Raw genomic sequence first — 115343 nt, 5'->3', positions numbered from 1 at the left:
TGCTCGGCATCGCGACGCTCGACGGGCGCTTCAAGGAGCTCAGCCCCTCGTGGGAGCGGACGCTCGGGTTCAGCCGCCAGGAGCTGATGGCCGAGCCGTACGTCGAGTTCATCCACCCCGAAGACAAGGCGCGCACCCTCTCGGAGACCGATACGTTCTCCACCGGCGCGCAGACGCTCACCTACGAGAACCGCTTCCGCTGCAAGGACGGCTCGTACCGGTGGCTCGAGTGGAACGCGATGCTCGCGCTCGACGAGGGGCTCGTCTACTTCGTCGTCCGCGACGTCACGCGGCGCAAGACCGCCGAGATGGCGCTCCGCGAGTCCGAAGAGAAGCTGCGGGCGCTCTACGAGGGCATCCCGCACTACCTGACCGTCGTCGACAGGGACGCGCGGATCGTCTCCGTGAACCAGCAGCAGGCGGGGATCCAACAGGAGAGCATCCTCGGCCGGAGCCTCTACGATTTCACGCCGCCGGAGTACCACGCGACCGTGCGGGAGGCGCTCGAGACCGTGCTCCAGACCGGCGGCCGGGCCCACTACGAGGTGGTCGGCCTCGGGGTGGACGGCGGGCGGGCGTGGTACGCGAACCACGTCAGCCCGATCCGGGGCGCCGACGGGGTCACGAACGTGCTCATCGTGGCGGAGAACATCACCGAGCGCCGGCGCGCCGAGGAGCAGCGCCGGGAGAGCGAGGCGCGGTTCCACGCGGCCGTCGAGGCCAGCATGGACGCGTTCCTCACGATGACGTCCCACCGCGACGGGAGCGACGAGATCGCCGACTTCGTGATCACGGGCCTCAACGCGCGCGCCGCGGCGATGCTGTCGATGCAGCGCGAAGAGCTCCTCGGCCAGCGCCTCTCGGAGCTCGAGCACTCGGCCGAGGCGGGCGTCCTCCTCGACAAGTGCCTGCGCGTCATCCGGAAGGGGGCGCCGATCGAGGAGGAGATCCTCTTGCCCGCGCCCCCCGCCCAGCCGTCGCGCCCGCGCGTCTGGGTGCACCACCAGATCGTGCCGATCCGGGACGGCGCGGCCGTGACGATGCGGGACACCACCGACCGCAAGCGGCTCGAAGACCAGCTGCGCCAGTCGATCGAGCGCCTCGAGGCGTACGCCGAGGAGCTGGAGGGCAAGAACCGGATGCTCGCCGAGGAGAACGCCGAGCGCGAGCGGACCGCGAGCGTCCTGCGGCAGCAGCAGGAGGCGATCCGCGCGCTGTCGACGCCGATCATCCAGGCGTGGGAGGGCGTCCTCGTCCTGCCGATCATCGGCGCGCTCGACAGCGGCCGGGCCACGCAGATCATGGAGAAGCTGCTCGGGGAGATCGTCCGCACGCAAGCCCACTTCGCCGTGCTCGACCTGACCGGCGTGGAGGACGTGGACGGACCGACGGTCGACCACCTGCTCCAGGTGGCCCGGGCCGCGAGCCTGCTCGGCAGCCGCTGCCTCGTCTCGGGCATCTCCCCCGGCGTCGCGCAGGCGATCGTCGAGCTCGGCAGCGACGCGCGGACCTTCGAGACGTTCGGGGAGCTGGAGGACGCCCTGCGCCACGCGCTGCGCGTCTCCGGCGCGCGCCCGCCGAGGCTGCGGCGCAAGGCGCGCTAGCCCCGCGCGGAACCAGCGACGCGCGCCTAGGCTTCCTCGGCCGCGAGCTCGTCGCACAGCTCGCGGGCCCGCGCCGCGTAGCGCGCCGCCGCGGCGCCCTCGCCGATCGCCGCGGCGAGCGCCGCGGCGCGGTCGTACGCCGCCGCGGCCGCCCGCAGATCGCCGCCCCGATCGTAGTGGTGCGCGAGCAGGGCCGCGCCGTCGTCGCCCGGCGCGCGGTGCTCGAGCCAGTCCGCGACGAGCAGGTGGATCCGCCGCCGGACCTTGAGGCTCAGCATCTCGTAGGCGACCTCGCACGTGGCCAGCTCGGTGAACACGTACTCGCGCTCGCCGGGGAACGACGCGGGGGAGCGGAGCCGGATCAGCTGGCGATCGCACAGGCGCGCGAGCAGCTCGGCGGTGGACGCGCCGGCGCCGTGCCGCACCGAGAACGGCGGATCGAGATCCTGGAGCTCGGCCAGGATGCGCTCGCTCGACATGGGCGAGCGCGCCTGCGGGGCGTCGTTCCTGAGCCGCTCGACCGCGCCCTCCCAGAAGGTCCGGCCGACGACGGCCGCCTGGACGAGGACCCCGCGCGCGTCGGCGTCGAGGCGGTCGAGGCGCGCCTGGACGGCGCCGTGCACCGACGGCGGCAGGCTCAGCGCGCCGAGCGCGCCCTCGTGGACGCGCCACGCGCCCTCCTGCGCCTCGATCGCGCCGGCGTCCACGAGGAGCTGGAGCATCTCCTCCACGGTGCGCGGGTTGCCCTCGGCGCGCTCGGCGAGCGCGCGCACGAGCTCCGGGTCGAGCTCGGGCGCGCCGCGGAGCCGATCCCGGATCATCTCCTCCCCGTGCCGCCGCGCGAGCGGGAGCGCGTCGACGCGGACGTAGGCCTCCTTCGCGATGCCCCAGTCCGGGCGGCGCTCGTAGAGCTCGGGGCGCGCGGCGCACACCACGCAGAGCGGCAGCCCCTCGGCGTGCGCCACGAGCTCCTCGATGAGGTCGAGCGTGGCGTCGTCGGCCCACTGGAGGTCGTCGCACACGATCAGGATCGGCGTCCGCTCGAGCGCGAAGGTGACGAGCTGCGCGAGCGCGGCGGCGATCCGGCGCTTCGCCAGCACGCTGCCGCGCGCCGCCGCCTCGAGGAGCCCCGCGGGCGCCGGCCGCGCGCCCAGGATGGCCGCCAGCCGGGCGAGGATGTCCTCGACGTCGCTCGCGCCGCTCGACGTCGCCAGCGACGGGGACGGATCGAGCTCGTCGTCGTCCTCGTACCGCACCGCGCCGGCCGTCCTGCGCGCGTTCACGGTCGAGCTGACCGGCCCGCGCAGGGGGACCGCCGACGCGCGCGTCACGATGGGCGACGCGCCCCCGAGCGCGGCCCTCGTCCCCGCGCCGGCGGCCTCCCGCTCGGCGCGGGCGCGGGCGCGGGCGGCGCGCAGGCGGAGCCAGCGCAGGCCCAGGCGCAGCTTGCGCAGGATGACCTGGGCCGGATCGGCCTCGTGGATCCCGAACCAGCGGCGGAGCAGCGCGCCGGCCAGCCCGTAGCTCGCCTCGCGCGCGAGCGCCGAGCACTGCGCCGAGAGGACGAACGGCGCGTCCGGCGGCGCGGGCGCGGCGCCGCGCCCGGACGAGGGCGCGCCGGACGCCGGCCCGCCGTCGAGGCCCGCGGAGAGCTCGGCGAGCACCCGCGTGCGGCCCACGCCGGGCGCGCCGACCAGCGTGACGAGGCGCGGCCGCCGCTCGTGGAAGGCGGTCTCGACGAGATCGCGCAGGCGCTGCATCTCCGCGCCGCGCCCGACGAGGCGCGTCGCGAGCCCGTGGAAATCGGGCGGCGCGAGCCCGCGGCTCGGCGGGGCCTCGCCGAGCACGCGGTAGATCGGCATCGCCGCGCCGCGCGCGGCGGGCTCCGCCGGCGCCGCGCGGGCCGCGCTCGCCTCGATCGGCTCGACGCGGAAGCGCCCGAGGACGAGGCGGTGGGTGTCGCGGCCGATCACGATCGCGCCGCGCGGCGCGAGCTGCTGCAGGCGCGCGGCGCCGTCCACCGCGTCGCCGATGACGGCGAGATCCTGGCGCGCCGAGCTCCCGGCGCCGACGAACACCCGCCCCGTCGAGATCCCGATCCGCACCGAGAGGCGGACCGCCCGCGCCGCGCGCGGCAGCGCGAGGCGCGGGATCGCGGCCTGCGCGGCGAGCGCCGCGACGATCGCCCGCTCGGCGTCGCAGTCGGTCGCGCGGGGCGCGCCGAAGACGGCCATGACGCGCCCGCCGATGGGCCGCTCGACGATCCCGTGCATCTGCTCGACGTGCTCCGCGAGCGCCTGGTAGCAGCGATCGACGACGTCCTTGACGTCCTCGGGATCGAGCCTCGACGAGAGCGCGGTCGCCTCGGACAGATCGGCGAACAGGACGGTGCAGATCCGGTGCTCGCCGCCCTCGAACGGGACGACGCCGCGGCCCCTCGGCGCGCTCCTCTCGGGGCCCACGCTCCCGCGGCCCCCGCTGCTCTCCGGGGGCCGCCGCTGCGGCCGCGACGGCGGCGGCAGCGACGGCGGCGGGACCGAGAGCGCGGGCGGGGGCGGCAGCGGCGGCAGGTGGAGGGCGGCGAAGTCGAGCAGCCCGTCGTCGTCGACGGGGTCGGCGGCGTCGGCGCCGCCGGGGCCGAACGCGGGCGCGCGCAGGGTGTCGCGCGCCACAACGACGACGCTGGAGCGCTGGGCGGCCTCGAGGGCGGACCACATCTCGCCGAGGCTGTGGAACCGCTGCGAGGGGTTGATCGCGAGCGCGCGGCCGAGGACCGCCTCGACGTCGGGGCTCGCGCTCACGCCGCGAGCGCGGAAGCTCGGCCGGATCGACTCGTCGCTCGAGGCGACGAAGAGCTGGATGACGTCGCTGCCGGAGAGGGCGGGCTGGCCGCTGGCGACCTCGATGAGGATGAGGGCCATCGCATAGACGTCGGTCCACGGCCCGGTGGCGCCGAACCGCGGGCTGAACTGCTCCGGCGCGCCGTACTGCGGCGTGAAGGCGCGGAACGTTCGTCCGGTCTGGACGAGCGCCTCGGCGAACGTCGGCGTCTCGGAGAAGACCTTGGCGAGGCCGAAGTCGAGGACCTTCATGCGGTCGCCGAGCAGGAACAGGTTGGCCGGCTTGACGTCGCGGTGGGACACGTTCTCGTCGTGGGCGACGGCGAGCGCGGAGGCGACCGGCGCGAGGAGCTTGATCGCCTCGGCGAGGCTCCGCGGCGGCGCGTTCTCGGCGCGGCGGCGCCGGAGGTCCTGCTCCAGCGTCTCGCCCTCCAGCCACTCCATGACGATGTACGGCGTCCAGGGGCCGTGCGGCGCGGCCGCAGCGCCGATGTCGAGCGCCTGGACGATGCCCATGGTGCGGCGCGAGAGCTGGTGGAGCAGGCGCGCCTCTTCGCGGAACTTGGCGAGGAAGGCGTCCTGCTGCTCAGCGCTCAGGCCCGTCGGGATCTTGAGGCATTTGACGGCGACCGGCGCGTCGAAGCCGAGGTGCCGGGCCCGGTAGACGACGCCGAACGCTCCCTCGCCCGCCAGCGCCTCGACAGCGAACTGACCGTCGATGATCGACCCCACCCAGCCGAACGGGTCGCTGGCCTGCATCGTTGCCTAGGCTACCTGTTGCGCCGAACCACGAGCAAGGTGGCAACGGCGGCCGCTCCAGGGGGGAACGGGGGGCGGTCGGCGCTAGCCGCTGGGCGGGAACGGCGCGGGCGGGGCGGTGAGCCGAGGAACGCGGACGGTGGGAAATGAAGGGCGCTGTGGGCTGAGGTCGCGCCGGGTCAGCGGACGACCGAGCTCAGTTGATGACCGGGGTAAAGCAACCGATGGACGTGTCGATGCGGAAGTTCGACTCGGTCGTGCGGCGCTCGGCGAAGAAGAAGTCGAGCGCGTACGTGTTGCCCGGCGTGATGCCGAGGTCCTGCGCGCGCGCGTCGAGGTCGATCGTCGCGCTCTCCGGCTTGTGAATACCGCCCAGATCGATCGCGAGACGGCCGTTGATGAAGGTGAAGAGGTCGTCGTCGCCCGAGAAGGTGAACACCTCGCCACCCTTGTATTCGAACGTGGTGTGGAGCTCGAGCGTGAAGTGATAGTTGTGGCGCCGGTCCTCGTTGCCAAACCCCATGTCGTCGATCGGGAAGAAGTCGGCATCGTCGTACGTGGACGTGCCGTTCCCGTTGTCCACGAGCGAGATGGATATCTGGATGGCGGTGTTCACGTCGGGCACGTCGCGGAACCACTGATCGAAGGCCTCCTTGCCGGTCGTGGTCAACGTGCCCTCGCTGCCGCCCGCATAGACCGGCTTGCCGTCCGCGCCGAGCTGAGCCTCCACGATGCCCCGGTCCTCCCCGGGCCGGGCCTCGAAATCCGGGTGCGTATCCTTGAAGTCGCGCACGATCGCGATGAGCTCGCTGCTGCAGGCGTCGCCGCCCGCGCTCGGGTCACCGCCCGAGCTCGCGCTACCCCCGATGTCGCCGAAGGGGTCCTGCCCGATGTCGCCGCCGCTCGCCGTCCCGTCGCCGCCGCTCGCCGTCCCGTCGCCGCCCGAGGCAGCGTCACCAGCGTCGCCGGTCCCCCCTCCACACGCGGTCGCCGCCACGAGGGCCACGCACGCCGATACTGCCACCACCATCCGCCGATAAGCCATCATGTCTTGCCCCTTTTCCCAGCCGCCGGAAGCCATCGAATCCGCATGGAACGACGTCGGAGACACCGCGTCGCCAGCTTCCGCCCCTGTGCGCGGGGGTGGGTGGAACGGGTCAAATTTTTATTCAACAAAATGACCGGCGTTCCCGGCCGCAAAAATACAGCTGCCTCGTCCATCCCTGGTGAGCTGCTCGTCGCAGGCTCCTGCGCTGGATCGCCGAGCGCCCTCGGCGCCTGCTCATCGCGCAGGAACGCCGAAGAAGTAGTACCCCTTGCCCCACAGCGGGAAGTCGTAGGTGCCGTACTCCCACGCGAACGCGTCCCCGAGCGGGGCGACCATCTCGCGCAGCTCGGCCTCGGTGTAGACGCGCAGCGTGCTCACCACGCCGTCCCACACGCTGGCCGCGGCGGCGATCGGCGTCGCCCACGTGAGCCACGCCTTGGCGGCCCGGGAGCGGCGCGCGAGCAGCGGATTCGCGGCGAGCGCGGCGACGCCGACGGGGACCATCGGCAGGAAGCCGAGCGGGTTCCGCTCGAAGCCCTCGGACAGGAAGATGCCGGACGAGCCGCGCACCGCGTCCGCCAGGATCGCCCGCGCGAGCTCGGGAGAGAAGTGGTGGAAGGCGTTGATCATCAGCCGCGCGCGGCCCTCGGCGAGCGCCCGCGGGATGCGCGTCGCGTCCACCGGCGAGGGCTCGAAGGCGACGAACGACGGGTGCCGCGCGGCCGCCGCCGCCCACGCCTCCGGCTGCGGCAGGAGGTCGGTGAGCACGAAGCGCGGCGGCGCCGCGCCCGCGCGGAGGAGCTCGTCGATGAGCACCTCCGACGGCCCGGCCGCGCCCGCGCCGAGCTCGATGACCTCGGTCGCCCCCGAGGCGGCGAGGAAGCGCTGGAACGGCGCGATCAGGCCGCGCAGCATGCCGCCCCACCGGATCGTCCGGCTCAGCGACTCGATGATGAGCTCGCGCAGCGGACCGGGAGACCACGACGAATCGTTCCACTCGAAGAGCGACAGACGAGGCAGGGCGCGCGGCATCGGTTCACCGTCGACCGCCGGAGGTCGCGGCGCCATCCTGAACGCATGAACTTCCTGCTTCATCGCCACCTCGCCGCGCGCGACCTCGGCTCGGTCACCGCCGGCGCCGGCGCGATGCTCCCCGACCTCTGGCGCATGGCCGATCGGCGCGTGAAGCCCGCCCGCGCGCCCGAGCGCCCCGCCGCCCCGCCGCCCCGCCTCGCCGAGGTGCTGGCCGGCATCGATCACCACGTCGCCGTCGACCGCTGGTTCCACGCCGCCCCCGTCTTCGTGGAGGGGGAGCGCCGCCTCACCGAGGCGCTGCGCGGCGCCGCGCTCGACGCGCCGCGGCTCGCGCTGTTCGCCCACGTGCTCTGGGAGATGTGCCTCGACGGCGCGCTCGTGCGCCGCATCGGCCTCGCCCCCCTCCTCGACGACCTCCGCGCCGGCCTCGCCTCCATCGACGGGCCCCCGACCGAGGCCGCCGCATGCATCCACCATTTCGAGCGGCGCGCCCCCTCCCCCGCCGTCGCCCTCGCCGATCGCCCCGCCTTCGAGGCGCGCCTCCGGCGCATCTGCGACGAGCTCGCCCGCGGCCCCTGGATCGCCGGCTACCAGGACGGCGCCGGCCTAGCGTTCATGCTCTCGCGCGTGCGCTCGCGCTTCGGCATGCCCCCGTTCACGCCGGAGCAGCACGACCACCTCGCCACGCTGCTCGACGGCCTAGCCGGCGCCGCCGACGCGTCGCTCGACGACCTCCTCCGCACGGCTCCCCCCTGCGCCCACTGAAGTTCCCCTCTTCCCTCCCCCTCTCCTCGAGACGGCGACCGCCGATCATTCATGAATGATGATCGTCGTCCCGTCGCCAAGCTCCTCGCCGGTGTTGATGGCGTGCCAGCCGGGGGGCACCGGGGGGTCGGTCCACAGGAACACGCGGTGGGCGTCGATGGGCGCCAGGTTGATGCAGCCGTGGCTGCGCGGCGTGCCGAAGACGTCGTGCCAGTACGCGGCGTGGAGCGCGTAGCCGCTCGCGAAGTACTGGATGTACGGCACGTCCTTGAGGGCGTACGTCCCCTCGCCGCGGCGCCGCGTGACGCCGTACTCCCCGTCGCCCTTGCGGGGGACCGCCTTCTGGCCCGCCTCGGGCTTCGCCGCCGCGCTCGCGCCCGGCTTCTTCGTGCGCTCCTTCGAGGGGCCGCCCTTGTCCGGCTTCGCGCCCCGCGAGGCCGAGGGCGCCTCCGCGGTCGTCTCCGGGCGGCCGCCGACGCTCGACGACTCGTTCGAGTCCATCGTCGCCGTGATGTGCTTGTTCCGGATGCGGAAGATGCCGCGCACCGTGGCGGTCGTGGTCTTTGGATCGGCCACCCCCGCCTGACCGGTCGAGACCAGCGTGGCATAGACGGGGCGCTTGCCCTCCCAGAGGACGAGCGTCTGGTGCGTGATCGAGACCTCGATCCACTTCTCGCCCTTCTCGGCGACCTGGGGCCACGCGGACGGGGCGACCGCGAGCCCCACGTCGAGCTGGCTCACGTACCGCTGGTCCTTCGTGCGGTAGTACTTCACCCCTTCGAGCCGGCGCATCCTGCCGGTCAACGGGATGACCTCGCGGAACGGGAGCTCCTTGCCCGGCGTCGCCTTGTCCCCCTCGATCTCGACGTCGCGCGCGCTCCGCGCCCGGACGAACGCGAGCGGCAGCGTGAGCTCGTCGTTCAGCTCGACGCCGTGCCACGGCGAGCCCGTGTCCGGCTTGATCTTCGTCGCGGGCGCGAGCCGGAGATCGGTCGTGATCGCGAACCGCCGGTTCAACGACTCCGGCCCGGTCGGGAACGATCCGATCAGCGACAGGCCGGTGAAGCGGCGCGCCCGATCGGCGAAGACCGCGTAGTCCGGGACCTTGAAGTCGCTGATGTTGCGGATGCGGCGCTTGCCGCCCTCCAGCCAGAACGGGATCGGGTCGTTCTCCCCCTCCCCGCCCAGCAGGGCTCCCTCGCCGAGCTCGAGCGAGTTCTTCCCGAGGCCGAGCTCGCCGATCCGCTTGCCCGGCAGCGGCACGCCCCGCGCGTCGATCGGCACGTCGTTCGCGCCGAGGGCCACCCGCTGCACGGTCGCCTTGTTCTCCTCGAACCACGCGAGGTGCTCGTCGAGCTTGAACTCCGACTTCCGCTGCTCCTCGGCCGTGGGCACGCGCAGGTAGAGCGGCAGCACGGCGCGGACGAAGGCATACCGGTACGGGAGCGCGCTCCGCAGATTCGGCCCGGGGCCGGCGGCCTTGAGGATGGGGTCGTCGAGATCGAGCGTCGCGTCCTCGCCGACGCACAGGAAGCCGCGGGGCTCGATCGCGTACCACCCGCCCGGGCAGCCGGCCGTGCCGGCGGGCTCCGCGGCGCGCGGCACCCTCGATCCGACGCGCAGGTAACCGAGCTTCTTCGAGGTGTCGCGCGGCTCTTTGTAAACGGTCGCGACGAACGCGGTGATCCCGAGCAGCGGCTTGTCGCTCGGCGGCCACGCGGCCGCCGGCGCCGCCGCGGGCGCCGCCTCCGCGGCGACGGCGGCCGCCTCCGCGCCCGCGTCGCCGGCCAGGGCCCCGGCGTCCGCCGGCGCGTCCGCGGGCTTCTTGCATGCGCCCGCGCCGCACGCGGCCGCCGAGAGCGCCGCGAGGCGCGCGAGACGAAGGACGAGGCGCGCCGCGCGCGTCGAGCGCGGCGCGCGGCGAGGCTTCCCTGAAGACAGCAGGCCGCCCATGCGGGCCTACTTGCCAAAAACGGCGCGCGACGAAAAGCCCAAAACACCCGCCCGGCGCTCAGGCCAGGAGGCCCGACAGCGGGCCCGCGCAGTACGCGGGGTTGCCGAACGTAGACACGTCCACGCCCATCGCGTTGCACAGCGTCACGAGCAGGTCGTTGTGGGCGTCGCCGCCATAGCGCACGTACCTCCCGGTCCGGAGCGCCCCGCCGGCGCCGCCCGCGATCACGTACGGCATGTTGTGCCGCGAGTGGGTCTGCCCCTCCGAGATGTCGGTGCACCAGAGGATGAGGGTGTTGTCGAGCAGCGTGCCCGTGCCCTCCTTCACCGCGTCGAGCTTCCCGAGCAGGTACGCGAGCTGCTCCGCGTGCCAGCGCCCGATGTCGACGAGCTGCTGCTGCTTGTCCTCGTCGGTCACGTTCGAGTGCGAGAGCGAGTGGTGCGTGTCCGACTGGCCGAGCCAGGTGAACACCTTCCCGGCCTGCGTCGAGCTCCACTGGATCGACGCGACCCGCGTGAGATCGCAGGCGAGCGCCATCGCGAGCAGATCCATCTGCAGCTTGCCGATCGCCGGGTAGTCGTCGTTCGCGTAGACGTCGAGCGGAGCGCCGAGCTCCGGCAGCGCGCACGCGCCGCCGAGGAGCCCCGGCGCGTCGAGGCGCTTCTCGATCTCGCCCACCGCGTCGAGGTGCTGCTCCAGCTTCTGCCGGTCCTCGCCCCCCAGCGTCCTCGCGAGCGCGCCGTAGTCCTCCATGACGCTGCCGAGCACCCGGCGGCGCAGGGCGCGCCGCCGCTCGAGGTCCGCCGGATCGGCGCTGAGGTCGAGGAAGAGCCGGTCGAACGCGGCGCGCGGATCGTCCTCGGGCGGGACCGGCTGGCCCGGGCCGAGGTACGAGACGCGCGACGAGACGTTGGCGTACTGGACCTGCACGCCGAGCTCGAGCGACGAGAGCTTCGTGGGCTCCCCGAGCTGCGCGGCGAGGAACTGGTCGACCGAGATGCCGCCGCCCCAGCCGACGCGCGCCGCGGGGTTGCAGGCGTACGGGAAGAGCGTCCCTTCCTGGAGCTCCGTGCCGGTGAGGGCCTGGCCGATGCCCTGCTGGTGGGGATCGCCCGGCCCGTGGTAGGCCGAATCCATGTTGATGCCGTCGACGACGAGCAGCTTTTCCCGGTAGGGCGAGAGCGGGGCGAGGATCTCGCCGAGCTCGAACGACGCCCCGGTCCCGGTCGGCTCCCACGCCTCCTTGACGGTGCCGAGGCCCGTGAAGAAGACGACGAAGCGCTTCGGGAAACCGACGGCGCTCGCCGAGCCGCCCATCGCGTCGAGGAACGGCAGCGCGAGGGCGAGCCCGCCCGCGCCGCGCAGGAAGGTGCGGCGATCCAGGCGTCTCCTCGACGCGCGGCGCGGCGCGGCGCGGCTCACAACGCCCCCCCGTCGGCGGGCAGCGCGCGGCGGTAACGGAACGCGTCCGTCTGCGTGAGCGCCACGAGCAGCGCCTTGATGTTGTACCCGTTCTCGGCGAACGCCGCCTGGATCTGGGTCATGCTGCACTCGTCCTCCGCCTGCTCGGCGCGGCCATAGCCGAAGCGGAACCACTGCGTCGCGACGCACTGGCGCACCTCGCCGCTCTCCGCGAGGCGGTGCGCGAGCTCCACCGCCCCGTCGAAGGGCCCGTCCGCGCCGCCGGTCCCCCCGATCTCGCCGCTCGCGTCGATCGGGACGCCCTGGTCGGCCTCGCGGTACAGGCCGATCCCGTCGTAGCGCTCGAACCCGAAGCCGATCGGATCCATGAGCTTGTGGCAGCCGGAGCAGCTCGGGTCCGTGGAGTGCTGCTCGAACCGCCGGCGGGTCGGGATCCCCTCCCGCACCTCGGGCGGCTGGATGTCCACGTCGGGCGGCGGCGGCGGCAAGATCTGGCAGAGCAGCCGCTCGCGGACGAACTTGCCGCGGTGCACGGGCGAGGACTGGTTCGGCTTGGCGAGCACCGAGAGCAGGCTCGCGTGGGTGAGGAAGCCGGCGCGCTGCGACGGATCGAGCGGCACGATCGCGAGCTCGTCCGGCGCCCCGGCGGGGCCCGCCGGCAGCCCGTAGAACGCGCGGAGCTCGGCGTTCATCATCGAGTACGGCGCCGTCAGCAGCGTCGCCACGTCGCCGGCGGCGTCGTCGAACACGACGTGCTCGAGGAACGCCTCGGTCTCCGCGCGGAGGAGCGCCGGGAGCCCGGCGTGGAAGCTCGGGTAGACCGCGGGGTCCTTGGTGATGGTGTCGATGTTCGACAGCTGCAGCCATTGCTTGTGAAAGTTCGCGACCGCGGCGCGGGCGCGCGGATCCTCGAGCAGGCGGCGGGCGTGCGCGGCGATCTGCGCGGCGGTGCGGAGCTCGCCCGCGTCGGCCGCGGCGAACAGCGCGTCGTCGGGCATCGAGCCCCAGAGCAGGTACGACAGCCGCGAGGCGATCTCGTGATCGGAGAGCGGCACCACGCCGTCCCCGACCGGATCCGGCATGCCGAGCTCGACGCGGTAGAGGAAGTGCGGCGACTGGAGCATCGCCTGGATCACGAGCTCGACGCCGGTCGAGAAGCCGTGCTCGGCGCTCCCCCAGGCGAAGAGCCGCGCGAACCGCGCGCCCTCCGCCGGCGTGAGCGGCCGGCGGAACGCGCGCTTGCCGAAGCGCGCGATGAGCTCGTCGGCGCACACCTCGGGCCCCTGCACCGCCGGATCGCACCCCTCGAGGAGCGCCTCGATGTTTCGCGCGGCCCGGGCCGCGATCGCCTCGGAGGCCTTCATGAGCTGCTCGGCGAGCAGCGGCGTGACGCCGAGCGCCGCCGCCTGGTTGTTGAACCCGAGCGCCTCCTCCTCGACCACGAAGGCGTCGGCCGGCGCGCTATCGTCGCCGAGGAGATCCCGGATCGTGTTGTTGTACTCGAAGCGCGTCATCCGCCGGAGCGGCGAGGCGCCCGGCCGGATCTCCGCGCAGCGCGGCGGCTCGCCGTCCGCCCCTGCGCCGGATCTCCCCGAGCAGGCGGCTGCCGCCGTCAGGGCGATCATCGCGACCCCCAGCGAGGCGCCAGGGCCGCGCTGCGCGCGGGAGTGCCGTCCTCTTGACCGATCCATGTGCCCTCTGCCTGGGACGAGCGGGTCTGCGATGCGTCGCGTCGCGACGCCGCGCATCGCGCGACAACTTTTCTACTTGATTGAGGGCAGTCAAGGAAGGCGGGCGCGCGACGCGGCACCCCTTCTGAGTCCGGTCATAGCGGAGTCTCTTAACGACACTGCGTGTCGCGAGAAAGATCCCCCGATCCTTTCGCAATACGCTGGATTCCGTCCTGACATCGCTTGTAGGCTCGCGCGCGTGCAAGCTTCAGTCGACGCCGCTGCCACCACCAAAAGGCCCGTGCGCAAGCTCACTAGGTTCACCACGCTGTCCCTGTCGTTGAGCCTCTGTGGGAGGATCCTCCTCGGGCTCTCCGCCGCGACCGCAGCCACGTTCGCGGTCTCGCCGGTCGTGCTCGCCGCCCCCAAGGCGTCGAAGTCGATCGCGGTCCACGTCGAGGGGCCCAACGCGGATGCGATCCGCGACGACATCCTCGCCCTCGTCCCGAAGACGCTGGAGGTGGTCGAGCCCGCCGCGTTCTCGAAGGCGCTGAAGGGCGCCGGCCAGACCAAGCCCGTCGGGGACGCGGTGGTGATGAAGGCCCTGCGGAAGAAGGCCATCGACCGCATTCGCAAGGCCGGCAAGACCGTGAAGGCCGAGGGGGTGATCTACGGCGTCTCGCGGACGAACAAGAAGAAGAAGAAAGAGGTCTACCTCGTTTACGTCGACGAGAACGCGGGCGACCTCGCGGTGGACGGCGCGGTGCCGCTGGGCGGCTCGGACGACGACCGCAAGAAGGCGCTGGAAGACCTGCTCGGCCCGACGCTGGCGCAGATCGCGCCGCCGCCCGCCGACGAGAAGAAGAAGGACGGCGGCGGCGACGGCGAGGGAGAGGGCGGCGAGGGCGAGGGAGAGGACGGCGGCGACGGCGACGGCGAGGAGAAGGCCGACGGCGGGAACGACGACGGGGGCCCGGCGCGCCAGCGCAACGACGTCCGCTCGGCGCTCTTCTCGGTCGAGCTCGGCGTCGAGTTCGTGGGCCGCTGGTTCGACTACTCCGATCCGCTCTCGCAGAACCTCCGGCCCTACGGCGTCTTCGGTCAGCCGGCGCTGTCGATCTCCGGAGAGCTGTACCCGCTCGCGGGGACGAACATCGCGGTGCTCAAGGGCCTCGGGATCACCGCCGGGTACGCGCGGGCGCTCGGCCTCAACTCGGCGGTGGGCGACGGCGACCCGCTCAGCACGACCTACCAGCGCATCAACCTCGGGCTGCGGGAGCGGCTGACGCTCGGCGAGTCGACGGTGCTCGGGATCTCCGCCGGGCTCCGGTTCGTGACCTTCGAGATCGACGCGCCGGACGCCCTCGCCCGGACCGTGCCGAACGTCGACTACACGATCTTCCGCGCCGGCCTCGACGCGCGCATCCCGGCCGGCCCGGTCGCGCTGGCGCTGGGCGCCGACTACCTGATGCCCCTCTCGTCCGGCCCGGTCTACGATCGGTTCACCGGCGCCAGCGTGCAGGGCATCGGCGCGACGGCCGGGGTGCTCGTCCCCGTCGCGAAGGGGATCGAGGCGCGGCTGCTGGTCGAGTACGCCCGGTTCTTCTCGTCATTCCAGCCGGAGCTCACCGACAACTACGCCGCCGGCGGGGCGACGGATCAGTACCTCGGAATTCGGCTCGCCGGGGCATACATCTACTGAGAGTGAGGTAGCACGTGACGACCATCGCTTCCCTTTTCGGGCGCGCCGCGCTCGCCGCTGCCGCGCTGACGAGCGGCGCCGCGCTGCTCGCCAGCTGCGCGGGGACCCTCGACGAGGACTTCAAGGACGAGTACGCCGCCGGCGGCGACGAAGGCGCGGGCGCCGGCGATGGCCAGGGCCCCGGCGCCACGGCGACCACCGGCGGCGGCGGCGCCCCCAGCGCCACCACCGGCGGCGACGCGGTGACCACCGGCGGCGACGCGGTGACCACCGGCGGCGACGCGGCGGTAACCTCGACCACGAGCGGCGGCGGCCCCCAGACGTGCGCCGAGGCCCCGGCGCTGATCGTGGAGTCGTGCGGCCGCGGAGGCTGCCACGACGCAGGCTCGAGGGCCTCGGGCCTCGTCCTGGCGGCGGGGTTCGAGAACATGGTCAAGAACCAGCCGTCCCAGTCGTGCCGCGGCTCGGTGCTCGTGCCGGGCCAGCCGGACATGAGCTCGATCTACACGAAGCTCCAGGACCCCCCGCCGTGCGGCGTACGGATGCCGTTCGGCCAGATGGCGTTCACCGAAGAGCAGAAGACGTGCGTGCGCGACTGGATCGCGGCGCTCCCGCCGTGAGGGCCTGAGGGAGCGGAACGCCGCGGGCGGCGGCGGAGGCGGCGCGTCGTTCCACCGACGAGCCCGCCTCGTTGGCGCCCCCGCGGCCAGACGCTACGCTCGCCGCGATGCTGCGCCGGCGCTCGTTCTGGATCGCCGCGGCCGCCGTCGCCTACACGGCCTTCGCCGCGCTCCGGGCGTCCGGCGGCCACGGGCCCGCGTGGCTCGCCCTGCTCGGGCTGCCGGCGCTGCTCGCGCTCGGCCTGCGGTGGGTCGAGCGGCCGCCGCGCGGGGAGGACCGGATCGAGCCGGCCGCGCGCAGCGCCGCCGCCGTCTGCCTCACCGGCGCCGCGATGCTCGCCGCCGCGCGGAGCGGCCCCACCGGGCTCGCGCTGATCGCGCTCGGCAACCTTGGCGCGGCGGCGGCGTCGATGGCCGCCCTGGTCGGGCTCGCGCGCATCGCGGGCCTCGGCGGGCTGCTCGATCCCCCGCCCAGCACGCGGCGCCTCGACGCCGCGGCGTTCGCCTCGCTCTTCTGGACCGTCGCGGTCGCCTTGCCCGCCGTGTCCGCGGCGGCGCCCGAGCGCGCGGCGGATCTCGATCCGCTGCTCGTGCACTACGCCACCTCCGCGGCGTCGCTCGGCTCGCTCACGGTGATGCTCGTGGCGATCGCGCGCGTCCGCATCGCGCGGCGGCTCGAGCTCGGCGTCGCCGACCGGGTCGAGGCCGCGCTCCTGCTCTCGGCGACCGCGCTCGCGGTCGGCCTCGCGGCGGCGTTCGTCGGCGTCGCGGCGCCCGAGTCGATCCTGCCCGTCACGAGCGCGGTCGCGGCGGTGTGCGTCGCGTTCTGCACCGTGGCCGCGGACGCCGCGCAGGTCTCGCGCGCGCTCCGCCGCACGCTCGCGCTCGCGGCGCTCGCGACCCCGCCGGCGCTCCTCGCGGTGTACGCGGTGCACGAGGCGCCGCGCGGCGATCTCGGGCTCCGCGGCGCGCCGGCGTCGTCGGTCGGCGTCGCCGTGTTCGGCGCGTGCGCGCTCTGCGCGCTCGCCGGGCTCGCCGCGCCGGCCCTCTCGCGCCGGTTCGCGCCGGAGGGGGCGCGCTGGCTCGGCGCCTTCGACGCCGCGACGCGCGCCGCCATGAACCCCGAGCCGGAGGCGGCGCTGGAGGCGGCGCTCTCCGCGCTGCGCGACGCGTCCGACGCCGGCACGGCCGGGCAGGCGCCGCCGGCGCTGTACCTGCTCTCGCCGCCCGAGCGGGTGACCGTCGATCGCGCGGGTTACGCGCACACCGCGCCGGCGGAGGTGCCGGCGCGCCTCATCGAGCTCGCGCAGCTCGAGCCCGAGCGCGTCCTGCGCGTCGAGGCCGCCGAGGCGGTCGAGGTCCGGCGGCCGGAGGTGCGCTCGCTGCTCGCGTGGCTCGCCGAGCGCGACATCGGCGTGGTGGCCCTGGTGAACGACGCGGAGGGGCCGATCGGGGCGCTCGCGATCCCGCGGGGCCGGCGCGCGTCGCCGATGACGCTGGAGGAGGTGTGCGGCCTGCGCGCGGTCGCCGACCGGCTCGGCGCGGTGATCGCGGTGTCGGCGATGCTGTCGGGGTCGCGCGGCCGGGAGGTCGCCGCCCGCCGCGAGGCCGAGGAGCGCGCGCGGGAGGTGAGCCGGCTCGAGCGCGCCGTGGCGCAGGGCGCGGGCCGGTTCCGCGCGATCGCGGCGCTGCTCTCGCGGCCGGCGCGGGCCGCGGCCTACAGCCCCGCCGCGCGCGCGGCGCTCGAGCAGCTGGAGCGGCTCGGCGAGACCGGCGGCCCGGTCACGCTGCTGACCGCGCCCGGGATCGACGCGGTCGCGTGGGGCGCGGTCGTGCACCTGTCGTCCGCGCGGGCGGGCGGCCCGCTGGCGATCGTCGACGGCGCGGCGCCGGTGCCCGAGGGGTTCGCGCAGGCGTTCGCGCAGGCGCGCGGCGCCTCCGCGGAGCCCGCGCGCGGCGCCGGGCCCGCGGGCGGCGCCGGGCCCGCGGGCGCCGCAGGGGCGCCGCCCGCGCTCGCGCTGTGGCGCGATCCGGACAGCTCGCCGATCGAGGCGGCGAAGGGGGGCACGCTGCTGATCCTCGACGCCCAGGCGTTGCCGGCCGAGGTGCAGAGCTACCTCGGCGCGGCGCTGCCGGACGACGTGCGGCTCGTCGTGGCGGTGCCTCAGACGGTCGACGCGCTGGTGGCGACCGGCCAGATGAGCGAGCGGCTCGGCGATCGTCTGGGAGACCGGGCGGTCGCGCTGCCGTCGCTGTCGTCGCGCGCCGAGGATCTCCGGGCGCTCGCGCTGGACCACCTCGCGCGCATCGGCGTCCGGCTGCGGGGCCGGCCGTTCGGCCTGGATCTGCGCGCGTTGCAGGCCGTGCTCGATCATCCGTGGCCCGGCAACGACGCCGAGATGGGCGCGGTCCTCCTGCGCGCGGCGCTCGTGGCCAAGGGCGACGTGATCGGCGAGCGGGATCTCGCGGCGATCGGGTTCGCCCCGCAGCCGGAGCCCTCCAGCCAGGGAGGCGCCGCCCGCAGCGAGCCGCGGCGCGCCCGGCGGCGGCGCGCGGAGAAGGCGGGGTAGCCGGGCGGCCGGCGAGCAGCGCCGCGTGGGGGGACGCGCGCCGACGTGCAGCTCACGGTGGGGGGACCGCCGCCGGCACGCAATCCGCCGTGCGGGGACGCGCGCCGGAGGGGTCGCTACGCCTCCGGGCGGATCCGCCGCGCGGCCCTGGGCGGCACGCCGGGCCGGATCTGCGCGGCCCGCAACATGTCCTTCTGGATGAAGTGGTCGAACATGTGCCGGCAGTTGGGGCAGGGGCTGATGGGATCGCCGGCGTCGAAGTACCTGGACGCCTCGGCCTGGATCGCGATCCCGCCGTCGGGGAGCTCGCGCAGCGCCTGCCGGACCCTCGCCTCGCCCGCGCTCCCGGGCGGGAGCCTTCGCTCGCGCTCCCACGCCATCAGGTAGTCGCTGATCGCCGCGGGCGCCGCGCACCGGGGCGCGCTGATCGGGAGCTCGGCCGGCGCGTCCTTCGAGAGCGCCTCGATCCAGCCGCGGTACCACGCCGTGAAGCTGTCGTGGGTCGGGAGCAGTCCCGAGCCCGCCGCGCGGAGATCGGCCCAGACGGTGCCGGCGCGCGGGCCGCGCACCACGAGCACGGAGAAGTAGCCGCAGCCCATGTGCGCAAGGGCGATCGTGCCGCGGACCGTCGCGTCGGCCCGGTACGCGGCGCGCTCGGACGCGCTCATCACCCGCAGCTGGGGCCGGTAGGGCCGCGTGTGAGGGAAGTCGCCCGTGAGGCTCTCGATCTGCCCCGGGCCGTCGAGCGGCAGGAGCCCGTAGTAGGGCCCCGCGCCGGCGCTGCCGACGCGGGTGAGGAACGCCGCGTAATCGGCGGGGATGCGGGTGCCCGAGGACGCCTCGATGCGGCGGAGCTCCTCCGGCGCGAGCGGCGGGACGAGACGGTAGCCGTGCTCGCGGGCGCCGAAGCGGTTGAGCCACGGGTCGTGATCGCGGTGGAGGTGATCGATCGCCTCGGCGACGCCGACGATGAAGCCCTCGACGACGGCGACGGGCGCCGGGTGGTGGAGCCCTTCGGCGCGCAGGCGCTCGAGCGCCCGCGCGGCGCCTGCGCTCTCCGGGTGCGCCTTCTCGTACGCCGCGAGCTTGTCGTACCAGGAGGCGTCGCCATCGCGCACGGCGCGGTGGTAGGCATAGGCCGGGAACGCCACGGCGTGCGCCGGCTGCTCGTCGAGGACGGCCTCGAGGTGGCGCAGGCCCTCGGCGGTGCGGCCGGCTTCGCAGAGCATCGCGCCGAGGTCGCAGCGGGCCGAGACGTCCTCGGGATCGAGGCGGGCGGCGGCCTCGAACGCGCCCTGGGCCGCGTCGATGTCGCCTCGCTCCCGGAGGGCGTACGCGAGGCTCACGGCGGTGGCGAACGTGGGCTCGAGCTCGAACGCGCGGCGGGCGAGCTGCGCGGCCTCGTCCAGCCGGCCGAGCTTGCGGAGGATCATGCCGGCGACCCACGCGACCTGCGGGTGGTCCGGGTGGCTTGCGCGGAGCGCGTCGAGGGCGGGCAGGGTCTTTTCGAGGGCGCCGCGGGCCTTCGCGTCGAGGCGCTCGTCGGGGTGGCGGGCGAGGAGCTTCACCAGGCGGTAGACGGCGTCGCCGACGTCCATGCGCGCCACGCTCTTCGGGGTGAGCTCCGGGGTGCCCTGTCGCGGCGTGGGTTTCTGCTTGCGCCGCCCGGTCCTGGTCACGGCGAGACGGTAGCGCGCGTCGGCGGCGGTACCAAGCGACGCGCACGGGGAGGTGCTGGAGCCGCACGCGGCGGTGACGGAGCTGTCGAGGAGGCTGGAGCCGGGCGCGTCGGCGCGGCTGCCGTGCGGGGTGCTGACGCGCTACGCGTGGGGCTACGCGCTCGCAGCGGACGGGCTCGCGTACATGTTCGCGGAGCCGCAAGGCAGCCGATGGCTGCTGAGCCGGATCGTCGACCTGCACGACAACCTGATCGAGCTCTCGTACGAGGACGGCCGCCTTGTACAGGTGATCGACAGCGTGGGCCGGCTCGTGCGCGTGCGTCGGCACGAGGACGGGCACATCGCCGCCTTCGAGGTCAAGAACGCCTCGGCACACGGGCGTTGGGAGGCGCGGCGGCGGTACGCATTCGACGCGCGCGGCGACCTCATCGCGGCCGAGGACGCCGCGGGGCACGCGCAGCGCTTTGCCTACGACGAGGACCGCCGCCTGGTGCGGCGCGAGGAGCCGGGAGGGCTCGTGGCGGAGTTTCGCTACAAGGATGGGCGCTGCGTCGAGAGCTGGTGCCACCGTGACGGCAACGACGCGCTCGACGACGGCGCGCTGGAGCCCCTGTTCGATGGATCGCGGGCCAGGTTTTTTTTGCACGTCAAGATCGACCACCACGACGGCGCGCTCACCGAGGTGATCACCTCGCGCTCGATCCGGCGCATCGACGGCAACGCCTTCGGCAAGCTCGACAGGATGGTCTGGGGCGGCGGCAGCGGCGTGCACACCTTCCGCTACGACGACGCGGGCGCGCTGCTCGAGTACCAGGACGCGACGCAGCGGGTCTTCCGCTGGGAGCGCGACGCGGAGGGGCGGCTCGTGGCCGAGGTCGACCCGATGGGAAACAGGACCCACGTCGAGCACGACGCGCGCGGGTTCGTCTCGGCCGTGACCGACGCGCTCGGCGGCGCCGCGCGCTACGAGCGCGACGCGCGCGGCGACGTCGTCGCCATCTACGATGACGTGGGCTTCGTGGTGGGCTTCGCTTACGACAGCCGCGGCTTGCTCGTCGGCGCCACCCTGCCGAACGGCGGCCAGACGCGCATGGAGTACGACGCGCTCGCGAACCGCGTACGCGTCGTCGAGCCCGACGGCGCCGAGCGGCGCATCCGGTACGACTTCCTCGGCCGGGTCCTGGGCTTCACCGACGAGCGCGGGCACGAGACCCGCTTCGCCTACGACGCGTGCGGTCGCCTGTGCGCCGTCTTCGGGCCGGGAAGCGCGGTGACGCGCTACGACTTCGATGTCGACGGCAACCTGGCGCAGATCACGGATGCCGACGGGCGCACGACCACGCTGCGCTGGGGCGGCTTCCACGTCGTCACCGAGCTCGTGCGGCCCGACGGGAGCAAGGTGCGGTATCGGTACGACCGCGAGCAGGACCTGGTGCGCATCGTCAACGAGGCCGGCGACGAGCACCGGATCCAGCGCGACGGCGAGGGGCGCATCACCGGCGAGCGGACCTTCGACGGCCGCGAGATCCGCTACAGGCTCGACGCGCAGGGGCGAATCGAGCGGGTGGAGCGCGGGAGCGACAAGGTCGACCTCGAGGTCGACCCGCTCGGCAGGCTCGTCAAGCGCACCACCTCCGGCGGGCGCGAGGACGTGTTTGACTACGATCCGCTCGGCAGGATCGCGCGCGCCGCGAGCGGCGACGTCGAGTGCCTGTACACGTACGACCGGCGCGGGCGGGTGCTCACGGAGGTGACGCGGCGGGGCGCCGAGGTGCTCGCGGCGTTCGCGTGGACCTACGATGCCATGGGCAGGGTCACCGGCGTGCGCGGGCCGGGCGGCGCCATGAGCGTGCAGCGCGACGTCCTGGGGCGGCCCGTCGCGGTGCAGATCGGTGGAGAGAGCGCGCCGCTGCGCTTCGCGTACGATGCCGGCGGCCACGAGGTCGCGCGGGTGTTGCCCGGCGGCGGCACGATCGCGACCGAGATCGACGCCGAGGGCTTGGTGCAGCGGCAGCGCGTGCTCGGTCAGCCCGGTGCGCCGCGCGTCGGTCCCGGCGAGCCGCCGTGGGTCGGGCCGCTCGCGGCGCCCGAGACGTGGCGCAGGACGTACGCCTGGTCGCCCGCGGGGATGCTCCGCGCCGAGGAGGATCTCGGCGGCGCGACGCGAGCGATGCTCCGCGACGCGAACGGCCGCGTCGTCGAGCGGCGCCGGGGCGGCAAACGGGCGCGTCGCGGACGAGATCGATGCGGGCCTGTACGGCGACGTGCCCGACGGGAAGGCCGGGATCACGCCGCTCAGGTTCCCGGGGCAGTACGCTGACCAGGAGACCGGACTCCACTACAACGGGCACAGGTACTACGACCCGGAGGCGGGGGTGTACCTCAGCCCGGAGCCGATCGGGATCGAGGGAGGCCTGAGGCCGTACGCGTACGTCGACGATTACCCAGTGGAGTGGGTGGACGCCGATGGGCTCCTTCGCTGCGTCATTGCCCGCCGCAACGGCACACAGATAGTACGAAGCAGCGGCGGCAGCGAGGAATCGATCCACCCCGCGGTCGCAGCGGCACTGCCCCGAACGAGCGGTCGACAGCCGGGCGATCCAAGGCCACCCGAAGGATGCGCCGAGCCTCAAGCCCTCTCCGAGCACATCAGAGATTGGGAACGTCGGACCGGTCGCTCCTGCGCTCCAGGAGACCGCAACTGGCGGAGAAATCTCAAGCGGGCGCTCCGCGAGGTCGACACGATCCGCTCGGAAACCGGATCGAACGACGCCGTATCAGCGTGCCCGAACTGCTCTCAGCTCATCCCGCGCCTCTGGACGATGGCTGGACAACCGCCGCCGAGCGGGCGCGTGATTGGCGGAGGCACAAACGCAAGTCGCGATTATTCAACGCATCCCACGAGCCACCTCAGCCGGCCGAACGCGCACGGCCCCATGAATCTTGGTACGTGGAGCACCGACAACGGCAACTTCGTGAGGCAGCGATGAGCTCCAGGAAGGCGTTCCACCCGTGGTCTCGACACCATCAAGCCACCGGCCAGCCTCGCGATGCGGCTAGACCGCCGCGACGAGCACGTTGACCTGCGCATCGACGGCGCCCGCGTCGTGGAGCGTCCAGTCGGGAGGAGCCGCCGTGCGCCCTTCGAACGGAGCTTCCCCAGAACACATATCGCCGAGATCGTCTTCGAGCACCGCCTTGCTCGGCTCCGCGCCGACGGTTTCGCCGCTGGCGGTCAGCCCATCACCGACGCGCGTTGCGAGGAGGACATGCTCACCGCGCCCCGCATGATCGGCGCGCAGCTCGAACGGCGGGGCGACCCGACGGGCACCCTGATCGCCTTTCAGTCCGAGCGGCTGCTTCACGATGGGGATGATGCGCGCGCCATGGAACACGAGCTCCTCGACGCGCTCAAGGCGATGACCTTCGGCCCGGTCCCCGATTTCGGCGAGCCCTTCGCGTGCATCGATGACGGTCACGGCGGCCTCCTCGCGTGGGCCTACGACGACGATGCGGCCACCATCGAGGACGCGCTCCGGCCAGAGCTCGCGCTCATCGGCCGTGACACCCTCGGCTTCTCGCCAGACGATCCGGACGTCTCTCTCGGCGTCGTCGGACTGCACCGGCTGCGCCGACTCCTGGCGAGCGCCGCCGGACGCTCGCTCAGATCCCTCCGTCTCATGATCTCTGGCGCTCTCGGGCCATTCCTCGATCTGCTCAACGCGCACGGCCGCGCCTCGACGGTCACGTCGCTCGTCGTCCGTGGGTCCAGTCCGGCGGTCGGCGCGGCGCTCCCTGGTCTACGCGGGCTGGGCACGCCCGAGCGCATGCTCGCGACGCTCCTCGCCCAGCCCGCGCCGACGCTACGTTATCTGACGATATTTCGCGGCGACGATGATGTACGAGGAGCCCTGGCACCGCTCGGCCCAGAAAAGCTCCCGTCGCTCGAGCACCTCGCGCTGTGGTATCGCCCGACGCGCCCCGAAGGACTCCGTGCGCTCGCAGCGCATCCTCTCGTCCGGCGACTTCGATCGCTCGAGATCTGGTCGGCAGACGACGCCAAGAGGTTCCCGTTCGAGGATCTCCTCGCGCTGCGCCCATCCCTCTCTCACCTCGCCCGGATCCTCCTCGGAGGGCATCTGATACCAGCGCGCGTTCAGGCGCAGCTCGCCGCGTGGCCCGCGGTCGAGCTCGTAAGCTACGATCGACGTGAGGTCCTGGCGCTCGATATCGCCGCGCTCGGCTGGACGCAGGCGCAACGGTGAGCTCCTCACGCCGCGGTCAGTAGAACCGGTACCCGAGGCCCACCGGCGCGGCGATCACGAACCCGTCGAGCCCCTTCATGAACGTCGGCCAGGCGCTCAGGAGGAGCGCGCCCGACGTCCAGCTCGAGCTCGGCAGATCCGCGAGCACGAGCGACACCTCGACGCTGCCGCCGAACGCGAGCGTCTCGACGAGCGCGGTCTCGGGGAGGCTGCCCTCGCGCGCGTTCACGTCGACCTCGGTCCGGCCGTAGTTGCGGCCGACCAGCTCGGAGGGGATCTCCCCCTTCACGCCGGTGACCTTCGCGTCCTGCCCCACCGCGCCGACGAGCCCCGTCAGGCCGAGCCAGACGCGCCCCAAGCGCAGCGACGCGGACGGGCCGCCGACGACCAGGTAGCCGCCGCCGAACCGGTAGCCGCCGAGCACCCGGGCGCCGAGGTGCAGCCGCTCGGAGAGCGCGACCCCGACGAAGGCCTGGCCGCCGGCGAACGGCCCGATCGCCGGCTCGAAGCTGGCGTGGCAGACCTCGTCGTTGCAGGGAGCGATGAGCTCGCCCTCCGGCAGGATGTTGTAGCTGTACGAGTACGCGCTCAGGTCGCCGAAGCTGCCGGAGTCGATCAGCCCGATCAGCGCGCCGCCCGCCGCGCCGACCTCGAGCACGAAGCTTCCGGCATGTTTCGGCGCGGCGCCCGGGCTCGCCTCCCGCTCCGCGGCCGCGGAAGCCTCCTCGGGCTGCGCGTCCTCCTCCGGCCCCGCAGCGGCCTGTTCCGGCGCCGCCGCGCCCTTCCCGGCCCCAGCCGCGCCCTTCCCGGCCCCAGCCGCGCCCTTCCCGCCCTCGGCCGCGCCCTTCCCCTCCCCAGCCGCGCCCTTCCCGGCCCCGGCCGCGCCCTTGTCCGGCGCCGCGGTGGCCGCCGCCGCCGCCTCCTTCGCGGGCGCCTCCTCCGCCGGCGCGGGCTCCGGCGCCGCCGAGCCGTCCTTGGCCAGCGCCGGAACCGCCACGGCCTTCCGCTCGCCGCGCTTGATCGAGACCGACGCCTCCCACTTCTTCCGGCCGGGCGCGCTCGCGCTCACCTTGTGCTCGCCGGGGTCGATCGGCCGGGCCTGGCCCCAGCTCGCGCTGTCGACCGGCGCCCCGTCGAGCGTCACCTCGAGCCCCTCGACGGCGGCGGCCCGCGGCACGCTCACCGTGAGCCGCGGGAGCCGCAGCTCGAGCCTCGCCCCCCTCGCCTTCGCGTCGGCCTCGAGCCGCTTGTTGCCCTCCTTGCGGGCCGCGGCGCTGAGATCGATGTACTCGGACCAGGCGGTCGCGAGCTTCCCCTGCTTCTCGTGGCAGGTGGCCAGCGCGAGGAGCGTGGCCGACCTCGGGCTCAGCCGGTAGCTCTCCTCGATCTTGGGGCAGGCCTCGGCGAGCTTGCCCTTCTTCATGAGCGCCTTGCCCTCGTCGAGCAGCGCAGATGCCTGGGCGAACGCGACGCCCGGGCTCACCGCGAGCGAGAGCGCGAGCGCCGCGCCGGCGACGCGCGCCCACGGGCTCCGCGCGCGCCGGGCCGCCCCCCGAAGCAGGCCGACGCGGAGAGGGCGCCGGGGAAAAGAGAGCATGTCGTCGGAGTTCTCAGCGTCTTGCCGGTCCAAACGGTTCGTCGCTCCAGCGCGAGGCTCGTGAAGAGGGGGCCGGAGCGTATCACGCCCCGTTCGAACCGATCAAAACCGCGCGGCGCGCGGCTCGCCGCGCGCTGCGCGCCGCTCGCGGCTCACGCGGCCCCGGAGCGCTCGTCGAGCAGCTTGATCCCGGCGGCGACCTCGCTGGCGAACGACTCGGCGATCGCGCGCGCCCGACCGAACCGCGGCGGGACCTCCCTGGCGGCGCGGGCGAGCGTCGCGACGGCGAGGTCGTGCGGCTGGCGCAGGAGCACGCGGTACGCGAGGCTCCGGCCCGGCGGGGTCGCGACGACCGCGAGCGTCGAGGCGGACCACGCGAACGGCGGGCTCTTCCGGGTCGCGGTCGCGAGATCCGTGAGCGGCGTGCGCGTCATCCAGAGGGCGAGCGCGTCGGCGAAGTCGGGCGGGGCGAGCCCGGGGATGCCGTGACCCATGTCGGCCAGGCCGACGCGCCGGCTCTCGACCTGGACGCTGCGCAGCTGCCGCCACCGGAGCAGCCGCGGGGGCGGGGGCTGGCCGCGGAAGCTCGCGCGGCCCGTCCACCAGGCGACCATCGCGTCCGTGCGAAAGCAGTCGAGCACGCGCGCGAACGTGGCGTGCCGCGACAGCGCGGTCGCCACGTCCGCCGGCGCGGGCACGAGCTCGCAGAGGTCGCGCACGCTCGCGAGCAGGCGCGGATAGCGGCTGCGCGTCAGGACGCCGGCGAGCTCGTGGTTCGTGAGCTGGAGCAGGTCGTTCAGCGCGGCGAGGAGCGCCCAGTCGGCGGCGGTGAGCTCCGGGAGCGTGTCCACCGGGGCGACGAGCCGGGCGACGCGGACGCGGACCACATCGATGCGCGAGCCGAGGTCGCGATCCAGCGCCCCCGCGCCGTCGCCGAGGAGGAGCGCGAGCCGGACGCCGAACGGGCGCACCGGGTGGAGGGGGCCGCCGAGGACGAGCGGGGCGAGCACGTTCGCCTGGAGCTCGGAGAGGCGCTCGGCGATCGCGTCGGGCTCGTCGGTCATTGGGGGGCCCGGCCGGCGCCCGGCGGGAGCGCCCTCGGCTCCCCGCTCGCGTCGGGCGGGGCGAGGTCGCGCAGGGGCCGGATGCCGACGCCGCCGAGCACGACCTCGGGCAGCTCGGTCGCCAGCGCGGCCGTGAGGCCCGCCGACTGCGCGGGGACCGGCGACCACTGCTGCGCCTCGAGGAGCGCCGTCTCCAGGGGGACGAACGCGTCCTCGGCCACGCCGATCGCCCGCCCGTCGCGCCCGATGAACAGCGCTTGCCCGGCCGGGGCGCCGAGCGCGCGGAACAGCACGGCGGGCGCGACCGCGGGGACCGCGTCGTAGCCGGCGGGGATGTAGAGGCCCGGGTGGACCTCCCGGAAGAACTCGCCGACCGGGATCCCCTCGATGCCGGTCGGGTGGCGGAGGAACGCGCCCGCGGCCGTGAAGGCGATGCGGGCCCGGCGCAGCGTCTCGGGGCCGAGCGCGTAGGCGACGTGCCGGAGGAGCTGCATCTCCTCGGGCCGGATCCACGACGCCGTGACCGTCCGCCACGGCTCGGAGCTCGGGACCAGGCGGAGCGATAGCACGACCGAGGCCGGGCGCCGGGCGTCGCCCTCCGGCGTCACCCGCGCCACCGCTGGCTCGCGGCTGAGCTCGACCCGGGCGAACGCCGAGACGTCCCCCATCGCCGGCAGCTTCGCGATCTCCAGCGCCTCGCGGCCCCTGCCCCGGAAGAGCACGAGGCCCGCCTCGCTGAACACCGGGCAGGCGCGGAGGTTGACCGGGTGCCGGAACCCGATCTCCACCGCGGCGCCGGGGGCGACCGGGACGAAGTACCCGAGGCCCGGCGTGCTCGTGAGCAGCGGGACCATCCGGCCGGGGACGGCCGGCACGCGGAAGAGGTAGCGGAGGACCGGGGCGTCGTCGAAGCTCGACTCCGGCGGCCACTCGCACAGGCCGACCTCGGCCTCGACGCTGCTCCGGGACAGGTAGCGGATGAGCGCCGGGCCGAGCCCCGACTCCGCGACGAGCCAGCGGGGCCCGGGCTCGCGCCCGGCGGCCGGATCGAGGTGCGGCTCGAGCCGGAGCAGCAGCCCGCGCACGTCGAGGCGCCGCTCGACCTCGTACGTCTGCGAGAAGGCGTTGTGGTAGAGCGAGAGCGCCGCGTCGCTGGGCAGGATCTGCGGGACGTCGTACCCGAACGGCGCGGCGGCGTCGCGGTACTGGACGAAGTGCCGGCTCGTCCCGGTGAAGCAGTAGCCGCCGGCCAGCCGTGCGATCTCGGCGACGCGGTCGAGCCGGTCGCTGCTCTCCGCGGCGAACAGGAGGGTGACCTCCCGGGCGCCCAGCTTCGATCGCACGACCTCGACGACGAGCGAGCGGAGGATGTCGCCGAGCGAGCCCTGCCGCGTGTAGAGCGCCAAGAAGGCGACCAGCCGGTCGATCGACGGCAGGAGGACGAGCCCCTTGGCCCCGAGCGCGACGCCCTTGGCATCGAGCCCGAGGCCGGGCGTGCGCAGCCGGGTCTGGTGAACGGCGACGCGATCGAGGATCGAGGGACTCCCGACGTTAGCGCAGAGCCGCTGACCGTAAGAGGAGGTTTCGGATCCGTCAAGAGAGGCCCGGCGCGCTCGGTCTGAGCGGCGCGCTGGGCGCGGCGCGCCGCTCAGACCGAGCGCGCAGCGCCGCAGGAGCGGCCCACCGCGAGCGGCGCGACCGCGCCCGGCGCGACCGCGACACTGGAACTACCCTGGACGACAGCGTAGTCTGCTTGGCGAATGCGCTCCGTCGGAACACCGCAGACCCACGGAACACCGCAGACCCACCCGGCCCGGCGCCATGAGATCGCCTCTCCGCCGCGTCGGACCGCGCTCGGCGTCCAGCCCACCGATCACGTCGGCTAGCGCATGAGCTCCGCGCGCATCGAGCCCGCAAGGCCGCTCATCGCCGGCCGATTCCACATCGAGCGCGAGGTCGGCCGCGGCGGGATCGGCACCGTGCACCGCGCGTACGACGTGCAGACCGAGCGGTACGTCGCGCTAAAGATCATCACGGCGCTCGGCGTCGACGCCGAGGGCCAGGCCCGGCTCTCCCGCGAAGGGCAGATCCTCTCGGAGCTCGATCACCCCGGGATCGTGCGGGTCGTGGCGTTCGGGACGCTCGATTCGACCACGACGGACGCGGAGGGGCGGCGCATCGAGGAGGGGGCGACGTTCATCGCGATGGAGTGGCTCGACGGGGAGGACCTGGCGTCGCGCCAGCGGCGCTCCCCGCTGTCGCTGCGCGACGGGCTGGAGGTCGGGCGCCAGGTGGCGAGCGCGCTCGCGGCCGCGCACGACGCGGGCGTCGTCCACCGCGACATCAAGCCGTCGAACATCCTCCTCCTGCGCGGGCCGCCGGACGCCGGCATCCGGATCAAGCTCGTCGACTTCGGGGTGGCGGCGTCGAAGGAGGTCGTGCTCACGACCGACGCGGGCAGCCCCGTCGGCACGCCGGCGTACATCTCGCCGGAGCAGGCGCGCGGCGACGCCACGGTGGACGCGCGCAGCGACCTCTACTCGCTCGGCGCGACGCTGTTCGAGCTGGTCGCCGGCCGGCCGCCGCACATGGGGCCGACCTCGATCGCGACCCTCGTGCGCCTCGCGACCACGCCCGCGCCGCGGCTGTCGGAGTTCCTGCTCGACGTGGTCCCGGCGCTCGACGACCTGATCCACGCGCTCCTGCTCGCCGACCGGGAGCTCCGGCCGAGCTCGGCGCGCGAGGTGGCGGAGAAGCTCGCGGCGCTCGTCGCCGAGCCGCACCTGCCCACCCCCTCCCCGCTGCGCGTGAGCGACAACCCGCCGGGCGTGATGGGCACGCGGCTCGTGACCACGATCGTCGCGCTGCACGTGGCCACCGGCGAGGAGCGGCAGCGCGAGCTCGAGGCGCTGCGGCGCCGCGGGGCCGACGCGCTGCCGCTCGGCGCCGACTCGATCGTCGCCCACCTCGGCGTGCGGCAGGCCCACGGCGACGAGGCGTCGCGGGCGCTCGAGCTCGGGCTCGGGCTCGGCGACCGCGGGGGCCGCGTCGGCGTCGCCTCCGGCCGCATGCGCGTCGACCGGACGCGATCGGCCGGCGAGGTCGTCGACCGCGCGGTCGCGCTCGCGCGCGAGGCGGGCCTCGGCCGCGTCCTCGCGGACGCGACCACGGTGGAGCTGTCCCGCGGGCGCTTCCTGGGCGAGCCGCTGGAGAGCGGCGCCGTGCGGGTGCTCTCGCGCGCGCCGAAGCGGCCCGACGCGCAGACGCCCTTCGTCGGGCGGGACGCCGAGCTCATCACCACGGTCGCGGCGTTCGACCGCTGCGTCGAGGACCGGACGCCGGTCGTGGTGAGCATCTCGGGCCCGCCGGGCATCGGCAAGAGCCGGCTCGCGCGCGAGTTCGTCGCCCGCATCGCCGACCGGCCGGATCCGCCGCGGCTCGTCCAGCTGCGCTGCGAGTCGTTCGGCCGGGCGCAGGCGCTCGGCGTGGCCACCGACGCGCTGCGCGTCCTCACGGGCCTGCCGAAGGGCGCGTCGCTGGAGCAGGCCGACGAGGCGGTGCGCGCGCGGCGGCTGCTCCACGGCGACGGCGGGCTCCTCGCGCGCCTCCTCGCGAACCAGCCCTTCCCCGACGGCGTCGACCTGCGCGGCGCGCGCGACGCGCTGTACCTCTCGATGACCGACATCGCGGTCGGCGCCGCCTCGCTCGAGCCGTGCGCGCTGCTCGTCGAGGACGCGCAGTGGGCCGACCCGGAGAGCGTCGCGTGGCTCGATCACCTCCTCGGGCGGGCCACGGGCAGGGCGCTCTTCATCATGCTCATGGTGCGCCCGGCGTTCTGGCGCGACCAGGGCCAGCGCTTCACCGGCCGCGACCACGTGCGCGTCGAGCTGCGCCCCATCGCGCGCCGGGCCACGCGCGAGATCGCGCGGGCCGTCTTCAGCGCGGCCGCCGCCGCGCGGCCGTTCGACGACGCGACGCTCGACCGCGTGGCGCAGCAGGCGGCCGGCTCGCCGCTCTTCGCCGAGGAGCTCGCGCGGGTCATCGCCTCCGGCAAGGACGCGGCCACGGCGCCGACCATCGAGGCGGCCATCCAGGTGAGCCTCGACGCGCTCGACGAGCCCACGCGCGAGGCGGTGGTGCGCATGAGCGTCTTCGGCCTGTCCGTCTGGGACGTGGGCCTCGCCGAGGTCGGCGTGGCCGAGCCGGAGATCGCGCTGAAGAAGCTCATCGCCGCGGAGCTGCTCGTCGAGCAGCCCGCGTCGCGCTTCCCGGCCGCGCGCGAGTTCCTGTTCAAGCACGCGCTCGTCCGCGACGTCGCGTACGCCTCGGTCGGCGAGGAGCTCCGGAAGAAGCTGCACGCGGCGGCGGCGCGCTGGCTCGACCGGCTGGGCGAGGACAGCGCCACGGTGGCGCAGCACTTCGACCTCGGCGGCGAGCACGAGGAGGCCGCGATCCGCTGGGAGGCCGCCGCGCGGCGCGCCCTGGCGACGAACTCGCTCCGCGACGCGGTCACCATGGCCGATCGCGCGCTCGTGTTCGCGCCCGACAAGCCGACGGCCTTCGCGCGCGCGGTCCTCCTGGAGGAGGCGTACTCGCGGCTCGACGCGCGCTCGCCCGAGCGCGACTCGGCGATCCGGGCGATGTGGGAGAACGTCTACGACGAGGCGAGCGAGCTGCGCACGCTCACCGCGCGCGCCCGCTACGATCACGCGTGCGGCTCCGGGATGGATCTGGAGGAGCGCCTGACGGCGCTGCGCGACCGCGCCCGGGCGATCGATCTCGTCGAGGAGGAGGCGCAGTGCTCGGCCACGCTGGCGCAGGTCCACGCGTTCGCCGGGCAGCTCGCGAAGGCGGAGCAGGAGGCCGCGCACCTGCTCGATCTCGCGGCGCGGCGGGGCCTCGTCTGGGCGGCGGTCGACGCCTGGCAGACGCGCGCGGTCGCGCACCAGACGCGCGGCGAGCCCGCCGCGGCGCTGGAGGCGCGCCGGAACGCGGCGCGGGCGGCGCGCCGCGCGGGGCTGCAGGAGCGCGAGGCGATGCTGACGATGAACGTCGGCTTCGCGCTCACGACCATCGGCGCGCGGGACGAGGCGCTCCAGGAGATCGAGGCGGGCATCGCCCGGGCGCAGGCGATCGGCAGCTCCGGCGCGGCGCGGCACGGGCAGATGATCCTGCTCTGCTGGGCGGCGACGTTCGGCCCCGAGCCGCGGCTCGACGCCGCGCTCGCCGAGCCGCGCGCGAGCGCGGACGAGGCCGCGGGGAGCATGTGGGTCGTGCGCGACCGGGTGACGCTCGGCATCCTGTTCTACCGGGGCTGCGAGCTCCTGCGCGTCGAGTCGTCGGGCCTCGCGCGGGCGCGCTCGCTGCTGAAGAAGGCCACGGAGGCCTACCGCGTCACGGAGAACCGCGACGTCCTCCCCGTGGCGCTCGGGTTCTGCGCCGAGGCGGAGCGCCGCTTCGGCGACGCCGAGCAGGCCCGCGACATCGCGCGGGAGGCGGCGGCGCTCGTCGAGGCGGGCGCGCCGAGCCTGCTCAACGAGGCGCCCATCTACCTCGCGCTCCACGACGCGTGCGTGGACATGGGCGACCTCGTGGGCGCGCGGGACGCGATGGAGCGCGCGATGCCGCCGCTCCTGCGCCGGCTGAAGGGCCTGGAGGGGACGCCCTACGCGCGCTCGTTCCTGCTCAACCTGCCGCAGAACTCGGCGCTGCTCGCGGCCGCCGAGGCCTACGGCTGCGTGCCGCCGTCGCTCGAGGCGATGATGAGCAGCCGGCCCTAGGCCCGCGCGCGGCGCGCTTCCGGCGCGGCCGCGGGCCGAGACGGAGCCGGCGCGCGGCCGCGCCGCCCTCCGGGCCGCCCGCGCGCCCGCTCTCGCGGCTACGGCGAGCCCGCGGCCCTGCCCGTCACTTCCGCGGCGCGGTGCCGCCGCCCTGCTTGGGGGGCGCCGTCTGCACCGGGCGCAGGTTGATGGTCAGCACCTCGTCGCGCGTGAACACCACGAAGCGCGCCTCCGGGGTGTACCCGTCGGCCGCGACCCGGATGCGGTGTCCGGTGCCATCCCGGCTGAACCGCGCGAAGAACGGGTTGCTGGGGAGCTCCACGTCGTCGAGGTAGATCTTCGCGTCGAGCGGCGTGGCGATGATCCGGAGCTCGATGAGGTTGGCGACGGGCGGCGCCGGCGCGGGCTGGATCACCATGGGCGTGGTCGGGTCGACCGGAGTGGCCACCGGCTCCTGGTCCTCCTTCATCGGGAACTGCGAGACGACCGCCCACGTGCCGCCGATCAAGAGCGCGGACAGCAGCGTGACCCCCGCGCCCCAGAAGAGCGCCTTGCGCCCGCTCGGCTTTGTGTTGGCGACCATGATCGTGGGGATCGTCTGGCGGTTCGAGATGCTGTCCTCGCGCGAGCTGTCGTCGCCCAGCATCGGGTCCGCGACCGGCGCGGCGGAGAACTGCTGCGCCATCTGCGACACCGGCATGCGCTGGGACCACGGCACCGCGCCGCGCTCCTCGAGCACCGGGAGGATCTCGAACTCCTCCGCGCCCTCGCCCGAGGCCGCGTGGAGCCGCCCGAGCTGGTCGCTGATGGCGGAGCGCACCTCGGCCCGGCGGTTCGCGAACGTCTCGCCGATGAGGCGGCCGATCTCGGCCGACGACGGGCGCCGGCCCATCGTCGCGAGGTAGGCCTCGACGTCCTCGCGCATCTGCGCCGCCGTCGCGTAGCGGTCGTCGGGCGCCATCGCGAGGGCGCGCGAGCAGATCCGATCGAGCGCCTCGGGCGCCGCGGGCCACCGCTCGCGCAGCTGCGGGATCTCGCCGAACGTGAGCCGCTGGAGGATCTGCACGTCGGAGAGATCCCCCCAGAAGCGCTCGCCCACGACGAGCTCCCAGAAGATCAGGCCCATCGAGAAGACGTCCGCGCGGCGGTCGACCGTCGTCGCGAGGGCCTGCTCCGGCGCCATGTACCGGATCTTCCCCTTGACGACGCCCGTGCTCGTGTCCGCGTCGCGCGTCGCCCACTTCGCGATGCCGAAGTCGACGACCTTCGCCTGCCCGTCGTAGGTGACGAAGATGTTGTGCGGGCTGATGTCGCGGTGGACCACCTGGAGCGGCTGCCCGTTGAAGTCCATGAGGTCGTGCGCGTAGTGCAGCCCGGCGAGCGCGTCCGAGAGGATCGCCAGGTAGACCGCGCGGTGACGCGAGGGGTCGATCTTCCTGCAGATCCGATCGAGCGAGTGCCCCTCCAGGTACTCCATCACGATGTAGTACTGGTCGTCGATCTGGCCGCACTCGTACGTCTGCACGACGTTCGGGTGGTTCAGCCGCGCGGCGAGCCTCGCTTCGTCGAGGAACATCGCGTTGACTTCGGGCTCGGTGGCGATCCCCGGCTTGAGCCGCTTGATCACGACCAGCTTCTCGAAGCCGAGCGGGCCGCGATGGGCAGCGAGGAAGACCTCGGCCATCCCACCCTGCCCCAGCTTTGCGATCAGCCTGTATCTCCCGAAGCCTCTCGCGGACTGCACGGGGAGCCGGACGATCATCGATGACGAGGTCACAGCACCCGATCGTTCGTAAGGATTGCTGACTCGTCAAGCAGACTCATGGAGATGTGCCTCCCGAGGGCGCAGATCGATCCGAGGCCGGGAGCGAGCTGCCCCCGGCCTCGGATATCCTCATTTCGATGTAGATTCAGCTACTTAGGGCCCACCGATGCGCGCGTTCACCCCTCGCCGATGGCGATGCCGAGCGCCTGACGCAGCGCAAAATACTGATCGCTTGTCGAGAAGACGATCAGCTCCTTGAGCTTGTCCTGGGGCGGCAGATCCCCGGGCTGCTGCGGCTCGGCGGCGATGATCTTCTTCGCGATCTCGAGATCGCCCGACAGGAGCAGGCCGGTGCGCGCCGCGGTGATGTCGACGCACTGGACCCACCGCTTGATGTTCGCCTTCGCGCCCTCCGCGAGGAACTTCTTGACCACCATGCGGAGCCCCTCGAGCTGCATCGGCTGCATGAAGCCGCGGAGCGTCTGCGCGGTGGCCATGATCTGCTTCTCGATGTCCTGCGGCACCGGCGTGTCGGGCGCGACCAGCTTGATCCCGGCGAACAGGAGCACCGTCAGCTCGGTGACCGTCGGGAACAGCGTCTTGATGTAGTGCTCGCCGCGGTACATCGCGAGGTGCTTGCCGACGATGAACGTGAGCTCCTGCGGCGAGAACCCGGTGAGGACGGTCTGCCCCGCGACGGACGCCGGCTGCTCGTTCGCCACCGCGACGAGCGCGCCGGGCACGTCGCTCCGCACGTAGAGCCGCGGCGCCGGGAGCCCGAGGACGTTGGCCGCCCACCCGAAGGTCCGGGCGAACGTCACCGTCGAGGTCGCCGGATCCTGCAGGAACCGCGGATCGAGCACCGGGAGCTCCTTCCTCTGCTTCAGCGTCTCGATCTTCGCCCTGAGCGCGGCCCCCGCGATCATCTCGAAGATCTTGCCGACGTAGAGGTTCTCCTCCTCGTGGAACAGGTTCCTGATCCACTGCTCGTTGTCGAGCCGGCTCTTCGCCGGGATCAGCCCCTGCGGGCGGTAGTCCTCGAAGTACTGCTGCTCGTCCGGATCGGCCTTGCGCAGGAACGCGAGCGCCGCCGCGACGCACCAGGCCTGGTCGTAGCGCTTGCCGTCGACGTACAGGCGGTAGAGCCGCTTGTACGGGTCGATCTTCATCGGATCGATCTTGACCATCGCCTGGAACTCGCTGGTCGCCAGATCGAACTGCTCCGACTGCTCGTAGAGCTCCGCCAGGATCAGGTGCTCCGTCGCGTCCTCGGGCTTGAGCCGCGAGGCCATGCGGAACGTCTCGACCGCGGCCGTCCGGTCGCCGAGCCGGTCGCGGTAGATGAGCCCGAGCGCGTGCCAGAGGTTGTACTCGAGGTCCGTGTTCCCCTTGCCGGCGACCCGGTGCAGCATCTTGCGGTACGCCCGCTCGAGCTGCTTCCACTCCTTCTGCGCCGTGAGGATCTTGTTGATGCGCTCGAAGGCCTCGAGGGAGTGCGGGTTCAGGTCCAGCGTCTCGTTGAACAGCTCCACCGCGCGCGCCGGATCCTCCAGCTTGTCGCGGTAGATCTGCGCCATCGTGTAGAGGTAGCGGCTCTTGCGATCCGGCTGCGGCTCGAGGTCCGCGATCCGCTGGAGGCAGTCCACCATCCGCTCCCACTGCCCCGTGCGCTGGTAGAGCTGGAGCAGCTTGTGGAGCAGGACGTGGTTCTGCGGCTCGAGATCGAGCGCCTCCTCCAGGGCCTCCACGCCCTTCGGGATGTTGTTCTCCTTCTCGACCCAGATGTCGCCGATCTCGTTCAACATCTTGAACCGCTCGGCGCCGTCCATGATGTTGTCGAGGATCAGCCGCTTGTAGTGGCAGACCTGCTTGTAGTCCTTGAGCGCGTCGTAGACCGAGACCATCGCCTCGAGCGTGGGCCGGTGCGACGGGTCGGCCCCGAGCGCCTTCTCGAAGTTATTGACCGCCTGCTTCGACTGCCCCTGCGCCTGCTTGATGCAGCCGAGCTTGTAGTAGACGGTGGCGCGCTCCTCGGTCTCGGCCTCGTCGAGGCTGGTGAGCACCTTCTGGTAGTTCGTCAGCGCGCTCGCCCAGTCGTTCAGCTTGAAGCTCACGTCGGCGAGGCCCCGGATCGTCTCCTGGTCGGTGAGATCGAGGTTGTGCGCCGCCGTGTACGCCTTGAGCGACGCCTCGTCCTTGCCGAGCCGCTCGAGGACCTTGCCGAACGTCCGCTGCAGCCGGTGCTGCTCTGAACGGTCGCGCTTGCCGCTCTTCCTGACGAGCATCTCCGCGAGCGGCTCGGCCTGGGCCCACCGCTCCGTGGAGACGTACTCGTTGAGGAGCGGCATCGCGGCGTCCTCGTTGTCGGGGTCGCTCTGGAGCGCCATCTCGTACGCCTGCACGGCGAGCGCGTGCTCGCCGAGCATGTCGTCGCGGAGCTTGCCGAGCTCGACGAGCAGCCGCGCCTTGGCGCGGGGCGCGTCGGTGTTCATCTGCTCCTGCTCGAGGTAGCGCGCCGCCCGATCCCAGTCGGCCGCGTCGATCGCGATCACCCGCAGCGCCGCCAAGCTCGGCACGTGGGAGGGGTCGAGATCGAGCGCCATCTCGAAGCGCTCCTGGGCCAGCCCGCGCTCGCCGAGCTTCTCGTCGAGCTGCCGGCCGATCCGGTAGTACATGTCGACGCGCTGCTTGCCGTCCACGGTCAGGTCCGCGACGCGCGTCATGTACTCGATGGCCTTCGCCGAGTTGTCCTGCTTCTCGTAGAGCTTCGCCAGCGCCTCCAGGGACGGGATGTGCGTGTCCTGGATGTCGACGATGTTCAGGTAGGCGTCGATCGCGCGGTCGAGGTCCTCGATCTCCTCGGCGTAGACCTTCGCCGTCTGGGACCAGAGCTCGATCTTCTTCTGGCGATCCTCGGCGGCGTTGATGTGGCGGTCGTACGTATTGATGAGGTCGTGCCACTGCCGGAGCCGGCGGTAGCAGCGCTCCAGGGCCTCGAGCGCGGGCTCGTGCGACGGGTCGATCTCGACCACCTGCTCGAGCCGCGCGGCCGAGAGATCGGGCTTCAGGAACTGCTCCTCCTGGAGGTTCGCGATCTTCATCAGCACGTCGATGCGCTCGCGCTCCGTGGTGACCACGTCGAGCTGCATCTCGAGGACGCGCACGAGATCCGGCCACTGGTGGGTGGTCGTGTACACGCGCTCGAGCCCCCGCATCGCGAGCAGGTTCGAAGCGTCGATGTCCAGCACCTCGCGGTAGACCGCGCCGGCCTTCTCGATGAGGCCGAGCTTGGTCTCGTAGAGGCCGGCGGTGCGCAGCTTCACGCTCGCGACGACATCGGGCTCGCTGACGGCCTTCGCCTTGCGGAGCAGGACGTCGACGAGGTCGTTCGACTGGTCGCGATCCGTGTAGATGCGCTCCAGCGCCTCGAGGGCGTGGAGGTGCAGCGGATCGACGTCGAGGGCGCGCCGGTAGAAGCTGAGCCCCTGCTCGACCTCGCCCATGTGCTTCTCGAGCACCTCGCCGAGCTCGGTCAGGATCTCCTTCCGGTCGACGTCGATCACCGCGACGTTGAGGGCGTTCGTCAGCATCTCGCCCTGCCGCTGCCACTGGCCGGTCTTCTTGAAGAAGTTCGCCATCTGGCGCAGCACCGCCACGTTGTTCGGGTCGTACGCGTAGATCTGCTGGTAGTACGGCTGCGCGTACTCGGGGTGACCGAGGTCCTCCGAGTACCACTTGGCCAGGCGCAGGCAGAGCGTGATCTTCTGGACCGGGGCCGTCTCCTGCTGGAGCCACCCGTTCACCGTCTGCACGAGCTCGGGCCAGCGGTTCGTCGCCTGCGCCATGCGCTCGAGGTACCGGACCGTCTCCATGTCGGAGTAGTCCATCTCGAACGCCGTGAGCAGCGCGTCGAAGGCCTGGGGCTTGTCCTCGAGCTGCTCCTCGAAGACGCGCGCCACCTTGCGGAGGATGTCGGTCTTCTCGTGCACCTCCTCGCGCGACTCGAGCCGCGCGAGGTAGAGCTCGATGAGCGGCTCGCTGCGCCGGGCCGCGTCGTGGAGCTCCTCGAGCGCCGCGAAGGCCTGGTCGTGCGTCGGGTCGAGCTCCAGGACCTTCTCGTACGCGAGCGTGCCCCGGTCCTTCTCCTCGACCTGGTGCTCCCAGATCTGCGCCACCTCGAGGTACTCGCGCACCTTGTCGGCCGGCGACTCGTAGGCCGCCGCCCGGCCCATCTTCACGTCGATGACCTCGACCCAGCGCCCCTCGGCGCGGAGCAGGTTCTCCAGGGCGGCCATCGCCTCGAAGTCCTTCGGGTCGACCTCGAGCAGCTTCCGCCAGGCGTCGATCGCGTCGTACGCCTGCCCGAGGACGTGCTGGTAGGTCGTCCCGAGCTCGCGGTAGAGCGCGATCACGTTCTCGGCCGGCAGCACGTCGCGCGCCCGATCCACCGTCTGGTGGAGCGCGCTCACGATCTGCTCGGGCTCGTTGCGGAGCCGCCAGATCGCCGCGATGGCGTAGAGCGCCTCGAGGTTCGCGTAGTCGATGTCGAGCACGCGCTGGTAGTCGTCGAGCGCCGAGTCGTCGCGGCCGAGCTGCTCGTGGAACAGCTTGGCGCGGCGGAGCAGCACCGCGACGCGCGACTCGTCGTCGATCGCGATGTCGTAGTGCCGCTCGAGGACGTCGCAGAGCTCGGCCCACTGCCCGACCCGCTCGTACAGGTTGGACAGCGCCCCGAGCGCCTCCGGATCCTCGCCGCGGAGGTCGAGGACGCGCTTCCACGTCTCGACCGCGCCCTGGACGTCGTTCAGCCGATCGGCGAGCAGGTGCGCCATCTTGGCGCGGATGTCCGCCTCCTGGCTGTCGCCCATCGCGTTCTCGAGCTCCCGCTCCAGCACGACCTTGAGCTGGGTCCAGGCGCCCTTGGTCGTGTAGATGCGCTCGAGGGCGCTGATCGCCTGCTCGTTCGTCGTCTCGAGCTCGTCGAAGATGCGCCGGAAGGCGCGGATGGCGTCGTCGAGCTGCCCGAGCCGCTCCTCGTACGTCTGGCCGAGCCGGAGGTACAGGTCGACGAGCTCCGGTCGATCCTCGGTGGCGCGCACCCGCTGCTCGAGCACGCTCGCGAGCTCCGGGAACTGCTCGAGCTGCGTGTAGATCCGGTCGAGGTTCGAGAGCGCCTCCGCCTCGAGCGGCTCGATGCCGAGCACGTACCGGTACGTCTCCTCCGCCTTGGCGACGTCGCTGAGGTCGGTCTCGAAGACGCGCGCGAGCCGCTTGCCGATGCTGGTCTGCACGTCCTTGTCGGCGTGGATGCCCAGCACGTCGGCGTACGCGTTCGCGAGCAGCTCCCAGCCGCCGTCGACCGAGCCGGCGAGCCGCTCGACCTCCTCGAGCGTCTTCTCGTCGCGCGGGTACTCCTTCAGCGCCCGGATGAAGACGGCGAGGGCCCCGTCCGGCGAGATGAGGCGCTCCTCCTGGAGCTCGCCCAGCCGGTAGTACATCGACAGCCGATCCGGCTCCTGGGTGAGGTGGGTGAGCTCCGCCTCGAGCACCCCGCCGAGCTTCTCCCACTCCGCCGCCGCCTGGTAGAGCGGCTCCAGGATCGCGCCGATCTCGATCTGCTTGATCCCGGCCGCGAAGAGCCCCTCGAGGGCCTCGAGCGTGGGCGAGTGCTCGGGGGCTGCGGTGAGCACCTCGCGGTACGCCGCGATGGCCGCCGGCAGGTCGTTGAGCCGCGTCTGGTACACCACGCCGAGCCGGTACTTGAACTCGAGGATCTCGTCCGGAGACTGCGCGATCTCCGACTCGCGCGAGAGGATCGTGACGAGGTCGCTCCACCGCTCGGTCGCCGTGAACAGACGGTCGAGCGAGGCGATCGCGGTCTGGTTCTCCGGCTCGACCTCGAGCACGCGCCGGTAGCGCGCGACGGCGCTGTCGATGTCATCGAGCTGCGTCTCGAAGATCTGCGCGAGCCGCAGCCCGAGCTCGACGAAGCGCCCCGGCTCCTCGCCGAGCCGGCCGAGCTCCGTGTCGTAGAGCGCGGCGACCTGCGGCCAGCGGTTCACCATCATCGCGAGCCGCTCGAGGTTCGAGAGCGACTCCTCGTTGCCGATGTCGAACGTCACCGCCCGCGCGTACGTCTCGAAGGCGGTCACGTGGTCGCTCAGCATCTCCTCCGAGAGGCGCGCGATGCGGTGGAGCAGATCGACCTTCTCGTACGGGTCCTCGGCCACCCGGACCCGGACCTCGAGCACGCTGATCAGCTTCTGCCACTCGCCGGACGCGTCGTAGATCGGCTCGAGGACCAGCGCGGCGCCGAGCGGATCGCGGGTGCCGTCCTTGATCTGCTCGAGCGCGCGGAGCGTCGGCTCGTGATCGGGCATCTGCTGGAGCAGATCGCGGTAGAGCTCGATGGCCCTCGACACGTCGTCGAGGTGCTTCTCGTAGAGCTCCGCGATCCGGTACTGGTAGCTGATGCCCTCGGCCGGATCGGCGGTGATCTCCGCCTCGTGCTGGAGCACGCTGAGCAGCTCGAGCCAGTTCTCCGAGGTCTGGTAGAGGACGTCGAGCCGCCCGAGCGCCTGCAGGTCGTCCGGATCGATCTCGAGCACCCGCTGGTACGTGTCGATCGCGCTCGCGACGTTGCCGAGCTCGCGCTCGTACACCGCGCCGATCTGGTAGTAGATGCGCTTCTTCTCGTTCGAGTCGAGGACGAGATCGGCCTTCTTCGCGTAGACCGAGAGCAGCTCCTGCCAGCGCGAGAGGCTGAGGTAGAGCTTGGTCAGCGCGTCGATCGCCCGGAGATCCTCGGCGTCGAGCTCGAGCACCTTGCCGTAGACCGCGATGGCCTGGTCGTGCCGCTCGAGCACCTCCTCCTCGATGCTCGCGGCCTGGAACAGGGCGAGCTTCTTCTCGCTCAGGTCGTCGAGGATGTCCGCCTTCTGCTGGAGGATCTGCGACAGCTCGTTGTACCGCTCCGACGTCCGGAACAGCCGCTCGAGCGACTCGGCCGCGTGCAGGTTGCGCGGATCGATCTCGAGCACGCGCCGGTAGTGCCCGACGGCGCTGTCCATGTCGCCGAGGTCGCCCTCGTAGATGCGCGCGCTCATCGTGTAGAGCGTGCTCGCGAGCTCCGCGTCGGTCTGCTGCGCCGCCAATGTCTCGAACACGCGCGCCAGGTCGGCGAAGCGACCGGTCGCGCGCGCGAGCCGATCGAGCCCCTCCTGCGTCGACTCCGAGGCCGGATCCTGGCTCAGCGCCCGCGCGTAGGTGTCGAACGCCGAGTTGAGGTCGCCGCCGGCGTCCTCGTAGAGCACGGCGATCTGGTGGAGCAGCTCGACGCGGCGGGTCACGTCGTCGCTGCGGCGCACCTGCACCTCGTGCACCCCGATGAGCTTCTGGTAGTCGCCCGACTGGCGGTACAGCGGCTCGAGGATCTCCGCGATCGCGACCTCGTGCTCGGGGAGCTTCCCGAGGCGCTCGAGGGCCGCGAGCGCCTCGACGTTGGTCGGCTCGCGCTCCAGCACCTGCCGGTAGATGTCGATCGCCGAGTCGACGAGCCGCATCCGCGACTCCCGCAGCGCGGCGAGCCGGAGCATCAGCCGGATCTGCGCCTCCTCCTCGGCCGCGATGCTGAGCTGCGCCTCGAGGTTGTCGGCCAGCTCCTCCCACATGCCCTGGCGGCTGAAGAGCCCGTCGAGCGCCGTCAGCGCCACGAGGCTCGTGTCGTCGGTGGAGAGGACCTCGCGGTAGGCGGCGATCGCCTCCTCCGGTTGGCCGAGCCGCTGCTCGTAGACCTCGGCCATCTGCGCGTAAAGGCTCTCGCGCTCGGCGGGCTCGTGCACGAGCTCGATGCGGCGCCGGTAGACGCCGATGAGATCGCCCCAGCGCTCGGTGCGCCGGTAGAGCGCGTCCATCGCCTCCAGCGCCTCGGAGTCGGAGGGATCGATCGAGAGCACGCGGAGGTAGCCGTTCGCCGCGTCCTCGACCTTGCCGAGCCGCTCGTGGATGCTCGCGAGCCGCATCCAGTACTCGCGGCTCAGCCGGGCGTCGCTCAGCGAGTCGGCGATCTCGCTGAAGATGACGTCGAGCCGGTCCCAGGCGCCCGCCTGCGCGGCGAGCGACTCGAGCTCCGCCCGCGTCTCGGCGTGCGACGGGTCGTCCTTGAGCGCCCGAGACTGCGCGTCGAACGCGCGGTTCAAGTCGCTCAGGCTATCGGCGGCCGTCCGCGCCACCTTCCGGAGCAGCGAGACGCGCGTCGCCGTGTCGCCCTCGGCCGCGGCGAGGATCTCGAGCGCCTGGATCAGCTTCTCCCAGTCGCCGCGCCCCTCGTAGATCTCCTGCAGGATGGCCGCCGCCTCGGCGCGCAGCGACTCGTTCGAGAGCAGCGCCTCGAGCGCGAGGCGCGCCGCGTCGTTGCCCGGATCGAGGATCAGGATTTCCTTGTAGTTCTCGAGCGCTCCGGCCGCATCGTTCAAGTGCTTCTCGAGGGTGCTCCCGAGCCGGAACTTGAGGTCGATGAGCGCCTGCTCGTCGAGCGGGGAGTCGATCCGCTTGCGGAGCACGTCGACGTAGGACTCCCAGTCCTGCTGCTCGCGGTAGAGCTTGTCGAGCGCCGCGAGCGCCTGCGGGTCCGTCGGCTCGTCGTCGAGCACCTGGCGGTACGTCGCGATCGCCCGCACCGGGTCGCGCAGCTCGCCCTCGTAGAGCTCGGCGATCGCGTAGAGGATCTGCTTGCGCTCCTCGGGCTCGGTGATGATGCCGAGCTTCTTCTCGTAGATGCCGAGCAGCTCGCCGAAGCGGCCCGTCTCGCGGTAGAGCCGCTCCAGCGCGCTGATCGCGGCCTGGTTCTCGCCGTCCGCCTCGTACACGGCGCGGAACTGCGAGAGCGCCTCGTCGATGCGCTTCACCTCGTCGAGCAGCACGCGCCCGAGCCGGAGCCGGAGATCGACCCCGAGCGCGATGTCCCCCTCGCTCTCGGCGCGGGAGATCGCCGTCGAGTAGGCGTCGATGAGCGCGTCCCACCCCTCGGTGGAGCGCGCGGCCCGCTCGACGTCGTCGATGCACTGCTCGTCCTGCGGGGCGATCTGGAAGGCCGAGAGGTAGCGCTCGAACGCCTTCTGCGGCTCCTTGAGCCGCGTCTCGTAGAGCGCCGCGACCTGCCGGTAGAGGTCGAGCCGGGACGCGTCGTCCTGGTCGTGCGAGAGCTTCACCTCGATCGCGCCGGCGAGCCCCTTCGGGTTGTTCGCCTGCGTGTAGATCGGGATCAGCGCCTCGGCCGCGGCGAGGTGCGCGCCGTCGATCGAGAGCACCTTCTCGTAGGCGCGCGCCGCGCGATCCGCCTTCTGCTTCTGGTTCATCCAGAGCTCGGCGATCTTGAGCAGCAGGCTGATCTTGGCCGCGTCGTCGGTCTCCTTCGCCTCCTGCGACTCGAGGACGCGGATGAACTCGTCCCACTTGCCGCTCTCGGCGTAGAACACCTCGAGATCGTCCCAGCGCTGGAGCTGGAGGTACGCCTTCTTGAGCGCCTCCTGCGCCTTGCGGTCCTGGGGGTTCAGCGCGATCACCTCTTGCCAGGCCTTGACCGCGGCCTCGTCGTCCTTGAGGCGCTCGCCGTAGAGCTGCGCGAGCTTGCTGAGGAGCGCGAGCTTCTGGGTGCTGTCGAAGGTCGTGTCGACCTGCTTCTGCAGCACCCGCGCGAACGCCTGGTAGTCCTTGTTCTTCTCGTAGAGCCCCGCCAGCGCGTTCAGCGCCTCCGGGTTCTCCGGATCGTTCGCGAGGACCTCGTCCCAGAGCTCGATGCAGAAGTCGACCTTCTTCACCCGCTCGGACGCGAGCTTCGCGATCTCCAGGTACTTGGCGGCGCGCTCGCCGCCCTCCGGGAGCGCGGCGGCCTCGCGGCGGAGCAGCCCGATGAGCTTCTCCCAGTCGCGCCGCTTCTCGTAGCTCTGGCGGAGGAAGTCGATCGCCTGCGGGTGCTCGCCGTCGATCGCGAGGATCGCCTCGTAGCACTTCACCGCCTCGGCCGCGTTCGAGAACTTGCCCGAGTAGAGCTCCGCCGCCTTCGCGTAGTTCTCGATCTTCTCGGCGGGATCGGAGACCGCCTCGGCGATCTCGATCAGCGTCTTGACGTACTCGTTGTACCGCTTGGCCTGCTCCTGCTTCTGGGCCTTCGCCTTGAGCTCCTCGACGCGGCCCGCGATCTCGGCGGCCGGGGGCGGCGGCGCGGTCGGCCGCCGGCCGATCTCCGAATCGGCGGGCCGGCTCTCGGCGGGGGCGCGCGGCGGCGGCGCCGGCTCGATGTCGGCGACCGAGGACCTCGCGTTGACCTCGTCAGCCGGGACGTCCGCGGGCGTGCTCGCCCTGCCGCTCACCGGCGCCGGCGCGCTGACCGGGGCCGGCGTGCTGACCGGCGCGCGCGCGCTCACGGGCGCCTGTGCGCTGACAGGCGCCTGTGCGCTGACGGGCGCAGGCGCGCTCGTGGGGAGCGGCGTGGCGTCCGCGGCCGCGACGGGCGCGGCCGGCGCGACGGCGACCGGCGCGGGCGCCACGACCGGCGCAGGCGCCGCGGCCGGCGCGGGCGCCGCGGCCGTGAGGCGCTCGCCGATCTGCGCTTCGAACGCGCTGACGCTCGGGTGCGTCGGCGCGACCGCCGAGAGCCGCTCGAACCAGCTCCTCGCCCGGATGAGGTTGCCGAGCTGCCGCCAGGCGATGCCGCCCGCCTGCGCGATCATGAACGGCGAGCTGCCGTTCTGGTTCGCGGCGCTCTCCGCCAGCGCGGCGACGCGCTCCCAGTTGCCTTCCTTCGTCCCCCAGAGCTCGCGCAGGTAGGCGAACGCCGCCTCGTTCGAGGGGTCGTACCGGAGCGATTCCTCCAGGAGCTTCGAGCCGATCTCGACGTTCTGGTGCCGCGTGGCCCAGCGGACGCCGAACTTGAACGCCGCCTCGCCGCGCGCCACGCCGGTGCGCGCGTCGAGGATGCGGCGCTGCGTCTCCACGATCGCCTGCGGCCGCTCCTCCTCGGCGAGCAGCCCCTCGAACATCGCCGCGGCCTGCTTGTCGGAAGGCGCCGTCTCGTACGCCCGCCGGAGCAGGCCCTCGAGCTGGTCGCGATCGAAGCGCTTGGCCAGGCGCGCCGCGCGGAGCAGGAGCCGCTTGCGCTCGCTCGTGGTCGCGGCCGCGTCGGCCGCCTCGACCAGCTCCGCCATGTGCGCCGCCCACGACGACTGATCGACCTGCATGTCGCCGAGGCAGGCCCGCGCTTCCTCGCTGGTCCCGCCCGAGGCGCCGAGCGCGCGCGCGTACGTCGCCGTCGCGCGCTCGAAATCGCCCGCGTCGCAGAGCACGTCGCCGAGCTCCACGAGGAGCTCGGCGGCCGCGGTCCCCTCCGGCGAGTTCCTCAGCTCGAGCTCGAGGAGCTTCAGGACCATGTTGGTCTTGCCGAGGTCCCAGTAAATCGAACGAGCCGACTCCAGCGCTTCGAGCAGCGCTGGATTCAGCTTGTAGGCGTCCTGGAAGTGCTTCAGCGCCTTGACGGCCTGAAGGAACTTCTCCTCGAGCAGCCGCCCGAGCTTCAGGTGATATGCCGCCTTCCGGGTCGCGTCCCCTTCGGCCGCAATCCCCTTCTCGAGCTCCTCGACGAGCCCTTGCCAGTCATGAACCGACTCGAGATGATTGAGACGCTGCGCAAGATCCATTGATTATCGACCCTCGGCCCCGACCTTCGAACGGATTGAAACGCCTTACGTGCCCCGCGCCGCGAGCGGCGTCACGTGCCACCGAGCCGCGCGACGAGCGTGTTCGCCGTCTCGCACTCGGTCTTGAAGCTCGCCGCCTTCGATCCCTTGCAGGCGCGCGTTGTGAACCCCTTGAGCATCTGGATCGCCTCCTGCTTGCGCGGCGGATCCAGGGTCGCGTACGTGCTCCCGAGACTCCAGAGGATCTGTACGGCCTCGGGGCCGTCCTGCGGCGCGGCCGCCTTCGCGGCCTCGAGCTCGGTCACCATCTCCGCGGTGGAGCCGCGCTCCTGGTAGACCGACGCGAGCAGGCTGTGGACGCCGAAGAGGTACTTGTCCCCGGGCTTCGCGAACGACTTCGCCTCCTTGAGCACCTGCTCGGCCTCCTTCGCGTAGCCGAGGCGGATGTAGAGATCGGCGAGCGCCGCGTAGTACCGGATCTCGCTCGGGTTGTGCTCGATCGCCTTGGTGAGGTTCTCGAGCGCCTTCTGCTCGTCGTCCGTCCAGAGGTAAACGTTCCCGAGCTGCGAGTAGCAGTCCGCGAAGTTGGGATCGTTCTCGATACACTTCTGGTAGGGCTCTTTGGCCTCTTCGTAGGAGATCGTCTTCTTCTTCGCCTGCTGCTCGAGCGCCCAGCCCCGCTCGAACCAGTAGTTGGCGAACTTCGGCGCGATCTGCGTGGCGCGGGCCAGCGTCGATGCGACCTTGTCCCACTCGTCCCGCTTCTTGTACGCCATCGCCAGCTTGAAGAAGATGCGGTGGTTCGTGGGGTCGAGCTTGGTCGCCTGCTCGTACTTGTTGGCCGCGCCCTCGGGGTTGACGGCGACCTCCTTGTCGGCCTGATTCGCCAGGATGACGGCCTCCTGCCGATGCCGGGAGCAGCCCATCCCCGCCGCGCTCGACGCGACCAGCCCAACCATCAAGAATGCTCCAAGCTTCATCTGCTCACCTTTCGAATGGGATCGGCTCTGCCAGCGTCGAAGTGTCCGCGGGCGTCGCGTCGCCCCTCTCCAACAGTCCTCGGAGCCGGCTGCGCCGCTCCGTCCAACAGTCCCCGGAGCCGGCTGCGCCGCTCCTTCAGCAATCCGGAGACGGGCTGCGCCGCTCCGTGTGGCACCGTCACAAGCTTCCTGAGGTGGCGCGCGTTCAACCTCGCGCGGCGTCGCGAGAATAGGCGGAGCGAACCGCGGAAGTCCAGGGCTTCAGACCCGCCCTTGCGCCGGTCGGCAGCGCCTTCCGGCGGGCCCCCGCCCCCCCTCCCCTGCGACGACGCACGGCGACCTGGTGGGCGTCCACGCGACGCCGCACGGCGACCTGGCGCGCCCCCCCGCGATCACGGCGCGGCGACCTGATGCGCCCCCGTGCGATCGCGGCGCGGCGGCCGCCGGAGACGCCGCGCGGCGCCCGGCGCCTGCTGCGTCCGGTCCGGGAAATGGCGAACGCCCCGCACGGTGCGTGCGGGGCGTTCGAGCGAGCCGACCAGCGAGGCGGGCTCAGCCGCCGGGGCTGAGCATGATCGGGTAGACGACGGTGACGATACCGCCCTCGGGCTGCGGGAACGACAGGCCGTAGAACGCCCGCACCACGCAGGAGACCACGCCGTTGTCCGGCAGATCCGAGCCGCCGTTACCGACGTTCGAGACCGCGCCGTCGCGCCCGATGACGAAGCGCACCGCAACGCGGCCCTGCAGGTTCGGGTTGTTCCTGAGCCCGTTCTCGTAGCAAAGCCGGAATCGACCGAAGTTCTGGCGAACGATACGCTGGATGACCTCGGGCGGCAGGCGGCCGCTCACGCTCGTCGCACCCATGCGCACCTGCGGCGGCTTGGTGCGATGCGACCCGCCGAGGCGGCCGTGGCCGGAGCCAAAGCCCTGACCGGTGCCGGTGCCGGCGCCGTGGCCAATGGTCCCGATCGAGCCGAGGCCGATACCCTCGCCGCGCCCGCCGCCGCCCTCGCCGATACCGGAGAGGCCGAGGCCGCCCGCACCGAAGGAGTCGCCGATCTGATCACCCCACATGTTGCCGCGGGCGCTCAGCGGATCGTTGCCGAGCGAATCGTCGCGGCCCCACGGCGCGGTCGGGGCGTTCGGGTCGCCGCCGGCGCCGGCGTTCAGCAGACCGATCATGCCGAACTCGGCGGCGTCGCGCAGCGCGGCCTGGCGGGCGATGTGCGGATCCGGGTTGTCCGCAGGGCCCTGGACGCCGTAGCGGTTGCCGGTGGCCTTGGTGTTCGGGTTACCCATCGAACCCTCTTCACCCTTGGCGCGCGTACCGGTGCCGCCCTCCTTGTTGTCCGCGGCGTTCTCGGCGACCTGCTCGGTCTCCTTCTCCTCCATCTCCTTCTCGGCGGCCGCCGCGAGGTACTGCTGGATGAGGAACTGCTGGTCCGCGGAGATCCCGTCCTCGCCGGTGTCGCCGAGCGGCGGCATGAAGAAGGCCATCGCCGCGAGCAGCCCGAGGTGCACCGCCATGGAGAGGCCCGTGTACAGCAGGCTCTGCGTGTCCAGCTGGAAGTGGCCGGCCACGACCTTGCCCGCGTTCACGGCGGACACCTGGAAGACGATGCCGTCGAGCTCGACCTTCGCCTTGGCGCCGGACGGGAGCGCCATCTGGTAGGCGCCCGACAGCTCGGAGCACGGCTGCGCGCGGCCCTGGTCGATCGCCTGCTGCACCGTGATCTTCGGCGTGCCGGGGATCTCGATGGTGCCGGTGGCGCGGGGCAGGAGCACCACGGAGACCGAGCCCGAGCGGTCGGCGAGGACGATGGGCGCCCGCGTGGTGCCGAGCTTCTCCGAGGGGATGAAGTAGTCGCACTTGAAGTTTTTGCCCTCCTCCTCACCCACGTAGAAGGAGCGCGGCGGCGTGAGGTGCGCGACGTGAAGCACCGCGGCATCCCACAGAATCATGATCTCGACGGACGCCGCCGGGACCTCGACCTCCTCGCTCGGCACGTCCGGCCCGTTCTTCACGAGCGTGTACGTGTAGGAGCCCTCGGGCGCGTCCGGGGGCACCTCGTCGACCGCGGGCGCCGACTGCGCGAACGGGTTGTTGTAGGCAAACGGATCTGCCCCGCTCGCGGCGGTCGCGGCGAACGGGTTCGCGGGCGCGGCGGCGAACGGGTTCGCGGGCGGCGCGGCGGCGAACGGGTTCGCGGGCGGCGCGGCGGCGAACGGGTTCGCGGGGACCGGCTTCGCAGGGCCCGCTGCCGCGGCCACCGCCACCGGCTCGGCGCGCTCCAGCATGATCTTCGTGCCGCCGATCTGGAGCTGATCGCCGGGGCTGATCTTGCACTTGTTGACGCGCGCCCCGTTCACCATCGTCCCCGGCTCGTTGCCGAGATCGATGAGCGTGATGTCCTGCGGGGAGGCGACCTCGATGACCGCGTGCATGCGCGAGGCAAGCTCGTCATCGACACGCAGATGGCTCTTCGCGTCCTTGCCTACCTTGACGATATCCTGCGTGATCGTCTCCCGACGGACGAGCGCTTCGTTTTGGTAGAGCGCAAATGTGAGAGCGACCCTTTGCTTGCCTTCCATCTCCGCCAGCCTTCCCTATACGCCCCGCGGCGCACGCCCCCGGCTCCGGGGGATCCATCAATAGGGCAGGTGCCCACCTGCCCAGCACATCAGAGGTTCTCGACCGACTTGAGCATCTCCGGAACGAACGAGGTACGGGGCCGGATCAGCGTCGTCCGGACTGGGCCGGGCCGCACGCGGATGGTGGCGTCGTTGGGGCCGAATCCGCCCGCGTTCAGCGGATCGTCGGAGAACTCGTACCCGTAGCCCTCTTCCTTCTTCGCGCCGCCACCGCCGCCCTGAGCGGCCTGCGCGAACGCCGATGAGGCGACCACGCTCGTAAGAACGGCAGCGACGACTCCCGCACCCAATCGGGTCAACCCTCTCATTCCAGCCTCCTGACAATGTTCCGACGCGGTTACAGTGCCATTGTACCGCCTTACACGGCGGCCGGTCAACCAGCTTCGCATGTCATCGGTGCGACGGAGAGCACGACCCACGCTCGCATCGACAACCGAATCCACCCAAGGTTCCCAGAGCGTTGCGACGAAAACGCCGAGCCCCCTTCTCTTTACGTCAGCGAGAGAAGGGGGCTCGACGCGCTGTCTGACGCGCCGCTACGCGGCCCGGCATGCCGCTTGAGCTCGCTCGGAAATCTTCAGGTTTCCTCGCTCGCTCTCCCTGGCGGCTCGGGCCGCTCGCGGCGCTCGTCCGACAGCATCGGAGACAGGGCTCCTGCTGCCTACGGAGCCGGAGTCGCCCCTTCTCCCCCCTCGCCCTCGCTCCCGGCAGCTGCCTCCTGCTCGGCTTCCTTCGTCTTCATGTCGGCCTCGGCCGCCTTGCGCTCGGCCTCGGTCTGCTTGTTGAAGGCGATGATCTGGTCGATCTCCTCCATGCGCTCCTTCGACCGCTTCACCGCGTCGGCGAACTCGGTATTGGAGCCCGCCTTCTGGATGAATTGGCCGAACAGCCCCTTCGCCGACATGAGGGCGCCCTCGGCGGCCTTGCCGCCCGACTTCGCCTTGTACTCCTGGGTCAGGATCGCCTCGTTGTAGTAGGTCTCGGGGCGCTCGGGGGCGAGCTTCTTGGCGGCCTCGAGCTCGGCGCCGGCGGCCGCCACCATGTTGTCGAAGTTCGAGTCGTCGATCTGACCGCGCAGGGCGAGCGCGAGCCCCAGGTGAGCGTCGTAGTCGTTCGGACGCATCTTCAGGGCCGCGCGGTACGCCTCGTCCGCCTGCTGGAACCCACGGAACTGCAGGTTCACCGCGGCGTAGTTCATCTGCGCCTCGTAGAAGGTCGGGTCGAGCTTCCTCGCGATGTTGAACTCCTGCACGGCGCCGTTCAGGTTCGCGAGCTCGACCTGGATCATGCCCGCGGTGTTGTGGATCGGCGCGTAGTTCGGGTTCTTGCGGATGGCTTGAGAGCAGACCAGCGCGGCGAGCTCCAGCGCCTGCGTGTCGACCTTCTTCTGCTTGCTGACGTTGGTCGCGACCGCCTTGCCCGACCTCCTGCCCGCCTTCTGCTTCGCCGTCTCCAGGTAGTAGATGGCGAGCTGGTTGAAGGCCGGCATGAAGGCGTCGTCGACGGCCAGCGCGCTCTGGATGTACCGCTTCGCGCGCTGGAAGTCGTTGGGGCCATCGTTGTCGGCGACGTTGTTGCCGCGCTTCATGTACAGGAGCGCGAGGTGCACGAGCGCCTCGACGTTCTTGTACTGGGCGTCGACGACGGCGGCCTGGCGCATCTCGCTGATCGCCGCGTCGATGTTCCTCTCGCCCGACTCCGCCAGGTTGTAGAGCGCCACCTGGACGCGCGCCGGGTGGAACTTCGGGTTCTTCTGGAGCGCCTGCTGGAAGTACTTCTTCGCCTCCGAGTCCTTCTTGCAACGCTGGTACGCGAGCCCCGCGTTGTAGATGGCCTCGGCGAACGTCGCGTCCCCTTGCTCGTTCGCCGCGTCGAGGAACAGCTGGGCCGTCGAGCTGCAGGTCGCCTCGTTCCAGTCGGCCGCCTTGTCGTGCTGGACCATGGTGTCCATGGCGGTCTTGAACTTGTTGGCCGCCGCGACCGACACGGCGTTGCCCTTGCTGTCGGTGATCTCCTTGCCCGTCGTCGGATCCTTCGCCGCGCGAGACGTACCGCTGACGCTCCCGCCGCCACAACCCGTCGCGGCCAGGAGGAGCACCGCAACCGCTGCCAATGAGGTGAAGCTCTTCATGTTTCGCTCCATCACTTCCTGGGTCGGGTCGTGGCCCGATCGAGCGCCGAGCCTTCCTTCGAGCCGCCGGGCGCCGCCTTCTTGTCCTCACCCTCTTCCTTGCTCGCCGCCGCCGCCGGCTTGTCCGTGACGGTCGGCGCTTCGCGGTAGGGCGTCCCGTCGAGGTTCAGCGGCGCCGGACGATCGCTCAGGCCGGAGTTGACCCGCGACGGAGAGCCGCGGAATTCGTCGATGAGGTGGTACTCGGCGCCGTAGTTCTTCGACAGCCACACCTCGCAGGTGCGGGAGTAGTCGTCGAAGTACTGGTACTTCACCGACAGGTCGAGGCAGGTCTTGAACGCGCCCTTCGCCATCTGCTTCTGCGGCTCGCTCGCCTCGTCCAGGCGCGAGTAGTACTCGCCTCGGATCTCGTCGTACGAGACGTCGGTGCCCGGCACCATGCCGTGCCCCTTCCACTCCTTGGGAATGGGCGCGGCGCGGAACTCGGCGACGAACTTGCCCCACATCTGACCGACGCGCGCGCCGGCGGCGATGACCCACCTCGGCGGAGGCGTGGGCTCCAGCTTGAGGATCTTCTGGTACTCCGCGTCGGCCGCCTCGATCGCCGGGCGCTTCTTCTTCACCCAGTCCGCGACCTTGGTGTTGATGTGCTTGAGGACGTCCTCGCGGTTCCCGGCGCCCTTGTACTCGGGGAACTTGATCTTATCGACTTCCTTCCGCTTCTGCTCCGCGAAGTGGAAGTAGGCCTCGCCGACCGCGGTCAGCACCTTGCCGAGCCGGCGCAGCTTCTCCGGCTCCTCGCCGCCCATCGCGTCGAGCTTCTTCATCGCGGCCGCGGGGTCCTTCCAGTAACCGCGGACCTTGTTGTACTCACCGTTCGCCGGGGTCACGCTCTTCGTCTGCAGGAGGACGCGCGCGTACATCGCGTGCGCCTGCACCTGGACGTCGAACGTCGCGTTGCGGTCGATCTGCGGCATCGCGGTCGACAGCCGCCTGCGCGCCTGATCCCAGTCCTCGCGGTCGATGTAGTGCGCGCCGATCGCGAACGCGATCTGCGCGGTCTGCGCGGGCTTCGCCTTGCCGTAGTTCTTGTTGAAGAGGTCGGCGTCCTTGATGGCCTGGTCCTCCTGGCCGAGGCCGAGCCGCAGCACGACCGCGTCCTGGAGCGCCTCCGCGGCCTTCTCCCCCTTCGGGTTCTCGCGGGCGTAGCGCTCGTACCAGCTCGCCGCCTCGTCGTAGACCGCGATCGCCTGGTAGTTGCCGCCGATCTCGTAGATCGACGTCTTCGCCAGCTCGGTGTTGTGGAGGTTGTACCTCGGGTCGAGCAGGATCTTACGGGCTGCAATCGACTTGGCGATGAGGCGAGCGGCCTGGAACGCCTTCGCGGCGTTGTAGAGGATCTCCTCGCTCTTCTCGCACGCGGGCTGCTTCGCCTCGCAGGCGGCCTCGCCGTACTTCTTCCACATGTCCATGTACGCGATGGCGGCCTTCTCGTAGTTCTTGAGGGCCTCGACGCCACCGGACGCGTCCGCCGCCTCGACCAGCTTCTGGGCGCGCAGGCGCTCGATGTCGCGCTGGATGCGGATCAGGATGCCGCACTGCTCGGCGTTCTCCTTCTCCTTGCCGCCCTTGCAGTAGAGGTCGATGAACTTGGGCACGTCCGCGGCCATGTCGTCGTAACAAGACGGACGCGGCGGGTCCATGTTCGCGCCGAGGACGTTGAGCGACTCGAGGTAGAGCTGGGACGCGTAGATGCCGACTTCCTTGTCGGCGTGGTTCAGCGCCACGTCGCGGAACGCGAGCGCCGCCTCCTCCCAGTGCTGCGCCTCGAAGTACGTGCGGCCGCGCGCGTACTTCACCTCGACGTACTGCTCCTGCGCCTCCTTGTCGTTCGCGGCGGGCTTGATGTAGCAGACGTAGCGGTTGAAGGCGGTGATCATGCCCTTCTGGCTGTCGCTGAACTCCTTGGGCTGGAACTTCGCCTTGTCCGCCTTCTTGTCCTTCTCGCCCTTCTTGCCCGTCCCCCCGTCCGGGAGGTTGCCGGACCCCTTCAGGTGGGAGCCGTCCTTGTGGGTCTCGGTGTAGATGTTCTGGTAACAGAGCACCGAGGCGTACGCGGCCTCCGCTGCCTGCGGGCCGTTCGGATCCTCCGCCACGACCGAGTCGAAGGCCGGACCGCACTTGGCCCAGTCCTTCTGGAAGTACAGGAGGTCGGCCATCGCGTACTTGATCTTGAAGATGTTCGGCCAGTCCTCCTTCAGGATGCGGGGGAACTCGAACTTGGCGAACTGCTCCTGCTTGAAGTTGTTGACGACCTTGTCGTAGAGCTGCGCGGCCAGCTGCATCGTCTTCTTGTCGCCGGTGCCGCGCACGCCGCCCGAGCCCACCGCCTCGAGGTGCCAGGCCATCGCCGTCTCGGTCAGCAGGCCGGCGGTGATGTTGGAGCACTTCAGCTTGGCGTCCGCCGGGTGCCCCTCGCCCTGGAACTTGTTGTGCACGTCGAGCTGGCGCCCGAGCACGTCCATGATCTGGTCCTTGTTGCCAGACTTCATGGCGAGCGTCGCCTCGGCGATGTGCCCCTGGTAGACGCAGAACTTCGGGCCCCGATCGCGGGTCATCAGGTCGGTGTAGAGCTCGATGCCCTCCTTGTAATGACCGGTGTCGAGGTAGTTCTGCCCGAGGTCGTCCATCATCTTGAACGTCTTCTCGGAGCTGCCGCTCGAGTCGCCGCTGAGCGGCCGGAGGAAGTCATGGGACTTCCGCGGATCGCCCGCGAGCGCGTAGACCGGGATGATGTCGCGCCGCGCCGAGACCGCGAGCTGGGCCGCGTTCGGCATCTGCTGGAACTGCTGGCCGTACTCGATCGTCTTCTTGAACTCGCTGATGGCGCGGGCGAAGTCGCCCTTGTTCCAGTAGACGTACCCGAGCTTGTAGTGGGCGTAGCCCCAGACCTTGTTCTCGGGCGGCGGGTACTGGGTGACCTTGACGTACGACTGCTCGGCCAGGTCCCACTTGGACGGGTCGCCCTGCGCCTCGTTGAAGAAGAGCTCGCCGAACGCGAGGTACGCGTTCGGGATGTACTTCGAGTTGGGCCAGTTCTTGATGAGCTCGAAGTAGACCTTGCGCGCGTCCTCGAGCTGCTGCGCCTGCTCGTACTCGTACGCGAGGTAGTAGAGGACCTCGTCCGTGCAGCCCGTGCTCTTCGCGGGGTCGGACGCGTTGGTGCTCTGGCAGTACTTCGGGTACTGCGTCTTGAGCTGCGTGTAGTACTTGATCGCGCTCTTCCGCGCGGCGACGAGGATCTTGTCGGCCTTGCCGACCTCGGCCTGGATCCCGGCGACGGCCTTCGGGTTCTTCCGCTTGGCCTCGTCCGCCTTGATCTGCCCCTCGGTCTTGTCGCGGAACGCCGCCGACTCCAGCTCGACGTACCCCTCGGCCAGGCGCCGCATCAGCTTCGGCCGATCCGGCGCGTTCTTCGGCGTCGAGGCGTACAGGCTCTCGAGGCCCTGGATCTCGGTGATCAGCAGGCTCCTCACCTTCGGGGCGAGGCGGTTGCGCCGCTCGTCGCGCTGCGCCGAGGCCTGCGACGCGGTCGGGTTGGCCGGCTTCGTCAGGTCGTCGCGCTTCTTCAGCTGGATGCCCGTGGGGGCCGACTTGAAGCTGACCTGCGGCTTCTTGCCCGCCGACACCTGCAGCTTGCCGCCCGGACACGCGGCGATCGCGTCCTTCGCGGGCTGCGTGATGCATGCGTCGGCCGCCGACGCGGGGCTCGTCGTGACGGCGCACGCCGCCACGGCCAGCGTGCCTGCCGCCGCGCGGAGCGCATGCAGTACACCGAACTTCGACTGCTTCATCTCCATCTCCGTCCCTCCGCCACGGACCCCCGTGAGGAAGCGCTCCCTGCCCCGCGGTCCCAGGCCGCGGGGCAAACGTTTAAGAAATCTCTCACTTGCTGCACTTCGACGTCACGACCTGTCGGTAGAAGCCGAGCTCGTCGCGCCAGTACTCGCCGTCGAACGGCCACAGCACGTGCTCATCGTCGGGCTTGACGACGCCGTACGTGAGCGCGTCCTCCTTCGACAGCTGGCCGCTGACGACCTGCTGGTCGAGCTTGTTCCGCTCGGCCGCGGTGATGTCGATGAGGATCTTCGACGAGTCGCGGAGGTGCTCGTTGAGCTCGTCGAGGTTGCGCTGGTAGCGCTCCCGGCCGAGCGTGCCGGCGTTCCGGATCGCGAGGCTCCGCGCGAAATCGAGCGCGTCGGTCACCTCGCTGCCGACCGGAGAGTTGCGGAAGTTGACGGGCGCCTTCTTGAACCGCTCCGCCTCCTCGTCGAGCACGCGCACGTACTCCATGTTGCGGCGGAGCTGGCGATCCGAGAGCGCGTTCTCGACGATCGGGCGGACCGTCGGCGACAGGTTCGCCTTGCCGTCGCTCACGTCCTTCAGGAACTGGAAGAAGCGCTCCTCGTTCCCCTCCCCCTGGAACCGGTTCAGGATCGACTCGAGCTCCTTCTTGATCGGCTCGTACTTCTTCTTCATCTTCGCGACGATCGTCGTCGCGTCGCCGTACTGGCAGATCGTGAAGGAGACGACCGCCTTCAGGATGTCGGCCTCGGGATAGAACGAGTTCGGGAAGTAGGGCGACTCGATCGTGTGGATGTTGCCGAGGGCCTGCGGGTACAGCCCGGCCATGAAGTACGCCCAGGACTGCTCGAAGAGGCTGTCCAGCCAGTACTCGCTCGCGACGTCGACGCGGTTCCAGTACTTGACGGCGGCCGAGAGCTTCGCGGCGTCGATCGTCGGGACGTTGTTGTCGTCGAGGCGGACGGAGGCCGAGTAGTAGGTGCGCGCCATCGAGAGGAACGCGAGGTCGCGCATGCGCGCCTCGTCCTCGACGCCCTCGACGCCCTCGTCGATCGCCTGGACGATCCGCTGGAACGACTTGACCGCCGGCACCGACTTGCGCAGCTGCACGTACGAGATGCCGCTGAAGAACTGGGCCTGGACGTAGTACTTGCTCTTGGGGTCGACCTTCGCGAAGAGGGCGATCGCCTCCTCGTAGTTCCGGTTCCGGTACTTGTAGCGGCCGAGCAGGTAGTTCAGCTGCCAGTAGAGGTCGCGCTGCTGGGGGTTGTTGAACCGCGCGATCTGCTCGGTCTTGTACTTGCCGACGCGCTCGATGATGTCCGCCGGCTCGGGGAGCTGCGTCGCGAGCTTGGACAGCCAGAGCAGCGTCTCGTTGAACTTGAGGTGGCTCGGCTTGTCGGCGACCTGCGAGAAGATCGCATAGCTCGCCTGGTAGAACTGCAGCCGGTACAGCGCGATCGCGAGGTGGTACTGCGCGATCTGGCGGTTGCCCTCGTCGTCCCCCGTGTCGCCGTCGACGACGCGCTTCAGCTGCCGCGCGGCGTCGCTCCACCGCTCGCTGTCGAACAGCCGCTTCGCCTGCGCCGCCTCCTCCGTCATCTGGCCCGCCGTCACGGGGCCCGCATCCTCGTCGAGGTTGATCTCCTTGTTGGGCTTCGTGCCGCCCTTGGCGTCCGCCTTTCCAGCCGCGACGGGCTTACCCTTGCCGGCCTGCGCGTGCCCCACGGCGGGGGAGAGCAAGAGGGCAGAAGCTACAAGGCAGATACTCGCCAGCCGGTTCCGCATCGTCGTTCCTCGCTTTCGGCGACGTAAAGATCGTGGCCCCTTCGCCCCGTTCGCGGCTCCACACACCGGAAGCGCGCGCCGTAGACCCCCGAGGCAGCTCGGTCGAGAACCAAAAAGTTCAATGAGAATCAACGGATACTTGCGTGTGGCGGGGGATGGTAGGATTGTGGCGCGCGGCTTGTCAAGCGATGCCGGCCGTGGGCCTGCGCTACATTCCTGGCCTCGGACACCGGGCGCCGCGTCGGCCTTGGGGTTGCGCACTGCGTAGCAGTCGAGGGTGGAATTATCGAAGAGCTGCGGCGCCGCTTCCTTCACGGGAACGCCACGCCGGCGCCGCGCCCCGGAAGCGTGGCCGCCCCCTGCCAAGGGACCGCCGGGCGCGGGGGTCGAACGTTGCGCGCCGGCGACGGCGCCCCACCTCGGCGGGGCGCGCCCCATCCGGCTGTTGACGCTCAAGGCGCGCTTCGTCTAGGGTCCAACCGCTGACGTTGTGCCTTTGAGCACCTCGACTTGAGCGTTTTCTTGCCTCCCGTCCGCGCGCCTTCTGCCGAGGCGAAGGCGCGCACCGCCGCCGAAGGAGCACGTTCTGATGACCCGTTCCATTCTGTCCGGCCTGCTCGGCCTGCTCAGCGTCGTCGCTATGGCGAGCCTGCCCTCCGCGTGTGAAAGCGGCGGCGTGGGCGACCCGTGCCTGCCCGAAGACGAGTACGATCCGCAGTTCGCTGGCTTCAAGGTGACGGAAGAGAACATCGAATCGCGGTCCTTCCAGTGCCAGACGCGGATCTGCCTGGTGAACCACTTCCAGGGGCGCGTGAGCTGCCCCCTCGGCCAGGAGGCGCCGGCGCCCTGCGATCCGAACAACGCGGCGTCCTGCGGCGACAAGGGCGAATGCGTTCTGTCCGGGGCGGTCGAGCCGCCGAACTGCGCTGGGAACCAGGACTGCCGGTGCCAGACCGACGACGACTGCTACGGCGAGGGCTGGCGCTGCGACACCGACGGCATGTGCAAAGCGCACGTGTGCCGCGCCCTGAACGACAAGGGCGAATTCGTCGGCTGCCAGGACCCGACTGCTGAGGACAACGCGGGCAAGCCCTGCTGCGTGCCGGGGACCGAGGCTCCCGTCGCGTCGCCCGTCTGCGGCCAGTGCGCCCCCGACTCGCAACGGAACGCACAGCAGGCGGTGTACTGCTCCTGCCGGTGCGGCGTGGCCGACGGGGAGCCGGACGATCCGAACTTCAACTTCTGTGAGTGCCCGCAGGGCTTCACCTGCTCCGAGATCCGCCCGAACGTCGGGCTCGGGGACCCGCTCCTCACCGGCAAGTACTGCATCAAGCAGGGCTCGCAGTTCGAGAGCGAGGGGGAGTGCGCCGACGTGCCCGGCCGCGTCAACTCGGACCAGTGCGCGGGCTTCTAGGCATCGGGTGACGGGCCGCCGCGCCTCGCGCAGCCCTCGGCGTGCGCCGGTCGATCGGACCGGCGGCGCCCTTCCCTCCAGCGACGGTTCAGGCTCACACGACGGCTCGCCGCCGGCGCGCACGTCGCGCACCGGAGAGCCGCCGGTCCGTGCGACGCGCGGCGGCGGGCTCGCGGGAGGCGCGCGCGCCGCGGGCGCCGACGAGCGCGGCGACCCCGGAGGCGCGTCGTCTCGCCGCGCGGAGATCGCGCCCGCTGCCGCTCCGCCGGCGGACGCGCGGAGAGCGCTCGGGGCGCGCGCCGAAGACGCCGTCGTCGCCTACCTAGCGGCGCAAGGGATCGAGGTGGTCGCGCGCAACGCGCGGGTCGGCCGCCTGGAGATCGACGTGATCGCGCGGGACGGCCCGGTCATCGCGATCATCGAGGTGCGGACGCGCGGCGCCGGCTCGTACGTCCGCGCCCTCGACAGCATCGACGCGGGAAAGCGAGCGCGCGTGCGGCGCGCCGGAGAGCAGCTCTGGCGCGCCCGCTTCTCGCGCGTGCGCGGCGTGGAGCGGATGCGCTTCGACGCCGCGTCGGTGACGTTCCTCCCGAACGGCGAGCCGGCAGTCGAGCTCATCAAAGCTGCCTTCTAGCGCGCTTCGATTTTTGGGGTTGATTTCGGATCGATTTCGAGCTGCTGCTGCGGGGCTGCTCGAGGAGGCGCGCGCCGCTCGGGCGCACGCGAGCGGGTCACGCGTCGAGCTGCTCTTGCATCTCGGTGCGGAGGCGCTTGAGCTGCGCGACGCCGTCGGGGTCGATCTCGACGGCGCCCTTCTGCGCGCGCGCGTCGGCCTCCAGCTTCGCGAGGATCGCGTCCATCTTCTCGATCTTGGCCTGCTGGCGCGCCCGCAGATCCTCGACCATCTTCTCGAACGCTTCGAAGAAGTGCTGGAGCTCGTCGCCCTTCCGCAGGCGCTCGCGCACGACCAGCTTGCCCTCGCCGACCTGGCGGAGCAGCCGCTTCATCTTGAAGATCGGGCCGGCGATCTTGTGCGTGAAGACGATGCCCGCCACGCCGACGCCGAGGACGAGCAGCGACAGCAGCGCGACGATGAGGCGGAGCAGCATCTGCTGGTTGTCCGCGACCTCGACGGCCTGCCGCTCGAGCGCCGCGGCGCGCTGCTGCAGCGACGCCGCGTCGCGCTCGAGCCGCGCCTGCTCGTCCTTGAGCTTGTTCTCGTCGCGCTGCGCCGCCTCGCCGAACGTCTTCGCGAGCTCGGGGTCGTCCTTGTATTCCTTCGCGATGTTCATCGCGACGACCTCGCTGACCCGGCGGCTCTGGACGAGTACCTCCTGGCCGCGCTTGACGGTCTCCTGACCCTGACGGACGATCTCTTGCCCCTGCTGCACGGCGGTGCGGCTCTGCTCGATGATCTTCGAGCTGGCGTTCCAGAGGAGGATCCCGAGCGCCGCGGAGAGCGCGAGGCTGATCCCCACGAGGAACCCCGTGTATTTCAGCTGGAATTTCTGATCGAGCAGGTAGTTCCGCGCGCTCCGCTGGTAGCGCGCTCTGACCTCCGGGGCGGAGGTCTGCGGGGCCGTGCTGGAAGCGTCGCTCATGGGATCCTCGAAGCTGGCTGGAGATGACAAGGGTCGTGAGGCACGGGGAAAGCCAATATCGAGCCGCGATGATGCGTCACAGCGAGGCGACGACCTTGTGGAAGGTCTCGACCGCGTTCTCGACGCACATCTTCATCAGGATGTTCTCGCTCTGGACGTCCTTCTTCGGGGTGCCGCTCTGCGTGAGCTTGGGCGCGAACTCGCCCTGGAGCGACTTGGACGGATAGGTCCACATGCTGACGCGGACCACCTGGGTGAGGTTGCCCCCCTGGTACACGGCGGGCTCGACCGTCGCGAGCAGGTAGAAGCCCTTCATTTTCTTGCCGTTCAGAATCTTCTTGCCCTGGGCGAGCGTCTCGCCCTTGGGGGCCACCGCGTAGCCGGCCTTCGCGAGGATCTTCTCCTGCATCGCGGCGCGCACGAGCGGCTCGATCTCGGACTCGGGGCGGCCGCTCTTGTTCGTGATCTCGATGGCCACGTAGTACTTCGTGTCGGCGCCCGGCGGCGGCGGAGGCGACGGGCCGCCCCCGCCGCCGGCGGACAGCGTCGCGATCGACTTCTGCATCTGCGACTTGACGGCCGGCGTCTGCTCCCGGCCCTCGGCCCGCTGCAGGCACGCGAGCCCCGCGGGCTTGCCCAGCCTGCCGAGCGCCGCGGCCGCCGCGACCCTGACGGACGCGTTGGCGTCGGTCAGGGCGTCGCAGAGCGGCTTCGCGGCAGCGTCGTCCCCCGACGCGCCGAGCGCGAGCGCCGCCTGCGTCCGGACGCGGTAGTCGTCGTTGGTCTTGAGCTGCTCGGCGAAGTGGCTCGTACGCTGATCCGCGTAGCTCCTCGTCGGCATCAGCGAGAGTACGAGCGTCACAACCAGCAACACGAGCGCAGGAAAGGGCCGACGCATTCCACGTCCGACGATACACGAGCGCATCGCCGCCGTGGCGATCGGATCAGCGGGCCTGCACTCGAAATTTGGTGCGCACACGCTCGCACTTTTGCCTTGCATTCGCTCGCTCCTCGTTGCCACCGAACTGGACGGTTTGACGCCGCCTGCCCGCGGGGCTTCAAGGCGCGAAACACGTTGGGTTTCAGGGTGAACACGACATCATCATCCACTTATCTACCCGTCTCACCGGCGCTCTGCCGACGTCCTGTCGGCGCGTCGCGTGCACGTCCGCTCACGTCCGCGTACGTCGTCGCTCGCCCTCGCCGCCCCTTCCCGCCGACGCGCGCCGGGCGAGCTCGAGCTCGGCGCTGCAGCGAATCCGCTTCCCCTTGCCCGGGCTCGGCCCGCGTGACGAATAATGCGCGACCATGACGAGGAGCTCGCCGGAGGCGTTCGGGAGATGCGTGGCTTGAGACGATGCCTGAAGGCGGCGCTCGTCGCGGCGGCGGCCCTCGCCGCGGCGCCCCCGGCCCACGCGCAGACGCGAGGTGCGCCGCTCCGCATCCATGTGCGGGGGAGCGCGCAGATCGACGCCGTCGCGTGGACGGAGCCCGACGGGTTCGTCGTGCGCGGCAGCGTCATCGACGACGCGCGGAGCCCGGTCGCGGAGGCGCCGCTCTCCATCGACGCCGTCACGAGCGGCGGCGCCCCCGTGGATCTTCCGTCGGCGGAGGCGTGCGCGGAGGGCGGCGCGGCGCGCGTTCGAGAGCACCGCGCCTCGCAGGGAGGGTACGCGCTCACGACCGACGCGCGGGGCACGTTCTGCCTCCGCGGGCGCGCGCCGCTCGCGAACGCGACGCTGCGCGTCCGCTTCCCGGGAGGGAAGCTCTACGAGCCGACCGAGGCGAAGGTCCCGATCGAGACGCACGCGGCCCCGCTCGCGCCGGTGGTCCTCCGGTTCGATCCGCCGGTCGACGCGATCGATCTGGATCGCCCGACGGTCAACGTCACCGTGTCGCTCCGGATCGATCGCAGCGGCGCCGCGGGCGGCGCGCCGTTCGAGCGCGAGCGGCTCCCCGTCGCGCTCGAGGACGAGCGCGGCACCCGGCTCGCGGAGGCGCCCACCGGCGGCGACGGCCGCGCCCGCTTCGAGCTCGCGACCGAGGGCCTCGGCGGCGCCGGGCAGGGCGCGCTGCGCGCGCGCTTCGAGGGGACCGCCGCGCTCGCGAAGGCGAGCGTCGGCCAGGGCGTCGTCCGGTACGCGCAGGTCACGCTCGCCCTCTCCCACCCGGTCGAGCCGGCGCGCGCGGAGGACGGCGTGCCGATCGACGTCGACGTGCGCTCGTCCGGCGGCACGGTCGAGGGCGGCGTCATCGAGGCGCTGCGCGCGGGCGAGCCCGTGGGCGCGGCGGCGGTGGTCGCCGGCAAGGCGCGGGTGATCGCCGCGTTCACCGCCGAGCGCGAGGGGACGGTGCCGCTGTCGCTCCGCTACGTGCCCGCCGCCCCGTGGTGGATCCCCGGCGCCGAGCTCGCGATCGACGTTCCCGTCGCGGGACCCGGGGTGTGGCGGCAGCTCGCGCTCGGCGCCGCCGTCCTCGCGATCGCGGGCTGGGTGCTCGGCGGCTGGCGGCGCGCGCCGAAGCGCGCGGCCGCCGGCGCGGCCGACGAGAAGCCCGCCGCGCCGCCCGGCCGCGCGGGCGTGCGGATCGTGGGGCCGATCGACGACGCGACCGGCTGGCGCGGCGCCGTCGCCGACGCGCACGACGGCGCGCCCATCGCGCAGGCCGAGCTCACGATCGTCGTGCCCGCGTTCGACGGCAGCGGCGTCGTCGCGCGCGCCGTGACCGACGACGCCGGCGAGTTCTCGATCGAGGCGCCGTACCGGAACGACGCGACGCTCGTCGTGCGCGCGCCGACGCACAGCAGCTACGAGCAGGCGCTCCCGCCGCCGAGCAGGCTGGGCATCGCGCTGGTCACGCGGCGCCGCGCCGTGCTCGATCGCCTCGTCCGGTGGGCGCGGCGGCAGGGGGCGCCGTTCGAGGGGCCGCCCGAGCCGACGCCCGGGCACGTGCGCCGCGTGGCGAGCAGGGTCCAGCAGCGCGAGGTCGAGCTGTGGGCGACCCGGATCGAGCACGCCGCCTTCGGGCCCGATCCCGTCGACGAGCGGATCGAGCAGGACCTCGGCGCGTCGGAGCCGAAGCCCGGCGTCTCGCAGCTCGCCCCGTGAGCCGAGCGCTCGGGGCGCGCGGCGGCGGCCCCGCCGCCGCGCCGACCTGCCGTTTCGCTCGCTGGATCGGGCGACCGCGCGAGCGCACGTTGACGTATGGGGTGCGTCCCATATAGTCGGCTCCCTCGCCGGAGAACGCCAACGTGGAAATCGCCCTAATTATCGTCGGCCTCGTCGTGGTGGCGGCGATCGTCTACTTCGTCACGAAGAAGGCGCCGCCACCCCAGATCGAAGCGCCCCCCGAACCGAAGAAGCTCGCGGAGAAGGCGAAGCAGCCCACCGAGAAGCCGGCGGAAAAGCCGGCCCAGAGGCCGCGCGACCAGAAGAAGCCTCCGGCGGAGGAAGAGCCTCCGGCGAAGGCGAAGGAGCCCGCGCCGCAGGAGGAGCCGCCCGCGGCGACGCCCTTCCCCGTCGAGGTGCCCGCCGTCCCGCCGCCCGCCGCTGCGGCGCCCGAGCCCGCGGTCGCGGAGGCGCCGCCCGTCGCCGCGCCGGCGGTCGAGGCGCCCCCGGAGAAGCCGGCCCCCGCGAGGCCGGCGCGGGAGACGACGCCCCCGGGCGCGCGCAAGCGCGACGTCGAGGGGCTCCGCAAGGGCCTCACGAAGGTGCGGGAGCGAGAGGGCTTCTTCGGCCGCCTCAAGGCGCTGTTCGCCGGCAAGAAGGAGATCGATCCCAACGTCGTCGAGCAGATCGAAGAGGTGCTGCTCACCTCGGACGTCGGCGTGAAGACGACGGAGCTCCTCCTCGACGAGATCCGCTCGGCGCTCAGCCGCAACGAGCTCGCCGACACCGACAAGGTCTGGGACGCGCTGCGCGAGCACGCGAAGCGGATCCTGCGCGTCGGCGCCGGCGGCGGGCTGCCGCTGAAGACGCAGCCCACCGTGGTGATGGTGGTCGGCGTGAACGGCGTGGGCAAGACGACCACGATCGGCAAGCTCGCGACGCAGCTCAAGGCCGAGGGCCGGACGGTGGTGCTCGCCGCGGGCGACACGTTCCGCGCGGCGGCGGTGCAGCAGCTCAACGTCTGGGGCAAGCGCGTGGGCTGCGAGGTCGTGCGCGGCAAGGACGGGGCGAACCCGGGCGCCGTGATCTTCGACGCGATCCAGAAGGCGAAGGAGACGGGCGCCGACGTGGTGCTCGCCGACACCGCCGGCCGGCTGCACACGAAGACGAACCTCATGGAGGAGCTGGCCCGGGTCGCGCGCACGATGAACAAGGCGATGGAGGGCGCGCCTCACGAGACGCTGCTCGTCCTCGACGCCACGAACGGACAGAACGCCATGCAGCAGGCCGCGCTCTTCAAGGAGGCGCTGCCCATCACCGGCATCGTGCTGACGAAGCTGGACGGCACCGCGAAGGGCGGCGTCATCCTCGGCATCTGCGCCGAGCACGGGCTGCCCGTACGCTACGTCGGCATCGGAGAGCGCGCCGAGGACCTCCGCGAGTTCGAGCCCGACGAGTTTGTCGAGGCGATGCTCGGCCGCCCGAGCGGCACCGAGGACGCGGCCGCCTGACGAGCGCGGCGCCTCATGGCGAGCGATCTCGGCCCCACCTCCCAATCACTCCCCTCGACATCGGTCAAAGAAATGGGCGATGGTCCGAGCCGTCGGACCGCCTCGCCCGCGCCGGCTGGACCGTCAGGAGCCGGCACCTCGGCCCCGCGCGAGCAACGGCGGATCCGGGCCCGCGGCGATTGTGCAGCGAATTTGCCGGTCGGCGCGAGTCCCCCCGGGCGCGCGCCGTCCGGGGGCTCGCCAGGTTGCCCAAGGCAAACGGATTTGGTTGTTGATCCTTTTATTTTCGACGTGATATAGTCCGTCGGGCTTGGCGGTTGACCGAATTAATTAATGAATTCGCGTAGTTAGAAAGCTGTACTACCTGGGCGATCGATCGCTCGCATCGCACGGACTTCGGAAGGGATGGCGATGAACCAGGCTCGCGTGGGGCTTCTCGTTGCGGCTGCGCTGGTCGCGGTGCCGCTCACGGCGTCGGCTCAACCAAAACAGCAACCCAAGGAAATTAACCTCGACGAGCCAGAGACTCCTGCCGAGGGCACGGAGCCGGCGGAGGCCCCCGCGGCTCCGGCCGAGGGCGAGGGTGGCGATGAGGCGGGGCTTGGGGACATCTGTAAGATCGACCCGTCGGCGTGTCCCACGATCGACTTGAATAAGGAAGCGGCGAAGGATCTCAACCCGGAGACCTACGCGGTGCAGCAGATCTACGCGCTGCGCTACCACCGCTTCGAGGTGAACCCGTACTTCGGGCTGACGATGAACGACCAGTTCGTCGGGCACAACGGTCCGGGGCTCGCGATCAACTGGTACCTCACCAACGTCCTCGCGATCGGGGTCAACGGCAACTGGTACGCCGGCCTCAACACGCCGTCGGACTTCAATTTCCAGACGAGCAGGGCGGCGCGTATCGGTGAGCCGATCACCGAGTATCAGTGGAACGCGAACGCGAACTTCACGTACGTCCCCGCGTACGGCAAGTTCGCCGGGTTCAGCGACTTCATCTTCCACTACGACTTCTTCGTGCTGGGCGGCGTCGGCGCGATCTCGACGCGGCCCATGGCCGTCGTCGATCCGGACAACCGCACCTTCGACTGGAAGCCCAAGCTCGCCTTCCACGTCGGCGGGGGCCTCCGCATCTTCTTCAACCGCTGGTTCGCGGCCATGGCCGAGGTCAGCGACTACATCTTCTTCGACGAGCTCGAGAACCCCAGCGTCTCGAAGACCAACCCCCAGGACAAGAGCACGTGGCTCGCCGAGGGGAAGAGCTTCACCAACAACGTGCAGGCACAGGTCGGGTTCTCGGTCTTCCTGCCGTTCTCCTGGGAATACCGGCTGCCGAAGTAGGGCCTTTGGACGTGGGGACGCGCCGACGCCGAGCGCGAGACATGGGATGATTCAGCCAAAGACGGGGACAGGCATGATGCGTCGATTCGTCCAAAGCCTCTGCACCGTGGTGGCAGGGCTGACCGGCTGTGCACTTCTGATGACGGCTGCGCCCGCGGAGGCGCAGGAGATCCAGCTGACGGGCCCCCTGGCCGGAGCGCCCGCCGTGCGGAAGCTCCGGCTACACCGCGACGGACGGTTTGAGGTCGCTCCAGGGGCGTCGTTCACGCTGCTGGACGAGTACCGGCGGACGATCATGCCGGGGCTGCGCCTCACCTACCACCTCACCGACTGGTTCGGCATCGGCGCCTGGGGCGGCTACGGGTTCCAGTACAACACCGGGCTGACGGACGAGCTCCAGCGCGTCGCGATCGACAACCGCAACTGCGCCGACCGGCCGTTCACGAAGGCGTGCCAGCTGACCAGGGTCAACCTGACGCGCGGCGACCTCACGGAGGACCAGCTCGCCCAGATCCAGTGGGTCGCGGCGCCGCAGGTCACGGTCGTGCCTTTCCGCGGCAAGCTGGCGCTGTTCGCCGAGCTCTTCGTGGACACCGACGTGAACTTCTTCGCCGGGGTCGCGGCGATCGGGGTCAAGGAGCGCAAGCAGTGCACCAGCAACTGCGCCGAGACCTTCGGCCTCGAGAGCCGCATGGCCATCGCGCCGACGTTCGGCCTCGGCTTGAACTTCTACCCGTCGGACTTCCTCGGGTTCGGCGCGGAGTGGCGCGCCCTGCCCTTCGCGTGGAATACTTCGGGCTTCGACAACCACGGGCTAGGTACGGATGAGGCGTTCCCGGACACCCATGTGGACGACAAGGATCGCGAATTCCACTTCACCAGCATGGTCACCGTGAGCTTGAGCATCCAATTCCCCACCGCCATCAAGACGACGGAGTAGACTTCGCCGGCTCGGTGGCCCGAGCCGTCCCGCCCGGGGCAACCCGGGCGGGGGCGTCCAGTGCCGGGAGCAGCAGGCTCGGCCCTCGGCAGTGGAGCCCGGCGGCGATCGTCGGGCAGCTCGGACCGCGGCGGCGGGACAGCCACCAGAGGTCAGCGTTGGGTATTTTCGATTTTCTCCGCAAAAGCAACCCTCCGGCCGGAGGTGCCCCCTCCGACAACAAGAAGGTGGCCGGCCCGGCCAAGGTCGTCGCGGACAAGCGCGCTCAGACCTACGACCGCCTCGACGCCATCCAGACGCTCGCGGCGATGAAGAACGCCGACGCAGCGGCGGCGCTCCTCAGGCGCTTCACGTTCTCGATCGACCCCTCGATCACGGATCAGGAAGAGAAAGATCTGGCGTTCCGGGGCATCGTCGACGCGGGCAAGGACGCGGTGCCGGCCGTGGTCGAGTTCTGCCTCAAGGCCGAGACCCTCACCTGGCCGCTCAAGGTCCTGCGGGCGCTGCTCGAGGACGACGACTACCGCGTCGAGCTCGTCCGGCTGCTCGATCGGTGCGACACGGAGTATGCGCGCAACATCGAGCCGAAGCAGCAGATCATCATCGCGCTCGGCGAGATCAAGGGCGACGACGTGCGGGTCGCGGTGGAGCGGTTCCTCGACGACGTGAACGAGACGGTCCGGTTTCACGCCGTGCAGACTATCTTCGCTCAGGGCGACGAGGCGAGCGTGCCAGCGCTCGTGAAGATGCTCGCGACCGAGGAGTCGGTGCGGGTGAAGAACAAGGTGGCCGAGGGGCTCATGACCCGCGGCTGGACGGTGCCCGCGGAGCTGCGGAGCGACGCGAACCAGGCGCTCCAGGACTCGAACGGCTTCAGCGTCGGCGCGGACGGCAAGCTCCGGAAGGGCGCTGGATACGGCTGAGCGGCGCGCTTTTGCGACAAAGCTGTTCGCCCTGCGATCGGGTTGACAGCGTTGCCGCGCGTGGACGAAACTCCGCGCCATGCTTGTTCAGCCCTCGGCGGCAGCTGAGCGCAGAGGCCGCGTAGAGCGGCCCGCAGCAGCGGAAAGCGAGCGCAGAGTCCGTGATTGAGCACCGCTCGTCGATGGCGGAGCTCCCGTCACGACGTCGTGAGCCACGCCCCTGCTCCGGTGAGGCGCGTCGAGGAGCGCGCGAGCGGGGAGCGCTGCGCTCCTCGACGCTGCGCGCGATGGCCGCGGCCAGCCTGCTGCCATTCGCGCTCGCCCCGCGCGGCGCCGCGGCAGCCGACTTCGAGGTCGAGTCGACCACCGGCGTCCAGGCCTACGAGGTCGCGAGCCCCTGGGGAGCCACGAACATCGAGCGACGGCGTCTCCTCCAGACGCTGGGGCTCGCCGTCTACAACATCCAGGGCGACTCGGTGCCAGGCGGGGCCGACTACTCGGCGACCGTGCGGCTCCGGCTCGACGCGGACTTCGGGGTGAACGGCCACCTGGAAGGCGTGCAGCAGGGCGGCGAGACGGACTACAGCGTCGCCGGCGGCTCGCGTTACATCCCGGGGCTGCGCGAGGCGCCGCTCGATCTGATGTACGCGTACGTCGAAGGGCGGAACGTCGCCAGCGGGTGGCTCGGCTTCCGGGTCGGCCGCCAGTACGTGAGCGACGTGCTCGGATGGTGGTCGTTCGACGGCGCGCTCCTCCGGGTAACGACGCCCTACTACGTCCAGATCGAGGCGTACGGCGGCCTCGAGCAGCGCGGCGGCCTGCCGCTCTCGACATCGCGCTTCGAGGCGCAGGGGATGTGGCGCGGCAGCCACCGGGGCTTCGGCGACGACCGCACGCTGCCCGGCAGCGCGGCCGACTACCCGGCGTTCCAGGAGGCGCAGATCGCCCCGGCGTTCGGCGTCGCGCTGGAGAGCGCCGGTCCGAGCTTCCTCCACGGCCGGCTGACCTACCGGCGCGTCTACAACGTGGGGACCGCGATCACCCAGCAGTTCCCGGATGCGGACGGGCACGTCCAGACGACCGACGGGTCGCGCATCTCGCAAGACCGGCTCGGGTACGCCGCCAACGTCAACGTGCCCAACCTCGGCGGGCTCAAGGGCGGGGTGACATACGACCTCTACAACGAGCGCGTCGGCTCGTTCTACGGCGGCCTCGAGGTGTACGCGGGCAGCCGCGTCACGCTGGGAGCGGACATCGACTACTTCGTTCCGACGTTCGACGCCGACTCGATCTGGAACTGGTTCACCCACGCGCCCATCACCACGATCACCGGGCGGGCCGCGGTCGACATCACCCGCGAGGTCGATCTCGCCGCCTGGGGCGGCCCGCGGATGTGGATGGCCGAAGGGAACCCGGAGGAGTTCGGCGCCGGCCAGTGCGAGGTCGCGCGGCTCGGGCCGGATTGCGTCGGGACGACGGCGCTCGATCCGAGCTCCGTGGAGGATTACACGCGCGACGAGGAGAACCGCGCCACGACGATGACGACCGACGTGCTCGCGAACCTCGCGGGCCGCTACCGCACGCGGACGTCGTCGGTCGAGCTCCGCGGGATGCTGCAGACCGGGGAGCGCGGGCGCCGGACAGGCGCCGATCTGTCGGGCGAGAAGCGGCTGCACGGGCAGCGCTACGCGCTCGGGGCGCGGGTGTCGCTGTACAACTGGGCGGATCCGCTCCGGCCGGACCGGGACGCGACGTCGTTCGGGTACGTCCTTGGGGCCGGGTACCGGCCGGGCGAGTTCGCAGACTTCAAGCTCGAGTGGGAGCACGATATGAACCGGCTGGTGGGCCAGCGCTTCCGCGTCGTCGGCCTCGTGAATCTTCGGGTGGCGCCGTGAGCGAGGAACGCATGGACGCAACACAGGACGGCCCGCGCGGCGCGCGGCGGGACCACCCGAGGCTCGTTCCGGGGTGGGTCGCGATCGTGGCGTGCCTTGGCGCGCTGGCGCTCGCGATCGTGGGCCCCGAGGCAGCCGCCCAGCCGAAGCCGCCGGCGACCGCAGAAGACGACAGCGCCGATGCGGCCGAGGACGCCGAGGAGGGCGACGCCGAAGAGGGGAAGGCCGCGCACCGGCCGCCGGGCGGGTACAAGTCGGGCCTCTACCCGATGCCCGACGACGCGGAGGTGCCGCTCGCCTGGATGCCGCCCGGGACGAGCGCGACGCCGGTCCCGAGCGACGAGATCTACCCGCCGCAGACGCTGACGATCCGCTTCAACCACAAGAAGCACGTCAAGGGGCTCAAGCAGACGTGCAAGTCGTGCCACGCCGGGGCCTACACGAGCGGCACGGTCACGGACCGGCTGCTGCCGAGCCCGGCGCAGACCTGCGACAACTGCCACGACGTCGATCATTCCGACCTCACGCAGGTGAAGGCGGGGACGAACGAGAACGGACAGTGCGTCTACTGCCACATCGGCGAAGACGCGGGCAGCGGCGGAAAGGTGGCGCCGCTGGTGCTGCCGCACGCGAACCTCCGGTTCCCGCACCAGAAGCACGTGAGCCGGAACATCAAGTGCAGCCAGTGCCACGGCCGGGTCGATCGCCTCGAGCTCGCCACCCGCGAGCAGCTGCCGCGCATGGCGGGCTGCTTCTCGTGCCACAACATGAGCGGCGCGGCCCAGGGCGACGCGAAGAGCGACTGCGACGTGTGCCACCTGACGCGCCCCGACGGGCGGCTCGTGACCGCGTTTGCCACGGGCGATCTGCTGCCGCCGCGGTGGCTGCACAACGCGGGGCACACCCCCGACTGGCTCGAACGGCACAAGCAGATCGCCGCGAACGACAGCGCCTTCTGCGGGACGTGCCACAGCGCGAACTACTGCACCGACTGCCATGACGGGAAGATCCGTCCGCGCAACGTCCACCCGAACGACTTCCTCTCGATGCATGCGCAGGCGGCCCGACAGGACAATCCGCGCTGCGTGAGCTGCCATCAGGAGCAGACGTTCTGTGCGGACTGCCATCGCCGGACGGGCGTGGCGCGCGAGGCGCCGAGCGCCGCTCGGCCCGCAGGGCGCCGCTTCCATCCCCCGCCGGCCGAGTGGACCACCGCGCCGCGCAGCGCGAAGCACCACGCCTGGGAAGCAGAGCGAAACCTGAATGCGTGCGTTTCCTGCCACACCGAGCGGGACTGCGCGACCTGCCACGCGACCCGGGGGATCTCGGGCGGGCAAGGGGTGAACCCGCACCCGATCGGGTTCGACGAGAGCAATTGCAAGACCGCGTTCTCCCGGAACCCGCGCCCGTGCCTGGTGTGCCATCAGTCGAGCGACAGGTCCCTGCGGGGTTGCCAGTGAAAAGTCAAAATCGGTCAGTATATTCCTTGCCCTGGCCTTCCGGCGACGGGTATAGCGAAGTGCGCGCGGCTTCCCTAACGATCGCCGCGAACGCCAAGGAGAACGGGCGTGAAGGAGCTGATCAAGTACCTGATCGACAACCTCTATCTCGATTTCCAAGGGGAAATCACGCTGGAGACAGTGCGGGGCTTCCTCCGCGAGGACGACGGACGGGAGGCGCGGCAACTTTTGTCGAAGCTCATCGAGGAGAAAGGGGTCGACGACATGCTGATCACGCTGGCCGACTGTCTCAAAGAACACATCCAGAGCGGGGTGAACGAGAAGGTCGTCCGCGAGCAGCTCTCGCTCTACGCCGAAAGCTGAGCAGGCTGGCCCGTGCGGCGCGCCTCGCTCCCCTCCCCCTCTGCCTGCACGCGGCCCTCGCGACGGCCGGCTGCGACGTGGGGGAAGCCTCGTACCAGCCGATCGACGCCCCCCCTGTCCACCTGATCGAGGCGCGGGCCACGACCGACCTCGACCAGAACTACCAGCCTGTCCGCACCCCGCTCGCTCCGGACGGCAGCACCGTGGTGCTGTCGACCGCGAGCTTCGTGCTCAAGTTCGATCGCTTCCTGCTTCCCGGCTCGGTGAGCGGCGCGGTGGGGCCCGAGTCGCTGTGCGTCTCGGGCGATCTCGCCAAGCAGGTCCGGACGTACGCGGACTGCGTCAACCCGATCCCGCTGGCGCCGACGTACAACCCCGTCCAGCGGGAGGTCATCTTCCGCCAGGTCGAAGGCATGCCAGGGCTCGTCCCGGGGACGCGGTACGCGCTCACGGTCCTGGGGCCGGTGGACGACGCGGCGCCGTCGGGCATCCGCGCGTTCGACGGCGCGCCCCTGGCCGAGAGCCAGCGCATCGAGTTCACCGTCGCGGCGACAAACCCGCCCCAGGCGATGCCGGAGCGCCAGCCGAGCGGCGACTTCTACTGCCAGCAGGACCTGGAATGCATCGGGCGCACGCCCGACTGCCAGGGCGATGCTCCGAAAGACCCGACGTGCTTCCCGTGCGTGAAGGGCGCGGCGAAGCTCCTCAACGCCTGCGCGGGGTGCCACAGCGACGCGAACGCCGCCGCGGGGCTGAACCTGGCCGTGGCTGCGCTCGATCCGACCGTGCAGCAGTTCCGATACAACAGGGTCGAGCCGCTCTACGAGACCGCGATCGGGCACGCCGCGCACCAGACCCAGATGGGCGAGCGCGCGCACGTGGGGGAGAAGACCCCGGAGCGCTTCGGCAGGGCCATGCCGCTCATCGACCCGGGAAACCCGGGGAACAGCTACCTCCTCTACAAGATCATCGTCGGGCAGATCGCGGTCGACCCCTCCCTGCCCGCCGACCAGGCCGAGCGGCTCCGCGAGGAGATCGAGCGGCTGCGCGCCGCGTTCGTCATGGGGCTGCCCATGCCGCCCCCGGCCTACCCCGCCTCGTTCTGGTTCCACCCCCAGGCGTCGGCCGATCAGGAGGTCACGATGTACGTGGACGGGATGGACATCCTGACCGCGTGGATCCTCGACGGCGCCGAGCCGCGCGACTGCTCCGTTCCGCTCCCGCCCTGACGGCGCCCGCGCGCCGTCACATCACGCGATTCCGCCCGCCCTTCTTCGCGTGGTAGAGCCGCTCGTCGGCGCGGCGGTAGAGCTCCATGGGCGAGACCGGCGCGTCCGGCGTGATGCCGGCGACGCCGAAGCTCGCGGTGACGGCGATCTCGCCGTCCTCGAAGCGGAACGGCGTGCGCTCCACGAGCGCGCGCAGCTTCTCGGCGACGTGGCGCGCGCTCTCCACGGGGATCTCCGGGACGAGCAGCGCGAACTCCTCGCCGCCGACGCGCGCGAGGACGTCGTCGCGGCGGACGTTCGCGGCGGCGAGCGCGGCCATCTGCCGGAGCACGGCGTCGCCCGTGAGGTGCCCCCGCGTGTCGTTGATGCTCTTGAAGTGATCGATGTCGAACATGATGAGCGCGAGGTGGCGATGGTAGCGGCAAGCCCGCGACACCTCGCGCTCGAGCGCGACCTCGAAGGAGCGCTTGTTGTGGACCTGCGTCAGCCCGTCGAAGGTCATCAGGCGGTAGATCTCTTCGTGGTACGAGAGCTCGACGTTTCCCCCCTGGATGAACTTGAAGATCGTCCGCCCGATCTTGACCTGGTCGCCGTCCTTGAGGGCGCGCTCGTCGATCGAGACGTCGTTCACGTAGGTGCCGTTGGTCGAGCCGAGATCGCGGACGACGTAGCCCATCCCGTTCCAGGAGATGCGCGCGTGCCGGCGGCTCACCGCCTCGTCGTCGAGGGGGATGTCGGTCTGGATCGCGCGCCCGCACTCGATCGACCCCGTGCCGAGCGCGATGCGGCGCCCGAGCTCCGTGCCGTAGATCACGACCAGGCACGCGGTGCCAGGCTCCACCGGAAGCGCCGGCGGGGCGATGGACGTGCAGGTGACGAGCGTCTGCCGATGATCGTTCTCTTGCTTCGCCACGCTGGAGGCCCCAAGTACACCAGAGCCGGCGTTCCGGGGCAACGCACGTCGCGCGTCGGACATGGTAGGCTGCGACCATGAAACGCTGCGGTTTCGCGCAGATGTGGGTCGCCGCCGCGGCGGCCGCCGCGCTGTCCTCTCCCTTGACCGGGTGTGGTCAGAGCGCGCCCCCGATCGATGAGAGCGACGCTTCGTCGCAGCAGCCCGAGACCGTCACGCTCTCCCCGGACGCCCCGCCGCTCCCGGGCGAGGCCGAGTGCAAGGTCGTCGTCCAGACGGGGATCCGCGTGGCCTCCGCGCAGCACGTGCCGGAGTGCACGCCCGTCCAGTACGAGACAAACCCGCCGAGCGGCGGAGATCACTGGGCCATCTGGGCCGAGTTCAAGCGCTACAAGGCGGAGGTCCCGCGGGAGATCTACGTGCACAACCTCGAGCACGGCGCGATCGTCCTCGCCTACCGGTGCCCGTCGTCCGGCTGCGCGGAGGTGGAGGCGATGCTCGAGGAGGTGCGGACCGAGGCCGCCTCGGATCCGAAGTGCCTCACGCTGCCCGGAGGGCCCGAGGCGCGCCTCGTGATGACACCCGACAGCGCGCTCGACACCCCCATCGCCGCCGCGGCCTGGGGCGCCACGTACACCGCGACGTGCCTCGACAAGCCGTCGCTCGCGCGCTTCGTGGCGGAGCACTACGGCAAGGGCCCGGAAGACACGTGCAGCGACGCGGCCGCCGTCGACGTCGATCAGCCAGAGGGCGGCGCGCCGAGCTGCGGTGACGCGCCGCCCGGCGCGGGCGACGCGGCCGGCGGCGGCCCGCCGGAGCCGTAACCAGGTTGACAGGTGCCTCGCCGCCCAGGAGCATTCCCGGGATGAGCGAGCCGTCGACCGTGACACCTCGGTTGGCAGAGCGCTTCCGCCTGCTGGACGTCGCGGGGTCAGGCGGGTCGGCCGAGGTCTGGAGGGCGGTCGACCAGGAGCGCGGCGGCGTGGTGGCGCTCAAGGTCGAGCGACAGGGCCGTGGCGCGCCCGCGGAGGAGCGCGCCGCCGCGCGGCGGGCGCTCGCCCGCGAGGCGCTGCACGCGGCGCTCGCGCTCTCGCCGCGGCTGCCGGAGCTCGTCGACGTCGGCTGGCTCTCGGCGCGCGCCGGCGTCGCGCGCGTCGAGGGCGCCCCCGGCGCGGAGGGGCGCGCGTTCGTGGCGATGCGCTGGATCGAGGGGCGATCCGTCGCGGAGGCCGTGCGCGGCCTGCCCCAGGGCGAGCGCGCGGCGCTCTCGCTCGCCGTCGCGCGCGACGCGGGCGAGGCGCTCGGCGATCTGCACGGCATCGGCCTGGCCCACGGGGATCTCAAGCCGGAGAACCTGATCCTGACGCCGGAGGGGCGGATCGGGATGATCGACCTGGGCCTCGCCTGCTCGATCCACGAGACCTCCGTGGAAGGGGCGACGCTCAGGTACCTCGCGCGCCACGACGCGGAGCTCGGGGACGCGCGGGCCAGGGATCTGCTCGCGCTGGGGACGCTGCTCGCCGAGATCGCGCTCCCCGGCGTGGCCGCCGCGGACGATCCCATCGAGGCGGCGCGCGCCGCGGTGGCGGCGCCGAGCGCGGCCGGGCCCGCGCTCGACGCGATCTGCAGGGCCCTGCTGTCGCCGTCACCCGGGGCGCGGCCGTCCTCGGCGTGGGTCACCGAGTCGTCCCGCGCCGCGCTCGCCGGCGCGCAGCCGGCCCGCGCGCCGCTCGCCGGGACGCCGGCGCTGCGCGCGGGCCGCGAACCCGGGGCGCCGGGCGAGGAGCGCGATCGGCAGGACCGCGACGCGCGCCGCGTGCGCGCCGCCTACCTGCGCCTGCGGCGGCACGAGCTCGAGGCGGCGCTCGGGGTGCGCGACGACGTGGCCTCCTGGCTCGCGGACGCGTTCGCGGTGGTCCAGCGGGCGCGCGCGCTCTCGAGCGCGGACGTCCGCGCGGGCGACGCCGCGGCCCGCGCGGGCGCGCCGCAGGGCGAGGGGCCGTGGCTGGGCCGGCTCGGCCCGGACCGCGTGGCGCGGTGGCTCACCGCGCTCGTGGGGACGAGCGCCGCGGCGTGGCCGATGGCGACCCTCGCGGCGGCGCCGGAGCGCGCGCTCGCGGACGCGCTCGTCGCCCTGGCGCGGCAGGTCCCCCCGCGGGCCTGGACGTTCGCGGACGTCGAGGCGGCCGTGCTGGGGCACGGCGCGCGGCGGGCCGCCGCGGCGGCGCGCGCTCGCGGCGGCGCCGGCGAGGGCGCCGCGGCGCAGGCCACCTCCGCGGCGGAGGCGGCGGAGCTGGCGCTCGCGATCGCGCGCGTGCCGCCGGATCCGCTCGCGCTCGAGGCGATCGAGCAGCGGGACGACGCGCCCGCCAGCCTGGTCGTCGCCGCGGCGAACGCGCTCCGGCTGCGCGGCGATCTCGGGCGCGCGCGGAGCCTGATGCTGCGCGCGCCCGCGCGGGCCGCGACGGAGTCCGCGGCGCTCGCGGCGGAGGTCCTGCGGCGCGCCGGGGATCGCGCGCTCGCCGAGGAGCGCGCCCGCGCCGCCATCGAGGCCGGCGCGGACCCGGACGGGCGCGCGGCCGCGGTGCTCGCGCGCATCGCGATCGACGCGGGGGCGCTCGGCGCGGCCGAGGCGCTCGCCGGGGAGGCGGCCACCGCGCCGCTCTGCGAGGTGCGCGCGCTGATCGCGGCGCTGCGCGGCGACGCCGCGCGAGCGCTGTCCGAGGTGGCGCGCGGCGAGGCGCTCGCGAGCTCGGTCGAGGAGCTCGCGCGGATCGCCGCCGTGCGCGGGTACGCGCTGCACGCGAGCGATCCGGAGCGGGCGCACGCCTCGTTCAGCGCCGCGGTCGACTACGCGGTGCGCGCCGGGGCCGTGGTCGAGGAGGCGACCTACCGGACCGGGGAGGCGGCGGCCGCGGTGGATCTCGGCGATCTCGAGGGCGCGATCGCGACCTCGACCCGCGCGGCGCTGCTCTGGGAGCACCTCGGCCGGCCCGCTCAGGCGGCGCGCGCGCTGCTCGCGTGCGCGGCCGCCTACGCCACCGCGGGCCTCGCGCACGAGACCCGCCGGACGGCCGAGGACGCCATCGCGCGGGCCCGCGACGCGGGCGACGCGAAGGCGGAGGCCTACGCGCTCTGGGCGATCGCGGACGTGGCCGCCGCGCGCGGCGGCGACGGCGTCGCGGGCGCGGAGGCCTGCGCGCTCCCCGACGCGCGCGCGGCGGCGGAGCGCGCGGCGGCGCTCCTCGCCGGAGGCTCCGCGGACGACGCGCTCCGGGCGGCCGCGCGGCTCCTGCGCCACGGCGCGGGCGAGATCGACGCCGCCCGCGTCGAGGAGCTCGACGAGCGCGCGAGCGGCCCGGATCTCGCCGCGGCGTCGCGGCTCGACTGGTGGGGGGCGCGCGCCGCGCGCGCGTTCGCCGCGGACGACATCGGCGGCGCCCCCGCCGAGGCCCCGCTGCAGGGCGGCGCGGCGCGCCCGGCGACGGACGGCGGGCGCAGCGACCGCGTCCTCGCCGCGCTCGCCGCGCTCGCGGGCGCGCGGGCGCCGATCGCGTCGCGCGGCCCGGCGCTCGCGGCGGCGCACGCGCTCGCGGTCAAGGCGGGGCAGACGGACGTCGCGCACCGGGTGCTCGCGGCGCTCGCCGAGGCCGCGCGCGAGCTCTGCCGGCGCACCGCGGACGCGGGCGCGGCGGGGCCCACGGCCGGCTCGCCGGGCGCGCCGGGGCTCGCCGGCGCGGTGCGGTCGCTGCCGTGGGTGGCCCGGGCGCGGGCGCTGCCGGAGGCCGGCCTCGGGCCCGAGCAGGCGCGCGATCTGGAGGCGCTCGTCGGCGCGCTCGGCGAGCGCGAGCGCCTCGCGCCGCTGCTCGACCGGGTCGTCGACGCGCTCGTGCTCTGGACGGGGGTCGAGCGCGGGCTCTTGCTCCTGCGCGCCCCGAACGGGCGCCTCGTCCCGCGGGCGGCGCGCAACCTGGCGCGCTCGCGCCTCGGCGCCGAGCAGCTCGCGCTGTCCGAGACGCTCGCGCGCCGCGCCCTGGAGGCGCGCGAGCCGGTGGTCGCCGTCGACGCCGCGGGGGAGCTGCCGAGCGTGCACCGCAGCGTGCACGCGCTGAAGCTCCGGAGCGTGCTGGCCGTGCCGCTCATCGCGCGCGGCGAGGCGCTCGGCGTCGTTTACCTCGACGATCGCGTGCGCCGCGGCGCCTTCGGGGCGCAGGAGCTCCGGTGGGCGCGCACCATCGCGTCGGTCGCGGCGCTGGCGATCGCCGACGCGCGCGCGCAGGTGGAGCTGCGCCGCGCCGCGCGCCGCGCGGAGCGCGCCTCGTCGCGGCTCGCCGCGGAGCTCGCGCGGCGCGAGGCGGAGCTCGACGCGGCGGCGCTCGAGCTCGCCAGGGCGCGCGGCGGCCGGGACACGCGCTACCGGTACGACGCCATCATCGGCGAGAGCGAGCCCGTGCGCGCGATGCTGCGCCTCGTGGATCGCGTGACCGCGTCCGAGGTGCCGGTGCTCATCCACGGCGAGTCCGGCAGCGGCAAGGAGCTCGTGGCGCGGGCCATCCACCACAACGGCCCGCGCGCGGCGCACCCGTTCGTGAGCGAGAACTGCGGCGCGATCCCGGAGGGGCTGCTCGAGTCGGCGCTCTTCGGGCACGTGCGCGGCGCGTTCACCGGCGCGGATCGACCGCGGGCCGGGCTCTTCGAGGTGGCGGATCGAGGCACGCTGTTCCTCGACGAGATCGGCGAGATGAGCCTCGCCATGCAGACGAAGCTGCTGCGCGTCCTCGAGGACGGCCTCGTGCGGCCGCTCGGCTCGGACCGGGCGCGCAAGGTCGACGTGCGCGTCATCGCCGCGACCCACCGCGATCTGGAGGCGCTGGTCCGCGCCCGCGCCTTTCGCGAGGATCTGTTTTACCGGCTGAACATCATCACGATCCGGGTGCCGCCGCTGCGCGAGCGCGCGACGGACGTGCCGCTCATCGTCCAGCACCTCGTCGCGAAGCACGGCCGCGGCCCGGTCCGGGTCACGCGCGGGGCGATGGAGCGGCTCTCGGCCTACGGGTGGCCCGGCAACGTGCGCCAGCTGGAGAACGAGATCCGGCGGGCGATCGTGCTCTGCGACGGGACCATCGATCGAGAGCACCTGTCGCCCGACATCGCGCACGGCGGCGGCGCGGCGCCGCGCGAGCTCGGCCTGAACGTCCGGGCGAGGATCGACGCGCTGGAGACGGAGCTCGTGCGCGACGCGCTGGAGCGCACGCGCGGGAACCAGACGCAGGCCGCCAAGCTGCTCGGGCTGTCGAGGTTCGGCCTGCAGAAGATGATCAAGCGGCTCGCCATCGAGGCGTGAGGCGAGCCCGGGCGCGTCACCGCTGCTTCACGAGGGCGCCGGCGTCGCGCAGGATCGCGGGGATCCCCTCGTCGTTCGCCTCGTAATAGCCGCGGATCACGCCCTCCTGGTCGACCAGCACCAGGCGCTCGCCGTGGAAGATGCTGAAGAGGCCCGGGCTCGTCTCCTGCTTGCCCATCGCGATCTTGAAGCCCTTGAGGATCGTCGACTCTATCTGATCGAGAGGGCCTGTCAGGAGCGTCCAGCGCTCGAGCGGGAGCTTTTGCGACGCCGCGTAGGCCGCGAGCACCTCCGGCGTGTCGTTCTCCGGGTCGACGGTGAACGTCACGAGGTGCAGCGCGTCCCCGTGATCGCGCCCCCGCTGCTCGATCTCCTTCATGCGCTGCGTGAGCTTGGGACAGACGGTCGGGCAGGTCGTGAAGATGAAGTCGGCGATCCACACCCGGCCCCGGAGCTGCTCCAGGCCGAACCGCTGGCCGCGCTGATCCGTCAGCTCGAAGGCCGGCAGCGGGATGCGGACCGCGGGCGCCTCCGCGGCGTGACCGCGGACCGCGCGGCCGACGAAGAACGGCACGACGAGCCCGACCAGAGCGACGAGCGCGATCCAGAAGAGCGGTCTGCGGGTCAGCGCCCTGCGCCGGGGCGTCGGCGCGGGGGCGCCGCCGGACGGAAGCAGCTCGCTGGCCGGTTCTGCGGGAGGAGGAGCGCCGTTCGCCTGGCGCGTCGGCTCCATGGCAACCATCCGCGGACGCTTAAGGGCCGCTCCCAGGCGCGTCAAGACGGCGGGCGCCGCTCAGGCGCCGACCATCAGCGCGGCGAAGAGGAGCACCAGGTACACCATCGAGGCGAAGAAGACCCGGCGCGCCCAGCGAGCGCCGGTGCCCGGGCGGAGGCCGCAGGCGCCGAGCCCGAAGAAGGCAGCGCCGAGGAGCACCGCGGCGCCGAGGTAGACGGGGCCGGCCACGCCGAGCGGGAAGAGGAGCACCGACGCCAGCACGAGCAGCGCGAGGTAGCCGACGATGTGGATCCACGTCGTGCGATCTCCCTTCTCGAGGGGGAGCACCTTGAGCCCGGCGCGCCGGTACTCGTCCTGGCGGAAGAGCGCGATCGCCAGGAAATGCGGGATCTGCCAGAGGAACATGACGGTGAAGAGCAGGAACCCGGGCGCGTCGATCTGCCCGGTGACGCTCGTCCACCCGAGCAGCGGCGGGATGGCGCCGGGGATCGCGCCGATCGGCAGCGAGAGCGTCGTCTTGCGCTTGAGCGGGGTGTAGACGAGCACGTAGCTGAGCAGCGCGAGCGCGGCGAGCGCGCCCGTGACCGCGTTCACCCCGAAGACCAGCAGCGGAATCGAGGCGGCCGAGAGCGCGATCCCGAACCAGAGCGCGACCTCCGGCGCGAGCCGCCGCGCCGGCAAGGGGCGGTTCCGCGTCCGCTCCATCAGCAGATCGGTGTCGCGCTCGATGTACATGTTGAGCGCATTGGCGCCGGACACGACGAGGACCGTCCCGAGCAGCGCCAGCGCGAGCTGGGTCACAGGGACCGCCGCGCGGTCGACCGCGCCCTCTCCGCCCGTCCCGGCGCGGAGGTAACGGCTCGCGACCCACATGCCGCCGAGCATCGTGGCGACCACCATCCTCGTGATGCGCGGCTTGGTGAGGCTCACCAGATCGGCCGCCCCCTTGAGCAGCGGGCGCGCGCTCGCGGGGAGCGCGGCGCCGTCGCTCTCGGAAGCCTCGGCATCGCGCATGTAAGGGACCGGAGCCCGCTGCGTGCCCTGCTCGGCGCTCATGGTCACGCGCGCACCTCGCCGCCGCGGCCGGCGCTCGCGCGGCGCGGCGACCGCGCGGCACCTCCAGAGACCCTTGTAGGCGGGATAGCCAGGCCGGAAAACGACGTCATCGCCTGAGCGCGGGGAGCGGGTGAGAACTGCATCGGGGCCGGGAGACTAGCGCGCGCAACGCGGCTCGGGGAGTCGAGTTCGTCCGTTGTCGCCGCTTCCCTTTAGGGCACGAGTCGCCGTGCGGCAACCGCCGCGATGCGCCCGTCTTCCTTCTTCGCGTCGAGCGAGCCAGGGAACCGCGTCCCGCGGCGCTGCCCCGCCGACCGGGCGGCCCCGGGCGCGCTGGCGCCCGCCGCGGGCGCTGCCAGGGAGCTCACCAAAGGCCCTTGAGCTCGTCTTTGTTCTCCGCCGGCTCAGGCTCGGTGCCGGCGTACGTGAACGTGACCTGGGCGGGCTTGTCGTCCGCGACCGTGACGTCGGCCGTCTTGAGGCCATAGCGGGGGTGCCACGCCTCGAGCTTGTACTTTCCGGCAGGCACCTTCTCGATCGCGAAGGATCCGTCATCGCCGCTCACGGCGAAGAACGGGTGATCCGTCACCACGACAAAGCCGCGCATCCACGGGTGTATGTCGCAGGTGAGCTTGATGATGCCGTCGCTCCACGACTTCGTGAGCGGCTCCGCGCCTCGTGGCTGGGCCTGGTTGAACAGCGTCTCAGAGCCCTTGTACGTGTGCACGTTGTGCAGCGTCCGGTCGCTGTTCTTGATGTCGACCTGCTGCCCGGAGACCACGCCCTGGATGCGCGGCTCATACATGCAGTCCTTCTGGTCGACGACGGCGTGGGCGTCGGGCGCCTTCCAGCTGCCCTGCACGCCCCCGACCGCGATGCGGACGAGGGTGTCCTTGAGCTTGCCGTCGTTGATGACGACAGCGTTGTACACGACGTCCTTGTCCTGGCAGACCGGGGCGTCCTTGCGCGCGGCCGGGACCTTCATCTCGACCGGCTTGCCGGTGAGCTTGACGACCCCCTTGATCGTCCCCTTGGCTTCGGGCGTGGGCGGCGCGGCCGCCTGTTCTGTCGCCTTCGGCGCCTCGGGCGCCTTTGGCGGCGCGCTGGGCTTCTCGGCCGAGGCCGCGGCCGCGGCCGCGCTCGACGTCGCCGCCGCGCCGCCGGCGGGCCTCGTGGGCTCCTCGGGGCACCCGGCGCCGAGCGTCAGCGCGGCGAGCGCGAGGGCGGACAGCGAGACGAGATCGCGACGATGCATGAGGACTCTCCCGTGCCCATGGCGCGCCACGCGAGCCTGGGCCGCGCCCCGCGCGGCCCGGTGAGCGGGAGAGGCCGGCGGGACCGGACGGCCCCCGCGCCGTCCCGGCGGCGAGCATCAGGTGGAACGCTGCGCGCGGATCGCCGCGGGCGACGGCGTGCTTAACGAGTGTCGTCGCTCGCGTCAACCGGACGCGCCCCCGGTCGCGTCCGGCTTCCCGGCGCCCGGGAGCGCGCTCGAGGGGCGCTCGCGCTCGGTCGCGAGCACGGCCGCCCAGAAGCCGCGCTCGTCGCGCGCGGCGAGCGCGACGCAGAGGGCGGCGATCACCAGCGACAGCGCGCCGAGCGGCACCTCGGGGGCGCTGCGCGCGACGAGCAGCAGCGCGAGCGCGCCGCCGAGCGCGGGCAGCCGCGGCGGCGCGATGAGCGCGAGCGCGACGACCACCACCGCGAGCGCGGCGGCGAAGAGCTGCATCGAGAGCGGCACGACCGGCGCGGGGCGCGTGAGCAGCCGGTCGAGCGCGCGGCGGAAGAGCGCCTCGACCACGGACGCGTCGTCGGCGGCGCCCGCGAGCGCCGTCCGCGTGACGAGCAGCGCCGAGGCGAGCGCCGCGAGCGAGAGCGGGCTGACGAGGCGCGGCCGCGGCGGCTCGGCCTCCCGCGGGCGCGCCTCGCGGCCAGCGCCGAGCGCGACCGTCGCCACGAGGACGGCCAGCGCGTCGAGCGCGAACGCGGCCGTCGCCACCGAGCTCGTCGCGCCGGCGAGCGCCTTCGAGCCGCGCTCGTTCGCCCAGACGGCGAGGAGGACGCCGGTGAGCCGCACGAGCGCGGAGGCGCCGACGAGCCCGAGCGCGGCCGCGACCGGCCGCATGAACGGGACGCGGAGCGCCTCCCAGGCGCTGCCGACGGCGAGGATCGCCGCGCTCACGCCGATCAGCGCGGCGGAGAGATCGGGCACGCGCTGCACGGTCGCGTGCAGGACGACGAGGATGACGAAGCTGCCCGCGGCGATCGCGGCGATCCGCAGCGCGTAGGGGACGCGGCTCCGCACGACCGCGCCGATCAGCGCCATCGCGGTGACGATCGCGCCGATCGCGAAGAGCTGCGAGGCGCCGGCGCCGGCGAGCTCGACCGTGTGCGCGGCGCGCTCGATGCCCACCGCCAGGCCGACCATCGCGGGCGCGAGCATGCGGCCGAGGATCATCGCGAGCAGGGCGAGGACGGCGAGCGGCCGGATCAGCCGGAGCACGGGCAGGCCGGCGAGCGGCGGCCGCTCGGGGGACGACGCGCGACCTTCGGCGCGCTCGGGGGACGACGCGCGACCTTCGGCGGGCGGGGCGTCGCCGCCCTCCTCGCGGCGGGGCGAGGGAGCGGGGTCCGGTGCGGCGGAGGGAGGAGGGGCTTCGGGGGGAAGATCGATGTTGAGGAGCATGAATGAAGAGGGCCCGTCGCTCAGCCCTTGTCCCAGGCGCGGGGGGCGTCCAGATCGGTGAAGACCGCGGCGGTCGCCGAGGCGTCGATCAGGTCCTGCATCCGCTGGCCGCCGGCCTCCTCGACGATGCGGTCGTCGTACTCGTCCGCGAGCACCGAAAGATCCCGGAGGGCGACCAGGATCTCGTCGGCGTCGAGCGTCTCGCCGCCGAGGAGCGTGTGCACGATGACCACGCACGAGCCCTGCGCGACGTAGCCGAACGCGCCGAAGCGGATGCGCGCGTTCAGGCGGAGCAGCTTCATCGCGAGATCCGGCGTCATCTCGACGCCGCGGGCGAGCTGCGCCACGAGCCGCACGAGCGCGCGATCCGGCGCCCAGGGCAGGACGTGCAGGTAGACGTACGCCGTCCCCTGGCGCACGACATAGAACTGCGGCTCGATCCGGGTGAACGCCGGAGAATCCGCGAGCGCCGCCTCGATGCGCGCGATGGTCACTTGAACGGCCGCGTCGGAATCCTTCGACATGCCGCCGAGGATACATCGCCGCGGTCCCGGTGCAGAGCCGGGACCTAACGCCGGAGCGGAAGCAGCGGTCCAGGCGGCGCCAGCGTCTTCTCGTCGCCCGGGACGGGCCGCGGCGCCCTCCGCACCGGCGCCGGCTCGACCGGGGCGGCGTCGGACGCCGCCTTCAGCAGGAAGGGGCGGGCGTTGCGGGTGGAGCACGCGTCGTACGGATCCCGGTGGAACTCCCAGTGCAAGTACACGTTGCCGTCGGGCGAGACGATCGCGTCCGGCGCCTTTCCGAACGGTGACGCGCGGTGCACCGAGTTGAGCGCGACCATGTCGAACGCCGTCATGCCGCTCGGCTTCGTCACCCCGAGGCGCACGATGCTGCCGCTGTCCTTGTTCAGCACGATCTCCAGGTGCGTGACCCGGTTCTGGTTGAACGCGTGCCCCGAGGGCAGGCTCTCGAGCGACGCCAGGAACTCCTCCGCGAAGATCGGGTGGAGCCGGTTGTGGATCATGTTGATGTACGTCGCGAACGGCACCCGCGCGGCGTTCAGGGACGTCTGGTTGCCGGGCTTGACCGAGGGGTCGTAGTTCTCGATCGCGGCGCGCCACTTCTTCCACTTGTCCGTCGTCTCCCACGAGCCCCGGTGCGCGCTCTTGCGGGACGCGCCGTCCGAGGCCCGTTCCGCCCTGAGCTTCTCGTTGCCCACGGCCGCCTGCACGCCGGCCATGTTCAGGTTGAGGTTGGGCCCGCCGGGCAGCCCTGGCGCGCCGAGGCCGATCGAGCCGACGCGGACCGGGCTCTCGTAGGGCTGCGGCGTCGCCTTCTTCCCGGCGACGCGGCTCTTGCCGTCGCCGCCCGGGTTCGCCGGGTTGAGGGTGTAGCCTGTGCGCGGGCTGTCGACGACCTCGGGCGACGCCGGGCCCGAGCCGCCCGCGGCGCCCCTCTCCGGCGCCGGCACGGCGGGCGCCTGCGCCACGCGGCCGCCGCCGGTCGCGCCCGGGACGCTCGGCGGCGGCGCCGTCCGAGGGGCCTGCGCGGCCTGCGCCGGGGACGGCGGGCTGTGGTGCTCCGCGCTCTCGCTGTCGGGGCTCTTCTCGCCGGGCGCGTGCTGCTCGTTGCCGGCGCGCTCCTCGCTGTGGCCGCTGTGATCGTGGTCGCTGTCGCCGACCTTCTCCGCCGGCCCCCGCGGGCCGGTCGGGCTCCCGGGCGTGGGCGCGGGATCGTCCTGATCCTTCGAGCGGATCTGCGCCATGGTCTCCTCGGCGACCTTGTTGGCGTCGTCCGCGATCCGGTTCGCTTCGGGGTTGTCTTCCTGGTTCTTCTCGACGTGCTGGCGGACGGCGATCCGCCGCTCCGCCGGGAGCGGCAGCGGCGGCGGCGCCGGCTGGACCGGCACGACCCTGGCCACCTCTTCCTTGGGCGGCTCCGGCTTGGGCGGCGCCTTCGCCTGGCGTGGCGGCTCCGCCTTCGGCGGCTTCCGCCGCGGCGGCTCCGCCTTGGTCGGCTCGGGCTTCTGCTGCGGATCGAGCGGCGCGTCCTTGTCGGGCTCGCCGTCCGGCGACCGCTCCGGCGGCGCCAGCGGGGCGGGAGGCGGCGTCGCCGCCATGCCGTCGGTCAGCACCTCGAACGTCGTATCGGCCGGGCGGAGGCCCTCCCGCACCGCGTGGACCATCCGGCGGAGCTGCGCCCGATCCTCGATGACCTGCGCCACCTCGACCGCGCCCCCACCGCCCGCCATGTGCGCCACGATCGCCGCGCAGACCCACAGGGCGAGCGGGATGTGGGCGGCGTCGCGCGACATGGTTGCTCAGCGCCTCCGCGCCGCAGAGGCCGCACCGCGCGATGTGGCGCAGCCGGAACAGCAGCGAACGACGGTCACCGGTGGCACCTCCAGACTCCGCGTGAACGATCTGCTCGAACAGTACGCCAGTACGCCAATGCGAAAAGCGCACCCAGGAAGCGCCTCGAACCTAGCATCCGGGGATCAGCACAGCAACGGTCGGCGCGCGCCGGGCCTTCGCTTCTGCCGGGTCCGCCGTCGCGCGAGCGGCGCGGCCCGCCCCCCACCCCGCGCACGCGCGGCCCGCGAGGGCAGCCCTGGGCGGCGCGCTCGCGCCGCCGCGCCGCCCTCGGCGCCGCGCGCTCCGCGGGCGGCGCGATCAGAGCTTGTTGATCGCGTCCCAGTGCTCCGCGATCTCCTGCGCCGTCCAGACACCGCCCTCGTCCTTGAACTTTCCGGGGCTCTGAACGACCTTGTAAATGTACATCTGCGCGCCTGCGACGGCGAGGACGTTGCCGGTCCGGTCGGCGCACAGGTCGGACGCGAGGAACAGCGCCGCGGGCGCGACGTGCGCCGGCGTGAGCGTGTCGCCGGCCGACTGGAACATGGGCAGATCCTCCGTCATGCGGGTCTTGGCGATGGGCGCGACCGCGTTGACGGTGATCCGCTGCTTCTGCAGCTCGATCGCGGCGGTGCGGGTGAGCCCGTAGATGCCGGCCTTGGCAGCCGCGTAGTTGGCCTGTCCGAAGTTGCCGAGCATCCCCGAGACGCTCGTGGTGTTCACGATCCGCCCTCCCTCGCCCTGCGCGACCATCTGCTTCGCGGCGGCCTGCGTGCACAGGAACGTCCCCTTCAGGTGAACGGCGATGACGGCGTCCCACATCCCCTCATCCATCTTGAGGAGCGTCTTGTCGCGGAGGATTCCCGCGTTGTTCACGAGGATGTCGACCCTGCCGAACGCGTCGACGGCGGTCTTCACGATCCTCGCCGCGCCCTCGGGGGTCGCCACGTTGTCGAAGCTCGGCGCGGCCTGCCCGCCCGCGGCCCGGATCTCCTCCGCGACCTGCGCCGCCATCGCGTCGCTCGAGCCCGACCCGTCGCGCGCGCCGCCGAGATCGTTGACGACGACCTTCGCGCCCTCCCTGGCGAAGAGCAGCGCTTCCTCGCGGCCGATCCCGCCGCCGGCTCCCGTGATGATCGCGACCTTTCCGTCGAGCAAGCCCATCGCAGATTCCTCCTGATCCGCGCGCCGGCGCGCCGCGCCGGGCCGTTTTCGCGCGGAGCTTCGCACAGCGGGCCGCGACCTGGGCGCACATTCGTGCGCGCCGGCGGGCGGGCGAGCCGGCGACGTGCACCCGCGCGCGCGAGCGGGCCCTTCCGGCGCCGTCGACCCTGGCGCGGGCCCCTCCGGCCTCGCCGACGCGCGCGCCTGCGTCGGCCGCCTGCCCGCGCCGCTTCTTTGCCCGATCGCGGGCGGCGATGATAACGCCGCGATCGCGATGCAACTGCCCAGCCGCCTTTCCACGTCGACCCTGGGAGACCTGCTCGGCGCGCTCTACCGCGAGAGGACCACCGGGCTCCTGGAGCTCTGCGAGCTCCGGACGCCGAGCGGCTCTACGGTGCCCGGCCGGCAGCACAGGATCCAGCTCTTCTCCGGCCTGGTGACGGCCGTCGAGACGCCGCTCCGGGTGCCCCGCCTCGGCGAGATCCTCGCGCGGGAGGGCTCGGCGCCCGAGCCGTCGATCCAGCGGCTCGCCGCGCTCGTCGCCGCGCACCGGGGGCGCCGGACCGGCGAGGTGCTCGTGGCCGCGGGGCTCATCCCCGAGAGCGCGGTCGAGCGCGCGCTCCGGATCCAGCTCCGCGCCCGCCTCGAGGCGCTGTTCGCCATCGAGGAGGCGACCATCTGCTTCCACACGGCGAGGCCGCTCGCCGGGTCGCTGCGGCAGACCGGCCCGCTCTCGCCGAGCGACTTCCTCCACGGCCGCCCGCGCGCGCGGGATCGCTACCGGCGCGCCGCGAGCGCGGGCGCCGCGCGCGGCGGGGCATCGAGCGGCGCACCGTCGTCGAAATCGAACGCCCCTCCGCGCGGCGGGCCGTCGAGCGCGCCGCGCGCCGCCCGGGTGGACGAGCCGCGCCGCCGGGCCCTCGAGGTGCTCGGCCTGCGCGAGGGCGCGACCGAGGCCGAGATCCGCCGCAGCTTCCGCCGGCTCGCCGCGGTCCTGCACCCCGACCGCGGCGCGTCGCAGCCCGGCGAGGGCGCGCAGCGCACCGCGCGCTTCGCCGAGCTCTCGGCCGCCTACCACCTGCTCGTCGCCTGATCGCCGCCCGCCGCCGGGCCGGCTCGTCGCCTGCCCCCTAGACCCTGCCCACGAGGCGCTCGACCAGGAACGACGCCACGGTGATCGGCTTCGTGCCGGGGCCGAAGCCGGCGTCGAAGCCGAGCTCGACGGCCAGGTTGTGGTCGATGCGCGGGCCGCCGAGGAGCAGGATCACCTTGTCCCGGAAGCCCTGGCGCGTCGCCATCTCGACGAGGGCCGCCGCGTTCTCCTTGTGGCAGTTCCGCTGCGTGATCACCTGCGAGACCAGGATGGCGTCGGCGCCGAGCGCCTTGGCCCGCTCGCAGAGCTCGGCGTTCTCGACCTGCGCGCCGAGGTTGTGGGCGTCGAAGCACTTGAAGCTCTCGAGGCCCTTCTCTCCGGCAAAGCCCTTGTAGTTCAGGATCGCGTCGATACCCACGGTGTGCGCGTCGCTGCCGGTGCAGGCGCCCACGACCACGATCTTGCGGCCGAGCTTCTTCGCCTGTTCCTCGATCTGGTCGCGCGTGAGGGGCTGAGCCGCGAGCTCCTCCACCTCGATGTCCGAGGTGTCGACCCCGTGCTGGGAGTGGCCGTAGACGACGAAATAGGTGTGCTCCCGGCTGGCCTGCTCCATGGCCGTGACCAGGGGCTCGCGCAGCCCGTGCGCCTCGGCGAAGCGCTTCGCCGCCTCGCGCGCGCGGTCGCCCGGCAGGATGCGCAGGGTGAACGACATCTGGACCATCCCGTCGCCCTCGCGATCGCCATACGCACGCAGGATGTTTCGCTGTGTCATGCTCACCTCGGTCTCACGGGGCGGAAGGGGCCGATCCCCTCGTCAACAGTAGCGCCGGGCGGCCTCGCGTGGCCAGGGCCATCGCGCGACGGAGGGAGAACGCAGCGGCTCGCGAGGACAGGAAGAATGCCTTTTGAAGACGTCAGTGACTTGGCTTCCGGAACCAGCTCCCGACCGGCTCCGGAACATGGGGAAGAAGAACCGCCAAGGCGCCGAGGACGCCAGGAGAACAGAGATCTCCCCTCTTGGCGTCCTTCGCGGTCTTCTCGCCGTTCCCGTCGTTCCGCCCCGCCTGCGCAGGGAGGCGGGGCACCCTATGAGCGCTCCAGCACCTCGAGGATCGGATTCAGGTACTCCGGGTGCCGGGCCGCGACGCCCGCGTACCCCTTCCCCCCCGTGCGCGTGCGCTTGACGTCGCCGAACGCGCCGCGCCCGATCGCGTCCCAGAGGGTCTCCCGCTGGACCTCGCCGAGGAGCGCGTGCGCCTTGTCGAGGACCTCGCGGGCGCGCGACTCGACGATGCCGCCCGGCTTCCACTGGATCTCGTCGCCGAGGTGGCGCGCCGCCGTGAAGATGTAGCGCGCGCTCTTCAGCGAGAGATACCGGTCCATGAGGAGCGGTGTGTGGATCGCCTCGCTGAACATCCCGAGCAGCTCGATCGACTGGCCGGTCGTGATCCCGACCAGGTTGAACATCGCGTCGTGGACGTGGCTGTGGAAGATATCGCCCGTCTTGAACTTCGTGGGCGGCATCCACTTGATCGGGTGCCGATCGAAGATCTGCCGGACGAGCTGGGCCTGGGCGAGCTCGAAGAGGAGGCTGTCCTCGAGCCAGGGGTTGATCTCGAACGCGTGCCCGAGGCCCATCTGCTCCTCGCGCAGGCCCGCGCGCCGGGCGAACGCCTCGTTGATGAACTGCGACGCGAGCACCGTGTGGGCCTTCTCGACGGCGTCGGCGGTCGTGAGGTAGTTGTCCTCTCCCGTGTTGATGACGATCCCGCTCCTCGCGATGATCCTGCGGGAGAAGTACTGATCGATGAACGTCCGCTGCATGTTGATGTCGCGGAACAGGATCCCGTACATCGCGTCGTTGAGCAGCATGTCGAGCCGCTCGACCGCCGCCATCCAGGCGATCTCGCTCATGCACAGGCCGGACGAGTAGTTCGTCTGCGCCAGGTAGGTGCCTGTGTCGCGGGTCGCCTCGTCGGTGGCGCGGCGGATGATCCGGAAGTTCTCCTGGGTCGCGTACGTGCCGCCGTACCCCTCGGTGGTCGGCCCCTCGGGGACGTAGTCGAGGAGCGACTGGGCGGTCGCGCGGATCACGGCGACGATGTCGGCGCCCGCGAAGCCGGCGGCCTTGGCCTGGACGGCATCGTCGTAGATGTTGCCGGTCGCGACGATGACGTACTTGAGCGGCGCGACGCCGACCCGGTGCGCCGCCTTGGTGGCCTCGCGCTCCTCGCGGGCCCGGTCGATCCGGGCGATCGCCTCCCGCGTCGCCTCCTCGATCGCGCCGCGCGCCTCGGCCGCGGTCGGGCCCGCGCCGAAGTCGGCCGCCTCGCTGAACGCCAGCGCCTCGGCCGCCTCCTGCACCGAGGCGGCGCCCTCGCAGAGCGCCCGGCCGAGGTGGTACGCGACGCCGCGGCCCAGCTGCCCCGCCTTGTGGATGCGGTCCACGAGCGCGTTCACGAGCGGCGTCCCCTCCGCGTCGGCGCCGACCACGCCGTAGGCGCGGGCCACCGTGCGCTCGACGCCGACCGTGGTGTGGCGGTCGATGAAGCGCTGCACCTCGTCCGCGATGTCGGCGGCAAACGCGCGGCACGCCTCCACCTTTTCCTGCTCCACGGGGACGGTCGTCATGGATTTCTCCGGGGCAGGCGGTCTTAGCGCACTCTCACCGCGGCCGGTACTCCGGCGCCGGATCCGCGGCAGAGCAGCCGGCCGCGCTCGGCGCGCTCGGCGCGCGGCAGCGGCGACGCGGCGGGCGGCGTATGCGACGCGGCGCGCGATGGCGGTGCTGGCGGCGGCGTGCCCGCCCGCGCGTGCGCGGCGCGGCGGGCGGCGCTAGACGGGGGGCATGGGCAAGCTCATCCTGCTCTTCACGGCGGTCCCCATCCTGGAGCTCTGGCTGCTCCTGTCGATCGGCGACCGCATCGGCTTCTGGCCGACGGTGGCGATCGCGCTCGGAACGGCCGTCCTCGGGGCAGCGCTCGCGAGGCGCGAAGGGCTGAAGGTGCTCGCCTCCTGGCGGGGCGCGGTGGCCGAGGGCCGCGTCCCGGACGAGGGGCTCACCGGCGGGCTGCTCGCGCTCGTCGGCGCGGCGCTGCTCGTCACGCCGGGGGTGCTGACCGACGTGGTGGGGCTCATGCTCCTGCTCCCGCCCGTGCGCCGCCGGATCGCCGCGGCCGTGCGCGAGCGGTTCGAGCGGCGCGTGGCCGCGGCGAGCGCCGCCGGCCTCGGCGGCTTCGGCCCGGGCAACGGGGCGTTCTTCAGCATGAGGGTCATCGACCTCAGCGGCGGGCCGTTCGGCGGACGCGGCGCAGCGCGCCCTGGCGCGCCCAGCGAGCGGCCGGCGTGGCCGGCGTCAGGCCAGGTCATCGACGTCGAGGCGGAGGTGACCGAGGAGGACGAGCGCGGCGGGCCGGCGCGAGAGACGCGACGACTGCCCCGCTGACACCGCGGTGACACCGGCGTTCCGGCGAGCGCATGCGCGCGCCCTCCGCGCCCGAGCGACTCTGGCGCTCGACCCCCGAACACCCGCGTCCGGAGCCGGCGAAACACGCGAGCAACAACATCAGATGATGATTCACGCTCGGGCTGCATGAATGAAACGACAAAGAAACAAAGCCTATTGTAGGCTGTTCAACGTCGTCGGAGTGGTCCGACATCTCAGGAGGAGCGACATGAAGATCTGAGCCCACACAACGCCCCGCGACAACGCACAAGGAATCCAACGCAGCAACCTCTATGCTAGATCCAACTCGAACCGCGATCCCATCGAACCCACCGCGCCGCCCGGGTAGCGGCGCGAAGAACGGCGCCGGCACGGCGTCCAGCCCCGAACAGGAGGGGCGCGCTCACCTGGGCGCGGCGCGCGCGGCGATGAGCCAGCGGCCCCACGTCCTGCCCTCGCGGAGGGACCCGCGATGAGGCTCATCAAATCCATGGCCAGCTGGCTGCTCGGGTACGTCGATCCGAGGGAGCCTCTCGGCAGCTCGCTGATCAACGCCGTCTCCCGGCTGCCCATCAACCTCGCCGCCGACGCCGTGTGCCTCCGGAAGAACGCGGACTCCGGCGCGCTCGAGGTCCTCCTGACCCAGCGAGGAGCGTCGGAGTCGAGCCCCGGAGAGTGGTGCTGCCCCGGGAGCGTCCTCTCGCCGGGCGAGCAGCCCGAGCACGTGCTCCACCGGGTCGGCATGACGATCTCCGACTTCACGTTCGTCGGCGACTACTTCTCGGCCGCCGCGCGCGGCTGGATGCTCTCCCGGGTCCATCAGGCGAAGCTCGCCGAGGTCCCGGCCACCGGCGCCTGGTGGCCCGTCGAGCAGCTGCCGAACAACATGGTGCCCAAGCACCGGGAGCAGCTCATTCCGATGGCGATCAAGGCCTTCCACGCCCAGCGCGCGAAGCTCGCGCAGAAGGTCGCCCCCGCGCCGCTCACGTGAGCAGCGCGCCGCGGGGCCCCTCGCCGGCCGCGCGAGCGGGCCCCGCCCCCCTCGGGGCCTCCTGCCACGACGATCGCCGCCGCCGCGCAGGCCGGCGATCTCCTTCGGGTATTCTGTCCCGGTCGCGGCCATCTCTGCCCGCAACGAGCTCCCATGAAGGCGGGAAGCCGACCGCGGCGATGTGGAGCCCGCGCACACCGGGGAACCTGGAGCGGAAGCGGAAGGAACCGTAGGGGGTCTACGCCGACCGCCCGCTCGCGACGCCCGCAGCCGGCCGCTATGGTTTGCGCGCCGCTTGGGTTACGCTGCGCGGTACGGCTGTGGATCCCGGCGGCGGCGCCCTCCGCAGGTGATTCCGCAGGAACATGGAATCCATGATGGTCGACAAGACAGCTCTCATCGTGGGAGGAACGGGCCTGGTCGGCGGCCACTGCTTGCGCCTCCTCGTCCAGCAACCCGCGTACGCGCGGGTCGTCGCCCTGCTGCGCCGCCCGGCCCCGATCGAGGACCCGCGGCTCTCCCAGCGCATCGTCGACTTCGATCGGCTGGACGGCGCGGAGTTCGCCGGCGTCACCGACGTGTTCTGCGCGCTCGGGACGACCATCGCCAAGGCCGGCTCCGAAGAGGCCTTCTACCAGATCGACTATCGTTACCCGATCACCATCGCCAGGCTCGCCGAGAAGGCGGGAGTGAAGCAGTTCGTCCTGGTCTCCTCCGTGGGCGCCGATCCGCGCTCGACCAGCTTCTACCTGCGCGTGAAGGGCGAGCTGGAGCAGGAGCTCTCGGCCGCGAGCTTCGCGGCGGTCCACGTCCTGCGCCCGAGCCTGCTCCTCGGCGAGCGGGGCGAGGTCAGGAAGGGCGAGGCGATCGGCGTCGCGGCGGCGCAGACGCTCCGGTTCACGATGAAGGGCGGCCTCCGCAGGTACCGCCCCATCGACGCGAGGACCGTCGCCGGCGCGATGGTCGCGGCCGCGCTCCAGGGGAGCCCCGGCCGCCACGTCTACCACTTCGACGACATGGAATCGCTCGCCAAGGGCGTCGGCGTGGTCCAGGCCTGATCGCCGCGCCGCCCAGGCGCGCGCGCGCCGGCGGCGCGAGGCCGGCGGCGGACCCCGACGGCGATCCCCGCGCCGCCATGGCGCCGCCACCCCCGGCGCGACGCAAGCCCACGGAAGTGCTAGGGCTCGCGGCGGGCACGGCGCTCGCTCGACGCCGCCGCCATGATCTTCGCAGAGCCCCCCTCGCCGATCGTGACCGAGCGCCTCGCCTCCTCCCTGCTGCGCCCCCCGGAGAGCCCGCCCCCGTCGCCGCCCCCGTCGATCGACGCCGTGCTCGCGGATCGGTTCGGCATCGCGTCGTTCCGGCCGTGGCAGCGCGAGGCGATCGACGCCCTGCTCGGGGGCGCCGGCCGCGTCCTGGTCGTCGCGCCGACCGGCGGCGGCAAGTCGCTCTGCTACCAGCTTCCGGCCGTCGCCCTGCCCGGCACGACGCTCGTCCTGAGCCCGCTCATCTCGCTGATGGAAGACCAGGTGCGCGCGCTCGAGGCGCGCGGCATCCCCGCGACGTTCGTCGCCTCCAGCCTCCCGCGCGAGGAGAACGGCCGCCGCCTCGCCGCCCTGCGCCGCGGCGAATACAAGCTCGTCTACGCCGCGCCCGAGCGCCTCGCCTTCGACGGCTTCCTCGAGGCGCTCGCCGAGAGCCGGCTCTCGCTCGTCGCCGTCGACGAGGCGCACTGCATCGTCCAGTGGGGGCACGACTTCCGGCCCGACTACCTGCGCATCGGCGCCGCGCTCGCGCGGCTCCGCCCGCCCCGGGTCCTCGCCTGCACCGCGACGGCGACCCCCGACGCGCGCGACGAGATCATCCGCCGCCTCGGCTGGCCGCGGAGCTCGCCCGGCGACGACGGCGCCGCGGGTGAGCCCGGGCCGGAAGGGCCGCCGCCCAAGGTCATCCTGCGCGGCTTCGCCCGGCCCAACCTCCACCTGCAGGTCTCCGCGGTGGACGGCCCGCGCGAGGCCGGGCGCCTCACGGCGCGCGCCCTCCTCGACGCCCTCGGCGACCCCGGGCGGCCCCGCGGCGCGGGCATCGTGTACGCCGCCACCCGCAAGGGCGCGGAGCGCCTGGCCGAGGCGCTGCGCGACGCCGGCTGGAACGCCGAGGCGTACCACGCCGGCCTCGCCCCCGAGTCGCGCGCGCGCCTGTCGGCCGGCTTCGCCGATCGCAGCCTCTCCGTGGTGGTCGCCACGAACGCCTTCGGCATGGGCATCGACCGGCCCGACGTGCGCCTCGTCGTGCACGCCCAGCCGCCGTCGTCGATCGAGGCCTACTACCAGGAGGTCGGCCGCGCCGGCCGCGACGGCGACCCGGCCCGCGGCCTGCTCTTGTTCGCGCCCGCGGACATCGCGCTGCGCCGCCGGCTCTGCCAGCTCGGCGAGGGGGGCGCCGAGGCGAGCGCCGACGACGCCGCGCGCGCGTGGGGGCTCTTCCGCGAGCTCCTCCGCTACATCGACGCCGCGACGTGCCGGCACGACTTCATCCTCCGCTACTTCGGCGACGAGGCCGAGTCGCTCGGCGGGTGCGGCCACTGCGACGTCTGCCTCGAGGTCGACGCCCTCGAGGAGAGCGACCCGGCCGCGCTCGCCCGCGACAACGACCTCGTGCGCCGCGCGCTCGCCGGCGTCGCGCGGGCGAAGGGCGGCGCCGGGATGCAGGCGATCGCGTCGATGCTCACCGGCGAGTCGAACGAGCGCGTCCGCCGCATGGGGCTCGACCGGCTCTCCACCTTCGGCGTCCTCGAGGGGAAGCGCCACGACGAGGCCATGTCGATCCTGCGGGTCCTGCTGGCCAACGCCTGGATCGATCTCACCACCGGCGAGTTCCCCGTCCCGCTCGTCACGCCCTCGGGCTGGCGCGTGATGCGCGGCGAGGTGCTCGCCCGGGTGCGGCTCCCGCTCCCCGCTGCGCGCCGGAAGCCGCTGCGCCGACCGGCGGCCCCCTCGCCCGCCGCGCGCCCCGCGCCGGCCGCGCCCTCGTCGCCGACCCGCGCGCCGACGGCCGCGCGCGCGTCCTCCTCGGCGGCCCACGACCGCGCGCCGGCCGCGCCCGTCGCCTCGTCGCCCGCGCAGGCGGAGCCCGCGGTCGAGCTCGAGGAGCGGGACGTCCCGCTGTTCGAGGCGCTGCGCGCCCACAGGGCCGCGCTCGCCAAGGAGAAATCGCTGCCCGCCTACATCATCGCGCACGACCGGACGCTCCGGGAGATCGCGCGGATCCGGCCCGCGTCGCTCGACGACCTCGCGCTCGCGCGCGGCATGGGGCAGGCGAAGATCTCGAGCTACGGCGAGGGCATCCTCCGCGTGGTGCGGGAGTTCTCGGGCGCCTAGCCGGGAGAGCCGAGCCCGGGCGCGTCCCCTCGCCGGATCCGCCGGCACGCGGGGCGCCCGGGAGGCGCGGAGGCGGGGAGAGCGCTCGAGTCGTCTCTCGCCCCGTCTCCACGCCTCCCGGCGCGATCGTGCGCGCGCGTCACGCGTGTCCCGCGACGCGGAGCTCGGCGATCAGCTGGCCATCCAGGCTGACGAAGGTCGTGAGCCGGCCCTCGACGTTGATGAACACGTCGAGCATCACGCCGGCGCCGAGATCCACGACGTGAAGATCGTCCTTGAGGACCACCGCCGGGGCCTCGCCTCCCCTCGGCGGCCGCCTGGAACCCCTCTCCATGGCCTTCTTCGAGTTCATGCCCCCCTCCGCCCGCTGGCCCGTCCGAGCCGCGCGCCCCCGGAGCCACCTCCACGCGCCGCGCGGCCCCGCCGGGCGCGATCGCGCGCGCGCGACGGCGTGCTCGCCAGCGGACACGACAAGCGCGTTCCATGCCGTGCTCGCACGGCCGAAGTGATCCTTCCCTTCACGCAGCCCCCTTTCTCTCCGCTCCTCGCCCGACCCGCAGCGCCTCCATTTCATCGGATCGCTGTGGCGGGAAGATAGGAAGTTCAGGGGACGATCGGACTTTTCTTCCCGCCTTCCCATGGTCTCCCGTGAGCCAGACAACCACGGTCCAGCCGGGCAACCGCGGCCTTCCGCGCGAACGCGCCCGGGGCGCAAGCGACGCCGGACCGGGGCGCGCGGCCCTTCAGCTCACCCGCGCCCAGGACGCAAGCGACGCCGCGGCGCCCACGGAGACCCTGCCCGAGGAGAGCACCTCGCCGAGCGCCGGCTGCTCCAGGAGCATCGCCTCGACCCGCAGCAGCGCCGGCAGGTAGACGACCTCCCGCGCCAGGCCGCCGCCCCGGTGGACCCGCGCCGCGATGCGCAGGGCGTCGGCGGTGGAGCGCGCGCCGCGCGCCTCGAGCAGCCGCGCGGTCTCGACGAAGCCGGCGCCGCGCTCGACGCTCCGCGCGGCGAGGTGGCGCAGCCCGAGCTCGATCCGGCGGGTGCCGACCAGGTACCCCGCGGCGCGCTCGCGGGCGAGCGCCCAGCCCTCCTGGTCGTCGCCGCCGTTCGCCGTCCCGATCGCGAAGATCCCGAGCGGGAGCGCCGCGGCGCGCACGCCCGGCGCCGCGTGCCCCTCGATCTCGTGCAGCACGGTGCGCTCGACGTCGTCGCGCGTGAGCATGCGCCCCCGCGCGACCTGGATCACCCCGTCGCCCGTCGCGGCGAGCGGCGCGATGTCGGCGATCACGACCCGGAGCGGCAGGCGCCGCGCCCCGATCTCGCGCCGCATCCGCGACACGAGCGACCGCGGCGAGCGCGCGTCGTCGCTCCGCACCCGCTCCTCGTCGCCCGCGGTCGCGCCCGCGCCCTGCTCGACCCAGGCCGCGGCGAGCGCGTCCGCCTGCTCGTCGAACGCGTCGCGCGCGGCGTAGCGGCGGCGCGCGGCGGCCCAGCACCCCGCCCCGCCCGCGGCCTCGCAGATCGCGGCCTCCGCGGCGAGCTCGAGGGCGCGGCCGGCGTAGACCGCGCCGAGCTCCCCCAGATCCGCGAGCCGCTCGGCCGCCGTGTCCATCGCCATCCGGAGATCGCTGTGGTCCTGCGCGGGCGCATAGGCGAACCGCGGGACCTCCCCGCCCCCCCTGCCCCACGCCGCGGCGAGCCGCGCGAGCTCCTCGACGAGGTTCACCGGCGTGCTCGAGCCGACCACGCGGATCCGCCGCGCCGCGGCGCCGAGGAGCCGATCCGCGTCCGGCACCCAGGCCGGCGGCCCCGGAGGCCTAGCCCGAGGACGCCGCGCCACGCTCGGCCGCCCCTTTCGCGCTCGCCCTCGCCCCGCGCGCTCCCGCCCTGCTCGCCCCGGCCCCGCTCGCCCTCGCCTCGCTGGCTCCCGTCCTGCTCGCCACCACGCCCCTGGCTCCCGTCCTGCTCGCCCCGCGATCGCGCCGCGCGCCCCCTGCCGCGCGCGTCAGAGCAGGTTCGCCGCGAGCTCCGCGAGCTCGCTGCGCTCGCCCTTGGCGAGCACCACGTGCCCCGCGATGCGCTCGCGCCGGAACCGCTCCGCCACCACGAGCAGGCCGTTCGACGCGTGATCCACGTACGGGTTGTCGATCTGCTGCGGATCGCCCGTCAGCACGATCTTGGTCCCCTCGCCGCACCGGGTGATGATCGTCTTCACCTCGTGCGGGGTGAGGTTCTGGGCCTCGTCCACGATGAGGTACTGGTGCGGCAGGCTGCGCCCGCGGATGTAGGTCAGCGGCTCGACCTGGATGCGCCCGCTCTCCAAGAGCTCCACGAAGCCGCGCGCGTCGCGCCCCGGCTTCGTGCCGCCGTTCGAGAACAGGAACTCGAGGTTGTCGAAGATCGGCTGCATCCACGGGTTCAGCTTCTCGTCCACGTCGCCCGGAAGGAAGCCCAGATCGCGCCCGAGCGGCATGATCGGCCGGCTCACGAGCAGCCGGCTGTAGGCGTTGTCCTCCGTCGTCCGCTTGAGCGCCGCCGCGAGCGCCAGGAGCGTCTTGCCCGTCCCCGCCTTGCCGATGAGCGTGATCAGCCGGACGGAATCGTCGAGCAGGAGGTCGAGCGCGAAGGCCTGCTCCTTGTTGCGCGGCCGGACCCCCATCACCCCCTCCCGCCCGACGCGGAGCGCGACGATCTGCCCGCGCGACGCGTCGAAGCGCCCGAGCGCCGTGTGGCTCGGCGCCCCGGCGTCGCGGAGGAGCACCGCCGAATTCGGCAATAAATCCGCGAAGTTGGCGCCGACGAAAGAGCCGTTCTGGAAGAACGCGTCGACCTCGGCGCCGGGCACATCGAGCTCCACCACCGACTGCTCGATGGCCGGATCGTGCACCCGCTGGTTCTCGTACGTCTCCGCCGGGATCCCGAGCGCGTCGGCGCGGATCCGGAGGTTCGTGTCCATGGTCACGAAGATGGTCGGCCGGTCCTTGTGCCGGTCGCGGATGTCGATCGCCGTCTGCAGGATGGCGTTGTCCTGCGAGCCCGACTCCAGCCCCACGAGCAGCTCCGGCCGCCGCTCCGGGATCGCGATCCGCAGCGTGCCGCCGCTCTCCAGGAGCACGCCGGTCGCGAGCGTGCCGGCGCCGCGGACCTCGTCGAGCAGCCGGGCGATGGTCCTCGCGTTGCGCCCGCGCTCCGAGCCCTCCCGCTTGAACTGGTCGATCTCCTCGATCGCGTAGATCGGGATGATGACGTCGTTGTCCTCGAACTTGAAGATCGCGTGAGGATCGTGGAGCAGGACGTTCGCGTCGAGAACGTAATTCTTCTTCATAGGGGCGAGCGCGACGGCGTAGCCGCCTGAGGCGACGGGCGCAAGGGCGTGTTGAGCCGCCCACCCGGGGATGTCGCCATCCGGAGATCGGCAGCCGCTCCTCGCCGACATCGGACGGACTACCGACCTTCGACTCGGCCGGATCGGGAAGATCGCCCGCGGCGCCCGCGCCGCCTGCGTCGTCTGCGTCAGATTCCAGGCGGGTCGCCGCCGTCACAGATCGATCCGGTAGTCCTTGATCTTGTAGAGCAGCGCCCGGTGGCTGATCTCCAGCACCTCGGCGGCCTTGGTCCGGTTGCCCTTCGTCTTCTGGAGCGCGCGCCGGATGAGGATCTCCTCGATGACGCGCGAGGTCTTCTTGATCGACAGCTCGCCGCTCGTCAGCTGCATCTGGATCGGGTCGCGCGCCTCGCGGATCCGCTCGGGCAGGTCGGCCTCGCCGATGCGCTCGCCCTCGCAGAGCACCATGGCGCGCTCGACGGTGTTCTCCAGCTCCCGGACGTTGCCCGGCCACCGGTACTCCAGGAGCAGCCGCCGCGCCTCGGGCTCGAAGCCGCGGATGTTGATGCCGAACCGCGCGTTGTTCCTCGCGAGGAAGTGATCCATGAGGATCGGGATGTCCTCCCGCCGCTCCCGGAGCGGCGGGATCGCGATCGGGAGCACGTTGATCCGGTAGAAGAGGTCCTCGCGGAACCGGCCGGCCTGCGTCTCGGCCAGGAGGTCGCGGTGCGTCGCCGCGAGGATGCGGACGTCGACCTTGATGTCCTTGTTGTCGCCCAGGCGGCGGATCGTCTCCTCCTGGAGCACCCGGAGCAGCTTCACCTGGAGCGGGAGCGGCAGCTCGCCGATCTCGTCGAGCAGCAGCGTGCCGTGGTTCGCCTGCTCGAACAGCCCCGCCCTGTCGTTCACCGCGTCGGTGAACGCGCCCCGCTTGTACCCGAAGAGCTCGCTCTCCAGCAGGTTCTCCGGGATGGCGCCGCAGTTGACCGCGACGAACGGCCCGCCCCGGCGGCCGGACCGCCGGTGGATCGCCCGGGCCACGAGCTCCTTGCCGACCCCGCTCTCGCCCGTGATGAGCGCCGTGGTCTTGTAGTCGGCGACCTTCGCGATCGTCTTGAAGATCGCCTGCATCGGCGGGCTCTTCGCGAGGATCTCCTCGAACAGGTTCTCCCGCCGGATCTCCTGGCGCAGCGCGCGGTTCTCGCGGCGGAGCGCCTCCCGCTCCTCGGCCTTGCGGAGCGTGAGCAGCACCTCCTCCGCCTTGAACGGCTTCTGGATGTAATCGTAGGCGCCCGCCTTCATCGCCTCGATGGCCAGGTCGACGTTGCCGTAGGCGCTCATCACGATGACCGTGGCCTCGTTCCCCTTCGCCTTGAGCGTCGCCAGGAGGTCGAGGCCGCCCATCCTGGGCATCCGGACATCGGTGAGGATCACGTCGGGCCCGAACGTCTCGACCATCGCGAGCGCCTCCTCGCCGCTCGAGACCGCCTCGACCTCATAGCCATCCCGCTTGAGGAACGTGCGCACCACGAGGCGCAGGTTTTCTTCGTCGTCAACGACTAGGACACGGCGCATAGACCCTGAAAACTTTTCCTACACCGGCGCGCATCACTCCGCAACGAGTTGCATCTCGCCACATGCCGCGGTGCGGTCATCCGCGGGGAGCCGACCTCGGACACGGCGGGAGCCGACCTCGGACGCGGGGCGCGTCGCGCGGGCGGCGGGCGAGCTCTGCGAAGGGCGACGCGCACCGCGCGAAGGCCGCTGCGCGACGCGGAATGCGCCTGCGCGGCGGCCGTGCTCCGCGGCGGCCGCGCGGGGCAGTACCCGTTGACGCACGTCGCGCAGGCTGCTTTAGCGGCGACGCGCACCGGAAGCGAGCAGGGCCGCGCGCGGCCCGACGTGATACGCCGGAGCGGCCTTCGCGGGCAGGACCGCGTCCCTTAACCGATCGCGTGAGGAGCCAGGGCATGAGCATGAAGGATCGTCTGGTCGACCAAGCAAAGAAGCTCGCCTCGTCGAGCACGGTCGTCCGAGTCGTCAGCAACGATCGCGTGATGCGGCTCGCCACCGGGGTCATGGATGCGAAGAACCGCCTGCGCGCCGCCCGGGAGCGGGCCGCGGAGGCGTGGGACATCCTGCTGAACGGGCACGCGCTCCCGAACATCGATCCGGCGCTCGACGACGAGGCCGGCGTCCACGGGGCGGCGCCGGCCCGCGCGGCGTCGCCGCGGCCGTCCGCGCGCGCCGCGGGCGCCGCGGGGCTGTCGGCCGTCGAGGAGGCGGCGAGCGCCTCGCCCGAGCGGGCCGCCGCCCGCCCGCACGTGAACGGCGTCGGCGCGAACGGCGCTGCCGTGAACGGCGCCGGCGCGAACGGCGCGGGCGCCTACGTGGCGGCGGCGGCCGAGCAGCAGCTCGCGACCCAGATGGCGGCGCGGACGTCGCTGGCGCGGATCGGCGGGCGCGACGTGTTCGAGAAGGCGTACAAGTTCATGACCGCGGACAACGCCCGCGCCATGGGGGTCTACCCCTTCTTCCGCCCGCTCGACTTCAACAACGGCCCCGAGGCGCAGCTCGAGGGGCGGACCGTGATCATGCTCGGCTCGAACAACTACCTCGGGCTGACGACCCACCCGAAGGTGCGGGAGGCCGCGCGGAACGCCATCGACAAATACGGCACGAGCATGACCGGCTCGCGGCTCGTGAACGGCTCGATGCGCCTCCACAACGAGCTCGAGGAGAAGCTCGCCGCCTTCCACGGCAAGGAGGCGGGGCTCGTGTTCACGACGGGCTACCAGGTGAACATCGCGACGATCTCGGCGCTGCTCAGCAACAAGCGGAGCGTCGCGATCATCGACAAGGACGATCACGCGTCGATCTACGACGGCGTGCGGCTCGCCCAGGCGACCGGCGCCCGGATGGTCCGCTACAAGCACAGCGATCCCGCGGCGCTCGACAGCGCGCTCTCCGAGATCGCCGACACCGAGGGGGCGCTCGTCATCACCGACGGCGTCTTCAGCGCCCAGGGCGAGATCGCGAACCTGCCCGGGATCGTCGAGGTGGTGAAGAAGCACAAGGCGCGGCTCCTGGTCGACGACGCGCACGCCCTCGGCGTCATCGGCCCGGGCGGCCGCGGCACCGCCGCGCACTTCGGCCTCGGCAAGGAGGTCGACCTCATCGGCGGCACCTTCTCGAAGTCGCTCGCCTCGATCGGCGGCTGGCTCGTCGGCGAGCGCAAGGTGCTCGATTACATTCAGCATTTCGCCTACAGCTTCCTCTTCGCGGCGAGCGCGGCGCCGCCCTGCGTCGCCGCGGCCATGGCGTCGCTCGAGGTCATGCAGGAGGAGCCGTGGCGCCAGGAGAAGCTCCGCGAGAACTTCACCTACATGCGCACGGAGCTGCAGCGGCTCGGCTTCGAGCTCGGCAAGACCGAGACGGCCGTGATCCCGATCTACATCCGCGACGACCTCAAGACCGTCATGATGTGGAAGTCGCTCCTCGACGACTACTCGCTCTACGTGAACCCGTTCATCACGCCGGGCGTCCCGCCGAAGCAGCAGGTCCTCCGCACGAGCTACATGGCGACCCACGAGCGCAAGCACCTCGATCACGCGCTCGAGGCGTTCGAGAAGGTCGGCAAGAAGTTCGGCGTGATCTGAGCCGGAGCGCCGCGCCGTCGGGCGCGCCGGCCGCGCGCGGGCGGGCGCCGAGGGCGCCTCCGCGCCCGCCCGCCCGTGGTATCGAGGGGCGATGACGATCGTCCTCCATCGCTTCCCGCTCAGTCACTTCTCCGAGAAGGCCCGGGCTGCCCTCGACTTCAAGGGGCTCGAGTACCGGATCGAGGATCACAAGCCCGGTCCCGAGCAGATCGCCATCTACCGCCTCTCGGGCCAGCGCAAGCTCCCCGTGATCGAGCACGACGGCACGGTCGTCGCCGACTCCACCGAGATCGCGCTCTACCTGGAGCGCACCTTCCCCGAAGGGCGGCGCCTGCTGCCCGACGATCCAGAGCAGCGGGGCGAGGTCCTCGCCCTGGAGGCGCACCTCGACGAGGCGCTCGGAAAGTACGCGCCGTTCTGCTTGCTGCGCCGCGGCCTCCGCGAGGAGCACTACCTGGACGCGCTGGGCGCCGCGATGGGGCCGTTCGCGCACGCCGGGCTCGGCGCCCTGGCGGCCGTCCTCCCGCTGGCCGAGGCGCGGGTGGGCGCCGTGGAGCGGTGGCTCGACGCCGCGGAGCGCGCCGTGCGCGCGACCCTCGCCGAGCTCTGCGCTCGCCTCGAGGGCTCGGCGTACCTCGTGGGCGACGCGCCGTCGCTCGCCGACGTCGCCGCCGTGGCCCTCGTTTACCCGCTCAAGTTCCCGCCGTCGAAGCACCTCTTCAAGCCGGAGCTCGCGGGCACGTCGGTGCGCAGCATCGCCGAGGACCCTGCCCTCGCCCGCTTCTTCGACTTCCGGGATCGGTTCTACCGCGACCACCTCCGGTGAGCGGCGGCGCGCGCCGACGTCGCGCGCCCTCGTGCCCCTCGCGATTGTGTCGGTCGCCGCGATTCCCGCCCCGTTCGGCATTTCCGCCGGACCGCGGTCGTGGTGAGGTGGACGATCATGGATCTCCGACCGTTCATGCAAGGTGTCGCCGCGGCGCTGGGGCCCGCGATCCGCGCGTTCTTCCTGACCGCCGCCACCATGTCGCTCCTGGCCGTGGTCCTCGCCGGCTCCTCCTATGCGATCGCGGCCGACGGCTCGGGGCCGCGCGGGGCGCTCGCGGCGATCGTGGCGCTCGCGCTCTCGGCCGTGATCGGCTTCACCCTGTCGTGGAAGCGGGCGCTCGCCGCCGGCATCCTGCAGGTCGTGCGGTCGAAGCGCCTCGGCGGGATGCTCGTGACCGCGGTGTTCGAGCGGCTGCTCGGCGTCTCGGATCAGGCCGAGGTGGGCGCGCGCGGCGGGCGGGTGGCGCAGGCGGTCGAGGGCGTGCCGATCAACGAGGCGGTGAAGCGGCTGCGCCTCGCGGTGATCCACAGGGTGCAGGCGGCGCCGCAGGGGGGCGGCCTGCGGGGGCTCCTGCGGCGCAAGATCGAGGCGCAGCTGCTCAAGATCATCGAGGCGCTGACGCTGGCGCGCTTCCGGAACGAGGCCCACCAGAAGGGCGGCGTCGATCTGGTCAAGGTGCGGGACGAGCTCGCCCAGGGCGTGGACGACCTGGTCACGGGCGAGATCGAGGGGACGCTCCTGGTCACGACGCTGCTCCTCGTCGGGGCCACCGCGGCCGCGTCGCTCGGGGCGGCCGCGGGCATCCAGTACATCCCCCTCTGAGGCGGCGCGTCGCCCGGGAGTAACACTGACTCCACGATGATCTCGAGGCCCGTGCCGCGCGCGTCGCGGACGAGCGCGTCGAACTCATCCAGCGTGCCAAAGCGAGGATCGATGCCGCAGTGGTCCGACAGCACACCGCCTCGGAGCGCGGGCGCGGCGTCGATCGCTCGCGCCCATGCACATCGGCTTTGCCTAAGCGCTCTCTACTACGTTACGGTCATCCCGCTGCCGTTACGCTCCGTGTTGCTCGCACGTTTCATGTTGCTTTCACCTCATGTTGCGCAGAGGAGGCAGTTCCAATGATCGAGAACGTTATGGGGAAATGTTGCTCGGCGCTCGCGTGCGTCGTGGGCTTGCTCGCGTCGCCGGCCGCCTGGGCTCAGGATCCCGCGCCACCCCCGGCTGATCCGGGCGCCGCGGCGGCCCCCGCGGAAACCCCTGCGACAGCGCCCCCGGTAGAGCCGACCGCGACCGCGGGCGACGCGGCGACGGGCGGCCAGGCGGCGCCCGCCACGCCGGCGCCGGGCACCACCGAGCCGGTCGGAGAGCCGCCGCCGGCACCGAGCCAGATCCCGAGCTGGTTCCGGGTCGACGCGGACAACCTCGGTCTCCAGGTCTGGGCCGGCGCCTCGCACCAGCTCGGCCCGATCAGCCTCTCGAGCGACATCTATCTCACCACGCTGGGAACCGCGGAGTTCGACATCGGCCCCGCGTTCACGTTCGGTCCGGTCACCCTCAATCCGATGGTGGGCTTCGCGTTCAACTTCGTGACGCAGGAGCCGGCGGCGCTGGTCGCCCCGCAGCTGTTCACCTACATCGACGCGAAGCCGATTTATTTCGAGTCGTGGATCCTGGGATCGTTCTCCAGCATGTTCAACGAGAGCGTCCAGAACTACCTCTACTCGCGGGACTTCCTCCTCTTCTATCCGACCGACGACTTCGGCATCGGCCCGCACCTCGAGCTCTCGGTCGACCTCAACGAGGTGCCGGGCGCTACCGCGGACGCGCCGGACGAAACCGGCCTCGCCAGCCTGCAGATCGGCGGCGTGATCGGGCTGAACTACGGCACGGGGAACAAGCTGCTCCTTTACCTCGGCTACGAGACGCAGAAGGAGAGCCAGCTCAACGACAAGATCGCTGGCCGGTTCACGTTCATCCACAACTTCTGAGCGGCGCCGCCGGAGCGGCGCGCCGTCGCCTCGGGGCCGGGCTTCCCAGCGCCCTTGCGCGCTGGTACCGAAGCGGCATGGCCCAACGGTTCCTGTTCGCCGCCGCGCTGTGCAGCCTCCTCGGACTCGGGTGCCAGGCCCAGAGCCACGCCCCGCCGCCCGCTTCGACCCCGGAAGCACCTCCGTGTCAGCCGGCCGACTGCGGCCCGCTCGCGAAGATCGCCCGCATCTGCGACGACGGCTCCACCGCCGCCCCGCAGTGCGCGCGGGCCGACGGCGGGGTGTGCCGCTGGGAGCACGTCTGCCCCGGCCCGAAGCCGGCGGCCGAGGCGCCGGCCCCGGGCCCGAGCCAGCCCGCCCCGGACGCACCGCCGCCGGCCGAGCCGCCGCCCGGCGCGGGCTTCGCCGACGCGAACGCCGCGTTCGCGCAGCGGCTCTACGGCGCGCTCGCCGCCACGACAGGCAAGCTCTTCTTCTCGCCGGCGAGCGTCTCGACCGCGCTGGCCATGACCTACGCCGGCGCCCGGGGCGAGACGGCGGCCCAGATGGCGAAGGCGCTCGAGCTCACCCTCCCGCCCGAGGCGCTGCACCCCGCGTTCGGCGCGCTCGTCAAGCAGCTCACGCAGCCCGCGGGCCCTAAGGCGCCCGAGCTCCGGATCGCGAGCCGGCTGTGGGGCCAGGCCGGGCTGCCGATCGAGCCCGCGTTCCAGAGCACCACCCAGCAGCACTACGGGGCGGGGATCGAGCTCGTCGACTTCAAGGGCGGGAGCGAGCAGGCGCGCGGGCGCATCAACCGGTGGGTCGAGGAGCAGACGAGCGCGAAGATCAAAGACCTGATGCCGGCGGGCAGCATCACGCCCCTCACGCGGCTCGTCCTCACGAACGCCATCTACTTCAAGGGGAGATGGGCGACGCCCTTCGACAAGCAGGCGACAAAGAACGAGCCGTTCACGGTGAAGCCCGGCACGGCGCCGGCGGTGCCGATGATGCGCAAGACGATCAAGGCGCGCTTCGGGCAGGTCGACGACGCGTCGGTGCTGGAGCTCGCCTACGAGGCGCACGATCCGGAGCGCCCGCTGGCCATGGTCGTCATCCTGCCCGCGCAGGCGGGCGGGCTGCCCAAGGTGGAGCAGCGCCTCTCGACCGGGCAGCTCAAGGGGTATGTGGAGGCGCTCCAGCCTGCGCGGGTCGACGTGGCGCTGCCGCGCTTCAAGATGACCGCGGAGTTCGAGCTCTCGAAGGCGCTGGCGGGGCTCGGCATGCCGCTCGCGTTCGACGCGGCGAAGGCCGATTTCTCCGGGATCACGAGGGCGGAGCCGCTCTTCCTCTCGCAGGTCCGGCACAAGGCGTTCGTGGAGGTCAACGAGGAAGGGACCGAGGCCGCCGCGGCGACGGGCGTCGTCGTGTCCACGCGGGCGGCCCCGGCGCCGCCTCAGGTGTTCCGCGCGGACCACCCGTTCGCGTTCCTGATCCGCGACGTGGCGACCGGCGCCGTGCTGTTCATGGGCCGCGTGACCGATCCGCGGTGACCCGATCGGCGGCCCTGCCGAGGGAGGGCCGAATGTCCGCGCCGCGCTGGCGAACCACGGTACGATGCGCCGTTTTGCCGGGGCCTTCGCCGGCTCCGCCACCCCTCGACGTCAAGGAGCGAGCGATGAAGAACGACGACGGTGCGAAGGTGCTGCATGCGGTCCGTGACCTGGCCCCCGCGTTCGCCGCGCGGAGCGCGGAGATCGAGGAGGCGCGGCGCCTCCCGGCGGACCTGCTCGGGCAGCTCAAGGCGGCGGGCTGCTTCCGGATGTTCCTGCCGAGGAGCCATGGCGGCCACGACGTGGATCTGCGCACGGGGATGGACGTCCTGGAGACGCTCGCCCGGGCGGACGGGGCCACCGGCTGGACGGTGATGATCGGCTCGGAGAGCCCGCACCTCTTCGCGCTCCTGTCGCGCGAGCGCTTCGACGCCGTGTACGCGGGCGGGCCGGACGTGATCATCGGCGGCGGCTTCAACGCGCAGGGCGAGGCCCACGCGACCGAGGGCGGTTATCGCGTCACCGGGCGCTGGGGTTTCGCGAGCGGCTGCGAGCACGCCACCTGGCTGTTCGGGAACTGCGTGATCCTCGACGGCGGCCGCCCCCGGATGCGCCCGGCGGGCGACGGGAGCGAAATGCCAGAGATGCGGGGCATGCTGTTCCCCGCGAGCGAGGTGCGCATCATCGACACCTGGTCCGTGCTGGGCCTGCGCGGCACGGGCAGCCACGACATCATGATGGAAGGGGCGTACTGTCCCGCGGAGCACAGCTTCGATATCTTCCAGGGCCAGCCGTCGGTGCCGGGCCCGGGGTTCGTCGCGCCGGTCCTGCACTTCGCGCTCCACATGGGGGCCGTGGCGGTGGGCATCGCCCAGGGCGCGCTCGACGACATCGTGGCGCTCGCGAGCTCGGGCAAGAGGCGGCTGTATGCGCGCGCCCAGCTCGCCGACTCGCCGGTGTTCCAGGTGCACCTCGGCCGCGCCGGGACGAGCGTGCGCGCCGCCCGCGCCCTGCTGCGCGACACGGGGGACGAGTTCTGGGCCGCGTGCGTGAACGACCCCGGCGCCGCCCTCGCGATGGCGCCGCGGATCTCGAGCGCGCTGGCCTGGGTGACGGAGGTGGCCGCCCGCGCCGTGGACGCCTGCTATCAGGCCGGCGGGGGCGGCGTCGCCCGGAACGCCTCGCCCGTGCAGCGGCGATTCCGGGACATCCACACCTTCTCTCAGCACGCCGCCGCGGCGGAGGGGTGGTTCGGCCAGGCCGGCGCCGCGCTCCTCGGCCAGCCGACCGGCTTCTGGACCTGAGCCGGAAGCGCCCGTACGCCGCGCGCGCCGTCGCGCGACCCGATCGCGCCGCGGCGCCGCCGCGGTATAGGTGGTCGCGCCTTGCGCCCCGGTCCGCTCGCCCCGCTGCTCCTCGCCGTCCTGTCGTCCGTCGCCTGCGCCGCGGGCCCGGCCGCCGCGCCCGCGCCGCAGGCCAGGGCCGGCGCCTGCCCGCCCCGCCCGGCCTGCGATGCGCCGCCGCCGGCCGCCTTGCCGCGCGGGTTCAGGCACACGCGCTCGCGCCTCGTCGCGAGCGGGTGGCCGCGCCACCGCGGCCGCGATCTCTTCGCGCGCCCCGACGGCCCCCAGTGGGCCATCGCGAAGTTCGCGTACGGGCCGCAGGACGACGATCTCGAGGACGAGGACGTCGAGGCCTATCTCCTCCGCGGCTGCAGCGGCGCCTGGGAGCGGCTCGGCACCTTCCGGACGAGCGACGACGATCGCCCGCACCCGACCGCGGAGGGCATCCCGGACACCGGCGGGCGTGTCTATCTCGATCTCGCGGCGGGGCGGCGCCTCGACGTCGGCCGGCACCGCGTCCACTTCGCCGTGGCCGGCGACGGCACGAGCGCGGATCTGTTCGTCGAGGTCCTCCCGCCCGGCGCGCGCGTGGCCGTCACCGACGTCGACGGGACGCTCACCTCGAGCGAGGTGGCGGTGGTCGGCGAGCTCTTCGGCGGCGCCCCGCCGGCCGCCCACCCCGGCGCGGCCGAGGCGATGCGCGCCCTGGCCGACAGCGGGATTCACCTCTTCTACGTGACCGCGCGCCCCGAGTGGCTCGTGGGGAGCACGCGAGCGTGGCTGAGGAGGCAGGGATTCCCGCCGGGCATCCTCCACACCACCATCGGCGTCACCGGCGCCTTTGGCCGCCCGGCCGCCGAGTACAAGACGATCGAGCTCGGGTGGCTCAAGGCCCGGACGGGCATCGTGCCTTCCTTCGGCTTCGGCAACATGCCGAGCGACGTCACGACCTACACGGCCGCAGGAATCGCCCCTTCACGATGCTATTATTACAAGCTCGGCGGCGATCTCCGCGGCGGCGTGCACCACGACGATTACCGGGCTCTCGCCCCGGCGCTCTTCAGCCCACCTGCCGCCTGCGCGCCCTGAGGGGCGCGGGGTCGCGCCCCGTCCAGGGGGCGCCCCCGCCGCCGATCAGAGCGGGATGTCGATCACGTCCTCGCAGGTGAAGTCGACGCCCAGGGCCGCCTCGGGATCGGACTGCACCGCGTTGCACGCGCCCTCGCAGAGCTCGATCTGCGTCGGGTTCGCGGGGTTGTCGTAGCGCCAGGCGTCGCCGCTCGCGCACTCCTGATCGTACGTGAGGGCGTTCGGCTCGCTCTGTCCGCTCGTGTAGGTCACGCGCACCCGCTGCTTGTCGAACGTCCTCCCGTCGGGGGCCGGCGGGATCGCGATCGTGCACGACACCGCGGCGCCGCGGATCTGGTCGATGGCCGCCCTGAAGCTGGTCGCCGTCGCGTCGGGGTTGCCGGTCTCGATGATGAACGCCTTCCCCGTGCCGCCGGCCGCGGCGATCTCGGCCAGGTTGTCCACGTTCCCGGGCTCGTCGTCCGGCGGGTTCGCCACCCCGATCACGTAGGTCGGGATGTTGTCTCCGCGCGCCGCATCGACGTGCTCGACGACGGCCTGGATCGAGTCGGACCCCCGGCACAGCTGCGGGTAGCCGTCGGTCACGAGCACGAGCGCGTACTTCCCGGGGTTCTCCCGGCGCTGCGCGTCGATGAACGAGATCGTCCCCTCGACCACGAACGCCGTCGGCGTGCCCATGCGCCAGTCCTCGTCGGTCTCCGGCGTCACATCGTCGATCGCCTCGGCGAACGCCCCGGAGGGCAGCGGCGTCATCTCGACGTCCGGCGTTCTGTAGGTCCTGGCCGAGCACATCTGCCGCTGCTGCGCGCCGGGGAAGAAGGTGAGCGAGGCGGTGAGCCCCGCGGACGCAGGATCCGCGAAGAACTGCTTTGTCGCCGCGACGACGGGATCCCACTTGAGCTCCTTGCTGTGCGAGGGCCGATCGTTCGCTCCCATGCTGCCCGAGACGTCGAACGCGACAGCCAGGTACACGGGCTGGAGCTCGGCGCTGGCCCTGTGCGTGGCGCACGCGTCGCCGGCGCCGGTCGAGCCGCCGCCGCTCGGGCCGCTCGGGTTCGAGCCGCTGCCCACGCTCAGATCGCTCCCTGAGCCGGCTGAGCCGAAGCCGTTGTCATCGCCGCCCGAGCCGTTCGCGGCGCCCGAGCCGCCCGGAGAGAGATCGTCGCCGCCCGCGCCGCCGCACGCCGCACCGACCGCAGCCACCACGAACAAGGCAATGCCCATCGCAGGCAATCTCATGGCCTGACTCCTTTATAAGCAAGTGCCGGCGCCGTGCGCCGGTGGAGAGAAGCAACCCACCACATGAGGCCTCACGAGCCGACGCATCGCCGGACCGCGCTCATGAGACCTCGCCACCCATGAATAGTATAAGCCAGAAATCTGCTCATTGCGAGACATGGTTTCTAAAATACGGTGTCAGTCCGCGGCGCCCTCACCGCAACTCACCCGTGTGGCGGCAAAACCTGTAAGCCGATGTGATCTACGCGCTCACACGGGCGCTCGGCGGTGCTAGGCTCCGTACCGTATGTTCCGTAGGGTCCGTATCGTCCGCTCGGTTTGTTTCGATTTGATGGACACCGTCCTCTACGACCCGTACCGCGAGGCGCTCGCCGCGGCGATCCGGACGGCCGCGCCCGGCGACGTCGCCCGGCACCGTGACCCCACGTGCTGGCCCGCGTTCGAGAGCGGCGAGATCGATGAGGCCGAGTTCGCCCGCCGGTTCTTCCGCGAGGGCGCCGTGGGCGTCTCGTTCGATATCGACGCCTTCAACCGCGTGCGCCGCGCGGGATACCGCTTCTTGCCCGGCGTGCGGGAGATCGTCGAGGCGCTCCAGGGCCGCGCGCTCCGGTTCGTGGCGAGCAACTACCCCGTGTGGGTCGAGGAGCTGCGCGAGGCGTTCGCGCTCGACGGCCTGTTCGAGGGTGTCTATTCGAGCCATCACCTGCGCGTGCGCAAGCCGGCGCGCGAGTTCTTCGATCGCCTCGTGAGCCGCATCGGGGTCGACGCGGCCGAGTGCCTGTTCGTCGACGATCGCGCGGAGAACTGCGACGCTGCGGCCGCGGTCGGGATGCGCGCGCACGTGTTCGACGGCGCCGCGGGGCTGCGCGCCCGGCTCGTCGGCGAGGGCCTGCTCGACGCCTGAGGGCGCTAGGCCGGCTGCGCCGTCGCGCCGGCCAGGGCGCCGCAGAGCGGGCACGACGCGGCGGCGTGCGGCGCGTCGCCGCGGTGCAGGTCGAGGATCGCGCGCGAGATCTGCGCGAGCTCGCGCCGCACCTCGCGGCGCATCCCCTTCACGCGCGGGATGGCCATCGTGTCGTACGCCGTGGTCTGGTGCCGCATCCACGCGATCACCGCCGACTCGGCGCGCCGCTCGACCGGGATCCGCTCCGTGCGGGCGACCGTGCCGCTGCCCACGGGCGTCGCGTGCTGCGTCACCCGGGTCGCGAGCGCCCGCGCGAGCGCCGCGTAGCGCGGCGAGAACCGGAGGAACGCCGCGACCTCGGCCTCGAACTCGCGCACGTACGCCTCCTGATCGCGCTCCCGCCGGCGGGCGTCCGCCTCGCGCTTCTTCGCGTAGGCGGGCGTGCTGCGCTCGGCCTCGAGCGCGGCGCGGGCGGCCTCGATGGTGGCGGCCGGCGCCCAGAGGCCCCGGGAGAACGTCTTTCTCCCGCGCTTCTCGACCACCATCCAGGAGGGGCCCGCGAGCTTCACCCGGCGGGTGAGCCCGGCGTCGCCCGGCGGCAGGCACGCCCAGCCCTCGGGGGGCGAGAGCAGCGCGCCGTCGGGCGCGCGGAAGCGGCGGGGATCCGGGGTGGGGGCCAGGGTCAGGCACTCGGGCATGGCGGCGCGGCCGGCGTGGTAGGCCAGGTCATCCCGCGCGTCCAGCCGCCGTCGCCCCGCCCTGTCCTCGCGCCGCCGAACAGGGCGGTGGTAGGCTCCGCGCCGTGCGAGGCGCCCGCGGGCTCGTGCCCGAGCGCGAGGGGCCGTCGCGCGCGCCGCCCTGCGAGGGGCCTGCCCCTGCGGCCGGCGCGCTCCACCGGACAGGAGGCCAGCGTGTCGGACGACGATCGCATCAGGTGGGACGCCCGCTACCGCGAGGGCGGCGGCGATCCGGGCGAGCCCTCGGCGGTGCTCACGGCGCTCGATCCGCTCCTGCCCCGCCGCGGGCGCGCGCTCGATCTGGCCGGCGGCGCGGGGCGGCACGCCCTGTGGCTCGCGCGGCGCGGGCTCGACGTGACGCTGGCCGACATCTCCGAGGTCGGGCTCGGCGCCGCGCGGAGCGCCGCGGCGCGCGAGGGGCTCGCGCTGCGCACGGTCGCGCTCGACGTGGAGCGCGACCCGCTGCCCGGCGGGCCCTGGGACATGATCCTGATCTTCTACTTCCTCGAGCGCAGGCTCGCGGCCTGCGCGGCGGAGCTCGCCCCGGGCGGCCACCTCGTCGTGGTGCATCCGACGCGGTCGAACCTGCTGCGGCACGCGCACCCGAGCGCGCGCTGGCTGCTCGAGGACGGCGAGCTCCCCGGCCTCGTCGGCGAGGCGCTCGAGGTGGTCCGTTACGACGAAGGGTGGCTCGAGGAAGGGCGCCACGAGGCCCGCCTCGTGGCGCGGCGGCGGGGCGCCGCGCCGCCCCCTCCGTGACGGCGCGGACGTGACAGCGCGGGCGTGTCAGCGCGCCGCGCCGGGTGCGAGCTTGCCGCGACGCAGAGATCGCGCTTTGCTCGCGCCATGCGCTTCGCCCGTCTCGCGCCTCCGGATCAAGATCGCCCGGCCTTCTTCGCCCGCCTCGAGGGCGCGGCCGCGCTCGTCCTCGACGCGCCGCCCTGGCTCGGCGGCAAGGCCACCGGCGAGGCCGTGGGGTGGACCGACGTCGACCTCGCCTGCCCCGTCGCCCCCACGAAGATCGTGTGCGTGGGGCGCAATTACGCCGCGCACGCGCAGGAGCTGGGCAACGAGATCCCGGTCGAGCCGCTGCTCTTCCTCAAGCCGCCCTCGGCGCTGATCGGCCCGGGCCAGTCGATCGTGCTCCCGCCGGAGAGCCAGCGGGTCGAGCACGAGGCGGAGCTCGGCGTGATCATCGGCCGCCGCTGCAAGGCCGTGCGGCCGGAGGAGGCGGCGGATCACGTGTTCGGTTACACCTGCCTGGGCGACATCACCGCGAGGGATCTGCAGAGGAAGGACGTGCAGTTCACGCGCGGCAAGGGGTTCGACACGTTCTGCCCGGTCGGGCCGTGGATCGAGACGGAGCTCGACCCCGCGGCGCTCCGCGTGCGGGGCGTCGTGAACGGCCAGGTGCGGCAGGACGAGATGACCGCGCAGATGCTCTGGAGCGTCCCCGCGCTGGTCGCGTACATCAGCCGGGTGATGACGCTGGAGCCCGGCGACGTCATCGCGACCGGGACGCCCCAGGGCGTGGGGCCGCTCGTGTCCGGCGACGAGCTCGTCATCGACATCGCCGGCGCCGCGGCCGGGGCGGCCGGGATCGGGCCGCTGCGCGTGTCCGTCGAGGCGCAGCAGAACGGCGCCGGCGCCCGCTGAGCGACCCAGCCGACGGCGGCGTCGCTCGCCGGGACCCAAGGTCGGTCGAGCGCGGCCCGGGGCGCGCTCCGGTGCGTGAGGCCTGATCGGCTCACCCTCCCATCGCCCCTGCGGCGTTCCGTCATCGAGCGAGCGCCCGCTCCCCTGGTTCGCGGCCCCGTTGATCGGCGGCCGGACCGGCCGGCGCGCCCGCTGCCCGGCATGGCAGGCCCTGTGCACAGCCCCGCGGGCGAACGGCATCCATCCACCCGCCGTTGCGTCGCCGGAGCGCCCCGGGCCACGGGGCCGCGCGCGCGCCGCAACAGAGCTCCGAGGTCACCGATGACATCGCTCGAGAACAACTGGCAATGGCACCCCATGGCGCTCCTGGCCTTCGGCGTCGGCGCGGCCGCGCGCGGCCCCGCCGGACCGAGAGGCGCCTCAGAACGCGTGCCCGTCCCGGAGCACGATGGTCACGTGCGAGAGCCCGGTCCCGCCGAGGAGCATCGCCTTGACGAGGAACTCGATCATCGTGTCCAGGCACTCGGCGGGTGAGAAGCCCGCCCGCCCGGACCCGAGCAGGGGCAGCGCCATGCTCCGGAGCTTCATCGTGTCGGCGTGGTAGAAGCACCCTTCGAGGAGCCGCTGGATGAGATCGCGGGTCGGCCGGTAGGTCGCCACGTGATCCCAGTCGAGCGTGATCGCGTGGAAGACGAACCGCGCGCTCAGCCTGCCGGCGGAGCTGACCACCACCCCGCCGTGACGCACGGGCACGTACTTGCGCGTCTCCAGGTGGCACACGCCGCCGCTCGCGTGGTTCAGGGCCATCGCCACGCCGGCGGACATCGTGAGCTGCCCGT

At 72.3% G+C, this 115343-nt stretch carries 75 protein-coding genes (2 of these 75 only partly in view); 37 read left to right on the top strand and 38 right to left on the bottom strand.

Going from position 1 to position 115343, the window contains the following annotated elements:
* Window positions 1–1604, top strand: partial view of a PAS domain S-box protein gene (locus WMF20_RS17300; RefSeq protein ID WP_437615007.1) — the 3' portion only. 400 nt of this gene lie to the left of the window's left edge; only the last 1604 of its 2004 coding nucleotides appear in the window; its start codon lies off the left edge, out of view; the stop codon is at window positions 1602–1604.
* A 26-nt stretch (window positions 1605–1630) separates the two neighbouring features.
* Here the strand turns inward: WMF20_RS17300 and WMF20_RS17295 are convergent, their stop codons facing one another.
* The 3 genes from WMF20_RS17295 to WMF20_RS17285 form a co-directional block, all read right to left on the bottom strand.
* On the bottom strand, window positions 1631–5203 hold the full coding sequence (locus WMF20_RS17295; protein ID WP_437615005.1) for a protein kinase domain-containing protein: 3573 nt from the start codon (window positions 5201–5203) through the stop codon (window positions 1631–1633).
* Between the two features lie 196 nt (window positions 5204–5399).
* The gene (locus tag WMF20_RS17290; protein ID WP_437615003.1) at window positions 5400–6251 is read right to left on the bottom strand and encodes a fibro-slime domain-containing protein; all 852 of its coding nucleotides are present in this window, start codon (window positions 6249–6251) and stop codon (window positions 5400–5402) included.
* Between the two features lie 234 nt (window positions 6252–6485).
* Window positions 6486–7346 carry a hypothetical protein gene (locus WMF20_RS17285; RefSeq protein ID WP_437615001.1) on the bottom strand — a complete coding sequence of 287 codons (861 nt, stop codon included), beginning with the start codon at window positions 7344–7346 and terminating at the stop codon, window positions 6486–6488.
* Between WMF20_RS17285 and WMF20_RS17280 the strand changes: the two genes are divergently transcribed.
* Window positions 7329–8051, top strand: coding sequence for a hypothetical protein (locus WMF20_RS17280; protein WP_437614999.1), 723 nt, complete (start codon window positions 7329–7331; stop codon window positions 8049–8051). The genes WMF20_RS17285 and WMF20_RS17280 overlap by 18 nt on opposite strands.
* 45 nt (window positions 8052–8096) lie before the next feature.
* On the opposite strand, the gene WMF20_RS17275 is transcribed toward WMF20_RS17280, so the two are convergent.
* From WMF20_RS17275 to WMF20_RS17265, 3 genes are read right to left on the bottom strand one after another with little or no spacing between them, the layout of a single operon-like run.
* Window positions 8097–10004 carry a L,D-transpeptidase gene (locus WMF20_RS17275; protein WP_437614997.1) on the bottom strand — a complete coding sequence of 636 codons (1908 nt, stop codon included), beginning with the start codon at window positions 10002–10004 and terminating at the stop codon, window positions 8097–8099.
* A gap of 58 nt (window positions 10005–10062) precedes the next feature.
* Window positions 10063–11427 (bottom strand): DUF1552 domain-containing protein, encoded by a 1365-nt coding sequence (locus WMF20_RS17270; protein WP_437614995.1) that lies wholly within the window; start codon window positions 11425–11427, stop codon window positions 10063–10065.
* A complete protein-coding gene (locus tag WMF20_RS17265; RefSeq protein WP_437614993.1) occupies window positions 11424–13052 on the bottom strand; it encodes a DUF1592 domain-containing protein in 1629 nt (542 codons plus the stop codon). The genes WMF20_RS17270 and WMF20_RS17265 overlap by 4 nt, the downstream gene beginning before the upstream one ends.
* Window positions 13053–13398: 346 nt before the next feature.
* On the opposite strand from WMF20_RS17265, the gene WMF20_RS17260 reads away from it, so the two are divergent.
* The 3 genes from WMF20_RS17260 (at window position 13399) to WMF20_RS17250 (ending at window position 17989) form a co-directional block, all read left to right on the top strand.
* Window positions 13399–14799 (top strand): hypothetical protein, encoded by a 1401-nt coding sequence (locus WMF20_RS17260; RefSeq protein WP_437614991.1) that lies wholly within the window; start codon window positions 13399–13401, stop codon window positions 14797–14799.
* A gap of 14 nt (window positions 14800–14813) precedes the next feature.
* Entirely contained in the window at window positions 14814–15419 is a 606-nt protein-coding gene (locus WMF20_RS17255) for a hypothetical protein (RefSeq protein ID WP_437614989.1), read from the top strand.
* A 107-nt stretch (window positions 15420–15526) separates the two neighbouring features.
* Window positions 15527–17989: a hypothetical protein gene (locus WMF20_RS17250; protein ID WP_437614987.1), complete on the top strand. Its 2463-nt coding sequence runs from the start codon at window positions 15527–15529 to the stop codon at window positions 17987–17989.
* A 116-nt stretch (window positions 17990–18105) separates the two neighbouring features.
* Here WMF20_RS17250 and WMF20_RS17245 read toward each other — a convergent pair whose 3' ends face one another.
* Window positions 18106–19668, bottom strand: a complete 1563-nt coding sequence (locus tag WMF20_RS17245) for a tetratricopeptide repeat protein (RefSeq protein WP_437614985.1) — start codon at window positions 19666–19668, stop codon at window positions 18106–18108.
* Window positions 19669–19720: 52 nt separating this feature from the next.
* Here WMF20_RS17245 and WMF20_RS17240 point away from each other — a divergent pair, with 52 nt between their 5' ends.
* Both WMF20_RS17240 and WMF20_RS17235 read left to right on the top strand, forming a co-directional pair.
* The gene (locus tag WMF20_RS17240; RefSeq protein ID WP_437614983.1) at window positions 19721–21988 is read left to right on the top strand and encodes a hypothetical protein; all 2268 of its coding nucleotides are present in this window, start codon (window positions 19721–19723) and stop codon (window positions 21986–21988) included.
* The gene (locus WMF20_RS17235; protein WP_437614981.1) at window positions 21933–22658 is read left to right on the top strand and encodes an RHS repeat-associated core domain-containing protein; all 726 of its coding nucleotides are present in this window, start codon (window positions 21933–21935) and stop codon (window positions 22656–22658) included. Before WMF20_RS17240 ends, WMF20_RS17235 begins: the two co-directional genes overlap by 56 nt.
* A gap of 66 nt (window positions 22659–22724) precedes the next feature.
* On the opposite strand, the gene WMF20_RS17230 is transcribed toward WMF20_RS17235, so the two are convergent.
* Window positions 22725–23396, bottom strand: coding sequence for a hypothetical protein (locus tag WMF20_RS17230; RefSeq protein ID WP_437614979.1), 672 nt, complete (start codon window positions 23394–23396; stop codon window positions 22725–22727).
* Between the two features lie 99 nt (window positions 23397–23495).
* Here WMF20_RS17230 and WMF20_RS17225 point away from each other — a divergent pair, with 99 nt between their 5' ends.
* Complete coding sequence (locus WMF20_RS17225; RefSeq protein ID WP_437614977.1) at window positions 23496–23933, top strand: hypothetical protein; 438 nt, start codon at window positions 23496–23498, stop codon at window positions 23931–23933.
* Window positions 23934–23949: 16 nt separating this feature from the next.
* Here WMF20_RS17225 and WMF20_RS17220 read toward each other — a convergent pair whose 3' ends face one another.
* The 3 genes from WMF20_RS17220 to WMF20_RS17210 form a co-directional block, all read right to left on the bottom strand.
* Window positions 23950–25530 carry a hypothetical protein gene (locus WMF20_RS17220; protein ID WP_437614975.1) on the bottom strand — a complete coding sequence of 527 codons (1581 nt, stop codon included), beginning with the start codon at window positions 25528–25530 and terminating at the stop codon, window positions 23950–23952.
* A gap of 152 nt (window positions 25531–25682) precedes the next feature.
* Window positions 25683–26594 carry a hypothetical protein gene (locus WMF20_RS17215; RefSeq protein ID WP_129575389.1) on the bottom strand — a complete coding sequence of 304 codons (912 nt, stop codon included), beginning with the start codon at window positions 26592–26594 and terminating at the stop codon, window positions 25683–25685.
* Window positions 26591–28000 carry a hypothetical protein gene (locus WMF20_RS17210; RefSeq protein WP_437614973.1) on the bottom strand — a complete coding sequence of 470 codons (1410 nt, stop codon included), beginning with the start codon at window positions 27998–28000 and terminating at the stop codon, window positions 26591–26593. The genes WMF20_RS17215 and WMF20_RS17210 overlap by 4 nt, the downstream gene beginning before the upstream one ends.
* A gap of 483 nt (window positions 28001–28483) precedes the next feature.
* Between WMF20_RS17210 and WMF20_RS17205 the strand changes: the two genes are divergently transcribed.
* Window positions 28484–32374 carry a serine/threonine-protein kinase gene (locus WMF20_RS17205; RefSeq protein WP_437614970.1) on the top strand — a complete coding sequence of 1297 codons (3891 nt, stop codon included), beginning with the start codon at window positions 28484–28486 and terminating at the stop codon, window positions 32372–32374.
* Window positions 32375–32498: 124 nt separating this feature from the next.
* Here the strand turns inward: WMF20_RS17205 and WMF20_RS17200 are convergent, their stop codons facing one another.
* The 8 genes from WMF20_RS17200 to WMF20_RS17165 form a co-directional block, all read right to left on the bottom strand.
* Complete coding sequence (locus WMF20_RS17200; protein WP_437614968.1) at window positions 32499–34118, bottom strand: protein kinase domain-containing protein; 1620 nt, start codon at window positions 34116–34118, stop codon at window positions 32499–32501.
* Window positions 34119–34315: 197 nt separating this feature from the next.
* The gene (locus WMF20_RS17195) at window positions 34316–45832 is read right to left on the bottom strand and encodes a tetratricopeptide repeat protein (protein ID WP_437614966.1); all 11517 of its coding nucleotides are present in this window, start codon (window positions 45830–45832) and stop codon (window positions 34316–34318) included.
* Between the two features lie 71 nt (window positions 45833–45903).
* Window positions 45904–46812: a tetratricopeptide repeat protein gene (locus WMF20_RS17190; RefSeq protein ID WP_437614964.1), complete on the bottom strand. Its 909-nt coding sequence runs from the start codon at window positions 46810–46812 to the stop codon at window positions 45904–45906.
* Between the two features lie 552 nt (window positions 46813–47364).
* Window positions 47365–49407, bottom strand: coding sequence for an AgmX/PglI C-terminal domain-containing protein (locus WMF20_RS17185; RefSeq protein WP_437614962.1), 2043 nt, complete (start codon window positions 49405–49407; stop codon window positions 47365–47367).
* A gap of 89 nt (window positions 49408–49496) precedes the next feature.
* Window positions 49497–49775: a hypothetical protein gene (locus tag WMF20_RS17180; protein ID WP_129575384.1), complete on the bottom strand. Its 279-nt coding sequence runs from the start codon at window positions 49773–49775 to the stop codon at window positions 49497–49499.
* A gap of 353 nt (window positions 49776–50128) precedes the next feature.
* Window positions 50129–51598: a tetratricopeptide repeat protein gene (locus WMF20_RS17175; RefSeq protein ID WP_437614960.1), complete on the bottom strand. Its 1470-nt coding sequence runs from the start codon at window positions 51596–51598 to the stop codon at window positions 50129–50131.
* Between the two features lie 11 nt (window positions 51599–51609).
* Complete coding sequence (locus tag WMF20_RS17170; protein ID WP_437614958.1) at window positions 51610–55452, bottom strand: hypothetical protein; 3843 nt, start codon at window positions 55450–55452, stop codon at window positions 51610–51612.
* Window positions 55453–55543: 91 nt separating this feature from the next.
* Window positions 55544–57205, bottom strand: coding sequence for a tetratricopeptide repeat protein (locus tag WMF20_RS17165; protein WP_437614956.1), 1662 nt, complete (start codon window positions 57203–57205; stop codon window positions 55544–55546).
* A gap of 634 nt (window positions 57206–57839) precedes the next feature.
* Here WMF20_RS17165 and WMF20_RS17160 point away from each other — a divergent pair.
* Both WMF20_RS17160 and WMF20_RS17155 read left to right on the top strand, forming a co-directional pair.
* Complete coding sequence (locus tag WMF20_RS17160) at window positions 57840–58664, top strand: hypothetical protein (RefSeq protein WP_437614954.1); 825 nt, start codon at window positions 57840–57842, stop codon at window positions 58662–58664.
* Between the two features lie 7 nt (window positions 58665–58671).
* On the top strand, window positions 58672–59298 hold the full coding sequence (locus WMF20_RS17155) for a YraN family protein (RefSeq protein WP_437614952.1): 627 nt from the start codon (window positions 58672–58674) through the stop codon (window positions 59296–59298).
* Window positions 59299–59395: 97 nt separating this feature from the next.
* Here WMF20_RS17155 and WMF20_RS17150 read toward each other — a convergent pair whose 3' ends face one another.
* Together WMF20_RS17150 and WMF20_RS17145 are read right to left on the bottom strand one after the other, a co-directional pair.
* Entirely contained in the window at window positions 59396–60265 is an 870-nt protein-coding gene (locus tag WMF20_RS17150) for a HAMP domain-containing protein (RefSeq protein ID WP_437614950.1), read from the bottom strand.
* Window positions 60266–60341: 76 nt separating this feature from the next.
* Window positions 60342–61127: a HEAT repeat domain-containing protein gene (locus tag WMF20_RS17145; protein WP_437614948.1), complete on the bottom strand. Its 786-nt coding sequence runs from the start codon at window positions 61125–61127 to the stop codon at window positions 60342–60344.
* 478 nt (window positions 61128–61605) lie between these two features.
* Between WMF20_RS17145 and WMF20_RS17140 the strand changes: the two genes are divergently transcribed.
* The 9 genes from WMF20_RS17140 (at window position 61606) to WMF20_RS17100 (ending at window position 73037) form a co-directional block, all read left to right on the top strand.
* Window positions 61606–63372 carry a carboxypeptidase regulatory-like domain-containing protein gene (locus tag WMF20_RS17140; protein WP_437614946.1) on the top strand — a complete coding sequence of 589 codons (1767 nt, stop codon included), beginning with the start codon at window positions 61606–61608 and terminating at the stop codon, window positions 63370–63372.
* Between the two features lie 143 nt (window positions 63373–63515).
* Window positions 63516–64883 carry a signal recognition particle-docking protein FtsY gene (gene ftsY / locus WMF20_RS17135; RefSeq protein WP_437614944.1) on the top strand — a complete coding sequence of 456 codons (1368 nt, stop codon included), beginning with the start codon at window positions 63516–63518 and terminating at the stop codon, window positions 64881–64883.
* Window positions 64884–65309: 426 nt separating this feature from the next.
* On the top strand, window positions 65310–66227 hold the full coding sequence (locus WMF20_RS17130) for an outer membrane beta-barrel domain-containing protein (protein WP_237245405.1): 918 nt from the start codon (window positions 65310–65312) through the stop codon (window positions 66225–66227).
* Between the two features lie 73 nt (window positions 66228–66300).
* Window positions 66301–67167, top strand: coding sequence for a hypothetical protein (locus tag WMF20_RS17125; RefSeq protein ID WP_237245404.1), 867 nt, complete (start codon window positions 66301–66303; stop codon window positions 67165–67167).
* 227 nt (window positions 67168–67394) lie between these two features.
* Window positions 67395–68090 (top strand): HEAT repeat domain-containing protein, encoded by a 696-nt coding sequence (locus tag WMF20_RS17120; RefSeq protein WP_437614942.1) that lies wholly within the window; start codon window positions 67395–67397, stop codon window positions 68088–68090.
* A gap of 287 nt (window positions 68091–68377) precedes the next feature.
* Window positions 68378–69985, top strand: coding sequence for a hypothetical protein (locus WMF20_RS17115; protein WP_437614940.1), 1608 nt, complete (start codon window positions 68378–68380; stop codon window positions 69983–69985).
* A gap of 11 nt (window positions 69986–69996) precedes the next feature.
* A complete protein-coding gene (locus WMF20_RS17110; RefSeq protein WP_437614938.1) occupies window positions 69997–71445 on the top strand; it encodes a cytochrome c3 family protein in 1449 nt (482 codons plus the stop codon).
* Window positions 71446–71553: 108 nt separating this feature from the next.
* Entirely contained in the window at window positions 71554–71808 is a 255-nt protein-coding gene (locus WMF20_RS17105) for a hypothetical protein (protein ID WP_020735484.1), read from the top strand.
* A 77-nt stretch (window positions 71809–71885) separates the two neighbouring features.
* Window positions 71886–73037, top strand: a complete 1152-nt coding sequence (locus WMF20_RS17100) for a hypothetical protein (protein WP_129575371.1) — start codon at window positions 71886–71888, stop codon at window positions 73035–73037.
* A gap of 16 nt (window positions 73038–73053) precedes the next feature.
* On the opposite strand, the gene WMF20_RS17095 is transcribed toward WMF20_RS17100, so the two are convergent.
* Window positions 73054–73950 (bottom strand): GGDEF domain-containing protein, encoded by an 897-nt coding sequence (locus WMF20_RS17095; RefSeq protein ID WP_020735482.1) that lies wholly within the window; start codon window positions 73948–73950, stop codon window positions 73054–73056.
* A 77-nt stretch (window positions 73951–74027) separates the two neighbouring features.
* On the opposite strand from WMF20_RS17095, the gene WMF20_RS17090 reads away from it, so the two are divergent.
* Both WMF20_RS17090 and WMF20_RS17085 read left to right on the top strand, forming a co-directional pair.
* Window positions 74028–74774 carry a DUF3105 domain-containing protein gene (locus WMF20_RS17090; RefSeq protein ID WP_437614935.1) on the top strand — a complete coding sequence of 249 codons (747 nt, stop codon included), beginning with the start codon at window positions 74028–74030 and terminating at the stop codon, window positions 74772–74774.
* 41 nt (window positions 74775–74815) lie between these two features.
* Window positions 74816–79294 (top strand): sigma 54-interacting transcriptional regulator, encoded by a 4479-nt coding sequence (locus tag WMF20_RS17085; RefSeq protein WP_437614933.1) that lies wholly within the window; start codon window positions 74816–74818, stop codon window positions 79292–79294.
* Window positions 79295–79310: 16 nt separating this feature from the next.
* On the opposite strand, the gene WMF20_RS17080 is transcribed toward WMF20_RS17085, so the two are convergent.
* From WMF20_RS17080 to WMF20_RS17050, 7 genes are all read right to left on the bottom strand, one after another.
* Entirely contained in the window at window positions 79311–80027 is a 717-nt protein-coding gene (locus WMF20_RS17080; RefSeq protein WP_437614931.1) for an SCO family protein, read from the bottom strand.
* Between the two features lie 60 nt (window positions 80028–80087).
* Entirely contained in the window at window positions 80088–81044 is a 957-nt protein-coding gene (gene cyoE, locus WMF20_RS17075) for a heme o synthase (RefSeq protein WP_437617135.1), read from the bottom strand.
* Between the two features lie 406 nt (window positions 81045–81450).
* Complete coding sequence (locus WMF20_RS17070) at window positions 81451–82341, bottom strand: carboxypeptidase regulatory-like domain-containing protein (RefSeq protein WP_437614929.1); 891 nt, start codon at window positions 82339–82341, stop codon at window positions 81451–81453.
* A 183-nt stretch (window positions 82342–82524) separates the two neighbouring features.
* The gene (locus WMF20_RS17065) at window positions 82525–83772 is read right to left on the bottom strand and encodes a hypothetical protein (protein ID WP_437614927.1); all 1248 of its coding nucleotides are present in this window, start codon (window positions 83770–83772) and stop codon (window positions 82525–82527) included.
* Window positions 83773–83792: 20 nt separating this feature from the next.
* Window positions 83793–84296, bottom strand: a complete 504-nt coding sequence (locus tag WMF20_RS17060) for a T3SS (YopN, CesT) and YbjN peptide-binding chaperone 1 (protein ID WP_129575366.1) — start codon at window positions 84294–84296, stop codon at window positions 83793–83795.
* Between the two features lie 44 nt (window positions 84297–84340).
* Window positions 84341–86086 carry a hypothetical protein gene (locus tag WMF20_RS17055; protein WP_437614925.1) on the bottom strand — a complete coding sequence of 582 codons (1746 nt, stop codon included), beginning with the start codon at window positions 86084–86086 and terminating at the stop codon, window positions 84341–84343.
* Window positions 86087–86444: 358 nt separating this feature from the next.
* Window positions 86445–87290 (bottom strand): SDR family NAD(P)-dependent oxidoreductase, encoded by an 846-nt coding sequence (locus tag WMF20_RS17050; RefSeq protein ID WP_061621313.1) that lies wholly within the window; start codon window positions 87288–87290, stop codon window positions 86445–86447.
* A 274-nt stretch (window positions 87291–87564) separates the two neighbouring features.
* Between WMF20_RS17050 and WMF20_RS17045 the strand changes: the two genes are divergently transcribed.
* Window positions 87565–88383 carry a J domain-containing protein gene (locus tag WMF20_RS17045; RefSeq protein ID WP_437614923.1) on the top strand — a complete coding sequence of 273 codons (819 nt, stop codon included), beginning with the start codon at window positions 87565–87567 and terminating at the stop codon, window positions 88381–88383.
* Between the two features lie 37 nt (window positions 88384–88420).
* On the opposite strand, the gene WMF20_RS17040 is transcribed toward WMF20_RS17045, so the two are convergent.
* On the bottom strand, window positions 88421–89155 hold the full coding sequence (locus tag WMF20_RS17040; protein ID WP_129575363.1) for an OAM dimerization domain-containing protein: 735 nt from the start codon (window positions 89153–89155) through the stop codon (window positions 88421–88423).
* 314 nt (window positions 89156–89469) lie between these two features.
* Window positions 89470–91014 (bottom strand): lysine 5,6-aminomutase subunit alpha, encoded by a 1545-nt coding sequence (locus WMF20_RS17035; RefSeq protein WP_437614921.1) that lies wholly within the window; start codon window positions 91012–91014, stop codon window positions 89470–89472.
* A gap of 217 nt (window positions 91015–91231) precedes the next feature.
* On the opposite strand from WMF20_RS17035, the gene WMF20_RS17030 reads away from it, so the two are divergent.
* The 4 genes from WMF20_RS17030 to WMF20_RS17015 all read left to right on the top strand — a co-directional run bounded on the left by WMF20_RS17030 (window position 91232) and on the right by WMF20_RS17015 (window position 96199).
* The gene (locus WMF20_RS17030; RefSeq protein ID WP_437614919.1) at window positions 91232–91828 is read left to right on the top strand and encodes an FxsA family protein; all 597 of its coding nucleotides are present in this window, start codon (window positions 91232–91234) and stop codon (window positions 91826–91828) included.
* 472 nt (window positions 91829–92300) lie between these two features.
* Entirely contained in the window at window positions 92301–92819 is a 519-nt protein-coding gene (locus WMF20_RS17025) for an NUDIX hydrolase (RefSeq protein ID WP_437614917.1), read from the top strand.
* A gap of 365 nt (window positions 92820–93184) precedes the next feature.
* On the top strand, window positions 93185–93877 hold the full coding sequence (locus tag WMF20_RS17020; RefSeq protein ID WP_129575359.1) for an oxidoreductase: 693 nt from the start codon (window positions 93185–93187) through the stop codon (window positions 93875–93877).
* Window positions 93878–94039: 162 nt separating this feature from the next.
* Window positions 94040–96199 (top strand): RecQ family ATP-dependent DNA helicase, encoded by a 2160-nt coding sequence (locus WMF20_RS17015; RefSeq protein ID WP_437614914.1) that lies wholly within the window; start codon window positions 94040–94042, stop codon window positions 96197–96199.
* A gap of 139 nt (window positions 96200–96338) precedes the next feature.
* Here WMF20_RS17015 and WMF20_RS17010 read toward each other — a convergent pair whose 3' ends face one another.
* The 4 genes from WMF20_RS17010 to WMF20_RS16995 form a co-directional block, all read right to left on the bottom strand.
* Window positions 96339–96551, bottom strand: coding sequence for a hypothetical protein (locus tag WMF20_RS17010; RefSeq protein WP_129575357.1), 213 nt, complete (start codon window positions 96549–96551; stop codon window positions 96339–96341).
* Window positions 96552–96942: 391 nt separating this feature from the next.
* Window positions 96943–97998: a tyrosine/phenylalanine carboxypeptidase domain-containing protein gene (locus WMF20_RS17005; RefSeq protein WP_437614911.1), complete on the bottom strand. Its 1056-nt coding sequence runs from the start codon at window positions 97996–97998 to the stop codon at window positions 96943–96945.
* 210 nt (window positions 97999–98208) lie between these two features.
* Window positions 98209–99528 (bottom strand): PhoH family protein, encoded by a 1320-nt coding sequence (locus WMF20_RS17000; RefSeq protein WP_437614908.1) that lies wholly within the window; start codon window positions 99526–99528, stop codon window positions 98209–98211.
* Window positions 99529–99741: 213 nt separating this feature from the next.
* Window positions 99742–101103, bottom strand: a complete 1362-nt coding sequence (locus WMF20_RS16995) for a sigma-54-dependent transcriptional regulator (RefSeq protein WP_129575355.1) — start codon at window positions 101101–101103, stop codon at window positions 99742–99744.
* Window positions 101104–101498: 395 nt separating this feature from the next.
* Here WMF20_RS16995 and WMF20_RS16990 point away from each other — a divergent pair, with 395 nt between their 5' ends.
* The 7 genes from WMF20_RS16990 to WMF20_RS16960 all read left to right on the top strand — a co-directional run bounded on the left by WMF20_RS16990 (window position 101499) and on the right by WMF20_RS16960 (window position 109968).
* Entirely contained in the window at window positions 101499–103187 is a 1689-nt protein-coding gene (locus WMF20_RS16990) for an aminotransferase class I/II-fold pyridoxal phosphate-dependent enzyme (protein WP_207217882.1), read from the top strand.
* A gap of 91 nt (window positions 103188–103278) precedes the next feature.
* Window positions 103279–104013 carry a glutathione S-transferase family protein gene (locus WMF20_RS16985; protein ID WP_129575354.1) on the top strand — a complete coding sequence of 245 codons (735 nt, stop codon included), beginning with the start codon at window positions 103279–103281 and terminating at the stop codon, window positions 104011–104013.
* A gap of 117 nt (window positions 104014–104130) precedes the next feature.
* Window positions 104131–104838, top strand: coding sequence for a hypothetical protein (locus WMF20_RS16980; protein WP_437614905.1), 708 nt, complete (start codon window positions 104131–104133; stop codon window positions 104836–104838).
* A 299-nt stretch (window positions 104839–105137) separates the two neighbouring features.
* On the top strand, window positions 105138–106007 hold the full coding sequence (locus WMF20_RS16975; RefSeq protein ID WP_437614902.1) for a hypothetical protein: 870 nt from the start codon (window positions 105138–105140) through the stop codon (window positions 106005–106007).
* A 77-nt stretch (window positions 106008–106084) separates the two neighbouring features.
* A complete protein-coding gene (locus tag WMF20_RS16970) occupies window positions 106085–107536 on the top strand; it encodes a serpin family protein (protein ID WP_437614900.1) in 1452 nt (483 codons plus the stop codon).
* A 125-nt stretch (window positions 107537–107661) separates the two neighbouring features.
* Window positions 107662–108840, top strand: a complete 1179-nt coding sequence (locus WMF20_RS16965) for an acyl-CoA dehydrogenase family protein (RefSeq protein ID WP_437614898.1) — start codon at window positions 107662–107664, stop codon at window positions 108838–108840.
* 81 nt (window positions 108841–108921) lie between these two features.
* On the top strand, window positions 108922–109968 hold the full coding sequence (locus tag WMF20_RS16960; RefSeq protein ID WP_437614896.1) for an LNS2 domain-containing protein: 1047 nt from the start codon (window positions 108922–108924) through the stop codon (window positions 109966–109968).
* A 45-nt stretch (window positions 109969–110013) separates the two neighbouring features.
* On the opposite strand, the gene WMF20_RS16955 is transcribed toward WMF20_RS16960, so the two are convergent.
* Complete coding sequence (locus WMF20_RS16955; RefSeq protein ID WP_437614894.1) at window positions 110014–111207, bottom strand: vWA domain-containing protein; 1194 nt, start codon at window positions 111205–111207, stop codon at window positions 110014–110016.
* Between the two features lie 286 nt (window positions 111208–111493).
* On the opposite strand from WMF20_RS16955, the gene WMF20_RS16950 reads away from it, so the two are divergent.
* Window positions 111494–112111: an HAD family hydrolase gene (locus WMF20_RS16950; protein WP_437614892.1), complete on the top strand. Its 618-nt coding sequence runs from the start codon at window positions 111494–111496 to the stop codon at window positions 112109–112111.
* A gap of 5 nt (window positions 112112–112116) precedes the next feature.
* On the opposite strand, the gene WMF20_RS16945 is transcribed toward WMF20_RS16950, so the two are convergent.
* Window positions 112117–112809 (bottom strand): DUF2293 domain-containing protein, encoded by a 693-nt coding sequence (locus tag WMF20_RS16945; RefSeq protein ID WP_129575346.1) that lies wholly within the window; start codon window positions 112807–112809, stop codon window positions 112117–112119.
* Between the two features lie 213 nt (window positions 112810–113022).
* Between WMF20_RS16945 and WMF20_RS16940 the strand changes: the two genes are divergently transcribed.
* Together WMF20_RS16940 and WMF20_RS16935 are read left to right on the top strand one after the other, a co-directional pair.
* Window positions 113023–113607, top strand: a complete 585-nt coding sequence (locus WMF20_RS16940; RefSeq protein ID WP_437614889.1) for a class I SAM-dependent methyltransferase — start codon at window positions 113023–113025, stop codon at window positions 113605–113607.
* A gap of 87 nt (window positions 113608–113694) precedes the next feature.
* The gene (locus WMF20_RS16935; RefSeq protein WP_437614887.1) at window positions 113695–114504 is read left to right on the top strand and encodes a fumarylacetoacetate hydrolase family protein; all 810 of its coding nucleotides are present in this window, start codon (window positions 113695–113697) and stop codon (window positions 114502–114504) included.
* Between the two features lie 420 nt (window positions 114505–114924).
* On the opposite strand, the gene WMF20_RS16930 is transcribed toward WMF20_RS16935, so the two are convergent.
* A protein-coding gene (locus WMF20_RS16930) for a serine/threonine-protein kinase (RefSeq protein ID WP_437614885.1) crosses the window boundary here: on the bottom strand, window positions 114925–115343 show its end. 1042 nt of this gene lie beyond the right edge of the window; the window shows 419 of its 1461 coding nt (coding positions 1043–1461); its start codon lies beyond the right edge, outside the window — the gene reads right to left on this strand; it ends in the stop codon at window positions 114925–114927.

It is taken from the genome of Sorangium sp. So ce834, assembly GCF_051521425.1.
Taxonomy (GTDB): Bacteria; Myxococcota_A; Polyangia; order Polyangiales; family Polyangiaceae; genus Sorangium; species Sorangium cellulosum_D.
This window is presented reverse-complemented; position numbering and strand designations above follow the sequence as displayed.

Bases quoted from the DNA above. Each gene is read 5' to 3' on its own strand.
- WMF20_RS17025 (WP_437614917.1), top strand. From the start codon at position 92,301: ATGAGGCTCATCAAATCCATGGCCAGCTGGCTGCTCGGGTACGTCGAT.
- WMF20_RS17090 (WP_437614935.1), top strand. From the start codon at position 74,028: ATGAAACGCTGCGGTTTCGCGCAGATGTGGGTCGCCGCCGCGGCGGCC.
- WMF20_RS17115 (WP_437614940.1), top strand. From the start codon at position 68,378: ATGGCCGCGGCCAGCCTGCTGCCATTCGCGCTCGCCCCGCGCGGCGCC.
- WMF20_RS16985 (WP_129575354.1), top strand. From the start codon at position 103,279: ATGACGATCGTCCTCCATCGCTTCCCGCTCAGTCACTTCTCCGAGAAG.
- WMF20_RS17050 (WP_061621313.1), bottom strand. From the start codon at position 87,290: ATGGGCTTGCTCGACGGAAAGGTCGCGATCATCACGGGAGCCGGCGGC.
- WMF20_RS17160 (WP_437614954.1), top strand. From the start codon at position 57,840: ATGACCCGTTCCATTCTGTCCGGCCTGCTCGGCCTGCTCAGCGTCGTC.
- WMF20_RS17000 (WP_437614908.1), bottom strand. From the start codon at position 99,528: ATGAAGAAGAATTACGTTCTCGACGCGAACGTCCTGCTCCACGATCCT.
- WMF20_RS17045 (WP_437614923.1), top strand. From the start codon at position 87,565: ATGCAACTGCCCAGCCGCCTTTCCACGTCGACCCTGGGAGACCTGCTC.
- cyoE (WP_437617135.1), bottom strand. From the start codon at position 81,044: ATGCGCGATGCCGAGGCTTCCGAGAGCGACGGCGCCGCGCTCCCCGCG.
- WMF20_RS17140 (WP_437614946.1), top strand. From the start codon at position 61,606: ATGCGTGGCTTGAGACGATGCCTGAAGGCGGCGCTCGTCGCGGCGGCG.
- WMF20_RS17220 (WP_437614975.1), bottom strand. From the start codon at position 25,530: ATGCTCTCTTTTCCCCGGCGCCCTCTCCGCGTCGGCCTGCTTCGGGGG.
- WMF20_RS17020 (WP_129575359.1), top strand. From the start codon at position 93,185: ATGGAATCCATGATGGTCGACAAGACAGCTCTCATCGTGGGAGGAACG.
- WMF20_RS17010 (WP_129575357.1), bottom strand. From the start codon at position 96,551: ATGAACTCGAAGAAGGCCATGGAGAGGGGTTCCAGGCGGCCGCCGAGG.
- WMF20_RS17295 (WP_437615005.1), bottom strand. From the start codon at position 5,203: ATGCAGGCCAGCGACCCGTTCGGCTGGGTGGGGTCGATCATCGACGGT.
- WMF20_RS17175 (WP_437614960.1), bottom strand. From the start codon at position 51,598: ATGAAGAGCTTCACCTCATTGGCAGCGGTTGCGGTGCTCCTCCTGGCC.
- WMF20_RS17125 (WP_237245404.1), top strand. From the start codon at position 66,301: ATGATGCGTCGATTCGTCCAAAGCCTCTGCACCGTGGTGGCAGGGCTG.
- WMF20_RS16975 (WP_437614902.1), top strand. From the start codon at position 105,138: ATGATCGAGAACGTTATGGGGAAATGTTGCTCGGCGCTCGCGTGCGTC.
- WMF20_RS16945 (WP_129575346.1), bottom strand. From the start codon at position 112,809: ATGCCCGAGTGCCTGACCCTGGCCCCCACCCCGGATCCCCGCCGCTTC.
- WMF20_RS17250 (WP_437614987.1), top strand. From the start codon at position 15,527: ATGCTGCGCCGGCGCTCGTTCTGGATCGCCGCGGCCGCCGTCGCCTAC.
- WMF20_RS17040 (WP_129575363.1), bottom strand. From the start codon at position 89,155: ATGACACAGCGAAACATCCTGCGTGCGTATGGCGATCGCGAGGGCGAC.
- WMF20_RS17055 (WP_437614925.1), bottom strand. From the start codon at position 86,086: ATGTCGCGCGACGCCGCCCACATCCCGCTCGCCCTGTGGGTCTGCGCG.
- WMF20_RS17060 (WP_129575366.1), bottom strand. From the start codon at position 84,296: ATGTCGAAGGATTCCGACGCGGCCGTTCAAGTGACCATCGCGCGCATC.
- WMF20_RS17190 (WP_437614964.1), bottom strand. From the start codon at position 46,812: ATGAAGCTTGGAGCATTCTTGATGGTTGGGCTGGTCGCGTCGAGCGCG.
- WMF20_RS17180 (WP_129575384.1), bottom strand. From the start codon at position 49,775: ATGAGAGGGTTGACCCGATTGGGTGCGGGAGTCGTCGCTGCCGTTCTT.
- WMF20_RS17070 (WP_437614929.1), bottom strand. From the start codon at position 82,341: ATGCATCGTCGCGATCTCGTCTCGCTGTCCGCCCTCGCGCTCGCCGCG.
- WMF20_RS16965 (WP_437614898.1), top strand. From the start codon at position 107,662: ATGAAGAACGACGACGGTGCGAAGGTGCTGCATGCGGTCCGTGACCTG.
- WMF20_RS17275 (WP_437614997.1), bottom strand. From the start codon at position 10,004: ATGGGCGGCCTGCTGTCTTCAGGGAAGCCTCGCCGCGCGCCGCGCTCG.
- WMF20_RS17080 (WP_437614931.1), bottom strand. From the start codon at position 80,027: ATGGAGCCGACGCGCCAGGCGAACGGCGCTCCTCCTCCCGCAGAACCG.
- WMF20_RS17225 (WP_437614977.1), top strand. From the start codon at position 23,496: ATGCTCGCGACGCTCCTCGCCCAGCCCGCGCCGACGCTACGTTATCTG.
- WMF20_RS17205 (WP_437614970.1), top strand. From the start codon at position 28,484: ATGAGCTCCGCGCGCATCGAGCCCGCAAGGCCGCTCATCGCCGGCCGA.
- WMF20_RS17035 (WP_437614921.1), bottom strand. From the start codon at position 91,014: ATGACGACCGTCCCCGTGGAGCAGGAAAAGGTGGAGGCGTGCCGCGCG.
- WMF20_RS17065 (WP_437614927.1), bottom strand. From the start codon at position 83,772: ATGCTCCTCAACATCGATCTTCCCCCCGAAGCCCCTCCTCCCTCCGCC.
- WMF20_RS17185 (WP_437614962.1), bottom strand. From the start codon at position 49,407: ATGGAAGGCAAGCAAAGGGTCGCTCTCACATTTGCGCTCTACCAAAAC.
- WMF20_RS17110 (WP_437614938.1), top strand. From the start codon at position 69,997: ATGGACGCAACACAGGACGGCCCGCGCGGCGCGCGGCGGGACCACCCG.
- WMF20_RS17170 (WP_437614958.1), bottom strand. From the start codon at position 55,452: ATGAAGCAGTCGAAGTTCGGTGTACTGCATGCGCTCCGCGCGGCGGCA.
- WMF20_RS17030 (WP_437614919.1), top strand. From the start codon at position 91,232: ATGGGCAAGCTCATCCTGCTCTTCACGGCGGTCCCCATCCTGGAGCTC.
- WMF20_RS16990 (WP_207217882.1), top strand. From the start codon at position 101,499: ATGAGCATGAAGGATCGTCTGGTCGACCAAGCAAAGAAGCTCGCCTCG.
- WMF20_RS17150 (WP_437614950.1), bottom strand. From the start codon at position 60,265: ATGAGCGACGCTTCCAGCACGGCCCCGCAGACCTCCGCCCCGGAGGTC.
- WMF20_RS17265 (WP_437614993.1), bottom strand. From the start codon at position 13,052: ATGATCGCCCTGACGGCGGCAGCCGCCTGCTCGGGGAGATCCGGCGCA.
- WMF20_RS16950 (WP_437614892.1), top strand. From the start codon at position 111,494: ATGTTCCGTAGGGTCCGTATCGTCCGCTCGGTTTGTTTCGATTTGATG.
- WMF20_RS17280 (WP_437614999.1), top strand. From the start codon at position 7,329: ATGAACTTCCTGCTTCATCGCCACCTCGCCGCGCGCGACCTCGGCTCG.
- WMF20_RS16980 (WP_437614905.1), top strand. From the start codon at position 104,131: ATGGATCTCCGACCGTTCATGCAAGGTGTCGCCGCGGCGCTGGGGCCC.
- WMF20_RS17215 (WP_129575389.1), bottom strand. From the start codon at position 26,594: ATGACCGACGAGCCCGACGCGATCGCCGAGCGCCTCTCCGAGCTCCAG.
- WMF20_RS17290 (WP_437615003.1), bottom strand. From the start codon at position 6,251: ATGATGGCTTATCGGCGGATGGTGGTGGCAGTATCGGCGTGCGTGGCC.
- WMF20_RS17195 (WP_437614966.1), bottom strand. From the start codon at position 45,832: ATGGATCTTGCGCAGCGTCTCAATCATCTCGAGTCGGTTCATGACTGG.
- WMF20_RS16955 (WP_437614894.1), bottom strand. From the start codon at position 111,207: ATGAGATTGCCTGCGATGGGCATTGCCTTGTTCGTGGTGGCTGCGGTC.
- WMF20_RS17015 (WP_437614914.1), top strand. From the start codon at position 94,040: ATGATCTTCGCAGAGCCCCCCTCGCCGATCGTGACCGAGCGCCTCGCC.
- WMF20_RS17085 (WP_437614933.1), top strand. From the start codon at position 74,816: ATGAGCGAGCCGTCGACCGTGACACCTCGGTTGGCAGAGCGCTTCCGC.
- WMF20_RS17285 (WP_437615001.1), bottom strand. From the start codon at position 7,346: ATGAAGCAGGAAGTTCATGCGTTCAGGATGGCGCCGCGACCTCCGGCG.
- WMF20_RS16995 (WP_129575355.1), bottom strand. From the start codon at position 101,103: ATGCGCCGTGTCCTAGTCGTTGACGACGAAGAAAACCTGCGCCTCGTG.
- WMF20_RS16935 (WP_437614887.1), top strand. From the start codon at position 113,695: ATGCGCTTCGCCCGTCTCGCGCCTCCGGATCAAGATCGCCCGGCCTTC.
- WMF20_RS16970 (WP_437614900.1), top strand. From the start codon at position 106,085: ATGGCCCAACGGTTCCTGTTCGCCGCCGCGCTGTGCAGCCTCCTCGGA.